Source organism: Paenibacillus sp. MMS18-CY102, assembly GCF_009789195.1.
Taxonomy (GTDB): domain Bacteria; phylum Bacillota; class Bacilli; order Paenibacillales; family Paenibacillaceae; genus Paenibacillus_T.
The window spans coordinates 1-100,458 of sequence record NZ_WSTC01000022.1; the positions used below are offsets into that span (position 1 = coordinate 1).

General features: G+C 49.0%; 91 protein-coding genes. 28 read left to right on the forward strand and 63 right to left on the reverse strand.

The features are described from left to right. Both GON22_RS26145 and GON22_RS16695 read left to right on the forward strand, forming a co-directional pair. Positions 1-301, forward strand: a 301-nt coding sequence (locus GON22_RS26145; protein ID WP_237179208.1) for a hypothetical protein, incomplete at its 5' end; no start/stop codon positions are given. A gap of 134 nt (positions 302-435) precedes the next feature. Next, positions 436-1,254: a stalk domain-containing protein gene (locus GON22_RS16695; protein ID WP_160397243.1), complete on the forward strand. Its 819-nt coding sequence runs from the start codon at positions 436-438 to the stop codon at positions 1,252-1,254. Between the two features lie 76 nt (positions 1,255-1,330). On the opposite strand, the gene GON22_RS16700 is transcribed toward GON22_RS16695, so the two are convergent. The 6 genes from GON22_RS16700 to GON22_RS16725 all read right to left on the reverse strand — a co-directional run bounded on the left by GON22_RS16700 (position 1,331) and on the right by GON22_RS16725 (position 6,351). Next, positions 1,331-1,660 (reverse strand): antibiotic biosynthesis monooxygenase, encoded by a 330-nt coding sequence (locus GON22_RS16700; RefSeq protein ID WP_237179209.1) that lies wholly within the window; start codon positions 1,658-1,660, stop codon positions 1,331-1,333. Then, positions 1,657-2,271, reverse strand: coding sequence for a GNAT family N-acetyltransferase (locus tag GON22_RS16705; RefSeq protein WP_442954384.1), 615 nt, complete (start codon positions 2,269-2,271; stop codon positions 1,657-1,659). The genes GON22_RS16700 and GON22_RS16705 overlap by 4 nt, the downstream gene beginning before the upstream one ends. A 14-nt stretch (positions 2,272-2,285) precedes the next feature. Continuing rightward, positions 2,286-3,041, reverse strand: coding sequence for a (S)-benzoin forming benzil reductase (locus GON22_RS16710; protein ID WP_160397244.1), 756 nt, complete (start codon positions 3,039-3,041; stop codon positions 2,286-2,288). A gap of 20 nt (positions 3,042-3,061) precedes the next feature. Continuing rightward, positions 3,062-4,339, reverse strand: a complete 1,278-nt coding sequence (locus tag GON22_RS16715; RefSeq protein ID WP_160397245.1) for a TcaA NTF2-like domain-containing protein — start codon at positions 4,337-4,339, stop codon at positions 3,062-3,064. Between the two features lie 74 nt (positions 4,340-4,413). Then, positions 4,414-5,331, reverse strand: a complete 918-nt coding sequence (locus tag GON22_RS16720; protein ID WP_160397246.1) for an NAD(P)-dependent oxidoreductase — start codon at positions 5,329-5,331, stop codon at positions 4,414-4,416. Positions 5,332-5,340: 9 nt separating this feature from the next. Continuing rightward, entirely contained in the window at positions 5,341-6,351 is a 1,011-nt protein-coding gene (locus GON22_RS16725) for a phosphotransferase enzyme family protein (protein ID WP_160397247.1), read from the reverse strand. A 188-nt stretch (positions 6,352-6,539) separates the two neighbouring features. Between GON22_RS16725 and GON22_RS16730 the strand changes: the two genes are divergently transcribed. Together GON22_RS16730 and GON22_RS16735 are read left to right on the forward strand one after the other, a co-directional pair. Continuing rightward, the gene (locus tag GON22_RS16730) at positions 6,540-7,508 is read left to right on the forward strand and encodes an NAD(P)-dependent alcohol dehydrogenase (protein ID WP_160397248.1); all 969 of its coding nucleotides are present in this window, start codon (positions 6,540-6,542) and stop codon (positions 7,506-7,508) included. Between the two features lie 110 nt (positions 7,509-7,618). Further along, the gene (locus GON22_RS16735) at positions 7,619-8,986 is read left to right on the forward strand and encodes a TrkH family potassium uptake protein (RefSeq protein ID WP_160397327.1); all 1,368 of its coding nucleotides are present in this window, start codon (positions 7,619-7,621) and stop codon (positions 8,984-8,986) included. Positions 8,987-9,218: 232 nt separating this feature from the next. Here the strand turns inward: GON22_RS16735 and GON22_RS16740 are convergent, their stop codons facing one another. From GON22_RS16740 to GON22_RS16795, 12 genes are all read right to left on the reverse strand, one after another. After that, positions 9,219-9,953 (reverse strand): hypothetical protein, encoded by a 735-nt coding sequence (locus tag GON22_RS16740; RefSeq protein ID WP_160397249.1) that lies wholly within the window; start codon positions 9,951-9,953, stop codon positions 9,219-9,221. 62 nt (positions 9,954-10,015) lie between these two features. Beyond that, positions 10,016-10,612 (reverse strand): hypothetical protein, encoded by a 597-nt coding sequence (locus GON22_RS16745; RefSeq protein ID WP_160397250.1) that lies wholly within the window; start codon positions 10,610-10,612, stop codon positions 10,016-10,018. Between the two features lie 673 nt (positions 10,613-11,285). Next, a complete protein-coding gene (locus GON22_RS16750) occupies positions 11,286-12,167 on the reverse strand; it encodes a PhzF family phenazine biosynthesis protein (RefSeq protein ID WP_160397251.1) in 882 nt (293 codons plus the stop codon). A 26-nt stretch (positions 12,168-12,193) separates the two neighbouring features. Beyond that, positions 12,194-12,637 carry a GNAT family N-acetyltransferase gene (locus tag GON22_RS16755; RefSeq protein ID WP_336604330.1) on the reverse strand — a complete coding sequence of 148 codons (444 nt, stop codon included), beginning with the start codon at positions 12,635-12,637 and terminating at the stop codon, positions 12,194-12,196. Positions 12,638-12,850: 213 nt separating this feature from the next. Then, on the reverse strand, positions 12,851-14,428 hold the full coding sequence (locus GON22_RS16760) for a histidine kinase N-terminal 7TM domain-containing diguanylate cyclase (RefSeq protein ID WP_160397252.1): 1,578 nt from the start codon (positions 14,426-14,428) through the stop codon (positions 12,851-12,853). A 149-nt stretch (positions 14,429-14,577) separates the two neighbouring features. Continuing rightward, a complete protein-coding gene (locus GON22_RS16765; protein WP_160397253.1) occupies positions 14,578-15,015 on the reverse strand; it encodes a hypothetical protein in 438 nt (145 codons plus the stop codon). 66 nt (positions 15,016-15,081) lie between these two features. Then, entirely contained in the window at positions 15,082-16,830 is a 1,749-nt protein-coding gene (locus tag GON22_RS16770) for a methyl-accepting chemotaxis protein (RefSeq protein WP_160397254.1), read from the reverse strand. Between the two features lie 147 nt (positions 16,831-16,977). Further along, positions 16,978-17,217 carry a hypothetical protein gene (locus GON22_RS16775; protein ID WP_160397255.1) on the reverse strand — a complete coding sequence of 80 codons (240 nt, stop codon included), beginning with the start codon at positions 17,215-17,217 and terminating at the stop codon, positions 16,978-16,980. 15 nt (positions 17,218-17,232) lie between these two features. Continuing rightward, on the reverse strand, positions 17,233-17,769 hold the full coding sequence (locus tag GON22_RS16780) for a hypothetical protein (RefSeq protein WP_160397256.1): 537 nt from the start codon (positions 17,767-17,769) through the stop codon (positions 17,233-17,235). 31 nt (positions 17,770-17,800) lie between these two features. Continuing rightward, positions 17,801-17,989 (reverse strand): hypothetical protein, encoded by a 189-nt coding sequence (locus tag GON22_RS16785; protein ID WP_160397257.1) that lies wholly within the window; start codon positions 17,987-17,989, stop codon positions 17,801-17,803. Between the two features lie 102 nt (positions 17,990-18,091). Continuing rightward, on the reverse strand, positions 18,092-18,754 hold the full coding sequence (locus GON22_RS16790) for a prolyl oligopeptidase family serine peptidase (protein WP_160397258.1): 663 nt from the start codon (positions 18,752-18,754) through the stop codon (positions 18,092-18,094). Positions 18,755-19,015: 261 nt separating this feature from the next. Further along, a complete protein-coding gene (locus GON22_RS16795) occupies positions 19,016-19,870 on the reverse strand; it encodes a MerR family transcriptional regulator (protein ID WP_160397259.1) in 855 nt (284 codons plus the stop codon). A 139-nt stretch (positions 19,871-20,009) separates the two neighbouring features. Between GON22_RS16795 and GON22_RS16800 the strand changes: the two genes are divergently transcribed. Further along, entirely contained in the window at positions 20,010-21,434 is a 1,425-nt protein-coding gene (locus GON22_RS16800; protein WP_237179210.1) for a stalk domain-containing protein, read from the forward strand. Positions 21,435-21,507: 73 nt separating this feature from the next. Here the strand turns inward: GON22_RS16800 and GON22_RS16805 are convergent, their stop codons facing one another. Then, positions 21,508-21,936: a hypothetical protein gene (locus GON22_RS16805; protein WP_160397260.1), complete on the reverse strand. Its 429-nt coding sequence runs from the start codon at positions 21,934-21,936 to the stop codon at positions 21,508-21,510. A gap of 207 nt (positions 21,937-22,143) precedes the next feature. Between GON22_RS16805 and GON22_RS16810 the strand changes: the two genes are divergently transcribed. Together GON22_RS16810 and GON22_RS16815 are read left to right on the forward strand one after the other, a co-directional pair. After that, positions 22,144-23,370 carry a hypothetical protein gene (locus tag GON22_RS16810; protein ID WP_160397261.1) on the forward strand — a complete coding sequence of 409 codons (1,227 nt, stop codon included), beginning with the start codon at positions 22,144-22,146 and terminating at the stop codon, positions 23,368-23,370. A 152-nt stretch (positions 23,371-23,522) separates the two neighbouring features. After that, positions 23,523-24,887: an O-antigen ligase family protein gene (locus GON22_RS16815; protein ID WP_160397262.1), complete on the forward strand. Its 1,365-nt coding sequence runs from the start codon at positions 23,523-23,525 to the stop codon at positions 24,885-24,887. A gap of 25 nt (positions 24,888-24,912) precedes the next feature. On the opposite strand, the gene GON22_RS16820 is transcribed toward GON22_RS16815, so the two are convergent. From GON22_RS16820 to GON22_RS16830, 3 genes are read right to left on the reverse strand one after another with little or no spacing between them, the layout of a single operon-like run. After that, positions 24,913-25,143, reverse strand: coding sequence for a hypothetical protein (locus tag GON22_RS16820; RefSeq protein ID WP_160397263.1), 231 nt, complete (start codon positions 25,141-25,143; stop codon positions 24,913-24,915). Positions 25,144-25,191: 48 nt separating this feature from the next. After that, positions 25,192-25,905 (reverse strand): hypothetical protein, encoded by a 714-nt coding sequence (locus GON22_RS16825; protein WP_160397264.1) that lies wholly within the window; start codon positions 25,903-25,905, stop codon positions 25,192-25,194. Between the two features lie 26 nt (positions 25,906-25,931). Further along, complete coding sequence (locus GON22_RS16830) at positions 25,932-29,315, reverse strand: HD domain-containing protein (RefSeq protein ID WP_160397265.1); 3,384 nt, start codon at positions 29,313-29,315, stop codon at positions 25,932-25,934. A gap of 357 nt (positions 29,316-29,672) precedes the next feature. On the opposite strand from GON22_RS16830, the gene GON22_RS16835 reads away from it, so the two are divergent. From GON22_RS16835 to GON22_RS16870, 8 genes are all read left to right on the forward strand, one after another. Next, positions 29,673-31,301 (forward strand): response regulator transcription factor, encoded by a 1,629-nt coding sequence (locus GON22_RS16835; RefSeq protein ID WP_160397266.1) that lies wholly within the window; start codon positions 29,673-29,675, stop codon positions 31,299-31,301. A 1-nt stretch (position 31,302) separates the two neighbouring features. Continuing rightward, positions 31,303-33,084 (forward strand): cache domain-containing sensor histidine kinase, encoded by a 1,782-nt coding sequence (locus GON22_RS16840; protein WP_160397267.1) that lies wholly within the window; start codon positions 31,303-31,305, stop codon positions 33,082-33,084. Positions 33,085-33,096: 12 nt separating this feature from the next. Continuing rightward, positions 33,097-34,083 (forward strand): substrate-binding domain-containing protein, encoded by a 987-nt coding sequence (locus GON22_RS16845; RefSeq protein WP_160397268.1) that lies wholly within the window; start codon positions 33,097-33,099, stop codon positions 34,081-34,083. A gap of 45 nt (positions 34,084-34,128) precedes the next feature. After that, entirely contained in the window at positions 34,129-35,409 is a 1,281-nt protein-coding gene (locus GON22_RS16850) for an extracellular solute-binding protein (RefSeq protein ID WP_160397269.1), read from the forward strand. Between the two features lie 198 nt (positions 35,410-35,607). Beyond that, entirely contained in the window at positions 35,608-36,963 is a 1,356-nt protein-coding gene (locus tag GON22_RS16855) for an ABC transporter substrate-binding protein (protein WP_160397270.1), read from the forward strand. Positions 36,964-37,071: 108 nt separating this feature from the next. Beyond that, complete coding sequence (locus tag GON22_RS16860) at positions 37,072-37,974, forward strand: carbohydrate ABC transporter permease (protein WP_160397271.1); 903 nt, start codon at positions 37,072-37,074, stop codon at positions 37,972-37,974. Positions 37,975-37,988: 14 nt separating this feature from the next. Further along, positions 37,989-38,834, forward strand: a complete 846-nt coding sequence (locus GON22_RS16865) for a carbohydrate ABC transporter permease (protein ID WP_160397272.1) — start codon at positions 37,989-37,991, stop codon at positions 38,832-38,834. Between the two features lie 88 nt (positions 38,835-38,922). Further along, positions 38,923-40,098, forward strand: a complete 1,176-nt coding sequence (locus GON22_RS16870) for an MFS transporter (protein ID WP_160397273.1) — start codon at positions 38,923-38,925, stop codon at positions 40,096-40,098. Between the two features lie 54 nt (positions 40,099-40,152). Here the strand turns inward: GON22_RS16870 and GON22_RS16875 are convergent, their stop codons facing one another. The 4 genes from GON22_RS16875 to GON22_RS16890 all read right to left on the reverse strand — a co-directional run bounded on the left by GON22_RS16875 (position 40,153) and on the right by GON22_RS16890 (position 42,889). Beyond that, on the reverse strand, positions 40,153-40,671 hold the full coding sequence (locus GON22_RS16875) for an SMI1/KNR4 family protein (RefSeq protein WP_160397274.1): 519 nt from the start codon (positions 40,669-40,671) through the stop codon (positions 40,153-40,155). A 551-nt stretch (positions 40,672-41,222) separates the two neighbouring features. After that, positions 41,223-41,579, reverse strand: coding sequence for a GNAT family N-acetyltransferase (locus tag GON22_RS16880; RefSeq protein ID WP_160397275.1), 357 nt, complete (start codon positions 41,577-41,579; stop codon positions 41,223-41,225). Between the two features lie 87 nt (positions 41,580-41,666). Continuing rightward, on the reverse strand, positions 41,667-42,458 hold the full coding sequence (locus tag GON22_RS16885; RefSeq protein ID WP_160397276.1) for an HAD family hydrolase: 792 nt from the start codon (positions 42,456-42,458) through the stop codon (positions 41,667-41,669). Positions 42,459-42,481: 23 nt separating this feature from the next. Further along, positions 42,482-42,889, reverse strand: coding sequence for a GNAT family N-acetyltransferase (locus tag GON22_RS16890; RefSeq protein ID WP_160397277.1), 408 nt, complete (start codon positions 42,887-42,889; stop codon positions 42,482-42,484). A 127-nt stretch (positions 42,890-43,016) separates the two neighbouring features. On the opposite strand from GON22_RS16890, the gene GON22_RS16895 reads away from it, so the two are divergent. Continuing rightward, the gene (locus GON22_RS16895; RefSeq protein WP_160397278.1) at positions 43,017-43,679 is read left to right on the forward strand and encodes a hypothetical protein; all 663 of its coding nucleotides are present in this window, start codon (positions 43,017-43,019) and stop codon (positions 43,677-43,679) included. A 101-nt stretch (positions 43,680-43,780) separates the two neighbouring features. Here GON22_RS16895 and GON22_RS16900 read toward each other — a convergent pair whose 3' ends face one another. The 5 genes from GON22_RS16900 to GON22_RS16920 form a co-directional block, all read right to left on the reverse strand. Then, entirely contained in the window at positions 43,781-45,166 is a 1,386-nt protein-coding gene (locus tag GON22_RS16900) for a hypothetical protein (RefSeq protein ID WP_160397279.1), read from the reverse strand. Between the two features lie 716 nt (positions 45,167-45,882). Then, positions 45,883-46,251: a VOC family protein gene (locus tag GON22_RS16905; protein ID WP_160397280.1), complete on the reverse strand. Its 369-nt coding sequence runs from the start codon at positions 46,249-46,251 to the stop codon at positions 45,883-45,885. Positions 46,252-46,269: 18 nt separating this feature from the next. Further along, complete coding sequence (locus tag GON22_RS16910) at positions 46,270-46,722, reverse strand: MarR family winged helix-turn-helix transcriptional regulator (protein WP_160397281.1); 453 nt, start codon at positions 46,720-46,722, stop codon at positions 46,270-46,272. Positions 46,723-47,074: 352 nt separating this feature from the next. After that, positions 47,075-47,764 (reverse strand): AIM24 family protein, encoded by a 690-nt coding sequence (locus GON22_RS16915; protein WP_160397282.1) that lies wholly within the window; start codon positions 47,762-47,764, stop codon positions 47,075-47,077. Beyond that, positions 47,761-48,216: a hypothetical protein gene (locus tag GON22_RS16920; protein ID WP_160397283.1), complete on the reverse strand. Its 456-nt coding sequence runs from the start codon at positions 48,214-48,216 to the stop codon at positions 47,761-47,763. Before GON22_RS16920 ends, GON22_RS16915 begins: the two co-directional genes overlap by 4 nt. Positions 48,217-48,424: 208 nt before the next feature. Here GON22_RS16920 and GON22_RS16925 point away from each other — a divergent pair, with 208 nt between their 5' ends. Further along, positions 48,425-52,960 (forward strand): DUF7948 domain-containing protein, encoded by a 4,536-nt coding sequence (locus GON22_RS16925; RefSeq protein WP_160397284.1) that lies wholly within the window; start codon positions 48,425-48,427, stop codon positions 52,958-52,960. A gap of 32 nt (positions 52,961-52,992) precedes the next feature. Beyond that, complete coding sequence (locus tag GON22_RS16930) at positions 52,993-54,192, forward strand: DUF11 domain-containing protein (protein WP_160397285.1); 1,200 nt, start codon at positions 52,993-52,995, stop codon at positions 54,190-54,192. A gap of 81 nt (positions 54,193-54,273) precedes the next feature. Here GON22_RS16930 and GON22_RS16935 read toward each other — a convergent pair whose 3' ends face one another. From GON22_RS16935 to GON22_RS16950, 4 genes are all read right to left on the reverse strand, one after another. Then, positions 54,274-54,945 carry a PspA/IM30 family protein gene (locus tag GON22_RS16935; protein ID WP_160397286.1) on the reverse strand — a complete coding sequence of 224 codons (672 nt, stop codon included), beginning with the start codon at positions 54,943-54,945 and terminating at the stop codon, positions 54,274-54,276. A gap of 1 nt (position 54,946) precedes the next feature. Beyond that, positions 54,947-55,426, reverse strand: coding sequence for a hypothetical protein (locus tag GON22_RS16940; RefSeq protein WP_160397287.1), 480 nt, complete (start codon positions 55,424-55,426; stop codon positions 54,947-54,949). A 144-nt stretch (positions 55,427-55,570) separates the two neighbouring features. Next, a complete protein-coding gene (locus GON22_RS16945) occupies positions 55,571-56,881 on the reverse strand; it encodes a sensor histidine kinase (protein WP_160397288.1) in 1,311 nt (436 codons plus the stop codon). Beyond that, the gene (locus GON22_RS16950; protein WP_160397289.1) at positions 56,865-57,545 is read right to left on the reverse strand and encodes a response regulator; all 681 of its coding nucleotides are present in this window, start codon (positions 57,543-57,545) and stop codon (positions 56,865-56,867) included. Before GON22_RS16950 ends, GON22_RS16945 begins: the two co-directional genes overlap by 17 nt. Before the next feature lie 272 nt (positions 57,546-57,817). On the opposite strand from GON22_RS16950, the gene GON22_RS16955 reads away from it, so the two are divergent. After that, positions 57,818-59,752 carry an Ig-like domain-containing protein gene (locus tag GON22_RS16955; protein WP_442954385.1) on the forward strand — a complete coding sequence of 645 codons (1,935 nt, stop codon included), beginning with the start codon at positions 57,818-57,820 and terminating at the stop codon, positions 59,750-59,752. Between the two features lie 355 nt (positions 59,753-60,107). Here the strand turns inward: GON22_RS16955 and GON22_RS16960 are convergent, their stop codons facing one another. The 4 genes from GON22_RS16960 to GON22_RS16975 form a co-directional block, all read right to left on the reverse strand. After that, the gene (locus GON22_RS16960; protein WP_442954386.1) at positions 60,108-61,343 is read right to left on the reverse strand and encodes a lytic polysaccharide monooxygenase; all 1,236 of its coding nucleotides are present in this window, start codon (positions 61,341-61,343) and stop codon (positions 60,108-60,110) included. Between the two features lie 518 nt (positions 61,344-61,861). Further along, positions 61,862-63,055, reverse strand: a complete 1,194-nt coding sequence (locus tag GON22_RS16965; protein WP_160397291.1) for an immunity 26/phosphotriesterase HocA family protein — start codon at positions 63,053-63,055, stop codon at positions 61,862-61,864. Between the two features lie 24 nt (positions 63,056-63,079). Then, positions 63,080-63,481 (reverse strand): VOC family protein, encoded by a 402-nt coding sequence (locus tag GON22_RS16970; protein ID WP_160397292.1) that lies wholly within the window; start codon positions 63,479-63,481, stop codon positions 63,080-63,082. A 412-nt stretch (positions 63,482-63,893) separates the two neighbouring features. After that, positions 63,894-64,193, reverse strand: a complete 300-nt coding sequence (locus GON22_RS16975; RefSeq protein WP_160397293.1) for a hypothetical protein — start codon at positions 64,191-64,193, stop codon at positions 63,894-63,896. 172 nt (positions 64,194-64,365) lie between these two features. Between GON22_RS16975 and GON22_RS16980 the strand changes: the two genes are divergently transcribed. Both GON22_RS16980 and GON22_RS16985 read left to right on the forward strand, forming a co-directional pair. Next, entirely contained in the window at positions 64,366-65,406 is a 1,041-nt protein-coding gene (locus tag GON22_RS16980; RefSeq protein WP_160397294.1) for a hypothetical protein, read from the forward strand. Between the two features lie 201 nt (positions 65,407-65,607). Then, the gene (locus tag GON22_RS16985; RefSeq protein WP_160397295.1) at positions 65,608-67,155 is read left to right on the forward strand and encodes a class I adenylate-forming enzyme family protein; all 1,548 of its coding nucleotides are present in this window, start codon (positions 65,608-65,610) and stop codon (positions 67,153-67,155) included. Between the two features lie 308 nt (positions 67,156-67,463). Here GON22_RS16985 and GON22_RS16990 read toward each other — a convergent pair whose 3' ends face one another. The 5 genes from GON22_RS16990 to GON22_RS17010 form a co-directional block, all read right to left on the reverse strand. Continuing rightward, positions 67,464-68,471, reverse strand: a complete 1,008-nt coding sequence (locus GON22_RS16990) for an iron ABC transporter permease (RefSeq protein WP_160397331.1) — start codon at positions 68,469-68,471, stop codon at positions 67,464-67,466. Beyond that, positions 68,471-69,478: a FecCD family ABC transporter permease gene (locus GON22_RS16995; RefSeq protein ID WP_160397296.1), complete on the reverse strand. Its 1,008-nt coding sequence runs from the start codon at positions 69,476-69,478 to the stop codon at positions 68,471-68,473. Before GON22_RS16995 ends, GON22_RS16990 begins: the two co-directional genes overlap by 1 nt. 113 nt (positions 69,479-69,591) lie before the next feature. Continuing rightward, positions 69,592-70,554 (reverse strand): iron-hydroxamate ABC transporter substrate-binding protein, encoded by a 963-nt coding sequence (locus GON22_RS17000; RefSeq protein WP_160397297.1) that lies wholly within the window; start codon positions 70,552-70,554, stop codon positions 69,592-69,594. Between the two features lie 297 nt (positions 70,555-70,851). After that, positions 70,852-72,669 carry a family 43 glycosylhydrolase gene (locus tag GON22_RS17005; RefSeq protein ID WP_160397298.1) on the reverse strand — a complete coding sequence of 606 codons (1,818 nt, stop codon included), beginning with the start codon at positions 72,667-72,669 and terminating at the stop codon, positions 70,852-70,854. 325 nt (positions 72,670-72,994) lie between these two features. Continuing rightward, the gene (locus tag GON22_RS17010; RefSeq protein WP_160397299.1) at positions 72,995-73,777 is read right to left on the reverse strand and encodes a GNAT family N-acetyltransferase; all 783 of its coding nucleotides are present in this window, start codon (positions 73,775-73,777) and stop codon (positions 72,995-72,997) included. 221 nt (positions 73,778-73,998) lie between these two features. Here GON22_RS17010 and GON22_RS17015 point away from each other — a divergent pair, with 221 nt between their 5' ends. Further along, entirely contained in the window at positions 73,999-74,652 is a 654-nt protein-coding gene (locus GON22_RS17015) for a TetR/AcrR family transcriptional regulator (protein ID WP_160397300.1), read from the forward strand. Positions 74,653-74,720: 68 nt separating this feature from the next. Next, positions 74,721-75,344 (forward strand): NAD(P)H-dependent oxidoreductase, encoded by a 624-nt coding sequence (locus GON22_RS17020; RefSeq protein ID WP_237179211.1) that lies wholly within the window; start codon positions 74,721-74,723, stop codon positions 75,342-75,344. 74 nt (positions 75,345-75,418) lie between these two features. Here the strand turns inward: GON22_RS17020 and GON22_RS17025 are convergent, their stop codons facing one another. The 12 genes from GON22_RS17025 to GON22_RS17080 all read right to left on the reverse strand — a co-directional run bounded on the left by GON22_RS17025 (position 75,419) and on the right by GON22_RS17080 (position 86,757). Then, positions 75,419-75,868 (reverse strand): aminoacyl-tRNA deacylase, encoded by a 450-nt coding sequence (locus GON22_RS17025; RefSeq protein ID WP_160397301.1) that lies wholly within the window; start codon positions 75,866-75,868, stop codon positions 75,419-75,421. Positions 75,869-76,143: 275 nt separating this feature from the next. Next, on the reverse strand, positions 76,144-76,611 hold the full coding sequence (locus GON22_RS17030; protein WP_160397302.1) for a hypothetical protein: 468 nt from the start codon (positions 76,609-76,611) through the stop codon (positions 76,144-76,146). A 75-nt stretch (positions 76,612-76,686) separates the two neighbouring features. Next, the gene (locus GON22_RS17035) at positions 76,687-77,949 is read right to left on the reverse strand and encodes a hypothetical protein (protein WP_160397303.1); all 1,263 of its coding nucleotides are present in this window, start codon (positions 77,947-77,949) and stop codon (positions 76,687-76,689) included. A 193-nt stretch (positions 77,950-78,142) separates the two neighbouring features. Further along, on the reverse strand, positions 78,143-79,387 hold the full coding sequence (locus GON22_RS17040) for a DUF4153 domain-containing protein (RefSeq protein WP_160397304.1): 1,245 nt from the start codon (positions 79,385-79,387) through the stop codon (positions 78,143-78,145). A gap of 2 nt (positions 79,388-79,389) precedes the next feature. Then, the gene (locus tag GON22_RS17045) at positions 79,390-79,605 is read right to left on the reverse strand and encodes a helix-turn-helix domain-containing protein (RefSeq protein ID WP_160397305.1); all 216 of its coding nucleotides are present in this window, start codon (positions 79,603-79,605) and stop codon (positions 79,390-79,392) included. A gap of 9 nt (positions 79,606-79,614) precedes the next feature. Beyond that, positions 79,615-80,091 (reverse strand): DUF2975 domain-containing protein, encoded by a 477-nt coding sequence (locus tag GON22_RS17050; protein ID WP_160397306.1) that lies wholly within the window; start codon positions 80,089-80,091, stop codon positions 79,615-79,617. Between the two features lie 373 nt (positions 80,092-80,464). Next, the gene (locus tag GON22_RS17055; protein WP_160397307.1) at positions 80,465-82,843 is read right to left on the reverse strand and encodes a transglutaminase domain-containing protein; all 2,379 of its coding nucleotides are present in this window, start codon (positions 82,841-82,843) and stop codon (positions 80,465-80,467) included. Between the two features lie 189 nt (positions 82,844-83,032). After that, positions 83,033-83,662 (reverse strand): HAD family hydrolase, encoded by a 630-nt coding sequence (locus GON22_RS17060; protein ID WP_160397308.1) that lies wholly within the window; start codon positions 83,660-83,662, stop codon positions 83,033-83,035. 43 nt (positions 83,663-83,705) lie between these two features. After that, on the reverse strand, positions 83,706-84,410 hold the full coding sequence (locus tag GON22_RS17065; RefSeq protein ID WP_160397309.1) for an ROK family protein: 705 nt from the start codon (positions 84,408-84,410) through the stop codon (positions 83,706-83,708). 132 nt (positions 84,411-84,542) lie between these two features. Further along, entirely contained in the window at positions 84,543-84,959 is a 417-nt protein-coding gene (locus GON22_RS17070; protein WP_160397310.1) for a hypothetical protein, read from the reverse strand. Positions 84,960-85,046: 87 nt separating this feature from the next. Continuing rightward, entirely contained in the window at positions 85,047-86,330 is a 1,284-nt protein-coding gene (locus GON22_RS17075; RefSeq protein ID WP_160397311.1) for a hypothetical protein, read from the reverse strand. Between the two features lie 94 nt (positions 86,331-86,424). Continuing rightward, on the reverse strand, positions 86,425-86,757 hold the full coding sequence (locus GON22_RS17080) for a YfbK domain-containing protein (RefSeq protein WP_237179212.1): 333 nt from the start codon (positions 86,755-86,757) through the stop codon (positions 86,425-86,427). 16 nt (positions 86,758-86,773) lie between these two features. Between GON22_RS17080 and GON22_RS17085 the strand changes: the two genes are divergently transcribed. Beyond that, positions 86,774-86,956 (forward strand): YfbK domain-containing protein, encoded by a 183-nt coding sequence (locus GON22_RS17085; protein WP_237179213.1) that lies wholly within the window; start codon positions 86,774-86,776, stop codon positions 86,954-86,956. Positions 86,957-86,964: 8 nt separating this feature from the next. Here the strand turns inward: GON22_RS17085 and GON22_RS17090 are convergent, their stop codons facing one another. From GON22_RS17090 to GON22_RS17105, 4 genes are all read right to left on the reverse strand, one after another. Continuing rightward, a complete protein-coding gene (locus tag GON22_RS17090) occupies positions 86,965-87,708 on the reverse strand; it encodes a hypothetical protein (protein ID WP_160397314.1) in 744 nt (247 codons plus the stop codon). Further along, positions 87,705-88,238, reverse strand: a complete 534-nt coding sequence (locus GON22_RS17095) for an MFS transporter (RefSeq protein ID WP_160397315.1) — start codon at positions 88,236-88,238, stop codon at positions 87,705-87,707. The genes GON22_RS17090 and GON22_RS17095 overlap by 4 nt, the downstream gene beginning before the upstream one ends. Beyond that, positions 88,235-89,686 carry an FAD-binding oxidoreductase gene (locus GON22_RS17100; protein WP_160397316.1) on the reverse strand — a complete coding sequence of 484 codons (1,452 nt, stop codon included), beginning with the start codon at positions 89,684-89,686 and terminating at the stop codon, positions 88,235-88,237. Before GON22_RS17100 ends, GON22_RS17095 begins: the two co-directional genes overlap by 4 nt. 160 nt (positions 89,687-89,846) lie before the next feature. Next, a complete protein-coding gene (locus GON22_RS17105) occupies positions 89,847-90,287 on the reverse strand; it encodes a hypothetical protein (protein ID WP_160397317.1) in 441 nt (146 codons plus the stop codon). Positions 90,288-90,658: 371 nt separating this feature from the next. Here GON22_RS17105 and GON22_RS17110 point away from each other — a divergent pair, with 371 nt between their 5' ends. Then, positions 90,659-91,171 carry a discoidin domain-containing protein gene (locus GON22_RS17110; protein ID WP_160397318.1) on the forward strand — a complete coding sequence of 171 codons (513 nt, stop codon included), beginning with the start codon at positions 90,659-90,661 and terminating at the stop codon, positions 91,169-91,171. Between the two features lie 121 nt (positions 91,172-91,292). Here the strand turns inward: GON22_RS17110 and GON22_RS17115 are convergent, their stop codons facing one another. After that, a complete protein-coding gene (locus GON22_RS17115) occupies positions 91,293-91,760 on the reverse strand; it encodes a hypothetical protein (protein ID WP_160397319.1) in 468 nt (155 codons plus the stop codon). Between the two features lie 279 nt (positions 91,761-92,039). Between GON22_RS17115 and GON22_RS17120 the strand changes: the two genes are divergently transcribed. Together GON22_RS17120 and GON22_RS17125 are read left to right on the forward strand one after the other, a co-directional pair. Next, entirely contained in the window at positions 92,040-94,118 is a 2,079-nt protein-coding gene (locus GON22_RS17120) for a serine hydrolase domain-containing protein (RefSeq protein WP_160397320.1), read from the forward strand. Between the two features lie 202 nt (positions 94,119-94,320). Further along, positions 94,321-95,394, forward strand: coding sequence for an undecaprenyldiphospho-muramoylpentapeptide beta-N-acetylglucosaminyltransferase (locus GON22_RS17125; RefSeq protein WP_160397321.1), 1,074 nt, complete (start codon positions 94,321-94,323; stop codon positions 95,392-95,394). 6 nt (positions 95,395-95,400) lie between these two features. On the opposite strand, the gene fabZ is transcribed toward GON22_RS17125, so the two are convergent. Further along, entirely contained in the window at positions 95,401-95,829 is a 429-nt protein-coding gene (gene fabZ, locus GON22_RS17130; protein ID WP_160397322.1) for a 3-hydroxyacyl-ACP dehydratase FabZ, read from the reverse strand. Between the two features lie 389 nt (positions 95,830-96,218). Here fabZ and GON22_RS17135 point away from each other — a divergent pair, with 389 nt between their 5' ends. Continuing rightward, entirely contained in the window at positions 96,219-96,623 is a 405-nt protein-coding gene (locus tag GON22_RS17135) for a TerB family tellurite resistance protein (protein WP_160397323.1), read from the forward strand. A 108-nt stretch (positions 96,624-96,731) separates the two neighbouring features. On the opposite strand, the gene GON22_RS17140 is transcribed toward GON22_RS17135, so the two are convergent. Then, entirely contained in the window at positions 96,732-100,295 is a 3,564-nt protein-coding gene (locus GON22_RS17140) for a cadherin-like beta sandwich domain-containing protein (RefSeq protein WP_160397324.1), read from the reverse strand. Between the last annotated feature and the right edge of the window lie 163 nt (positions 100,296-100,458).

The window sequence follows — 100,458 nt, forward strand, 5'->3', positions numbered from 1 at the left end:
TTTACATAATTCAACCAAATGGATGGAGCTACCTCTAAGAGGCGCTCGACCTTTTGGATTTCGAGCCAGAATACAATTAACTAAATTTTCAGAAAGAAAGCACATCAGTGTTTATGCAACGCTAGTGGGCCATCACGACAAGCAATCCCAACTGCTCTATGATTTGCACAGCAAAGGCGACCCACTCATCCTCGCAGCTTTCGGGACACCTACAACACAAATGTTCAAAAGCCCGTATCAGAGGCCAGCTAGAAAAGCTTCCAACTGGTTTATGCGGTTTTTAAACTTCTGGGGGATCTAGCATTACATACTCAAGAAATAAAATATTCTATATTAATCCATCCATAACTAAAATCAGTTATTGTCTATCAAAAAAATAATATGATAATATGATTAATATTGGATTAACAAAAGATGGATAGAGGAGTGATACATTTGGTCTCGAAATTTTTTAGCAAAAAAGTATTGGTTGTACTCGTTGGCGTATTAGCTTGCACAACTGTAGGCTCTGCTGTATACGCAGGCACTGCTATGAAGAAAATCATCGCCTATCAAAATGCAGGAATCACGATCAAGGTAAACGGCTCGAAAGTGAATCTATCGGATAGCGGAAAAGCGCTTTATCCCATCACTTACGATGGAACGACCTATGTGCCGGCTGCCCCTGTAGCTAAAGCGATGGGCGGTTCGGTCAGTTGGAATGCTGCTGGACAATCCGTTGATATCACGACCAAAGGTTCGAGTGGATCTGCAGGAACTACTGGTTCCACGGGAACAACGCCTTCTTCAACAGACTCCGTTAATTTGAAAACAGGCTATACTAACGGCACAGCGATGAGCAAAATTTTCGAAGACAATAAAAATGCAGCCTCCTATGCCATTCGGCTATATGCTAGTGCGATTCAAACGGGAGATACGAAAGCACTAAAAGCATGGATGCGCACCAACTCCCAAAAAACCTCGACGGGCAAAGATTACTATGACGACTACGCAAAAGACCTGGACGAGGATGTCGCGTTCTATCGCGATATGTTCACCAGTGGTGAGCTTGCAACGCTGGCGAACGATGTGATCGCCAAAGCAAAGGCTAAACAATTTAGTGCCGACTCAAAGGGAAATGCTGGATCCAATCGGCTTGATTATTGGATAGATATTGAGATAGACGGCATGAGCGATAAGCTTGGATTGTCGTACTATATTGATGAGAACTATGACACAGGGAAAACAGCCAACTGGGGCATCGATTTCCGTTAATCGTTGGCCATTAACAAAGAGGCGGGAAACTACCTTCAGGGTAGCTTCCCGCCTCTTTGTTCGTCTTCCGTATGCTTTAAAGCTCAAGCCGCCTAAAGTTCGGGAATGGCTGATTCGCCTCTTGCAGCGAACCTAAGTTCGCCATTTCCGCCACAGCCATCATTCGCTCCCAGATCGGCCAGACAACAGTGGACTTATGCGCCTGATGCATCGCCTCGGCCGATTTCCATTCGAACATTTCAATAATCGTGCCATCCGCCGCTTCCACGCGCGTCAATGGATGATCGGCAATCAACCCTTCTTGTCTCAGTGCAGGCTCATGCTCTTTCACAATTTGGCGCAGTTCCTGTTCCTTGCCCGGGTGCGGGCGGTACAAAGCTATTGCAAAGTTCGTTTCCGGCATCATTGATGGCCCTCCTTAACGTTGTGCCCCCAATCGGCCTTAGACAGTTGGTAGTAGTTATATGCTTTGCCATCAATCTCGACTGTCCCTTGCATATGAAACCCGCTTTTTTGAATAACTCTATTCGATGGAATGTTAGTTAACAGAGCGACGGCATTCAGCGTTTCTACGTTTGTATTCCCAAATAAATAGCTCGCCATTCCTTGTGCAGCTTGGGTTGTATAACCTTTGCCCCTATGATCCTTCGAGATCGCATACATCATTTCGCGGTTTGGCGATGGCAATTCGTCTTTGACCCCCGAACAACACCAGCCAATCAATTCCCCTGTCTCTTTCAAAATAATGGCCAGGCGAAGGCGAATATCGCCGACGTCTCCACCTTGTGATACAGCCTCGATAAACTGTTCATTCTCCGGTATTTCGTAGTTCATAAACCAATCTTCACGTTGTTCTAGCGGCACGTTCCAACCTGGCAAAAATTCATAAATTTCTGGCTGCCAGGTCAATTCATGAAACCGATTTAAATCTGTAACTAAGAACTCCCTTAGCATAATGTCCTTGCAGTCAATTAATAAAGTGCTTTCTCCTGAAATGGAATGTGTATTCGAGTCCACGAAATGCCTCTCCTTTATAGTCCCATCTTGGAGTAATCATAAATATCGACAACGGCTCCATGCTCAAAATCCTTTTTGAACAAGAAGGCAATGATTTGCCGTGCCGTATCTTCAGGTGTAGCCAGCATGCCCGCCTTATTGACTGATTCAAACACCTCGGCTGATGGGAACGCCGCTTTATCTTGCGTTCTTGCTTCACGCTGCAACGCCGTGTCGATCATGCCCGGCCAGATGGACACGATGCCCACGGGCGCTTGCGCGTGATTTTGCTCAAGGGCGGCACATTGCGAGAATACGTCCAGCCCTGCTTTTGCAGCCGAATATAGGCTCATGCCCGGATGATGGTTCCGCGCAGACGCGGATGAGATGTTGATGATTCGTTTGTCGATCGCATCATGCTTCGTTTGCTTAATGAATGATGCGCTTAATAGAATAGGCGCAAGCAAATTAACATGGATGTTTCTCGCGATATCCTCTGCCTCCGCCGCATCTATAAACGCAGTTGGCGCGATCATCGAAGCGTTATTGATGAGGTAAATCCCCTCTGCATTTGTCTTATCGATCGCTTGAAATATTTGCTCCATTAGCGATTCAATCTGGCCGGTTTGATTCAGGTCAAATTCAAGGTACGAGATGTTGCTGCTTTGGCGCAGCAAGCGCTCGTTCTTCTCCCGCGAGATACAGAACAAGTGATGCTCTGGCGCAATTAATTGCTCCGCAATCGACTCGCCGATTCCCCGTGATGTTCCGGTTATAATGAAATATTTCATGCGTTACAATCTCCGTTTCCCTACCATCTGCTCATGTTGGTAAACCGCCACACGTAGGTTTCTTTTTCAACTTGGTACATCCACTTTTCCTTCACAATCCGCGCCTTCCCATTCTTCGGCGTGACAGCGGTCTGCTCTGTCACATAAATCTTCATCACCTTAGAAGAGACTTTCTCAGTACGATCGACGGTATAGGCTTTGCCGAACTGCTCTTTCGTTCCCGCTGCATACATCTTCTTGGCGAATTGGCGCTGCTGCTTATCAATGGCGCTGCCCGGCTTTAATATTTCATATAAGAAGTTGTAATAATCGTCATTAACCGCAAGGGAGAGCTTCCTGTAGTAATCTTGCAGCATATCATTGACGTAGATTTCTTTGTTCTTGCTGCGTTCTATCTTAGTAGTTGCGATTGTCCCTTTATACATAAAGGACGGGCTGCCGTTAAACACATCGCCGGTTGCCGGATCAACAAGATAGGTCGTGTAGCTCGATCCGTAATTCGCTGCCATCTTGCCTGTCTCCATTGATTTGATCAGCGAGAAAACGCCAATCTCAATGCGCCCCTTATCATAATTGCCGGTTGCTTCTACCGTATGTTTGGCATCAACATTTTTCAAGAAACGTTGCTTCAATAGCTGTACGCACTGCTCAACTGTAAAAGGAGGATCATGTTTATCGATCAGCAAATTATCAACATAGAGGTCATCCAGGTACCCATACACGTTGCCAGACACCGGATCGATTCGAAAGATTTCGCTTTCTCCTAGAAACTCTCCTCTCGTCATATTCTTGAAAACATAGCTGCCGTCCTCATACATGAAGTCGTATCCATATTCACCATTCACATCATTCATTTTCATTCGAAAAAGCTTCAGCGCTTCATCTATGGATAAAAACGTTCGATCTTTATCATATTGCTCTTTGGTCTTCACGCTAAGAAATAGGGTAACCATGCTCTTATCTGGCATAATAGCCCGGACGTTAAAATAACCTGCTTTCTTCGCCTTGACCTTTACGCTCCCTTTGCCCTGCTCCAGAATGGTCAAACTCGCAGTATCTAGCTGAAAGGCAGCTTGTTCCGCCAGCTTGTGATCTTCTTGATGATGCCCACAATAGACATAGAAAAATGCTGTGCTGAGATAAGTATCGTTAATGACCAGCTCAGTACCGTTTTCAGACTTAATCGAGCATCCACTCGCCTGTGTTGCTGTTGCTGCTGCTACGGGTTTAAAAGAAACGTTAAATAATGTGCCCGCAATAAGAACAAGCGCTACCATTAAACATAATCTAGCCTTCATGTTGTCCCAGCTTTCAGTGATAGAATAGATAACGCTCCGATTCTCTCATAAATACATATACTTATATATATTTCCTATTTAAAGTTTTGCTCAAAAAAAGCTATCGCCCGGTCAATCAGGTTCCCGTTCATTCTCGCTATCGTCTCCCGTGTAAAATAAGCCACATGCGGCGTACAGACGACATTAGGCAGTTCGCACAACAAGGAATCACGCACAGGCTCGTCCTCATATACGTCCAATCCCGCACCATACAGCTTGCCGCTTCGCAAAGCCTCCGCTAGCTCCTTCTCATGAACCAAGCTTCCTCTAGCCGTGTTAATCAGGATCGCGCCATCCTTCATCATCGCGAGCTCCCGGCTGCCGATCAGTGGCGCTCCACCCGCTTGCGTGGACGCATGCAGCGTGACCATATCCGCCTGCCGCAGTACGTCTTCCACCGATAAACGCCCATCTAACGAAGTGGCCGCGCCCCCTCTGCCCGATGCAATAAGCGGCTTCATGCCAAGCGCTGCCCCGATCGCCGCTACCTCTTGGCCGATTGTGCCGTAGCCGATGATGCCTAACGTTTTGCCGCGAAGCTCAAGGTTTGGAACCAGACCCTCTCTCCACTTGCCCGCTTGCACGTTATGGCTAGCTGCCGATAGCTGCTTCGTTACTGCGAACAGCAGGGCAAATGCATGCTCCGCCACCGCATTCGCTCCTTCTTGCGGTATGCCGCGAACGGCAATCCCGAGCTGCCGGGCAAGCTCTCCATTCACATAGTCGGTATTATGGGCACGCACCCCAATGTACCGGCATTGCGTGAAACGCTCAAGCTGCTTAGTTAAAATTCGGCTATGAATAAGAAACGCCTGATAGCTCGCAAGCTGGCCCTCAGGCACACTATGGATATCGATATAATCGACGAAAAATGCAGCCTCAAGCCGAGCCTGTTCTTCCGCAGACAGCTGTATCGCTTGATCAACTGCACATTTTACAGCATACTCTGCCACCGCTCCTCCTCACCTCTTCTCCAACAAGCTGCTTCGCAACATCTCTTCGACTAACGGCATATGTTCATTCAGCCACGCATCCCGCGTCCGATATTGCTGCATAATGTATGTAAAATAAGGCTCCACATGATGCCCCGCATAATGCTGGCCAATATAAATATGCAGCACCGCAAGATGATAGAAACGGGTCAACAGCAGAAGCTGGGCAATTTCTTCCCGCGTAGCAGCCCGGAACTCGGAATAGCCTTTCACGAAAGCCGCCGCCATGTCGAGGGAGCCGTTAGACATTTGCAGCACATGGTTGAAGCTAATCGCGAATTCGAGGAACGCGATATCCTGTGACATCAAGTCAAAATCGAGCACGGCATGAATGCGATTATCGACCGCCAATAAGTTAAAGACTAACACATCGTGATGGACAAACTGCTTCGGCAACTGATCTAGTGCGCTGCTCTCCCCCTCGGCAAATTCCAGCATCTGCTGATAGAAGTTGAAGTCCTCTTCTGGTATTGCAAAAGGCGGCTCCTTCATAAAAGCATGTACCGCCTCACTATTCGCAAGCGGATGAATCCCGTAGAGATCCGTAAACGGCTTGCCCCGATAAGCGTAGCTATCAGTATCTGAATCGCCTAGTGCAGCAGACAATTCACCTACAACTCGCCCCAGCTCATATGCCTGTTCGACACCAGAAAGCTCATAGACCGCACCTTCGAGAAACGCTGTAACCGCACCTAACGTGCCATCTGGGAATTCGACGTATGGCTTCGCATTAAGCGTTTCTACAAATTGCGGAACTTGGAAGGATAGCTGCCTGCTCACTAAATAGGACGTTATCCCAGCTTCTAGCTTCATAGCAGGCAAATCTTTCAGATGAACATTATACAAACGGGCAATAAATTTACGCCCGTCAACCGTCACAACCTTCGTGTCATTCGTCAGGCCAAAAGGCACCGGCTCCATCACATAACCAGCTACCCCATCAAAATACTGTCCCAAAAGTTCGTCCCATTTGGTCTTCATTGGACTGCCCCTTCCGCCAAAGTTGTTGGATTTTACAATATCTAGGTAACACCCCAACTATACCAATCACCCGTCCAATTTGTAAATGCTTCCTGCCCATTTGTGTAAAGAACACTTGACTGTATGTATGGTTTACTTTACATTATGTACATCAAACTTTACTGAAATATTCTGTAAGGAGGGGTTTCATGAGGGCAATCGTGTTCACGAAGTATGGATCGCCGGATGTGCTGGAACTTCGGGAAGTGGAAAAGCCAGTGCCCAAGGACAATGAAGTACGGGTCCGCATCTATGCGGCGTCCGTTACGCCATCGGACTGCGCCTTTCGCAAGGCGGATCCGGCAGCAATACGGTTCATGTATGGATTTCTGCGGCCACGCCATTCCATACTAGGCGTCGAATTTTCCGGTGTAATTGATGCAGTGGGGAAGGATGTTCAGGCCTTCAAGGCAGGCGATGAGGTGTGTGGCATAAGCACCCGTACGTTCGGCGCCTATGCCGAGTACAAATGTTTAGCGGCGGACGCCCTCCTTGCGATGAAACCTACGAACATATCGCATGAAGCAGCCGCTGGCGCTTGTGACGGCGCATTAACCTCACTCATTTTCCTTCGGGACCATGCCAAGCTTCAGCCCGGACAGTCGATTCTCATCAATGGCGCTTCCGGCTCGGTCGGCGCCTATGCGGTACAGTTAGCAAAGCACTACGGGGCTAACGTGACAGGGGTTTGCAGCACAGCAAACGTAGACTTGGTGCGGTCACTTGGTGCTGATCGAGCAATCGACTACACCAAGACGGATTTTACGAAGAACGGCCAGTCGTACGACGTCATTTTTGATGCGATAGGCAAAAGCTCCTTCTCCCGATGCCGAGCCGCGCTCACGCCTTACGGCATTTACCTCTCCACGGTGCCTTCGCTTGCTATCCTGCTGAGCATGCTCAAGACTTCCAGAAGCCGGGGCAAGAAAGCAATATTCGTCGCAGCCGGGCTGAAGCAGCGGCGGGATAACCTCTACTTCCTCCGTGAGCTTATTGAGGCTGGAGTGATCCTCCCCGTTATCGATCGAATATATCCGCTGGAACAAGCCGCTGATGCCCATCGGTATGTGGAAACGGGGCGCAAGAAGGGGAATGTGATCCTTACGATCGGGCGTTGATTCGATTGCGCGATTTCAACGCGTGCATAGCATCGCTGCAAATAGGGGATGTTGTGGATTGGCGAAGATTTGCCAAAATCACATTTGTGCCAGTGAGGGATCAGTCAACCATGTGGCGTTACTTGCGAATCTGGACGGAGCGGCGGTCTCCTGCCCAAGTCATTACCGGCTATTATCTGCTAGCCGTAACGGTATCCATCCTTTTATTCAGCATTCCTGCTGTGCTCAAGCCTGGGGTTCAAGTCTCTTTCTTCGACACCGTCTTCATGGCGGTCAGCGTCGTAAGCGATACTGGGCTTACCGTGTTTAATATCGCAGAAACCTACAGCGTATTCGGTTATGTTGTCATTATGGTCGTCTTGCAGTTCGCCGGGATCGGCATTATGGCGATGAGCACCTTTTTCTGGCTGCTGCTGGGACGCCGAATCGGGCTGCGTGAGCGGCAGCTTATTATGGCCGATAACAATCAATTTGCGTTGTCCGGGCTCGTTCATTTGGTCAAGGACATTTTGCGCATTATTCTCCTGACCGAGCTGATCGGGGCGCTCCTGTTCGGATTCCGGTTCCTGCATTACTATCCAACATGGAAGGAAGCGTTCCTTCACGGGCTGTTTGCCTCCGTCAGCGCGACAACCAACGCAGGGATGGACATCACAGGACAGTCACTTGCCCCTTATGCAGGCGATTATTTTGTGCAAACGATCACGATTTTTCTTATTATTTTCGGAGCGATCGGGTTTCCGGTCTTGATTGAGGTAAAGACGTATGTAGCGCGCAAGGCGCTGCTTAACAATAAGCATCCTTTCCGTTTTTCCCTATTCACGAAGCTGGCCACGTTTACCTATGGCATTCTGCTCATGATCGGAACGGTACTGATTTGGCTGCTGGAACGCAACCATTCTTTGCAAGAGATGTCTTGGCACCGAAGCTTCTTCTATGCGCTCTTCCAAACCACCACAACGCGAAGTGCCGGGCTGACGACGATGGATATTAACCAGTTCACGCTGCCAACGCTGCTGCTCATGTGCGTTTACATGTTTATTGGCGGCTCCCCGAACTCCGTCGGCGGAGGCATCCGAACGACAACTTTTGCGCTCAATATGCTCTTTCTCTTCCACTATGCTCGGGGCAACCGCGAGGTCAAAGTGTTTAGGCGCGAGCTGCATCAAGACGATATTCTCAAATCGCTAGCGATCACGCTATTGGCATTCTTCATGTGCAGCCTGTCCGTCATCGCCATAAGCATCTCGGACAAAGAGCCTTCGCTTATGGCCATTGTGCTGGACGTGTGCTCTTCCTTCGGGACGGTTGGCCTGTCGATGGGGATTACGCCGGACCTTAGCATTTTCGCCAAATGCATACTAATGGTGCTCATGTTTGTCGGAAGAATCGGCTTAACCTCCTCCTTAAACTTGATCGGCAATGATAAGAATGACCGGAAATACCATTACCCGGTGGAGCGTGTGATGACGGGGTAAAATGCAAACAGAGCATCGGAGAGGAATGTCTCCAATGCTCTGTTTTTAGGTTCAGAACCCGTTAGGGCGGCGAAGCTATAAGCTCTGCTCGCTCACGCCTGTCGCCGGGTCGAACGTCAGCATCTTGGCAAGCGAGGCACGGTTCTTCCAGCACCTCGAATAGCTATGAATTACTTACCTAAAATCAAAACAAGCCGGCTCCATTTCATCCGAACCAGCTTGTTAAGTTATCTTAAACTATAGGCACAGTAGATTGGATTACAATATTGGAATCATAAGGGTTTACAGCTGTCCCTGCTGCTGACTCAAAGTAGTATCCTACTAAAGTTCCACCAGGAGAATACTTCTTATATTCAAGATTTCCATGTGAACTACCACCTACCGAGTAAGCGGTAATATATGCCGTCGTCTTTGCTGGGATCACTTGAGAGATACCATAACTAGTTCCTGAGGTAAAGGTTTTAGATATTCCCCATGACCCACCAAGTTCTACTTCTAGTTTTGCCAAAAAACTAGCTTTTACTTCAGTCCTTCCGGAAATATTTATCCCTACATTCCATTGAGATTCTTTCGAGGTAGTTTGCGAATAATTGGCTGATGCACTTGTTGTGAGGTTATTCTCAATCCTTACAGTCCCCATATTTTGATAATACCAATTTTTTTGGGCAGCAGAAGATACATAACCATTAAAAATATAAGTAAAGCCATCGATTGGAACAGAAAAAACAGAAAAGGATCCACTTTTATTTAGTTCGCTCAAAGGTATAACCTGTTTTTTATTTCCATTTAAATCCACTTCCCAAGCTGTAGTTTTGGGTACGCTAGTCGGAACTACTTGTGCATCAGCTTTCGCTAAAACATCTGTCGGGATGTCTGATTTAGTCTTTGCATATGCACTACCAACAACCGACAAGCTCAATGCAACTGACAATAAACCAACTTTTCCAATAAAGTTTTTGACCACCATTATCTCCTCCTTTTAACTACATCCAAATACTATCATTAAATCCTGAATATTATAACTCTGTATTAAAACTCTACCAATTCCTTTATAATTGCTCTCATAGCGGTTTTAGTCGTTTCTAAATTGGCTTCTCTGTCAGCTAATTGTTGTACGGTCACAATTAAGTTTTTATAGCTCAACGTAGCCATATCAAACTGACTAGCTAGTTTTTCGTTTATATTTGCATAATTATTTAACCTTGACCAATCTAATAGATCATTTCCAATATAATTTTTATTAAATGAAACTCGAACAATTATCTGTTTGCTCTGAGCTTGATTTTCAAATATGAATATATAAGATGTTGGTTGAACATTTGCAAAGTCCCTCGATCCGTCTAGGGTTAGATTTTCTCTTTTTTCAAATGTTAAATCTTTTTCAACTATAACAATATTTTTCCCAGATTCCGCTTTAAGTGTGAATTCAGGTATTATTAAGTTGCTCTGAAAACGATCAGTGAGATCCTTATATTGTGAATAACTCAAAATAGCTTCCCCTGAGTTATTTATACCTCCAGCTACTGAAACTTCATTTTCAGAAACGACTTCAGAATGGTTTTGATTAAAACATCCACTTAATAGAAAAAAAAGAGATATAGCAACTATTTTTTTTATTCTTTTCATAAATTCCCTCCTCGTATTACTTAAAGTTTCATATAGGAATGATTTCAAGCAATTTCCTCAGAGCGACACATTGTAACAAACATTTTTGAGAGAAAAATCGTGCAACTTAAATGCTCCTTCACTGCAATTCTTTAACTCATGCCGTGAGTCAACAACGACCGAGTGTTGCAAAAACACATCATAGACTGTGCTTCAGAAAATCCCCCATCTCCTCCCCAATATTAATAACCCATTCCTCAATTGCCTTTCGAGAGAGTGTACAGAGAGTGCAAACGTTTGAACAAATAGGTATCAGAGCTGTTTCAAATGATCCCATTCAAATCTTACAATTTCGCGAATCGAATCACAACATTTTTTGTAAACATTTACTAAGATTTTAACATTAGTATAAAATTGGATTATCGTCTAGCACATTTGAAGCACAGCAATTATCTACAATTTACAATGCCCCTTCAACTCTGCCGTCTACACTTACAGGTATACTTGTTTGAAATAGTAGTTCCATATCCCCTTCTAGCAACTAAAACATCGTTTCCTGAAGCGGCTTCCGAATGGTTTTGATTCGAACATCCACCTAAGACATGGAAACTAATTGCATCACTTCTTAAAAATTCGCGCAAACGTTTGAACAGAAGGAAAATACAACATTCTATAACAATCCCATCCAATACCGTTAGATCGACACCTCGAACTCGTTCACGTACACGGCGGTGCCACGGATCGCAATGCCTGTATCGTTGGTGACGGTCACATCGACTCTGCCGTCCCTGCCGATTTCTTGCCCCTGCTCCACCCGTAGGTGGAGTACCGGGTCCTGGCCGTGCTTGATGTACTTCGCATAATAAGCACCCATGACGCCCGAAGCTGTGCCTGTAACAGGATCTTCGACCGTTCCGGAAAACGGGGAGGAGAAGTGGCGAGCATGCATATGTGCGGCGGGATCATAGGTCTCTAGACAAAAAGGATGCAGCGATGCGCGCGGCATCTCTTCCAACACACTTGGGAAAAGCTCATTACGGGGTTTCATTCGCTCGCAAACAGCCAGCCCCTTAACGGGAATGATTAGCGTCCAAGTCCCTGTACTGCCATATACCACCGGCAATTCAGCCGAAATATCGTCCTGAGCAATGCCCATGGCGTAAGCCAATTGCTCCAGCGACCCATTAAACGGTTCGAATTGCGAAGCTGCTTGCTGCATCGTAATGAGCAAACCTCCCTCTCGTTCATCCAGCTGTATAGACAAAATGCCCGCTTTTGTTTCGATCGTAAGCGTTTCCCGATTGCCCAGCAGCCCTCTGGTCTTCAAAGCGTAGATCGTTGCCATTGTGGCATGCCCGCAGAGATTAATTTCATGTCCCGGCGTAAAGAAGCGGATGCGCAGGTCAGCTTGTTCGGACGGCAAAGGAAAAGCAGTCTCGTTAAACCCTACAGCCGCCGCTACTTGCAGCATCTGCTCCTCCGTCAGGCTTCCCCCCTCCAAAACGACACCCGCCGGGTTCCCTTTGTTCGGGATGCTGCTGAATGCATCATAGTGGTATACCTTAACAGCGGCCATATGTATCCCTCCATGCTAGTGCCAACTTACTTCACGTCCTTAGCCAGGAACATAATTCTCGAAATCTCCTCGAACCCGTATTTCTTATAAAAGAATTCAGCCGACATGCCGCGGTCCGTCAGCAAAGCAAGGTTGCGGACATCTTCTTCCTTCATTACCTGCTCAAGATACTGCATTAAGCTAGTTCCGATGCCTGACCGCTGCTTATCCGTCCGGACGCACATCTCATTAATGAAAAACTCGTCTCCCTGCCACCATTTCTTCACGCTGCCGAATATGAAGCCTTGAATGGCATCCCCTTGTACGGCCACTATTCCTTTGAATCTCGGCATATTCGTAAAATCCGTTAAATACTCCGTTACCCGCTCCTCGGTCCACTCGTCATTCCATGGCTCGGCATTAAATACATCCCTGTACAGGCGAATACAGCCCTGAAGGTCCTCAGGCGCGAGGCTCCTGACACTAATCACAAGTAATCCCCCCCAATTTTTTCTAATTCGAATTATAACTAGAAATTAGGCGATTAGCTATACATAGCCTTAGGGGGATGCCCTGACATGCATTAACTTTCGTTTCATCTACTGCCCCCCGCTTCCCTCAATCACCTACTTTTTACCATATATTCACGATTGACTCGGTTAAAAAGGAGTTCCTATGAAAAAAAGCCGATCAGCCACTCCTCATCAGAGCGCGCTACCGGCTTTGCTATATAACTTATGTAGACTAACCCGATTCCGCCCATCACGTTTGGATGTGTACAACGCCTCATCGGCTTTGCTAAGCAGCATCTCCAATGTTTCATCGTGATGTCCCGTAACGTGGGCAATGCCGAAGCTTGCGGTTACCGTTAACGAGCCTTTGGGCGTCAGCAGGAGCGCATGCTCCATCGCTGCGCGCAGCCGCTCGGCTATTGCGTAAGCTCCCTGATCGGTAACGAATGGCAGTGCCAGTACAAACTCCTCCCCGCCATAGCGCCCGAATAGGGCATCCTCTGGCAGAAGTTCTTTGCAAACGGAGACGACATGGACGATCATCCGGTCCCCCGTCTCATGGCCGTACGTGTCATTCACCCGCTTGAAGAAATCGATATCGAACAAAATAACCCCGAAAGGCATTTCCAGCTCCCGAGATTGTTCAAGCATTCCTCGGCCAAGCTGGATAAACTGCGTACGGTTCAATATCTGCGTGAGCCCGTCGTAATAGGCTTGATGCTCCAGCTCTTGCTGCAGCCGCTTCAGCTCCGTTACATTAATGAGCATCAGCAAGCTGCCTGCATGCTCCCCATTTTGATGCCGAAGTATAGAAGACCGCACCTCATATACCTTCTCCACGCCATCGGACGTCCACGTTAGCTCATCGACGCTGCCGTCTTGGTCACGTTTCAGAGGGAATGACTCCCCCGTCAGCTCCAGCCACACCTCATCCAGCTGTTGGCCGATCATGGACTGGCGCAGGGAAGGAATCATCACGCTGACGGTCCGGTTATAGTCAACGAGCCGCTCCGACGAATCCAAGACGATGAAGCCCTCTCCCATACTGTCGAAAATCGATTCCTTCGCAACCGGAATAACGGTAAGCATGCGAGTAGAGAAAATCGCCCAAATATACAGCACAGACGACATACATATGCTGAGCGGAACCGGATCTAGGCCAGTCGGCGTTAGGCCAAGGCGATAGGCAATGCCTGCTATCATCGGCACTAATAATCCGCCCATCAAGATGGCCAGCTCCCGCCGGAACGCCCGCCCCGTTTGCTTCCAACGGCTCAGCAATAAAGCGATACTCGCCACTGTACAGATGATCATATAGAAATCGTGCAAGATGTACCATTGCCCCATCTCGATCATAAGTACGTGGGGCGTAACGCCTTCCTCAAACTTGAACACGCGGTAATACATGTGATGATAACGGCTCGTCGACACCATTATCCACGTAATGGCAGGAATAATGAAAAGGGCCACTGTAGCGATGCGCGATATCCTTCGTCCGAGATATTGCAGAACGAGGATTAAAGCCAGAGGCGAGAACGTACAAATGCCGATATATTCAATCATGATGTACGATCTGACTTGTTCGAGCGTGCTGCTGCCTAACTCGAAGGTGTATCCGAAGCAATAAATCGATAAGGCCAACGTGTACAAAATAAACGTGCGGGAAGCAGCCGACTCCCTTCTCCGCGTGAATACATAAAAGCATAAAAACAAGTTAAATACGCCGGATATCCCGACCAATGTAATGTACGTCGCAATTTGCGAACCCAATGTTGCCGCCTGCCTTCAATATTCTTATGCAATTTATGGTAACATATTTAATTCAGCATTGAATAGCGGCAAAAAAACGACAGATCGTAAGGCTCAAATAGAGCCGCACGATCTGTCATCGTTACGGTATTGGTCGCTATAAGTACAGCTTACCCTGTGTATGCAGAAGCATTAAAGCTTTCCGGTCCCGCCCGCAATATGGTATCCATATCAACAGCTGCATAGAGCGTATAGACAAGCACGCCGGTGCTTGGGGCAGGGACATTATAATCAGATGCGGCCAGTGGAATGAGCTGATTTCCGGCAACCCCCGCGCTATAGGTTTGTGACGACTGGTACACGATCGGATCGCTGGCCAGAGTACCTTTTACGATAAATAAGGTTACCTGCAATAGCTTGATGGGCTCCTCTGGAAGCTCGATGCCGACGATTCCGTCGAACGATACGCGAATAATGCCAGTTGTTTCAGGCGGAACGTTCAAGCCTACCTGGCCGATCAGCACAGGCTCATTCTTCGGATACGTGGATGGCGCGAGCAAGGGCACATTGATGTTCATGGATGTTCTTGCGTCTAGTAGCGTACCCATCGCGATCACCTCCTCTTATTAGCTAGATGATCCATCGTATGCTTGTCTTGTGCAATTGGTACGGGCCTAAACCTTAAATCTGCCCACTGCTGCCCGAAGCTCGGTAGCCAGCGAGCGAAGCTGCTCCGACGCGCCCACCACTTCTTCGACAGAAGCAAGCTGCTCCTCGGATGCGGCAGCAACCTCTTGCGAGTGCGATGCAGAGCCCTCCGCCATCCGCTCCAATTCATCTAACGAAGCTGCGATTTCCTCGCTGCCTGCGGACATTTGCTCCGATGCGGCCGATACCTCTTGCACTTGCTCGGATACTTGCTTGACGGAAGCCAGAATGGCGCGGAATGACTCGCCGGTCTCGCCAGCCAGCTTTGTGCCTGCCTGAGCTTCCTCCGTTGTCGACGCCAGTGAGCCCGCAACCTCGCGGGACCGCTCGCCAATCGTATGAAGGATCGACGTAATTTCATCCGAAGACTCCTTCGACCGTTCCGCCAGCTTCCGAATTTCCTGCGCAACAACGCCGAAGCCCTTGCCGTGCTCACCCGCCCGCGCCGCTTCAATCGAAGCATTAAGGGCGAGCAGGTTCGTCTGGTTAGCCACTTCCGATATATGGGACAAAATATCTTCGATGCGAACATTCGATTGGTTCAACTCACTCATCGCATCAGCAGCATTATGGACATGCTCTTCAATCGTCATCATCTGCTGAATCGTCCGGTCAATAATGACCTCGCCATTCTCAGCAAGCACCGATGTATCGGATGCCAGATCGGATACAACCGTTGCGGAATCCGCGATCCGCTGGATGCCGATGACCATCTCCTCCATCGCGCGTTGGCATTCCTGCGAGCTAATAAGCTGCGTTTCGCTCCCCGTCGCAACATGCTGAATGGCCTCGGTAATCTCATGCGTAGCTGAAGCCGTCTGCGAAGCAGCATCCTTTAAGCTGCCGGACGACTCCGATACTTCCCGCGACGTTCGTTCAATCTGGATCGTTAATTCGCGCAAGCTTGCAATCATCTCGTTGAAAGAGCTTGCGGCTTGGCCGATTTCATTGCTGTTGGTAACCGGGACTTGCACCATCAGATTCCCTTGTGCTGCCTCCTTGGCTGTTGCCGCGAGTACACGAAGCGGCTTCAAGGCGATACGCGTCAGCAGCACGATCAGTGCAATGCCGATAAGATCGATGATGACTCCGACAGCGATTGTCTTCCATAGCATCTTATTCATTTTGGCCTCAACCTTGCCGTAGTTGAAATCCAAGCCGAATACGGCAGCTGTCTTCCCGTCCTCGCCCTTAATTTGCGCCATGTAAGTGATCCATCGGCCAAATTCATCCTCGTACACCGCCGTTAGGCCATCATTATCCTTCTTCGCCTCTTCGAAGCCTTTCAGCATAGCGTCAATGATTTGAAAATCGTCACCGGGGGCACTTCCTGCTTTAATGAGGCTTTCACTTACTTGCAAATTTCGGAGGTACGCCTTGCCATCCTTATTAATGATTTCAGGCGTTATGTAATAGGCGTTCGTAATCAGGTCGTCATCCGTCATTTTGTCGAGCAGCTTCTTGAGAATTAACATCTCATCGGCAGGGGCTTCTTTCCCCGCTCCAATCGCCGCTCCTGTTATGCTAATCAAATTATTGTTTGCTTGCGCTTGTTCCTTCAGCTTGAATCCCACTTGCTCAAATTCATTATACGCCGCCTGTCTCTCCGCATTATACATAAGGGAAGTCATGACCCCTACCAGAACTAAGAGCAGCAGGGAAATCATAATGGAGCTTGTGAATACGAGACTTCTTCGTTTCAACCATCCGAACAACGCTAACACCTCACGACTTTAGTTTTATAGCCATTATAAGGAATAAGTATTAGCATTTTATGTGGTTAAACGTTTGGAATTCGTTAAGATGAGGGCGGGAAGCAATCGAATATATGGCAAAAAGGGCTGAAGAACACCCATTGCAGTTCATGCAATGACCTCTCCAGCCCTCAACCTCCGCACGCCATCCCATTGCATACTATACAACGCCAACTGGTGCACAGCATGCTTTTGGGACAAAATAAGGTCTTTCGCGCCGTTCCCGTTGCACGTTTTGCAATGAGAGGTTACTTTCAACGCCGCATCGGCGTCCCTCATTGCACGTTCTGCAATGGGGCTTGCCCCGCCCAGCGTTGCGCTTGCCGCGACGATCCCATTGCTGTTCATGCAGGCGTTCTCTCTTCACGCCTTCGCCTTGCGCGGCCACAGGCTGAAACTAAAGCTATAAAGAAAATCGATGCCGACGATGTATGACCATACTTCGATTACACGGCGCAGATCATTCGTCCGGCTCGCATCGCCTACGAACCAGATCATGCTAACCAGCAAGAAACATCCAATCGCCCATGCGACCAAATGCAGCGCCCACATGCGCCGCTCATAGGCAGCATGCTCCGTACCATGTTTGGGCTTAGGAGCCGGTTTCGGACCGCCCGCGAACCTATACGCAAACCGAGCGTCCGCCCATCGGACCATCTTATGCCCGAAGGCTACCGACACGCCAATATAAATAGCCGCCAGCCCGTGAACGGCCGTCGCAATCGCTCCACCGCGCAGATCCATAGCCGTCGCAACAATCAGGACCAGATCAACGATTGGCGTACCAATGAGAAGCGCCGCGCCAACTTTCTTCATCCGGAGCAAATACCGGCAAGCGAGCCCTGCGAGCACCAACACCCAGAACCCAATCTCACAACCAATAATAAAAGCGGTGATCATGCCTGCACTCCTTTATTAGAACGATATTAAGCTACCACCGGCTCATTGCCGTCATTCGCCACACATTCGTTACCTTCTCCACCTGATAAGACCATTTTCCCTTCACCGTGCGTACCTTAACACGGTCAATTGCATAGGCAATCCCGAATTGTTCTTTGGTGCCCGCAGCATATACGGACTTAGCGAACTGCCACTGCTGTTTCTCGATGGCGCTGCCCAACTTTCCATGCTGGTGTACGTACGTTTCGATTCTCTCACAAACCTAGAATATTGTATATATTAGGGAATCTAGTAGAAGCTTTGGACGCCATCTAAGCCCGTTCTATAGCTTTCTTTGATTTTTCAAAAACCAGCTATACAGCTCCGGGTTCGCATACGTTTCTTCCCAAACCTCATGTTTGCCTTCAGGATAAATGGTCAGCTTAGCGGTCCCTCCATGGGCTCGTATTGCCTCAACTAATTCGCTCGCTTCTGCGACGGGAACCACTTCATCCTTCGCCCCATGGAATGCCCATACGGGAATATTGTTGAGAAGCGCCGCTCTTTCCGCCGAACCCCCTCCACACACAGGAGCGATGGCTGCAAATCGGCCAGGATGTTCCATAGCCAAATCCCACACCGCATAACCGCCCATGCTAAGGCCCGTAAGATAAATCCGGTTAGGGTCTACAGGATGCGCCAAAATGATATCGTCGATAAGCGCCATTATGCCATCAAATAGGAAGGGCCAAATATAATAACTAGGGCATTGCGGGGAGACGACGATGAATGGAAAGTTGTCACCTGACTCGATAAGCTGAGGTATTGCCCGCGTTTTTAATAGGTTCAAATCATCGCCTCTTTGATCACGGCCATGCAAGTAGAGAATCAAGGGCAGCTTGCCATCCGTCATGCAGCTTGAATCAGGCAAGTACAAAAGATACTTCAACTTAATCTGCTTGCTCGTTTGAATCTGTTTATCGTACTGGTTTTCTTGTTGCGGCACGCTACCACCCCATTCGATTGATAGTGCTACCATATAACAGGAGGGGTTAATTGAAAAAATAGGAATTCCACCATTTCGATTCATCTTCCCGCAATAGAACGGGCTATCATCAAATTCCTGCATGATTTCATAGTTTCTCTTGACGATATGGCATTTTGAGCTTAAGATAACATTCCCCTAAAATCCTCTATTAAGGCAATAAAAAAAGCCGTAACAGCCTGCCTTTCGGCAAACCATTCCAGCCCCACGCAACGCCTTTCATTAAGCAATCGGAATATAAATGTCCAGCTCTGACCGCACATTCTCCGGTCCAATAAACCGCTCATCGTATCGTTCAAAATCATAGCCTTTGACAGGCTCAAGCCCGTGCAGCGGTAGCCATTTGCTATAGATTAATTCATACGTCTCCCCCAATTGTGCAACGCTGCCTTTATGCGTAAATACCGCATAGCGCTGCGCCGGAACAATCACCTTGGCCATGCCCTCGGGAATCCGCTCACTGTGCGACTCGTAACCCGCCACATACGTAAACTCCTCTTGCTCGCCAGGTTCGCAAATCCCATAAGAGACCGCTGGTTGCAGCTTGCCTTCGATTTCATGCTCACGCGGAATAAATCGCTGCCATAGGCCAGGGATATCCCCTTCGCCCGATTTGCTGTTCCATGCCATGCCCAGTACAGTAAAAGCTTCATTCACTACAATTGTCGGTTTCATTGGAATGCCTCCAGTAAACGCCATATACTCGACCATTCGTTGAATCGCTACGAGCTGCTCTTGCCGGGCTGCGATTTCGCTTTGAATGCCGTCCGCTCGATCCCGAAGCAACCTTGAAATCTTATTCACGTCATCCAAGGTGCCATCGCGCTTCAGCTCCTGAATCGCTTCAATGCCTAGCCCCATCGAGCGAAGGAACACAATGCGCCGCAGCTCCGGCAATTGATCTGGTGCGTACAGGCGATACTGGTTTTCCTCCCCAATCCGGGCGGGCGTGAACAATCCAATGGCATCATAATGCCGAAGCGTCTTCGGCGTTACGCCGAATAATCGTGCAAGAAGCCCAACGGTAAGCAAATCGAATGCTCCCTTCAAAAGCAGTTTATTGGTCTGTGATTTCATCCTACAACGTTACCCTTGGGGCAAGGTCAATGGCTATTTGTGATCATGGCATTATAGCCGAAAGGATAGAGAAATCACTTAAATCCTGATACTATAAAACTATATTATTCCATGTTAATAGGCATAGGGAGGAATTAAGTTGTCCTTTATTAAAAAAGCTAGATTTAAAACTGCTATTATCGTTGCCATTATGCTTACGCTTATTGCAGCGCCTCTCGCACAAGCAGCAGGCATTTCGCTAAATGTGGATGGCCGTGCGGTACAGAGTACCGTGAAGCCAATTGTGCATAACGGCACGATGCTCGTATCCGTTAATGACATTGTGAGCGCATTTGGAGCCAAATACCAGTGGACAGCCGCAACGCGCTCCCTCTCGGTAACACGGGAAGACACGACAGTTAAATTCGTGTTGGATGCGCCAACTGCCACTGTCCTGCTCGGTCCAGAGAGCAAGAAGGTGACGCTGGACCATCCTGCACAATCCATTAATAATCGCGTGATGGTTCCGCTTCGATTCATGGCTAGCCTATACGGCGCCAAAGTAAAGTGGAATCAAGAGCTTCAAACCGTCCTGATTACGCTAGCAGACAAAGGCGTTCCAGGCGATAAAGGTGACACCGGTGCTACGGGACCAAAAGGCGATAAAGGCGACACTGGCGCTAGCGGATCAACGGGCGCTACTGGCGCAGCAGGTTCGACCGGCGCTGCCGGTCCGGCAGGCCCAGCTGGTGCCGTTGAACCAGCTGGCGCTACTGGTGCGGCTGGTGCGGCTGGTCCTGCGGGTCCAGCCGGTGCTGTTGGTCCTGAAGGTCCTGCAGGCGCTGTTGGTCCGGCTGGTCCGGCTGGCGCTATCGGTCCTGCGGGTCCAACTGGTGCTGTTGGCCCTGAAGGCCCTGCGGGTGCTATTGGCCCTGAAGGTCCCGCTGGTGCAGCTGGTCCGGCTGGACCAACCGGCGCTGTCGGTCCTGAAGGCCCTGCGGGTGCTATTGGCCCAGCCGGCCCTACCGGTGCTGCCGGTCCAGCGGGTCCAGCTGGACCAACCGGGGCGACGGGACCCCAAGGTCCGGCAGGCCCAGCAGGCACGAACTATGCTGACGAAGGCTTCTCAGCCAAATTGTCCAACTTAACTGCTGCAACTTCAACATCGATATACGGATGGGACGCAGCCTCCCCTTACTACGCTGGATTATCGTTTAATGCTGTAACAGGAACCTACACGGCTCCTTCTACAGGCAAATATACAATTAAAGCAACAATTCCGTATAAAACGACAAGTGCAATATCCGTTTCACTCGGAGCTGGCGTTGATCCTTATTTTGCTGTTAAGCGGAACGCTACAGATTTGATCAGCGCACCTTTGCCGATATTCAACGTTAATGTCGCGTTGGTTCTCACGTTACGAACGATACTTGGCAGCTCTACGGTCACGTTGGACGGCGATGCAATCTTAAACGCTGGGGATATTCTAACTTTGGATTATGTAGCCGACGGCTTAACCATTCCACTGGATTTGGGCGCTGGCGGTGTTGGCATCGTATGGTCGGTTCATAAGATTGCAGATTAACGGGCATAATTGATGTAAGCAAAACAAAAACAGAGCACGGCGAACGCTCGCTGTGCTCTGTTTTTGCATTATTTTAGTTAAAATTATATTGCTTAAATTGAAGCTTAACGTCTTCATCTTCCATATCGCCAAACCAATCCGAATGAATCCATAAGGGGATTCCAATCATTTGCTCCAGCTTTCCTATAGCTTCTTCACATCCTTCAATTGCAAGGAATTCATTCAGTTCTGCAGCATGCTGATGCCCTAATATGTTCACCAAAATGCTTATATCCGCCCCATCCTCCCTCAGGCCATAGTCTTCGCGAGTTAGGTCCGAACACCAGATCTGGCCAGTTTGTTGGCTGCCGTTCAAGTATATGTTCATTTCAAATACATCATCGTCAAAATAAGAAATCGTTAGGATTGGCGAGCTGATATGATGGGATAGTTTTTCGCCAAAGGCTTCTGCTGTTCCCCAGCCGAACCCATCATTCAGGATTGTCGTCCAGTTTGGCTGCATTTGGGCTAAATAGTAATGGTTCCCGCTAAAGCCTTTAGCCCCGCAACAACATCCTCTAGTTTTTCCGTCCATACATGAACGTTACCGAATTTAGTACCCATTGCGCTCGCCCCCGCTTGTCCAATTCAACAATTTATTTTAACATGGATATAATTCACAATTATACTATTAATATTAATAAACTATTTTCCCTTATAGGAGTATACAATGAATCGACATACACGTATGGGCAAAATCATTTTACTAACCCTCACATTATTCACGCTAGCTTTCAGCACGCCAAGCAACTATCAACTAACCAACTTAGCAACAGGCTTTAAAATTGAGATTAAAGACATCGGCTATCGTGTGCAGAACACCTACTTGCCTCCTGGCCAAGGGAACTGGACCGCTTATGGGCTATTTGGCGATCAGTCCGCTCATGATTTATTTTTCTTTAATTCCCAAACCAGAACGGCAAAAAGAATTACGATAAGCCAACCCCTTGAAGGTCTCGACTCTTTAAACGCCGGTTTTATAAAGCCTGTCGGCTTCCTCTCTGAGGATACCTTTATCTACACATCCGCCCACACGGTCTCCGGTAACGTTATTTACAGCATTATGAGCTTTAACATACCGAGTGGCAAGGAAACCTTATTGTTCGATGATGTACTCAAAAGTATTTTTTATCACCACGGGCCGATATGGCTGAACAAGAATAAAGATGTTCTCATGGTGGCTGCTGATTCGGGCGAAATCGCGCATTATGACTTGAAGAAACGAACATCCTACGTTCTCAGCAAGAAGTTCCGTGCAGATTGGCCTTATGATGCCATTACAGTCTCAAATACAGGCAACTATTTTGAAGCGTGGTCCATTTACGATCTCAACGGCAACGTCGTTAACACCGTCCATAACAACAATCCGAATGTTACACAGCCCCAGAGTAACTTCAAACGTGCCGAATTCGGGCCAGAAGACCGATACGTCGCCCGTTCCTATACTTATGATGACAATGACAAGCATGCCCTTGACCCTGATTCTGCCGAATATGACTGGAGCTTTGCCTCCCAAGCGGTCGATATTGAGAAAGTAACGGGAGAGCTTGTTCGCCGAATCCAAACTAAACCAGGATCGAACCAGTATGTCGAGCTAACGAGTTGGGTTTCCCCGGATAAAATCGTATTACATTACTTCAAGTTCAAGCATCTAGCCGATTCCGGCCCCGAGATCATAAGCTCAAGCTATGCACAATATGATGTTAAAACAGGCAAATCCACCAGTATTGCTGCACCACCGGAACCCGTGTACAGTGATGAAGCAACATTCACGCTTCGCAAAGAATGGAAAATCAATATTCGGCAAGATTATCGCCAGGATTACAAATCCGGCAAAGTCATTCGAAATCATGCCATTATCGAATATATCCGGCTCGCTACTTCCGGTGTACATTAATTCTTTGAATAATAAAATTCCAATTTACCCCTCGTTTGAGGTGCATATTGGCTGATCACAAACGTTATTTAACGACAGGGGCTCTTGTATCCCCTGTTGTTTTGTGTTTTAATAAGAAAAATAATGCTACATATTGTATCGGAGGTTGGCGAATGTCATCTTATTCAGCTAATTCAGTAGCGGCGATTAGCAACTTGCAGCGTGATACACCTAAAGAACAATTACAGCCAAATGCATTAATTAACATTTTTGTCCCTGCATTCATTCTCTTTATGATGTTCCTGTCCCCGCTTGTCCTGAATAAAAATGTTTATTATGCGTTCGAAATCCTGATCGCGTTCATAGTGCTATCGCAAAGCTACCGTACTCTATCAATTAGGGCGGCAGGCCTCATTCTGGCGATGATAACATCGTTCGCCGTATATACCCAGCTAAACACCGTTTATCACATCAATAAAGTTTTAGTATTAAATATGGCAACTGTAGCGATGTTTATTGGCGTATTTGTTCTTAATTACATCTTGGTCAAAGCGTATCTCATGAGAAATAGCCTCAGCAGAAACGTAAATTTGCTCAAGTTTGTCGGGATCCTCTTCAACATCATTTCAATCTATTGCATATTCGAATATTTGATTAAATTCAATCCTGTATTCAGCCAATTTTTTAACACGGACTATCACAGGTATTACAGCATTAAACGCGGATATGAACTATATCGTGTTTCCGGCCCCATGCAGCATCCTATCGTAATGGGCAACTTCCTGATCATTGGAGCGTTGCTTAACTATTATTTATTTAATCAACTTAGAAAAAACCTCTACGCTTTATTCATGCTTGTTAATGTTACAGCTCTGTTTTTAACTTTTTCACGCAGCAGTTACATCGCATTAGGTGCCGGGATTCTCACTTATCTCTTATTCACAGCACGCAACAAGGATAATAAAGAGAAGTTAAAAATTCCTATGCCGCGAGCAATTGCGATAATCTTTGCCATCCCTATTATTTTACTGATTATGATGAGCGTCAACACGGGGGATAGCTCGCTGTGGAGCACAATCATTAATCGGTTCTCTAACGCAGAAGGTACAGCATCTGTCGAGCAAAGGTCCGGTGGCATCCAATACGTACTTGGCCTGATGCTTCATTCCAACCTGCTTAATCTTCTGATCGGACACGGCTATGGCATGATATCTTGGAACATGCGCCAGGATGGGACATCCATCGTCCTGAATAACTTCTACATCATCGACAACCAGTACTTCACATTTTTCTATGAGTTCGGAATCGCGGGGATGATTATCCTCTTTGCGGGGATTGTTCACATTATCAGGCGGTCATTTAAAAACCTGAGCACAGGCAATGCCAACATCATCAAGTTCACAGCAGCTTCATTCGTTGCAATTATGGTAAACATTATTTTTTACGAAGGTGCGTATTGGACCAGTATCGCCTTCTTGCTGTCGTTTATATTAGCCCTGAATACGTATGCTATTTCGAAAGAGGCTGCTGTGAAGTAAGGATCAGCCCTAACGGATGCATCCGCTAGCCCCACTGGTAAAAGTCTAAAACATACACCTTATTTTCGATTTCAAAATAGAGCTGCTCCCAGTCAAACTCATTTTTCTCGTCAATCTCTGTTACCATACGATAAACCGTAGCTTCCCTATCCCCTATAAATGCCTCCAACCATTCGATGAGCTGGTTGCTTACTCGATTAGTTTCTTTATCATATTCAGCTGGGGTTGAGGGGATTTCATTGCCTTGCTCGTCCAAATAGGTGACCTTCACCTCAAACTTCTGTTTCCCCCATTGGTTGCATAGTTACTTCAACGTCCCTACAAACCCCGTCCCCGCCTCATATTCGCCCTCTTCCATCTGCGGGTCCACGGTCCATTCCTTTGCGATTAGCAGCACGTCTTCCTCACTTGGCAAATGTGGTTCTTCCACGTCCAGGCCCGTGAAGATCATGTGGTAATCGTGTTCTTCCTTGCTAATCGCGCCCTCATTGATAAACGTCTCGCCTAGACATCCGTATACGCGAACAAGCTTGCCGTTCACTGACTTCGCCCAAGCATGGTAATCGACCACCCGATGGGTTCCAAAATAATAAGCTTCACCGAACCGATTGCTCAATTCGTCAATCAACGTTAGCGGACTCGGCGATTCTGCCCCGGTTATATCCGGCATCAACGCATTAATGACTAACGTCCACCCTTGGATCGGCGGGGAGACAAAATAATGCCCTTCATACGCTGCATCGACTCCCGTGCTCCAATTCGCAATCTCCAGCTCTTGCAGCTGTATTGCTTCAACCACCGCTTGGGTATCGCCCGTCGTAACGGCAAGCCACTGGCATTTGTACCCGAATGGAACCGGGTAGTCTGGCGTGGCATCAACGGATACCTTTTTTCTTGCTGGCTTATCGATCTTGATCGGCTCTGGCTCCAATCCCTTGCTCGGTTCCGCTCGTCTTAGGAAGTAAGACAAAAGCAATGCTACAAGAATAACGGCAGCGACCACGTATTGTGTTTTCATATGCTGCTTCTACGCCCCTTCTCCGTCTAGTCGACCAATAGATTGCCTCTGAACCGCTCTGGGAAATCTTCGGCTGTTAATTGGATGTTTTCATCGAAGCCGCTAAGTATTCCTGCTAGTGATTCGTTCACTTGTTGCAAGCTGATTGGTTGCGAGCGCTTTTCATACACATTTCTGAGAAAACTAAAAAATTGATGATACTTACTAGACAATAATTTATTATTTCCTATTTTATCCTCATTCGTTATACACACCTGAATAAAAGGATGATTGCTATTGTAGAAAGGTCTATCATAATGAATCGTATCTACGACTTCGAACAATAACTGGTTATTTATTGGCATTGCGATGCCATAAGGGATAGGACCTCTATCTTGCACATGCTCGGTCACGGAAATGACCAACAAATTGTTCAGCTCCCCGTGCAACGCAAAAGAGTAGTTTGTTTCATCGAATAAATTATAATAAAATCGGCAAAGGTCGCCATTTTCAATAAACATAACAGGCATTCCTGTATGCGCGGCAGCCATTGCTGCACGCTCATTAGATTTACTTTCCCCACCCATATAAATGAAATTTGGATGCGCCGACAGAAACTCTTCCAGCTTCATACAGATGGCACTATTGCCTACATAAGCTCTAATATAAAAATGTTGTTGAATGCATTGTTCCAGGGACTTGTAAGGAAAGCTATAATAATCAATGTAATTGGCAACAAATTGAGCAGTCGCCGCATACGGTTGCAAAGATTCAAGCTGTTGAAGATCGTTAGCGAACTTCTTAAATATAGCCGCCTCGAACTCCGAAATAATCGTGTTTAGTTCGTCATCCAAAAAATCATTTCGGCCTATGCTTATTTTTAGATTGGTTTTAATATTGATGCTGCATAGCATGATTTTAAAAAGCTTGCTACCTTTTCTCATAGATCGATAAGGACGATTCGATACTTTGACGCCTTTCTGGCAGATTAGCGTTCCGCCTTCATAAGAAGAGGGCGTGCGAAGTATCTCATGTAGATAAAACGGCCGATAACCAGGAGCACGATCAATGCGTTCAACAATGATACCGCAGGTTCCTTCGAACTGCTCATTATCAATATGGCTTTCCAACAGAAACAGATCCTTAACTTTATCCCGGTAAATATAATCCACTTCATGCATCAATTCCGCCTGAAGATCCAAGCTGAATGACTCCCTAGCAATTACTTCACTCGTATCCCCACTAACCACCTTAATAGGAATATCAACAAACCTGAAATGATCCCTAATTTTCGCAATAAGCGTGTCCCCGTTTATTTCTCTCAGCACGTCTTCCTTCAAATGCAACGTTAACGCCGTTCCTTCAGCCATATTCCATTGACTCTCGTCGTAGAAGTAAAAGTACGAATATAAGTTTTTGTGCCCTTTAAAGCATAGCCGCTGCCCTTCCTTGGTCTTCGTTTCAACCGAGAAGCTGTCACACAGCATGAAGTAAGAGAACACCCCGATGCCGAACTGTCCGATAGAATCGATCTCGAAATCCTTATAGTAAGACTTACATAGCTTTGAAAAATAGTTTTGAACGATATACTCGTCCATTCCTCGGCCGTTATCGATAATGACAATTTCCTTATCCGTGAGCCTTACTTCGATCTCAGGCGCGTACGCTGGTTCCTTCGCTTTTCTTAACTGGCAGGCGTCGATCGCATTCTGTATCGCTTCTCTAATCGCATCATACTTGTCCCCGTAGATGTTTTTGCCCATGAACGTTTCGGCGATCCCGTTATAGTCAATCGAAAAACCCCATTTTTGGCTAAAAGGCGTCTTGATCTGCTCCTCAATAAAATGAATGCTGAATCTATACTGGGAGCTGCGCTTTCGCACCTTCGCAATCATTTGGTCCATCTGATGCTTCGTTTCTTGGATATGGCGGTTCAGCGAGATATAAATTAATTGGTTGTCGCATTGGCCTTCGAATACGATCCGGTCTTCATGTGTAATTTTGCCGTAGATGCCATACTGGATTTCTTCCCATAGCTTCTTGCTCTCCTTATGCTCCTCCATCCCCCGGTAATGCTGCAGCAAATAATTCGCATTCAGGTTTTCCACATCGAGCCTGTCGGCTATGTTCAATAATGTATAGAGGTATGGGATGCACACTTTGGTTCTGCCGCCACGATAGTCGTACTCGAAATTATTGTCTGCGTAAACATCGCGATCTTTCGTCTCCCCTGCCACTAATGCAATAGCTTCCTTCCAGGAAGGATCAAGCTTTAGCGCCTCCCAATGGCCAAGAATATAGTCATAAGTGAAATAGGCATGATGGTCTCTGGCGTATTCCTCTAGTGTCTTATTCGCATGGTTTTGCCCGCTATCCCCGTGCGCCTTGAACCGTTGTTCGATATCCTCATTGGGCCTGCATACGCCGATATCATGAAGATAAGCAGCGGAAGCAAGCACGTACAATTCCACCTCGTTCAAATCATCGAGCATGAGTTGATCCAGCACCTTATCGCCTAACAGCCGGGATACGCTTACAGAATGCTCCTTGTTGTGGAACGAGTAGAGGATAAAGTTTGCGCTGTATGTATTAAATATTCGACTCGCCACTTGCTTCGTTTCTTGCAGCTTATGAAACAAAGCTTCGTTCTTCTCCTTGAGCCTTCTTTCCAGCAAACCCGTGTCGCAAAACTGCAGTGCCGCTTTTTCTCTCTCGACGAGCAATTTCTCGAAGCTTTTCAAATCCAATATGGGCTTTAATTCGAAAAACATCGATTTGATTTCAGGGTTCGTTTCAATTAAAGGATTAAGTGTGTCGGGATATATTGTCTCGAATGATATCTTGTCCAATGCGTCGAAAACACTGTTTTTTACATCATCCCAAACGATGGACGATAGGCCTTTGTTTTTCGCAATGGCTTCAGCCGCCCAGATCTTAATAGTATCCTTGTCATAAGACTGTTTCGTAAGGGAATTGATCAAATTCAATGCATTCTCGCTAAAACCGTAGGACACGGCGATTTTATACGAAAAATCGTTCACATCCGGGAGCAGCGCTGGGTCGAGCAAAGAATGAAGCACGAACTTCACGATCTCCCTGCCGATCTCGGAAACATCGATATTCGTTTTATATCGTTTGCATTGGATGAGCCCAACCGTCTTGCCGCCGCGCAGTAACAAACAATCCCTGCCTCGCTCGCCGACGCCCTGCATTAACTGAATTTCATCATAGGCGCCAGTCGGGCGCTTCTGGAGCTCAGCCTGATAGAGGCAGAAGGCGAGACGTTCAAAATCCCGTGGCTGCAGCTCGCAGAACGGGTAGCCGATTTGATTTTCAAACGCTAATGGCTTATTTGCGAATTGAGCATTTTCCGTTTGTATTTCCGCCGCATCCAATGGACGTTCGTATATAGATACTTGATGCTCACACATTAATTTCACCTATTTTTCGTTAGTTATTTGATAAATTATCCTATTAATAAATATCCATATTATTAATATATATCCTGAAAGTCGGAATGAACAAGATAGGTCTACTGCGTGAATCATGCTAAATCTCATGGCATATACACCTGCGCTATTCGCACTTCTGCACGCTATCTGGCGGGATAGGGCAGGGTTTTCTACCCTATTCGCACTCCCGCACGCTATCCGGCGGGATAGGGCAGTTGTTCTACCCTATTCGCACTCCCGCACGCTGGCCGCACTCCCAGCCCACTTGTCTAATTTGGTCATAGACGCGCCTCACACCCATCGGCTAATCTATACATGCGGGAGGTCGAAGTGCCTATGTATAAAGCAATTATCGTGGACGATGAAGCCGTCGTTCGCGTTGGACTTAAAAATACGATTGATTGGAACGAGCACGGCTTCGAGCTGATCGGGGACTATGCCAACGGCAGAGATGCCTGGGAAGCGGTGGAGCAGCAGAAGCCGGATCTCGTCATTTCCGATATAAGCATGCCTTTCATGGATGGGCTGGAGCTTGCCGGATTGATAGCTGGGAGCTTCCCTTATATCAAAGTGATTATTCTAACGGGTTACGATGAATTCGATTACGCGCAGCAAGCGCTGCGGCTCAAAGTGTCAGATTTTATTTTGAAACCGGTTACCGCGCGGGAGATTCGCCAGCTCTTGGACAAGGTTCGCGGTGAAATGGACGAGGAGCGGCAGCGCCACGAAAACCTCAGCAGCCTGCAGGACCAACTAAAGCAAAGCGTGCCTCTGCTGAGGGAACGGTTCTTGGAGCGGCTTGTCGCGGTCGGCCTTAGCAAAATCGAGATTGAGGACCGCTTCGCCTATTTCGGCTTGCCCCCTCTGGCTACGCATTCACTGGTCATGGCCATCGATATCGACGATTTCGGCGACCGGGAGCTGCTTTCGTATGAGCATGACGTCGAGTTTCTTCGTTTTGCAGCTTTTAATATTTTCGAAGAAATCGCTGAGAAAGAGAACGCCATCCTCTTCCGCACGCGCGAAGAACGAATGGTTGCCATCGTGACCGCCCACGCCGCCGACGGCGACGAAAGCCTCCTGTACGAGACAGCTTTTCGCCTTGCGGAGGATGTGCGCCATCAGATCGAGAAGTACTTGAAATTCACGGTGACGATCGGCATCGGCCGTATCAGCCTATCGCCCGACATGCTGCCCGCTTCCTTCAAAAGCGCACTGTCGGCGCTCGACTACCGGTTCCTCTTCGGCAAAAATCGCGTGCTTAGCATCCTCGACCTTGAGGGCAAGCCTGAGCTGGCTTCGCCGCCAAGCTTGAACTGGGACCGCAGCCTCGTATCTGCCGTCAAATCAGGGTCGTTCGAGGAAGCGCAGCAGCTCATCGAACAAGGAATCAGCGAGCTGAAGAAGGCGCTTGTGCCCATCGGCACCTGCCTCCTCCAGATGCAGAAGGTCACCCTTTCGCTAATGAACGCGATTCAGGAGGTCATTCCCGCTGGTCGGGAAACATCCCTCGACAGCCAGATGATGCTGATGGATGTGTATCGTTTCAAGACGCTAGATGAAATTGAAGGCTGGCTCAAGCAGGCCGTCCACGCTGTGATGGCTGAAATCGCGGATAACCGTAACCATTTTACAAATTCGCAAGTGCGCCGCGCGGTCGAATACATCGAGACGAATTATGCCAATGACAAAATGTCACTTCAAGAAATCTGCCGCCACGTACTGATGAGCACCAGCTACTTCAGCCTTGTGTTTAAGCAGCATACCGGGGAGACGTTCATTGAATACCTAACCGGTGTACGGATCGCCAAAGCGAAGGATTTGCTCCAGACGACCAGCTTGAAGTTTTACGAAATCGCCGAGCGCGTCGGTTACGGCGACCCGAACTATTTCAGCATCTTATTCAAGAAACATGCCGGCATGACGCCGAAAGACTACAGGGAGAACAAAGGGAGCGGATTATAGCATGAGCAGAGACCGCGTGCGCTACCCCCTATTTCCGCTCAAAAGCATCCAGTCGAGCATTTCGTTCGCGTTCTCCTGCCTGATTCTCGTCGCAATTGTCTCGACCAGCTTAATCAGCTACCAATTGTCCGTACGGGCGGTCGAGAAGAACGCGCAGGGCTACATCGAGGAAATCATTAAGCAGGTGAACACCAACATCCAATCGTACGTCGACAACATGGAGAACATCTCGTTGCTCGCCATGACGAACAAGGATGTGAAGTATTACATTTCCGATAACAACTTTATTGGCCCGGAAGGGCTACGGACGTATGAGAAACGGATTTCCGACCTGTTCCAGGCGATTCTCTATACACGCAAAGACATCGCGAACATTATGGTGTTCGGCTACAACGGGCGTTTCGTGTCGGACAGGCGGATCACGCCGCTGAATCCGAACGCCAAGCTGAAGGAGCAATCCTGGTATGCCGATGCGCGGGCGGCTGGCGGCAAGTCCGTCATCTCCGCGCCCCATGTGCAGAACATCATCAAGAACGAATACCGCTGGGTCGTCTCCTTAAGCCGGGAGCTGAAGAGTACGGATGGCATTACCGCCGAAGGCGTTTTTCTCGTCGACCTGAATCTCAATGTTATCAACGATCTAGCAAGCAACATTAATATGGGGCAAAAAGGGTATGTGTTCATCGTCGACGACAAAGGGAACATCGTCTACCATCCTCAGCAACAGCTCATTAACAGTAACTTACGGACAGAGCTAATTCCGGAAGTGACGGCGGCGGCCAGCGGAACGTCCTTTATCGCCGATGGCGAGGAAGGCAAGCGCATCTACTCCGTTCAGAACACGAGCTTTGGCTGGAAAATCGTCGGGGTCGCGTACACGGATGAGCTGATCGCGAGCAAAGCGTCTTTGCGCAACTCGATTTTGCTATATGCGTTATGCGGGCTTGCCGTCTCGCTGGTCATCTCCATCTGGCTCTCGCATCGTTTCTCGAAGCCAATCAAGGATTTGCAGGCGGACATGAAGCTCGTTGAGCGGGGCAACTTCGACATTCAGACCGAGATTGGGCAGATGAACGAAATCGGGCAGCTCGGCCGCACCTTCAACATGATGGTGGGCAGAATCAAGACGCTCATGCAGGAAATCATCCAGAACCAAGAAACGAAGCGCAAGAGCGAGCTGCAGCTGCTGCAAGCGCAGATTAACCCGCATTTCCTCTACAATACGCTCGATTCCATCGTCTGGATGGCTGAGCAGAAGCAGCACGAGGAAGTCGTCCTCATGACATCGGCGCTAGCCAAGTTATTTCGGGCAAGCATCACAAAGGACAAGGAGCTTATTCCGATTCGGGTTGAGGCGGAGCATATTAAAAACTATTTGCTCATTCAGAAGATGCGCTACGACAGCCAGCTCGATTATGAGATTGATTTTGCAGATGAAATCATGGGGCATAAGACACTCAAAATCCTGCTGCAGCCATTTGTGGAAAACGCCATCTATCATGGCATCCGCCACAATGCGGAGAAGGGCTTCATAACCGTGCGCGGCAGAAAGCATAGCGACCATATCGCATTCGAGGTCGAGGATAACGGCCAGGGCATGTCGCCCGAGCAATTGCATCGCCTGCTGCTGCCGTACGAGGAAGATAACCGCAACAAGGGAATTGGCGTACGCAATGTGAATGAGCGCATCCAGCTTTATTTTGGGCATGAATACAGCGTTCATATCCGCAGCGAGCTTGAGGCTGGCACTTGCGTGACGATCCGAATTCCCATTCTTGATTAAAGGAAGAAGCCTATGCGCAAGCATCGTTTTATGATTTTGCTCGTATTGTTCCTCGTTACCGCAGCAGTTTATGCTAGTTTTTCCCTCAACCTGTTCGACGTGTCCGACCATCGGAATCGAACGGTAACCGTCGTGCTCAAGACGCAGAACGTCCGCTCCGATTATTGGCAGACAGCCAATATGGGTGCCCAGACGGCGGCCAAGGAGCTTGGCGTCCGGCTTGATGTGCAAGGCCCGCTGCAGGAGACGGACGCGGATGCCCAAATTCTAGCCTTGCGGGAAGCGATCGACCGTAAACCGGATGCCATCGTGGTCGCTCCAATCGAGGACGCCAGAATGCCTGCTGTGCTCGAAGACGTAACCGAAGCTGGCATTAAGCTCGTCGTCATGGATACGCCACTTGCACTCAAGCCTATGCCCGTTGTCGTATCCAGCAACCATGAACAAGCTGGGCGATTAGCCGGGGAGGCGATTGCAGGCTTAACGAAGGGCAAGCCGACGGTCGCCATCTTCCGCGATTCGCCGGATTCCCTCGTTTCCGCGAAGCGGTACGAAGGCATCTACCAAGCGCTGCGGCCTTATGCGGACAGCGTGTTCGGCAGCTACTACTGTGGCGATTCGGAGGAAAAAGCGTATGAGACTGCAATATCACTGCTTCAGCTCAATCCAGAGGTTAACGCGTTCATCACACTGAACGAGGCGGCCACGCTTGGCGTCGCCAAAGCGCTCAAAGAAGTGGACACGGCGGGCAATCATAAGCTAATCGGCTTCGATAGCTCGCTCTACGAAATTCAGTTGCTTGATGAAGGGACAGTAAGCGCTCTTGTCGTTCAGAAGCCGTTCAATCTCGGTTACTTAGGCGTCAAGACGGCCATGATGCTCGTCGGCGGCAACAAGGCAGAGAAGGCAACCTACATCGATTCAACCGTCGTGACGCGCGAAAACATGAGCCTGCCGGAAAACCAGAAGCTGCTGTTCCCGTTCACCGTCATTGAGTAGCCATTGCAGATGGACCCATTTCTTTGCTGGGAGGTGACTGATTCCATGTTCAGCCGTATAAATAGACCAACCGCGATGCTGCTTTCCTTGCTCGCCCTTCCGGCATTGCTCACCGCCTGCTCAAACGGCGAGAGCGAGCCTGTGGCGCCAGTTCAGGAACAGCCTGCCTTGATTCGGTTCGTCGCTTCGGAGTACAGCACAGAGACGAAGCCGATTCTGGAGAAGCTTGTCCGGGAGTTTGAATTAAAAAATCCGTTGATCGACATCGACCTGCAGGTCGCCAACTGGGACATTCTCGACGGCATCTACACGACGATGATCAGCCAGAACCAGCCGCCAGATTTGCTCAACACGAACGTTTACGCGCATTTTGCACAGGACGGATTACTGAACGACTTTAACGATATCCTGTCCCCCGCGTTGAAGAATAAGCTGTATCCCAACTTGATGGAGATGGACCAGATTGATGGGCATCAATATGCCATTCCTTACGTCGCCTCCATCCGAAGCTTATATTACAATCGGGAACTGTTTCGGCAAGCCGGCATTATTGAGCCTCCCGAAACATGGTCAGAACTCAAGCGCGATGCGGAGAAAATTAAAGCGGGCGGACACGCATCCGGCTTCGGCGTCGACCTGACCGATAACGAGACGCAGGCGTACTTATCCTACTTCTTCTTCGGTGCGGGCGGCGGCTGGATCAAGGATGGCAAATGGACGATTAACTCGCCGGCCAACGTGGAGGGCTTAACGTTATTGAAGGAATTGTTCGACGCGGGGCTAACCGACCCGGAGCCAACCGTCACGACGCGCGACGAGAAGCAGCGCATTCTGGGCGATGGCAAGCTTGCGATGATGATATCCGGCAACTACTTCACATCGGTCGTGCCCAAGGAGTTTCCGAACCTGCAATGGAACGTTGGCCCGATTCCGGTCAAGGACGGCCATCCCCCGATTTCGTTCGGCGTGCATGACGTGCTGGTGTCCTTCAAGACGGACCATACCGATAAGAAGGCACTGTCCACCTTCATCGACTATTTGTATGATGACCCTTCCTATCGGGAGATGATCGAACGCGAGGGCTTCTTGCCGACCAACGCTCAGGTTGGCACTGCGCTCGCCGCCAAAGATGCAACGATGCGGGCCAATCTCGATGCGCTGAGCAAAGCCAAGTTCTATCCCGTGCAGGAGCCAGCTTGGCAAGCGGTCATGGACTACACCCGCAAGCTCGGCGACGCGGTTCTGTACAACCATCTGGAGCCGAAGAAAGCGCTGGACGAGCTGCAGCATTTTGCCGAGGCGCGGAGCGCGCAGTATATGAAGTGAAGGGGTGTACCTGAAGCCGTGATGGCTGAGGGGCACTCTTTTTTTTATGCTGCAATCTTCCACAATAAGAAAATAACAAAGAATTCATGGAAGATATTCGATAGAGGGATTTGGCCATTCTCCCTATGATGAGAGTAAGCGTAACAGCTCGCTAGAAACGAGAGAAACGCACACTCAATTTGGGGAGGGTTTGCATTCATGATGATCAAAAACAAGTTTGCAGCGCTAGGCCTAGCCGTCGTAATGACGACACTGACGCTGGCCGGATGCGGTTCCGACAAGGACAAGACAACCGACACGGAGTCAACTAAAGAGCCGGTTGCCGACACGTCCACGAACGAGTCCAGCGGAGACAAGAAGCTGACCGGTGACTTCGAGATCCAGTACTTCGTCGGCGGCTACGGCGACAAGTGGTGGAAAAAAGTCATTGCTGATTTCCAAGCAGCCAATCCCGACCTGAACATCAAAGAAATGAGCGGCCCCAAAATCAACGAGCAAAACAAACCGCGCTGGATCGGCGGCAACCCGCCTGACTTCGTCTACATCGACGGTCCGGAGCTGAACGACCGCCAGATGGTCGAGGATGGACAGCTAGAAGATTTGACCGAGTGGCTGCAAACCGGCACGAACGTCGACGGGGACAAAATTCTTGACCTCCTGACGCAAGCGCCGCAGCAATATGACGGCAAAATCTATAACATCCCGCTCGTCCTGAACTCATGGGGCATCTTCTGGAACAAAGCGCTCTTCAAGGAAAAAGGTTGGCAAGAGCCGCAAAATTACGCGGACTTCCTGGCAGTCAGCGACCAGATCAAAGCAGCAGGCGTAACGCCATTCATCCATACCGGCAAATACCCTTACTACATTAACGGCGCAGTTCTCTACCCTGCCATCGTGTCGGCGAACAACGGGGACTTCAAGGTGCTGCAAGACATGGCGGCTAACAAAGTTGAAGCGTTCAACAGCCCAGCCGTCCTCGGCGCACTGAACAAGATCGTCGAGATGCGCGACAAAGGCTTCATCGACAAAGCGTCGATCCAGATCAACCATACCGATTCGCAAATGCTTTTCCTACAAAATAAAGATGCCTTCATCCCGAACGGCCTCTGGCTCCCGAATGAAATGTCCAAGGACATTCCAAGCGGCTTCGAATTTGGCTTTATCCCTTCGGTCATGCAAGACGCTGGCCAGAAGGTCGTCGCGAATACGTCTACTGCTACAGTAGCCATTGCAAAAAACGGCAAAAACAAAGAAGCGGCAAAAGCGTTCCTGCAGTTTATTTTCTCAAAAGCGCAAGCTTCCCAATGGGCGGAGCTGAGCGGATCGCCATCGAACATCAAAGGCGACATCAGCGCTTCCAACGCGCCTAGCTTTGTTAAAGATGCTGCAAAATATTTGAACGACGCCAACACGATCGTCATCCCGACGATTACGTTCAACGCGGACGTGGACAAAGCGATGCAGGATGCGACAGATGCGCTCACAATCGCCAAAATCACGCCGGAAGAGTGGGTTGCGCGCGTGACTAACGTCGTTAAGAAAGTAGCGAAGTAATCGCGAATTCGGATTGGGATTCGGATTCAGATTCGCACGGCAACAAACGAAGGATGATCGGGCTCTCCCGGTCATCCTTCACGAATTTATAGGAAGGCGGTCGGCGTCATGAATACAGGCAGCGCCAAATGGCAAAGAACCTTATTTATCGCATCTTTCATCGTTCCGACACTCGCATTTTTCAGCCTGTTCACCATTTATCCGGTGGCCAAGGGCCTCTATTATTCGCTCTTCGAATGGTCTGGCATGTCGCAGGACAAAGAATTTATCGGGCTCGACAATTTTAAAGAGCTGTTCCAAGACCCAATCGTCTGGCGGGCGATCGGCAACGATTATTTCCTCGTGCTGGGCAAAATCATCGGCATCATGGTGCTCGCGACCTTCTTCGCGGTTGCGCTGACTCGCTTCAACTTCAAACTAGCCGGCTTTATGCGGTCGATTTTCTTCATTCCGAACGTTATTTCCGTAGTCGTCATCGGCGTTCTGTGGAGCTTCATATACAATCCGCAAATCGGCTTCCTTAATGCATTCCTGTCCCTCTTCACGGAAGAGAAAGTGACGATTGCATGGCTCGGGTTCATGAACCATACGATTTGGATGCTGCTCCCTCCGGCAATTTGGGCGGGCATCGGATTTTATATGATTTTGCTTATCGCCGCTATCCAGAACATCCCGGCTTCTTTCTTCGAAGCCGCTGAACTGGAGGGCGCTGGCCAATGGAGGCAGTTCCGCTCCATCACCGTCCCCCTCATCTGGGAGCAGATGAAAGTGTCGATTCTGAACATTATGATGACGACGCTGAACGGCTCGTTCGTCATCGTCTGGATTATGACAGAAGGCGGACCTGACAACAGCACGCAGGTCATGGGCTCCTATCTCTACCAGATGGCATTCCGGCAATATCACTTCGGCTTCGCCGCCGCAATCGGCGTACTTATACTGGTGCTCTCGCTCATTACGACGGTTGTCCTGCAGCGCCTGCTTCGCAATGAGACCGTCGAGCTAAGCTAAGGAGGACGAACAACATGAACCTCGGCATCCGTAACCCGGCCGTCAAAACGATCTTCTACCTAATTCTAATCGGCTGGAGCCTATTGGTGCTCTATCCGCTGCTCTGGACGCTGCTAGATGCGCTGAAGGACAACGAGCAATTTTTCCGCCATCTGCCTTGGGCGCTGCCGGAAGCTCCGCTGCTGTGGAGCAACTTCTCCTACGTTTGGAACAGGTACCATTTTGACACCTATTTCGTTAACTCTATCGTGGTTACACTCGGCTCCACCTTGCTGGGGCTGCTGCTCGCCGCGACGACTGCTTACGTACTTGCACGCTATAAATTCCGTGGAAGCACAGCGCTCTACCTGCTGTATATCGCATCGATGATGGTTCCGTTCGTTCTGGCGCTCATCCCGCTATTCTTCCTAATGAACAGCTTGAATCTCGTTAACACCAAAACCGGCTTGATCTTGGTTTATACGTCTAGCGTGCTCGCATTCGGCATCTTCGTGCTCGTCGGCTTCTTCAGGTCGCTGCCCAAGGAGCTGGAGGAAGCAGCTATCGTCGATGGCGCATCCCATTACGGCACGTTCTTCCGCATTATGCTGCCACTGTCGCAGCCGGGCCTCATTACGGTCGGCATCGTCAACGTCCTGAACATTTGGAATGAATATATCGTCGGCACCATACTCATTAACGATCCAAGCCAGTACACGCTGCCGGTCGAGATTGGCGTCATGCAGGCAGAGATGCAGTACCGCACCGAATGGGGTCCGCTCTTCGCAGCCCTGTTCATCACCATCGTTCCCGTGCTGCTCCTGTACATCGTCTTCCAGCGCAAAATCGCTAGCGGCATCACAGCCGGTGCAGTCAAATAAGCAGATAAGCGTGTGGCTCCGCTGATGCTGGCGCTCGTGCTGAAGCCACTGCTAACGCTGAAGCCATAACGTACAGAAGGTGCCTCCCATGTCGAAGGAAATGAAAAAATTGCTCGCGATGAACACGGTGAGCTCCATCATCGCGATTTATATCGGCTTGTTCGTCAACCTATACCTGTGGGAGCAAACCCACAGCATCGCCGAGCTATCGCTCTACAATCTATCCATGTTTGTTAGCTGGGGCATTGCTTTCACCGCCACGGCGAAGCTGCTCACACGGTTTACGATCCGATTGCCGCTCGGCGTATCGGCTGTATGCGGAGGCATTGCCTTCGCATATTTGCAATATGCGCACTTGGAGCCGAGGTGGCTGTGGATCATTGTGCTTGGCGTGCCAATCGGCGCGATGTTCGGGTTCAGCACAGCTGCGCAAAATCTAAGCATCGCCCTGAGCGGCAAAAGCAGCGAGCTCTCGCCTTACTTTGCTGCCATCAGCATCATTGGGCAGGTGCTGTCCATCGCCGTTCCGTTCATTGCTGCAAAAGCCATCGATGGCTTCGGCTATGGCGGCTCCTTCGCTCTGATGCTTGTGTTCCTCACGCTAATGCTCGTTTTCTCTGCTTTTATGCCGCGCATGAAGCTGCCTGCACCCCAGGGGGAAGCCGAACGCGCCGACCATGGCAAATTCCGTTTCCGCTTGGCATTCGGCCAGCCTGGCGCCAAGTGGATGCTGCTTTCCATGCTCGCCGCAGGCATTTTTCTGCAATTTCAGAACCTGTTTACGCTGCTTTTCACATTCTCCGTGACGGAAAACAAGGTGCTGATTGCCCTGCTCAATATGCTGTATACGTTGAGCGCGATCGGCGGGCTATGGGTATATCGCAAATGCCGGATAAGCGAAAATCGCTGGCTCTGGATCGGCGCGGCACTGCTGGCCGTCGGCTTTATCATCGTCCTGTTCCGGCATCCGATTGCCTTGGTTGCATCAAACGTTCTGACTGCCGTTGGCATGTTTTACTTCACGACGGTCTGGAATGCCCAACAGTTCCGCTTCATCAAGCCCGCAGGCGCGATCCGGCAGACATCCTTCCTCGTGTGGCGGGAGAACATTTTGGTCGCGACCCGCTGCGTGCTGCTCGTGTTAACGTTCCAGCTATCGGAGCTGCATGGCGTATGGTTCGTGATGATCATTAGCTTTACCGTGTGCTGCCTGATGCTTATTCCGTTGTTTCAGCATCTTGCGTTTCGGGCACGGGGGGAGTAGGGGGAATATATAAAAGACCGATTGCCCTCCTTACGAGGGTATCGGTCTTTTGTTTTACCTATTCTGAAAAATATTCCAGCCCCAGTATACTGTGCCCTGAGCCATTACTAAACGGTCAAACCATAATTGAAAGTTAGATTTGACTGGATGGAATTCCCCTGCCTCAAACCAAGAGAGGTATTCTTCCGATCCATTGCGTACCGCCGTAGAATCAATCATTAACAACGTGCCCATACCGGCCTGCATGCCAATCGCATAACAATCGTCTGGCATGTAGTCTGTGTGATAAGCCTGAATCTCTGCTAAACTGAATAGTTTAAAGCTTGTACCGAATGAGTCTTCAAACAATTTTGCCCCATTATGAATCTCTAAAAAAGACCGATAATCAGCGGGTATGATCCAATTCGTGGACTTCAAGAAGGAATCTATCCTATCTTGCGAAGCAGGTTCATAAAACTCAAAGCTCGCTTCGAATACATATCCTCGATTTGCCTGGCAGATTAACGTGCCATGAGATGAAAGCCGCTGCTTTAAACCTTCCAATGTCAGATTGACATAATCTTCACCTTCCATATCACAACACCCCTCAGTAGTACCTCCACCAGTCATTAACGGTATACACATGGAAATTTCTTGGTAAAGGTATTAAATTTGAAAAATCGTTAGTCCCACTATACTCACGAGGACGAATATGATGTATATCATAATCTCCCCAACTATATCCGTTTTTAGGGTATAGTTCACTATATGTTTTAATATACTTTGCACGGTCATTAGAATCCCATGAAATTGGCGTCACAGCTTTCCATTCTGTAGTACTCGGTTCAATCATTGCTTTACCGGATACTGGATCAGTATAACTTGGATATATCGTTCTATGCCTTGGATCGGAGAGGCAGGCCACGGTTTACCGTAGCAATCAACAACAAAACCATCTCCTATTCGCAAGTTATTCCAATATCGGACAAGCTAACAATCATCCTCAACGACAACCATATCGTCTGCATTGAGAAGAAAGCCTGACCGCGCTTTACAGCTTAGTCGAGCAGTAAGCAGGCTCGCTACAAAAATAAAGACCGTGCCCTCCACCTCGTTTAAAGGCGCAGTAAAGAGCACGGTCCTTTTTAATACTTCTTATACATGCCCTCAGATTTAGGCGCTGTATAAGCAAACCCGTACTTCTTGTACAACCCGTCTGCTGGAACGTCCGCGAACAAGCTAACATACGCGCCCTTTGGCGCGTTTTCGTCCAAATGTCTCGTTAACTCGGACATGATAACTTTGCCGAAGCCCTTTCCTTGATACGCGGGCTCTACAGCAATGTCCACAATATGGTAAAGGTACCCGCCATCGCCTTTAATTCTGCCCATGCCAACCAATTGTTCATCTTCATTCCGCAGTGCGACGGCAAATATTGAATGCTGAAGCGCAGTCTTAGCGGCAGATACATCTTTAGCGCTTAACCCGGCGGCTACGCGCAACTGATTGTATTCCTCCGGCTCAGGGGTTTATAACCAATGTTGATCTTCATGCCCATAACGCCCCCTCCCGCTCCAACGCATCCTTTTCTAACCAAAACATTCACCAAGCAATCTTTCCAAAACGATCGCAACGCCATCCCGATCATGGCTTTCAGCCACTTCATCTGCCAGCAATTTCAACTCCGGTATAGCATTCCCCATTGCAACCGAATATCCGCAAGCCTTGAATAAACCGATGTCATTATGGTCATCTCCAAAAACGATGATAGCATCCATCGCAATGCCGTATCTCTTCGAGAGCGTTGTAACGGCTCGCTCCTTCGAGGCCTGCAAGGGCATGACTTGAATAAGCTGGTTATTATCGGTTGCGATTATGTTGGCTTGGTGGCCGAACGCTTCGTGCATTCCCTCAAGATTGAATTTGCCCGTAATTAGAATTTTCGTTGCGTCATATTGTTTTAATTCGCCCAGTGGCTTAACGGCTGGGTTTTCCTTTGCATTCATCGTGATGGAATAGTCGAGCTCCCGAAGGCTATACCATTCATCTCGAACCTCCATCGTTAACTCGGCATTTGGATAAAGAGCTAGGCAATAATCTATGATCGCAGCTGTCAGAGGGGCTGGAATCGATTCATGCAGCTCGGTATTGGAATGCCTGCACATCACCTGCGCTCCGTTGTAGTAGACGAATGCGGCGATATTTTGCAATTGCTCAGGCAGAAACCATTTCACCGCCCTTGGTGGACGGGCCGTCGCCACAATGATTTTCATTCCAGCATCATAGCAAGCCATTACAGCAGCAAGATTTCGTTCAGAGACTTGTTTATCCGCATTCAGATAGGTCCCGTCAAGATCAAGAACGACAGCCGACAACTTCATGAATAATCTCTCCTCCCCATCCTTTAAATCACTTTAGTCAAAATAATCTCAAGCGGCTCATTATCGAGCAGCAAGCATCCCGCATCTTTATAGCCTAGCTTCCTATAAAAATGCTGTGCCTCCTCGTTCGCCAGCGTCGAGGTCATCACCAAGGCACAGCCTTTCTGCTTCATCTCATTTTCCCAGAAGCGCACCACTTGCTGTCCAATGCCCTGTCCGCGATATTCGCTATCAATCCAGATCATGTTCATGAAGGGCGTATTGTCCCAAAAATAGCCGTACCGCATCCACCCGATGTTTGCCCCCTCCTGATCGCGAAGAATGTAGATTTCTTTGCCGTTTATTTTGGGAATAATCAAGCGCTCTAAGAGATGCTTGTCCCGTTCCCGGATATACGAATAGTCCAATTCTGTTGCCAGTTCGATCTTCATTGTGTGCACTCCTTCGGATAAAAGTTGAGCCCGGCATAGTTATTTGACCACTCCCCATCCACGGCTGATGAATATGTTGAGGGGAATTCATCTATGGCCAATTAGCCAAGGGAGTGGAAGCTACGCTATGCCGAGTCTGCTTCGCACCGTCAATGGAACAACCGCGCTATTTGCAACCGCCAGCTTAAATTCAAAAACCGAGGGCATCTTAAGCGCAAACTTCGAGTTGGTTACTAATCCACGCAGCGGCATCTCCGACTTCATCCTGAATATTACGCAAAACGCATGCAATTTAGCTACGATTAAACTTAAATCGCTTTCCCCAACGAGAAGCCGGCTCACCGCTTCCTTCGGAAAGCAAGTGAAAGGCATATCCAGCGCAAACATCGTCCTCACGCATAAAAACAGCCATGTCTCTGGGCGCGGGTTCATCAACAAGAAAAAAGTTGTTCTGAGCCAAACGCATCGCGAGTGCAAGGACGGCTGTGGTTGCAAGGGCTGCGGCTCCAGCAATGGCGGGCTAAAAGTAAAGTTCCTAGACGGCACGAGGTTGAAAATCTGTATCGATAAAACACTGAAAGCAGCCCTCAAGCGGCTTTTCGCAAAGCTTTCCCGCATCCTGAAAAAATTGGGCTGCAACTCAGGCAAAGGCGGAGCAGCACCGGACCCAGCTTGCCTTGCCAGATGCATTAGAATTTCGACCATTTGCCAAGCGGCATGCGGCATTTTTGCGATCTTTTGTATTCCTGCATGTTTGGTCGCCCAAGCAATCTGTATCGCCACCTGTTAATCCAGCCAAGGCCAGAACCCTCGCATGAGGCGTTCCGGCCTTGGTTTTTAACGGTTACCGACGGCAGGGTCCTTCTGCTTTAGCAGAAGCATGCCCTCCCCTTATCCCCGCACTTCAATCGCATGCTGATTCGCTTCATACTGTCCTTTGGCGTTACGCGCACGAATCAACACGTAGTACGTTTTCCCTGCTTCGATGCCTTTGATGCTTGCTTTATACGGGAACCGCTGTGCAGCGTCAGTGGTTGCCCTGTAGGCAGCCGGCACGTTAAGCGGCAGCGCATCGACGAACATCGTACTCTGCCCTTTAAGATCAGCAGCGTAGTCGAATGGCTTGCCTTCTTTTACATACAACGAATAGCTAATTGGACGCGCCATCGAATGGGCAACATCCCAGCCGACGGTTAGCGTGCCATCCTGTACTTCTGCCGACTGCACGCCGATTCGCGGCGCGTCATACGGCTGCCCCCATACAGAAGGGAGCTTCGTACTGCCCCATGCTGGCGGCTTAGCCGCTTTGGGCATATGGTCTAGTACGAACGTATTCACGCTCGAAACCAATTGGTTCGTCATGTAGTGGAGCATCCCCATCTGCGAAACGGTCTCGTCGACGTCATCGAGCAATAGCTTAGATGGGGCGGTTTTGCCACTGAGCATCTGCTTCAGCTTCGCCCCGTCAGGCCCTTCTGCATAGCCAAGGCTCAGCACGCGGAAGCCATCGGGCCGATCCGCCTCCGCGAGCAGCTTTTGCGCATAATTGTACTTGTTGTCGTTGAACACCTGCGGATTGAAATTTTGTGATGCGCCGCTATCCAACCGGTAGCTCTCGAACAGGACAAAATCAACATAAGGCCGCAATGTATAGAGGTACATCGGCAGCTCCGGTGTATAGAAGAACAACCCCCTGTTGCCGACGATAAGCGAGGACGGATAGTCATTCGCCAGCTTCCGGACGAAAGCCTGCGTGCCCGGAGCCGTCCATTCAAACTCGCTTTGGTTGGCATCTGTGGCACTCGTCCATGAATTCGGTGCCGACGTTTCCAGCGTATCCAAAAACAAGCCGTCCAGCCCATATCCCGCACCGTATCCACTCGTTACGATTTCACGAATGCCGGATACGGTGTCGTTCTTGATCGTCATATCCGACAGCGCCTTATACCAAGCCGGATGGCCCGGATTAACGAAGGCACTATTGAAGTTTGCATTGAATTCCGGCACGCCCTTCTTGCCTGTCTTATTCGCCAAGAAATTATCATTCAGGTAAAAGGGTGCGTAGCCGCCATGTGTCATCTTCCCGTTCTGATTGATGTCCGCCGGTATCGGCGCACCGTTCGGGTACGGGCCGCCCGCACGCGGATCAACCGCGGGGCCGCTGCCATCTTGCACAAAGCGCTTGTCCTTCTTCATCTGCTCCGGCGTTAAGCCATTGCGTGCGCTCGTCCTCCCCGACCGAAATATAGCCGAGCAGCAGCACATCATCCGATGCATCGGCTGGATTCACCCCTGCCCGGAGCCTCGCCGCTTGGCGGGGCGTAATGCCTTTTGTGTTCACAATGGCCATGTCGTAACGCTTCTTCACCAGATCAATCATGGCATCAGTCCATTGGCCATAATAAATCATATAGTTATTAACATGGCTGCTCAGTGCCGGCTTTGGCTCCGTTTTATAGTTGCTCAGCTGCACCGCCGTTGCCTTGCCTTTGGCATCCGTCACTGTCAGTGACAAGTCAACCGATTTGCCTTCCGCTACCTTGTCCGCTGCTTTGTTCCACACGATGCGATACGTCTGCTGGCCTGAGGCAGATGCAGCCAGAGCCTGTGTGCCAAGCGTCGCTTTTTGATAAGTGGCTGTGCCTGTGCGTTTGAATTTCAGCTCTGCACGAAGTTTGCCTGCCGAAGCGGCGGTGTAATCGAAAACAAGCGTAACCGTCTTGCTCTCCACATGCGACGGCGGCCATAGCATGAGCTGTACCGTAGAAGCAGCAGCATCGGCTTGCGGCAGAACGCCGCTCGGGGCGGGCATCACAAGCGGCAAGCATAGTGCAGCTGCAATGAATAATCGTTTAATTATCATTAGAAGTCCTTTCATATTTGGGCATTATTGTATATTCTATTGGATAAACTGATGCCCGGCAATGCATTTTAACTGCATACAAAAAAATACAGAGCTGCCTAACGCGCTCTGTATCCTTTATCCCATACATTTATGCCCGATAGTAGGAAAGCACCCAGCAAACCGCGTTGCGATCGGCAACAATAGCAAGGAGCCCGTCGAACGGGGCTTCATACGCCGCCGTATGAATCTGGCCCTCGAGTGCGAATTGCCCATAAATGCTGCGGAATGCTTCCTCCGTCTCGATTTTCAGGAAAACCCTTACGAAGTCACCCCGCAACAACGGTTTAGCTGCCTGCGTATCTGCAAACTTAATCGTTGCCCCCTCCAGCTGCAAATCCGCATTCAACACCTCTTCCCCTTGTTTGCGCAAAATGGCAATCTCGCCGCCAAGCACGTTTTGATAGTACTTGATCTCTTCCTTACAATTATCGACCACAATAAAAGGAACAGCTATCATTCTAACAACCTCCTTGGGCTATTGATCGCTTAGATTGCGAAGCACTGTCTGGAGCAGCCTCATCATTACGCTATACTCTTCGTCAGCAATGCCCTTCCGTGTTTGGTTCTTGACCCGGTCGAGCGCCTCCTGAACCTTGGGCACCACTTCAATTCCTGCGTCCGTTAAGAAGAGTAGCTGATAGCGATTATCGGCAGGGTCAACCTCCCGCCGCACATACCCCTCGGCTTCCAGCTTTGCGATTGCCTTTGCTGTAGTTGTCTTGTCGATGAGCAGCTTCTCGCTGAGCTCCTTCTGCGTTACTGCCTCTTGGAAGGCAATCGCCATCAGAAAAATATATTGGCCGCTGCCGATCCGGTAGGGCGCCAACTCGCTAGTTATTAAAACCTGCATATGGCGATAGATGGCCGAAATGTACTGCCCATGCGACTCCGCGGCCCCTTCGCCGCCCTGTGTCCAACGTTCGTTCATTGTAATCCACCTTCATATAGGATGCCATTGCAACTAATTGCATTGTATGCCATATAGCATGCTATTGCAACTAATTTCGAGCACAGCTCGTCCACCCCTCTAACCCTCCTAACGGACCTCAGAAGCCGCTATTCTCCTCCAAAAGCACCCTTTGCAAATGTAACGGACTACACAGCCGTTATTTAGCCATTTTACTGCCCCGTGAGGGCGAAATCGGTCAAATAGCGGCCGCCCAGTCCGTTAGAACACAAATGCGCCTCATTCTAGCCAAATAAGGGCTGCTCGGTCCGTTAGCATTCAACCGGCAATTGATCCTAGCAGCCAATCATGATCATAACGTCCGCATCATCCATCATTTAATATATACACTCCCGAAAGGTAGCACCTCTCGCAAAATCCGCTTGATCAACCCGCCGTTCTGCAGCTGGGCTTCGAGCTCCGCATCATGGGAGCCCGTCTGAATGAGGACGGGACCGCTGCCCCTCAGCTCCCACTGCACATTCATATGCTGGCTCGCTAACTGGTTGCCGTAAACCGACAGCCTTATCGTTGCTGTATCCGGGTAGGCGACAAGCGTCCCCGCTTCCACGAACAACGGCCTGTCCGGCTGAAGCTGAATCGTCATGAGATCGCCAGCGGTGATTAGCCCCAGCGACCCCGGGCCCGAGAAGCGCATTCGGACAAGCTCCTTCGTAATCCACGCATTCTTCATCCGCTGGACGACAGATTTAAGCTTCATGCCATCCGAGAAAAACATCACATGCCGAAAATCAAACAACAGATTGCTCTGCGCATCAATTTCGACTGTTTCCAGCGAGCAGCCTGCCGGAAGGCCAAGCACCAACTCGGAGCTGCCTTGGAACAAGGAACGAATCATTTTGCGCTTGCGGTACATGCCGGCAAGATCCATTAACCGGTCCTCGCGATGATGCGGCATTCCTTGGAAAGCGATGACCGACTTGGGATGCAGCACATGCAGCTTGTCCGCCTCCTCCAACGACACATGCACATGCCCGAGCCGAGCAGGGACGGTTACGTTCATCCCTCGATCCCTCCTTGCCGAAGCTGCCGCTGCCGGCGCCAAGATGCATACCGCCATATCCGTATCGCCATGAAATAAGCAACCAGCAATGCCGCTACGCTGGCCGTGCCTATGATCAGCTTCTTCTGGAGATCCGCCTTCTTCTGCTGGGCTTGCTCAACATCGTTCTGCAATGCTGCATTTTGCGCCATAAGCTGCTCATTCTGCTTCGTCAGCTCTTCCTGCTTCCGTGCTAGCTCGTCCGCCGCCTGCCGCGATTCCTCCAGTTGCTTCGCCAAAGCTTCGTTCGCATCCTTGTACTGCTGCTCCATCTCGCTGATTTTGTCCGGCGCGTGGTAAATATCTTGAACCCGGCTAAAAAAGCCTGCATGCGCAATGTCCGTCGGGAGCGTGAAAGCTATTACGATGAATAATCCTATAATTGCGATTCGATTGAGGGCTATACGTACCATAATGAGATGCCTCCTGTCTTCATCCGACATGAAACGAGTTATTTCTATATTACCGCAAAAGTATGAGAAAAGTTGCAGCATTGCTTATTTAATCAGTTGTAAAATCCTCCGGGCTTCTTGGCCAATCACCTCCTCCGGCCGTGATGCATACGCTAGGCTATTGGGAAACTTCTGGTTAAATTTAATGGCAGGATGTGAGATGATAACGATGCCGATTACTTTGGAAAGCGGCCGTAAAGGCGCGGAGCCATTCAAGCAGTTGCCCATCAGCTTTGTACCGAATAAGGGGCAGATGAAACACCCCCAGGTTCAATATGGATTGAAGGGAGCAGGGTTTGAAGCTTCTTTTACATCCGAGGGGGCCATCTTTACTTTGATCGAGCGATCCTCCCACACCGCTTCGGAGCAGGAAATACGGAGCACCCGCCTGGACTTCCGCCTCCTAGGTGCGCGCGCCGGCGTACAGCCGGAAGGGGATGAACAGACAGACAGCAGGATTCATTATTTGAAAGGCGCTGATTCTTCAAAATGGCGGACCGATATTCCAACATATCTCAAGCTCGCCTATCGCGAATTATGGACGGGCATTGACCTGGTGTTTCGGTGTGAAGGGCAAAGCCTAAAGTACGAGTTTATTGTTCAACCGGGCGCTGACGCGGCAACGATTCGATTTGCGTACGTGGGTGCCGAGTGCATATCGCTCGATCCGGATGGGAATATCGATATCCTGACGCCATTTGGCTCCATTATCGATCCTAGCCCGATCTGCTATCAGGAGATAGAAGGCCGGCGAATCGGCATTCCCGGTTCGTTCGTGCTTGAACCAGATGCAGATGTGCCGGCTCAGCCTGCAATCGGGTTTCATATTGATCCTTCGTATGACCGAGATGTACCGCTCGTTATCGATCCGGGGCTCGTTTATTCCACCTACTTGGGCGGCTCAGGCAATGATGAGGTGTTCGGCATCGCGGTCGATCCCCAAGGCAATGCCTATGTCACAGGCATTACAACCTCCATCGATTATCCAGTCACCCCCGGCGCTGTGCAGACGGTAATCGCTGGCGACAGGGACGTCATCATAACCAAGCTCAATTCCACCGGAACCGCGCTCGTCTATTCCACCTATCTAGGCGGATCAGTATACGATACAGGGCTTGCCATTGCCGTGGATAGCGGCGGCCATGCTTTCGTTACAGGACGGACCTACTCCGACAATTTCCCGGTTACGCCGGGCGCTATCCAAACGGTATTCGGCGGCACCAGCGATGCCTTCATAGCCAAGCTCAATCCCGCTGGCAGCGCCCTTATCTATTCGACCTACTTAGGCGGGGACGGGCATGATTACGGTGCAGGCATAGCCGTCGACTCTTCTGGGAACGCCTGCGTGACGGGGTTTACGGCTTCCGCCAATATGCCGACAACGCCCGGCGCTTTTCAGACGGTGTACGGCGGCAGTAACGATTGTTTTGTGGCGAAGCTGAACGCTGCTGGGTCCGCCCTTATCTACTCCACCTTTGTAGGCGGAACAGGCGGCGAGAATGGAACGGGCATAGCCGTCGATACGGCATCGAACGTCTACGTAACGGGAAACACGGCCTCTATCAATTTTCCGACGACCCCCGGCGCGTTTCAAACGGTCAGAAAAGGTACAGGCGATGTATTCGTCACCAAGCTAAACCCTACTGGCAGCGCCCTCATCTATTCCACTTACTTAGGCGGATCGTTAACCGAATACGGGTACGGCATTTCGATCGACACCGCAGGCAACGCCTATGTTGCGGGCTATACGCGCTCTAGTGATTTTCCAACGACCCCTGGCGCTTATCAGCCGACATTCGGCGGCACGAATGATGCCTTTGTCACCAAGCTGAACCCTACCGGGAGCGCCCTCATCTATTCCACTTATTTAGGCCGAACAAATACCCAAATCACGTATGGCAGCGGACTGGATGAGGCCGGCAATGTATTCGTTACGGGATATACGTTATCGAATGACTTTCCGACGACGCCTGACGCTCTCCAGACGACATTCGGTGCACCTCGGGATGCCTTTGCAACCAAACTGAATGCAACCGGCAGCGCACTCCTCTATTCGACCTTCTTGGGCGGAACAGGTTTGGACAGCGGCTCTGCCATCGCGGGCGATGCGCTAGGCAATATGTATGTTACCGGCTACACGTTCGCAACTGATTTCCCCGTCACGCCTGGCGCATTCCAGACAACATTGCCCGGCCCGATGGCCGTGTTCGTTACCAAGATTGGCCTTGTGCCAGATTTGGCGATTGCCAAATCAACCGACCGTACCGACGTGTTGCCAGGAGAGACGGTTACTTACTTCATAACGGTGACGAATACGGGTGAGGTAGCGCTGACCCAGGTTACAATTGAAGATGAGTTGCTTGGCTTATCCACGGTTATCGGCTCACTAGAACCAGGAGCATCACAAACGGTCATCCAACCGCTCAGCTTGCCTGCCACGACTGCCCCGGGTGCGATCCAAAACACGGTAACCGCCACAGCCGACCAGCTTGGGCAGAGCCGAACCGCGACGGCCACGGTTAATGTAGTCGCGGTTCCAGCCCTGTCCTTTACGAAGTCCGTATCGCCTGCATCAGCCGCTCCCGGCGCAACGGTTGTCTTTGCCATTACCGCGGAAAATATCGGAAACGTCGATTTCACCGGCGTTGTGCTTGCCGATCCGCTGCTCGAGATGAATGAGTCGATTGACCGCATTGGAGTCGGGACACGCGTAACGTATAGCACCCCCTTCACCATTCCATCTAATACGCCTAATGGCTCCGTGATCATTAACACCGCTACGATTCAGGGGGATAATCTGCCGCTCAAGCAAGCAACGGCCGATGTGCTCGTAGCTGGCGCCCCTCGGCTGGAACTGGTGAAAACGGCCGACCGCGTTTCTGTTTTTCCCGGCGGGACGGTCAACTTTACGATTGAAGTGCGTAACACGGGAAGCCTCGACTTAACGAATGTCGTGCTGACCGACCATTTGGCTGGACAGAGCAGAACGCTGCCAAGGCTGGCGACCGGCCAAACTGAACGCATTCAAATTCCGTTTCTCGTGCCGCTGGAGTCGCCGCCCCGGGTTTATACAAATACGGTGGATGCCATCTCGGACCAGACACCGAAAATAACGGATGATGCCACCGTCGAAGTGCTGCCTGCTCCACTGCTCGGTGTACGCAAGGTGCCAGAGACGGGCACAGCCTCCCCCGGCCAAACCGTAAATTATCACATCGTTATCGCCAACGGAGGCAATGTGCCGCTGACGGGCATTCGAGTGCGCGATCCACTGCTTGGCGTGGATACGGCCATCCCAGACCTCGCGATCGGCGATGGCCAGCAATTAACGCTGCCATTCACCATACCTGCGGATACGCTGGTTGAAACCGAGCTTGCCAACCTGCTCACTGTCACTTCTAATGAGTCTGAGCCATCCGAAGTATTGTCCGTTATTGCAATCGTTGGTCAAGGGCTATCCCTGTCGAAAACAGCTGACACTGTTTCAGCAGCGCCTGGAGCCACGGTTAACTATACACTGGCTGTTGCCAATCTCTTGAACGTACCGCAAACGAATGTTACATTAAACGACCCGATGCTCGGGATTAGCGAAACGGTAGCGAGCCTGCCCGCTGGTGGGTCAATCGTCCGTGTTGCCCCATTTGCAGTGCCGGCTGATACTGCCAGTGGCAGCGTAGTCACAAACCTATTTGCAGCTGCTTCCGACCAAACGCCGCTTCAACGGACATCGGCAACTGTTGTTGTGCAATCGGTCCCTGGAGCTCCGACAACGCTTGCGCTTCGCAAGCTGCCAGACCGCAATGTGGCTAGACCGGCTGAAACGATTATTTTCACAGTAGAAGTCACCAATACCGGCGGCAACCTGGCGACTAGCATTGTCCTGCTGGATTCGCTAACCGGTGCACAAGCAACCATTCCAATGCTTGATCCCGGGCAGACCGCCTACGTACAGTTTCCGTTCACCGTACCTGCTGATGCCGTACAGGGAACCGTATTCGCCAATCGCGTAACCGCACAATGGCCGGAACAGCCTGCTGGCGGCGTGCCTGCGCAGAGTGATACACACGTCACCGTTGGCCTATCGCGATTCCTCCTGCAATTAACGAATACAGCTATTCCTGCGGCCGCAAACCCCGGCGCAGCGGTCCCCTTTACGGTGACTGTCCGTAACTTGAGCGCACTATTGCTAACGAACGTCCGCGCCATTCAACCGCTTACGTCGTTTAGCGCGGACATTCCGTCACTCGCCCCCGGAGAAAGCCGCTCGTTCACGCAGCCGTTTACCATTCCACCCGATGCCGTCGGGGGAACGGCATTTACAAGCCATGCTGTCGCCTTCTCCGACCAAACACCGCTTCAGCAGGCTCCTGCATCCGTCACCACAACCGTCCTGCCGAACGCAGCCCTGACCCAAACGGTCGACCGGCCAGAAGGGCAGCCGGGCGAAACGGTCTTCTTCACCATTCGTGTCCGCAATACCGGCAACGTCGCTCTTATCAATGCGGTATTACTGGCTCCTCTGTTCAATTTGCGGCTGCGCAGCGACTTCATTGCAATTGGGGCGGACGATTCGATTCGTATCCCATTTGTCCTGCCCGACGTTGATGAAGATACAACCATTGTTAGCCCTGCGAACCTCACCTCCGACAATGGACCTACACTGGAAGCCGCCGTATCCGTGCGTGTTATCGTCGATGAGGAGTAATCATTTGACTGCCTATTGAGAGGAGCTTAAGGATGCCCTACTTCGCTACGCTTACAGGGGTTAAGTCAGCCAATCTAGCTGTCGCATTGGTCGGGGATACCGTTACGTATACGATTGCCGTTACGAATACGGGCAATGCGCCTGCCGTAAACGTCGTCATCAGTGATTCTATTCCTCCAGGAACGACCCTCTTGCCGGGGAGCATCTCTATCGATGATGTCCCTCAGCTGGGAACGGATCCCTCCGCAATCGATCTGGGAACGATCCAGCCAGGGAGCACTGCCACGGTGACGCTGGAGCTCTTGATTAATGCCTTGCCGGAGCCGCCGCAAATCGTGAACACGGCAACCATTGAATCGGATGTCGCTTTGCCGTCGCCGAACCCGCCAGTACCGCAGGCCGCTGTAGCCATACCGCCAAACGTCCTGCCCATTGCAGATGCAAACTTGAACGTTGCCTTATCAGCCAACAGGAGCGTAACAGTTCCCGGAGATACCATTGCCTACACGATCACAGCTGCCAATTCCGGCAATACGAATTTAACGAATGTGGCCATTATTGATCCCCTGCCGGCTGGAACCTCATTCATTGCCAGCAGCGTAACCGTAAACGGTGTCCCGCTCCCTGGAGCGGATCCGGCTCACGCGATTAACACAGGGCGTTTAATGCCCGGCCAGCTCGTAACCTTCACTTTTCAAGCGCTCGTCACATCGGCCGCCAACACTATCGCCAATCAAGCACAAGCTTTCTTTATTCCGGAAATCCTAGGCCGTTCTCTGCCACCGCAGGCGAAAGCGTCAAATCGGCTATCGATTCCCGTCCTCCACCCTAATCTGGACGTTGCAAAGCAAGCCGACCGGACGGAAGCTAGGCTCGGGGATGCCATCACCTACAGCATCGCTGTCACTAATTCCGGCAACACCAATTTGAAAAACGTTGCCGTGTCTGACACTCTCCCGGCCAGCACCCAGCTCGTAGCTGGAAGCATAACCATAAACGGCAGCCCTTCGCTGCCTGGCGCTAATATGCCAACTGGCTTGCAGTTAGGGAGCCTAGCCCCCAACCAGAGCGCTTCCATCGGCTTCCGGGTGCTTGTCGTCGCCGAAGCGGCCGCCGTCATTGCCAACCAAGCGCAGGCCTCCTTTACGCCTGATGTCCCGGGGCTTTCGCTGCCGCCACAGACGAAAGCATCGAATCGCGTCGTCATTGCCGTTGCTGAGGATGAAGAGTAGAGGCCTGCATGCGGGGCACATCATCATAAAAGCCGTACTTGCCCGCTTGGGGCAAAGTACGGCTTTTTTAAGCAGTGAAAATTATTGTTCTGTTTCTGCCTGTTGCTTCAATTCCTCCAGTGACGCTTCAATTTCCGCCGTTAGTGCCGGATCAAGATACTGTGGCGCTGACCGATTGGCTGGCGCGCAGAAATGATTCATTGCCTCCAGCTCCGCCTCGATCATTAAAACTTTCTCCTCTGCTCGAGCGAACCCTTTTACAATGCCATCCGTCTGAAATGATACTACACTCTGGTTCAATTCCTTCAAGGAGCTTGCCACATTAACCCGTGATTCGAGCAGCAGCCGGCGATGATTGTATTCCTCCGATTGTACCAGCAACTGGGCGATGCGCTCCTCGAGCACCTTCGTTTGTTCCTGAATCTTAGCATACTGCTCGCGGTAGACGGCCAGCTTCTTCTCCTGCAGAAGCCTCTCCTGCACCGCTAGCTTCGCGATCTGCTCCTCGCTTTGGCTGACTGCAAGCCTCGCTTGGCGATCCCGTGTCTCAACCGCCGCCTCGGCATTCGCGATTAGCACCGCTTGCCGCTTCTCGATAAATAGCTGGTGGGCCAGTGCCCGCTGCCCTTTCTCCAGTTCGACACTAAACTCCCGCATATATTGATTCACCATATTAAGCGGCTTCTCGCACTTATCGATCAGCCCGTTCGTTTCGGCTAGAAACACATGTTTGATGCGACTGAAGATCCCCATCCTACTTCAACTCCTTCGTTTGGTTTTGCTGCATTTCCCACTGGTCAAGGAAGTCCGATGCCGTCGGAATGTTCGCCAGCACTTTCGCCCCACCCGCCATACTCGGCCGTTTGCTTCGCTTTCTCATCCAGAACACTAATAACACGGCGAGCAGCACGATCCCGGCCATCGCTACACCAGGGCCAACACCATCATGGCCCCGCTCGATATGTATGCGGCCCTCTCCAAGTATCGGCACTTGCGCCGGCACCCGCACGGCTGCATCTCCACCACGAAGCGACGGCACAGCTGCGTCCTCGCCGCCTCTTATCTCAACCTTCATGTTGCCTGCAGGCCGGCCATGAAACTCCTCGCTAATCCTTACAACTTTCGTCATTTCACGCCCATCCTGGCCATCCATCATTTTCAAGCCAGCTCCGACTGCTACGATGATGACGGATACAAGCAGCGCTTTTTTCACCCAAGGTCTAATGCGGCTCACGATTCATTCACCCTTTCCTAACCGTTTCTTTGTCCCTTTACAGTACTAACTATATCGAGCAATGGTAAAAGTACGGTAAAGGGCAGAAAAAAGCCCTTCCTCAACATCTTGCAATGAGAAAGGGCTGCTCGCTATCTTCATGTGCTATGCGGGAAACTTTACTGAAAATGTACTTCCTTTCCCAGGTTTACTCTCAAGAACAACGGAGCCCCGATGGGCGATAACGATCTGCTTCGCAATTGCGAGCCCGAGCCCCGCGCTGCCTTCTTCACGGGAGCGATGCTTCTCAACCCGGTAAAACCGGTCGAAGATACGTGGCTGGTCCGCTTCGGAAATGCCGATGCCGCTGTCTCTGACAATGATCCGCCATTGCTTCGGGTTAGGGTCAAGGCCAACGTCAACCTTGCCTTCATCGGGCGTGTATTTAATCGCATTATCCAGAAGGATATAAACCAGTTGCTTCAGCCGCTCCGGATCGCCCTTCACAACCAGCGTATCCGGCAGCATCGTCCGCAGCGTGATCGCCTTCTTCTGGGCAACGCCTTCAAAGGCAACCACCCACTGCCGCAGCTTGGGCACAATGTCGAAAGCGCTCATCTCGAACTCAACCGAGCCCGCATCGGACCGGGCAAGCAACAGCAGATGCTGCACCATGCGGCTCATCCGCCCAATCTCTTCCTTCATATCCGCAACGACTTGCTTCGAATATGGCTTGATCGTATCCTCGTTCTCCAGCTCAATTACCTCGAGGGACGTGTTCATTATGCTAAGCGGAGTCCTCAGCTCATGAGACGCATCCGCCAGAAATTGCTGCTGCTGGCTAAACGTTCGCTGAATCGGGATCATCGCTTTTTTGGACATCGAGGAACTCAGCTTGACGGCAGCAAGGAGGAACAGAACAAGAATACAGATGAACACGATCAATAGTTTGCGCAGAATGTCCCAGTAATACGTGACGTCCTTCGCCGCATAGATCGTCGCAATGCCATCGGCCGTCATTATGGCATGCGCACCAATAAAGAGCAGGCGGTCCTGTGCGATCAGCATAACCGACCCTTGCTGTTTATAAATTTCGGGAAGCCAGCGCAGGCGAAACTCGTCTCCATCTGGCTGCCAGCCTCTTACCTTCTTCAGGTTGTCTTCACTAAGCTGCGGAATCGCATCGCTTTGCGCGAGCACTTGGCCACGGCTATCCAGCACATAGAAGAAATACAAGCCATCATTACGGCTAGTCTCTAAATCCGGAATGACTACACTGCCGCCCTCGGTCGCATGCATGGTCGAGCGGAGCGAATTGCTCTGCTCCTGGTACGTCATGATAATGAAAAAAACCGATACGATGACCGAAAATAAGGCCAGAAACAAAATGATCAGCCACGTGTAAGTAAACGTGAGTTTTCTTTGTGTGTATTGGAATAAGTCGCGCTTCTTCCCTTTTTTAAGCGTCCATTTCAAATCGGTAGCCTACCCCTCTGATGCTGTGAATGGCCGGCCCACGCCCGGAAACGTCCAGCTTGTCCCGAAGCATCTTCACGGTAACATCGACATTCTTGTAGGAGACCTCACTGCCAAGCCCCCATATGCGATTAAGAATCGCCTCTCTTGTCAGCACATTGCCGGCGTTCTGCAGGAAGAAATCAAGCAACTGATACTCCCTCTGGCTAAGCTGAATCTCCGCATCGTCCCGCAACAACCGATGTGAGGAGCGATTGAACGTGAAATTTCCGAACGATACAATATCCGTCTTTCTCGGGGCAAAGCTCCGCCGTGCCAGTACACGAAGGCGGGCAAGCAACTCATCCATCTCGAATGGCTTCGTCAGATAGTCGTCAGCTCCTGCATCGAGGCCGAAGATTTTATCCTGCAACGAATCCTTAGCCGTCAAGAGGACGATCGCTTGTCCATAATTGCCACACCGAAGCTGCTTACAGACGTCGATCCCGTCTATGAGCGGCATCATCCAATCCAGAATGAGCACGTCATATGCCGATTCACGGGCATAATCGAGCGCATCCTCGCCGTTCTCCACCCAATCGACGTGAAAACCGCCCTTCTTCTCCAGCATATATTTAACAAGCCTGCCGAGCTTCCTGTCATCTTCAGCCAGCAAAATATTCACGTGTACGCTCACCGCCGTTACATTCGAAATATTAGGCTAGTATACCAAACAAACGGTAAAAGTACGGTAAAAACCAACCCTTTTCGCAGCAACAACAGCCACTATCCGCAATCAATCATCTTCGTGACCCCTGAATTTTCTGGTCAAAATTTACAAAAACTACTAGCCCCCATAACTTCTCCTTAACCCCACACTGTTCTAATGGACAGGCAAGGCCATTCATTGTCGGTTCTTAATTCCATTCATGAATTGGAGGAGAGGAAATGAAGAAGATGACGGACAAAAAGAACTGGAAACGGAAGGTGGGCGTTCATTTATTAGCTTGTACGTTATTCGTGGGCAGCATCGGCATCCCCGGCTCGGCGGCATTCGCAGAAGGCCCTTCCGATCCAGCCCCGGTGCTGCAGCCGGTTGGCGCGGCGAACGGAAAGAAAGTGCTGTTCGACAATACGCATGGCCAAACGGCTGGAGCAGCCGATTGGGTCATTGACGGAGCCTTCTCGGACTATGCGCAGGCGCTCGCCAATCAAGGCTATTATGTAAAAGAATTGCGTAAAACAGCGCCAATCACGCTAAGCGATTTGACGGGATATGATGTGTTTATCATCGGTGAAGCGAACATTCCATACAAAACGTCGGAGCAAGCCGCATTGCTGCAATATGCGCAGAACGGCGGAAGCATTTTCTTCATCGCGGATCACTATAACGCAGACCGGAACAAGAACCGGTGGGACTCTTCCGAAGTGTTCAACGGCTATCGCCGCGGGGCTTGGAGCAATCCGGCACAAGGCATGGGTACCGAGGAAGCTGGCTCTGCTGCCATGCAGGACGTAGTAAGTTCGGACTGGCTCGGAACGAACTTTGGCGTTCGGTTCCGGTATAACGCAATCGGCGACGTAACCGCGAACAATATCGTTGCCCCGTCGCAAGCATTCGGCATTACACAGGGCGTTTCGACTGTTGCAATGCATGCAGGCTCTACGCTAGCGATTATGGACCCGCAGAAGGCAAAAGGAATCGTGTATCTGCCTGCAACGTCAACAAAATGGTCGAGCGCTGTCGATCAGGGCGTCTACGAAGGCGGCGGCGTCAACGAAGGCCCTTATGTCGCCGTCTCCAAGGTTGGCCTAGGCAAAGCGGCCTTCATCGGCGATTCCTCTCCAGTCGAAGACGCCACGCCGAAATACAAACGGGAAGAGACCGGTGCCTCGAAGACGACATACGCTGGCTTTACGGAACAAAATGACGGCACGCTGCTCGTCAACATCGCCAACTGGCTTTCCGTCCAAGAATCCTATACAAGCCTAGGCGCGGTAAGCGGCCTGACACTGGATCAACCAACCTCGCTGCTTGCGATGGAAAATCCGGCTACTTCAACAGAGCCGCAAGCGGAGCCTTGGGCAGCGCCGGCCGCTGGCTACAAGTGGTGGGACCGCTGCACCTTTAAGACAGGCTCATACGGAGCAGGCTCGTGTTTCACTAATAGTGCGCCTACCGTAGCCAATCCAATCACTGATCGCACATTCATGCAAGGCAGCTCGGCTATTATAATCGACGCGGCCTCGACGTTCTCGGATGCCAACGGTGATGCCCTGACACTGTCCGCAGCATCCAGCAATTCAGGCGTGGCGACGGTATCCGTAAGCGGCAAGCAATTAACCGTAACGCCGATTGGCGTAGGCACCGCTTCGATAACGGTAACGGCTAACGATGGCAATGGCGGCACGGTGAACGACGTGTTTACAGTCACGGTATCGAGCAGTACATCGGTCACATCGTTAAGCGAGTATTTCGAGAGCGGCACCAAAGGTGCATATGCCGCCGCTAACGTTACGCTCAGTTCGGGCTCGTGGATGTTCAACAACGCCCTTATCGGCAATCTGAGCACCGACAAGAAATCCGGGACGCAATCCGCACGCATCAATGCGGCAGGCTACATTCAGATGAATTTCGACGTCGCCGCTGCCCAGGCCATCAAGCTAAGCGTTGCAAACTTCAACAACGATTCGGGCACAACGTGGAAATTGCAGAAATCGACGAACGCGGGAACGACCTGGACGGATGTGACGGCCGCAGTTGCCGCTACTTCGGTTTTGACTGAGCAAACCATTGCCGTCAACGAGGCTGGTCCCGTCCGTTTCAAAATTGTTGTAGCCGGCACTTCCGGCAAGCGCATTAACGTGGACGATTTCGCTGTCTTAAACTAGCAAGCCGTTTCGGCGCATGCCAACTGCACTTGAATGCTAACGGACCCAGTGGGCGTTATTTGGGGCAATCTGCGCTTATTTCGCCTGTAACGGACTCAGTTGCCGTTATTGGGACCAATATGGGGCCAAATAGGGCTAATTTCCGCGAATAGCGGCTCTTGGGTCCGTTAGAAATTTTTCCGCGCGCTTTTGGCTCCAATAACGGCTGCACGGTCCGTTAGAGCTGCCCACTGGCACAGCAACCTCCATTTTCCAGGGAACAGTTTCGTTGTTTGACCAATAAAAAAGAGGGTGCCCCCAAGCCTGCGCATGTGGGACACCCTCCTTCCTGCCTATGCTTACAGCTAGGCTTACGCTAGCTGATCAGCTTCCATACTCCCGCCTTGCCCGGAATTTCGCCTTTGGTCCACCATTGTGCCTGATAAGTGTGCCCCTCGTATGTCACTTTGTCGCCGCCATTGTAGGCTTTGCCCGAGCTCCAAGCCTGAACCGCACTTGTGGCAGCGGCTTTCCAGACGTCGGAACTATCCGGTTGGTCCCCCTTCGTCCACCAGCCTGCCGTATATTCGATGCCGTTATAGGTCACCTTGTCGCCAGCCAAATAAACCTTCGTGCTATCCCACGTCGTGCCCGATCCCGGCGGCGTCGTTGTTGCGGCTAACGTGCTTGCCGATACCGGCGTGCTCGCAGCCGAGCGGTTCCCCGCGTTATCCACCGCCACCAACGTATAAGTGTAAGCCGTATTAGCAGGCAAGCCGCTGTCGGTGTACGTTGTTTGCGCCGTCGTTCCGATGACCGCGCCGTTCCGGCTTACTTCATAGTTCTTGATGCCTGCCGAAGCAGTCGATGCTTTCCAAGACAACGTTATGCTGCTCTCCGTATGCCCGGAGCATAGGGCATCTGCCGGAACGTTCGGCAGCACAGGCGTCTCCGGGTCCGGTGGCGTCGTCGTGCCGCCGCCCTGCGTCAGGTTCACATCAATCACCTGATAGAAGGCGTTGCCCGTGTCGGCAATTTCCCATACGCTGAGAATAAGGAAATACCCCGTCCGGTCAGTCGGCACGTTGCACTTATGCGTCACCGTCATGCTAGGCTGCTTGTTTCCGCCGTCTACTGTACAGAATGGCTTAGAGTCCAGCTGATCGCGCGTTAGCGGCTTGTTCGGGTCCCAGCCAACCTTCGTAATGTAATACTTCCATTCCTTCGTCGCATGATTCGCCGTGAACTTCCACGTGAAATTGTTCTCGCCGCCCTTCATGTCGACCTTCTTCCAACGGTCGGCTGTCTGAGCATCCAATTCCGGATACTTGCCAGCTCCCGCGATCTGTCCATCCGCCGGACCGGCTGCTGGGAAACCTCCTTGGCCTTCCACGCTTTGCGGCTCGTATTGAATGGCTCCGCAATTCTTATTGGCCCCTTGCTGGCACAGAACCGTCCGGCTAGCCGGCGAATCAATATAGCCATGGGCAGATGCCTTGCCGGCAAAAGCCAGCAAACAAAATAACGCAAACAGTGTAACGCCAAACATTGCGGCTAGCTTGAGTGGACGGGCGCTTAGCGCCAGCCTGCCCCCCATCGATTGCTGCATCATCATCTCGATTCCCCTCGCTTTAGCGTAATAGCTTTCTTTCCCGAGCATACTCATCCGCTAGCCTTGCAGCCAGATCCCAAAGGCCCGGGGGACAATTCTCTGCTCCCTTGCTCCCATACAACTCTCCGGTATCAAACAACCAGCCTCAAGCGTGGCCAGAGTCGTAGGAATTGCCCGATTTAAGCTAATTTACATCCATAATTGTCAATATGCTATAAAACCGACCCTGTCTACCTTTCCGTACAAAATAGGTTCCTATCATCTGTTGGCAATCAAGGGTTATGCTCCCGTATGCCTACCGAATCGCCCATATGCATCTCTGGCCCATGCTTGATCCATGGCCAAATATCCCCTGCGCCGAAAGGCGAGGGGATATTATTCTCTTAGCTATATTAAAAGGATTGCTTCAATTAACTGGGCGATACGAAGAACGTCAGCCTGATGGTGTGGATATGTCCAAAATGATGCGGCTAACGCTCTCCCCGGGCAATCGCGATACGGTGCAGCTGTCGGAGGATTTATGACTGTGCCAATAAATTGATATACTGTTCTCTCGTAAGCCCGCTGTTTTCCCTGTTGAATTGATCCATCTCTATATCTTGTGCAAGACCGAACCACTCCAAAACCTTCTGAAATAAGATTGTATGGTCCGGGTGCCGTAAGTCCAGTTTATTGATGAATAATGATTGGCTTTGCAACACGTTGATCAGATGCTGTTTGGGCAAACTTGTACATACACCGCGATTGGAAAAACGATTCCCACGCATCACATCCATTAATTCAATATCCTCTGATGCATACCGCGTTTCCTTCATTCCACAACCCCAAGAAAACCGATAAACAGCATGTTCGGCCCCAGCATCCCGCGTATACTCCAAGTGCATAGGAAACTCAATATCTGCTTCAACTAACTTCTTATTTCCGACTATTTCATGGGTGCCCCAAATCATTTCGGTATCACTCATAACGTCAGCACGCAATAAACGATGCGAGTACACGTCATCAAGTGCTATATCTTGATCTTTGGTTTTTATCTCAAACATTCTTATTAAAAGCGGTACCGTCATGAGAATATGCCATGGATGATTCTTAGGCACATGCTTCACTAATTGTTTAAACTCTCCGATAATTAGCCCGAAGCCATAATGCTCCCTATCGATTTCAAATCTAAATACGTCACCAACTTTATACTTAATGGTCCGGTGCGGCATTTCCCTCATTTTGTTTACCTTATCGAAATAATTAGCTGGGCATGTGTTTATGTAATGACGAATCCACGATTCCAGTTCAGAGATATGGCTTAAGTTCTTGTCCCCATCAATGGGAAGTGAAATATTATTTCTACCGTTATACGCGTGCACCATCGACCTATATCCTCCGCTTGTAAACGAAACATAGAAAGTGCACCCTGTAGGCATCGGGCTTAATAGGTTAGTTGGCGTTATTTTTTTCTCCTTGCCCCTGGCGGTTTTGGGCATAATAAATTGCCTGGCATTCGTGCTCAGTTCCGTATCAAACTCTTTATAGGTAAAGGTCCGAAAGAAATCAAAATGAATAACTTTTCTAATCGTATTCCCTTGATAAAATACGATGGTTCCCCTTTTAATTTCAACTTCTTCCCAATCCTCTTCTATTTGGTTGAGTCCAAAATACGGCCTGTGTTCATTCGTTAGCCGAAAAGAAAGATATTCTGATTGCTCGGCTTCTGGCATTTGACTCCTCATATTGTCGCCCCTCTAGTTACTCGGATTGGCCGCAAAGATCGAATGGATATTCCCCTCCGGATCGGCGAAAAACCCGTTTGTATGCCCCCACGGCACTACTATTGGCTCGGTAATCGCTGTGGCCCCCTTCTCAACCCACTCTCCGAATAATTGATAAACTTCCTCTGGAGAATCACATTCAAAGTTAAGCTCGAAAGCTTGCCCTTTGCGTTCTTCAATAAAGGAAGGATGCTGATTCGTGTTGTCGGCCATTAACGGCTTGGAGCATATCGCTAGCCGAATCCCCTGATTTACGAACTCCACATAATGCTCCTCTTCAACCACGGTTTTAAATCCGATCACATCGCGATAAAAGCTGGCCAAGGCAGCCACGTCGTTAGCTAACAATGTTATGCCCTCTAATTGAACTTTCACCCTTCATCCCCCTTAACCGCCATTGTCCATTAGCGGATTATTTTTTCAAAGCAAACAAAAGGAATTTCCCGGCGAGGGAAATACAATTTTCGTTTTATAGGAACATCTGTTCCTATTTTGATGATACCATAACATTACTGCATTTTCCAGAAACATTTTGTATGCCAAAAAAGGTCCAAGGATCTATTCGACCAAATTCATCGCAACATTATTTATTGAATAAAAAAGCAGTCTTAATAGCTATAGCTACTATGTTGTCGGCGGCAACTATTTTTGGGGCGGCATATGCCAGCGGTACGATAAAAATCGTGGTTAATGGGAAAGAAGTTTCAACGGACGTTGCACTGCGAGCGATCTCACCATGAAAAAAACCCGCATTTCGCGGGTTCTAAGGATTCATTTATACAATCAGTTAATTTTCCCCGATATCATGCTGGCCAACAATAAGCTTCACCGGCTCCAAAAATACGCGAGTGACTGCCGGCTGTGCAATGAGGTCGATCTCAATATCTGTGACTTTATACCGGGTGATTTTGCCCTCCCGTTTATCGTAGACGACATTAAACTCCCTCAGGCCTAATTCATGCAAACGGACAGAGCAGCCCACCGACAAAGCAGCCGTTTCGTACTCCCCATGCTCGAATAATACTTCCGAAATAATCTCATCATCCATATCCACAATCTTGACTTGTTGGCAAAATTGGTAGTTCATTTGTAAATCTCCCCTTCCATTCCTAGATGTCGACGAACCTGCATGCGTCGTTCGTCCTATTCTTCTATATTATCGAATTTGTCATGTATTCGACAATAGTCAACACGCGTCGCACATGCCACTTCCTCTATAATAAAGGCATAAATTTACACTTTTACATGGAGGGGATGTTATGGTTGCCGCAAAACTTCAACGCTTCAATTATCGGTTCCTCGCTATTGCTTCGTTTATTTTAATTTTTGATACGGCAGTTGTTCATACAATTGATGACCCGTTCCTTGTTTACGCGATCTTATTCGATTTCATGCTTGTGATTCCGTTCTTATACTGGCTATTCGTTATGCGGGCCAAAGGAAAATCGATCGCCAAAATCTTGCCCTTCCCTCTTCTAGGTGCTACAGCTGCCTGGGTTGCACTGCCAGCAACGCAGCGCGGTACGTACTGGCATACGGTGTGGCAGCTCGAAGCAGCTTTAATCGCTGTCGAGCTTGCCATTGTCGGATATGAACTCCGGCTAGCATACCGTCTTATACAGCGTTTCCGGCTCACCGCGAAGCAAGAGCCCAATACAGGAGAGGCTCTCCGCACAGCCATGTACGAGGGAGCCGGCAAGGGAAAGCTCGCCCGCTTCATGCTTCACGACCTTCTCGCGGTGTATTATCTGTTGTTTTCTTGGGGAAAGCAACGAACAACGGGCAGCACCGATTCTATAATAAGTTTCACCTACCACCGCAAAACAAGCCAGACGCTATACGCCGCGCTCATTACTAAGGTTATCTTATTAGAAGGGCTCGCCATGCACCTGCTTCTTCAACAGTGGTCCCACTGGGCGGCATGGATCATGACCGCAGCCGATCTCTGGTTGCTTGCGCTAATCTGGGCCGACAGCCGCGCCTCGTTCCTGCAGCCCATCAAGCTCGACTCTAGCCAGCTTAAGCTTCGTTACGGTTTACGAATGCAGGCAGATGTGCCGCTTGCCGCTATCGCCGCGGTTCGTTACTCAGCCGAGTACCACCCGAGCAAAGAAGAACATCGTGAATCAGCCATGCCGCATTTATCGACGCCCAATATACGGATAGAGCTAGCCTATCCCTTACTAATCGAAGAGCTTCTCTTTCAGCCCCGCACCGTCAGCCGCATTTATTTGGCGCTAGACGAGCCCAGCGAGTTTGTGCGGGCGATTGAACAAATGCGCGAGGGCAACAGCTGCTGATTATTTTTTATGCCAAGGCCAGTCTCCCTCAAGGGCTGGCCTTTTCTGCGCCGCGCCTTTTATAGGAAACCATAAATTATAACAGATTTAGTAAATATCTATAAGAAACTCCTATTTGCCAACAAAAGTCCAGAATGATAAAGTTCTATTACTTATTAATTTTATAGACATTATCGGAAATGTTATCAAGGAGGAGTCCACATGCTGCTTTCACAGATAGTGCCCCACGTTGCACGAATGCATCCAACCAACTATGCGATGAAATACAGAAACGAGTACATAACATATGAACAGTTATTGCATCAAGTAAGCTGTGTTGCCCATGGCATGCTGAAACTAGGCGTAAAACCCGGCGACCGTGTTGCTCTCCTGAGTGACCCGTGCCCCCATCTTGCTATTGCGGAGTGTGCCACGCTTGCCGTCGGTGCAATTCCGGTTACGTTATTTCCAGGCCTAGCGCCTGTCGAACTGCATCAAATCATTGATGACGCTGATCCTATTGCAATCGTCTATGACTCTAATCATGCGAAAATATCGGCGTGCATTTCTTCCCTCAAGGCTGTTCTCTCCATCCCGCTCGAGTCCGGACATAGTGCCCATTCCATTGAACGTTTTATTTCCACATCTCCGCCTCTTACAGCTTGGCATATAGCCAGCCCTGATGATATTGCGCTTATTATTTACACAGGAGGCACAACGGGGCGTTCCAAAGGTGTCATGCATTCCCATCGTACGATCAGCTATTGGTCGTTCATGGACCCAGCTAAGGGTGGCGGACACAATCCGACTAAGAAGTTTCTTGTTCCCAATCAAGCGCATCTAACTGGCCAATTTATATTATGGACGACACTGTTCGAAGGCGGCTGCCTCATCTATCCAGCAAGCTACCCGCTACAAGCTAAGGAGGTTGTGGATCTCATTGAACGGGAGCAATTAAGGTTTTTAGGCACAGTCGGGTTACTTTTCCGGGATATCGTCAACTTAGAAGGCATACATACGCGAAACATGCAATCCATTGAGGGCATTTCATGCGGGGGAGCCCCTATTAGCGTGAAAACCTTGTCTAAAGCTCGCGAGGTTTTTCCTAACGCCCAAATCAATGAGGTTTATTCCCAAACGGAAAGCGGCCAGTTCATTAGTTACTTGTCGATAAACCAATGCTTTGCTGAGGGGAAGTTAACCCGGCTCTTATCAGTCGGCAACCCATCCCACATCATTCACTGGGGGCAGAAACCATTCGAAATCCGTATCGTCGATGAGAATGGCCATGATGTTAACCAAGGCGACGTGGGCGAAATTATTTGTAAAAGCGGCCAAATGATGCTCGGTTATTGGAATAACGTAGAGGAAACGGCTAAAACGCTGAGGGATGGATGGCTCTATACCGGGGATCTGGGAAGATTCGATGAGGATGGCTATTTATATCTGCTGGATCGAAAGAAGGATCTTATTATTGTCAGCGGTTCAAATGTTTACTGCTCTGAAGTAGAAGAAGTGTTGAGCAAGCACCCCTCCATTCGTGAGGTTGCTGTTATCGGAACGCCTCTGCCGGATGAGGGTGAAGAAGTGGCGGCGGTGGTGACTCTTAAACCGCGATCATCAATTACGCTAAATGAGCTGCAGCAATTCTGCAGCCCGTATTTAGCCGACTATAAATGGCCTACACGCTTAGAAATTGTTGAAGCGCTTGCCCGAACATCTGTAGGCAAACTAAACAAATCGGCAATGAAATCACAATACTGGCAATAGTGAACCACGAACTACAAGCCGGTCTCACCAAAAACCCCTATGCCGAAAAATAAGAGGCCGCACGTTGCCGATGACACTTCTTTATTAAGAAATCTGTTTGATGTGAGCCCTAACGGACCGAGCGGCCCTTATTTGACCATAATCAGGCACTTCTGTGCTCTAACGGACTCAGCAGCCGCTATTTGACCCAAATCGTCCTCACGAGGCAGCTAAATGGCTAAATAACGGCTGTGGAGTCCGTTACGTTTGCAAAGGGCCTTTCTAGAAGGCGATAGCGGCCCTTGGGGTCCGTTAGAAAGAGGCACTACCTATTTCTTCAGCAAAAGATACAAGAAATACGGTCCGCCGATGAGCGCAACCATGATCCCTGCCGGAATGCCGGCCGGATCAACAAGATTGCGCCCGATCGTGTCGGCAAACAAGAGCAGCCACCCTCCCATTAAGACGGCTATCGGGACATAATACTGATGGCGGCGGCCAACGATTGCTTTCGCAATATGAGGAGCCATTAAGCCAACAAACGCGATGCCACCCGTTACGGACACCGCGGCAGCGGCAACTGCAACAGCCATCCCGAGCAGCAGCAAGCGGCTACGGTTGATGGCTACGCCTGCCCCAATGGCAACCGCTTCGTCCATTGCCAGCAGGTTAAGCACGTTTGACTTGTACAACGTGTACGGCAACAGAATGACGAGCCACGGCAACAACGCCCATACGAACGGCCAATCCGCACCCCAGATGTTGCCCGCCAACCACTGCGCAATAAAGTCGACCTTCTTATAATCAGTAGACGAGATTAAGACAACCATTAGACCAGACAAGGCGAGAGCGAAACCGATCCCCACCAGCACCAGTTTTTCAGGCTGTAAACCGGATTTTCTAGAATAAGCGAACAAGTAGATAAGTGCAGCTGTCACTAGTGCCCCTAAGAATGCGACAATCGGAAGCATATAAGCGAATGATTTTGGATCTAACGGCGCATATAAGAAAAATATAGATATCGCCACTCCAGCTCCCGCATTAATGCCAATAATGCCGGGATCGGCCAAGTCGTTCCGCGTAATTCCTTGCAGAATCGCGCCAGACAACGCTAGCGCCATGCCAGCCAGCAATGTGACGGCGATGCGCGGCAAGCGGATGGAGAACAGCACGAGATTTTCCTTAGTTGAGCCGTAACCGAACAATGTCTGGAATAGGCGATTAAAGGATAATGCACCGGAGCCTAAGCTCATGCCGACGATAATTGTTGCCGTGATGAGCAGCAGCATGCCTGCAATGATGGCCACCTGCTTCTTAACCTTCACGTTCGCAGCCATCATAGCGCCTTCACCCCTTTACGTACAACGGCCAGGAAGAACGGAAGCCCGAATATAGCCATAATAGCCACGACTGGCGTCTCGAATGGCGCGTGGACCGTTCGCCCAAGCGTATCTGCCATTAGCATAAACATAGCCCCCCAGATCACGGACATTGGAATAACGATGCGATAGTCGGTTCCGAACAGCGCCCTTACAATATGGGGAATCATCATCCCGATAAACGCCATATTGCCGACGAGTGCAACGGCAGCTCCCGCCAGCATAATAATGACAAGGTATAGAACCGTTTTGACATAAGCCATGCGAATGCCTAGGCCGACCGCCGCTTCTTCATTTAAGCTCAAAATCGTAAGCGACTTGGACATGAGCATTGCAACAACAATCGCAACAATAATGACAGGGCTAATGGCTTGAACCTGTGCCCACGTCGTGCCAATCAGTCCCCCCGATGTCCACATGGTCACGTCTTTGGACGTTTTGGACAGGAGGCTAATGCCTTCCGACGCAGCAAGCAGAAACGCAGATACCGCTGAACCCGCCAGTACAATACGGAAAGGAGACAAGCCGCCTTTCTTCAACGAGCCTAGACCGATGACCAAAAACATGCCGAGTGCAGCCCCGAGGAAGCAGACGAGCATGATGCCCACGTAGTTCATTGCAGGCAACGCGGCCACAGCCAGTGCTAGTGACGCATTTGCCCCAGCAGTTAGCCCCAGGAGCCCTGGATCTGCAAGCGGATTGCGCGTCAAGCCCTGCATAATTGCACCGGCTACCGCTAGTGCAGCTCCAACAAGCACAGCCGCCACTTCACGCGGATAACGAATCTCCCGCAGCATGGCGATTTTATCATCATTCCCGCCTTGGTTTGTTAATATGGACCAGAGCTCGCGCAAGGTTACATCCTTCGCACCAAGCCACATTGCGAGTGAGAAGATGACTGCGAGCGCCACCAAGCTTAGTCCGATTTTGAGCGCAAAAGACTTTGGCTTCCGAATGCCGCTCATATTGCCATTCCCCCTTCAAGGTCATAACAGGCAAGAAGAAGACCGAGGCAGCCTCAAGTTTAACTGAGGCAACTCGGCCTTCTTCATCAGCCCGTGTGTACGTATGCAATTGCTTATTTCAAGAGGCCTTCTTTAAAGATGTTCAACAGGTATTCAAGTGTCGTCGGATCGCTATAAGAAGCAGCTTCCGTGTCGATCTCGATGACATGATTATTTTTTACAGCCGGAATTTTTGACCAAGCTTCCGACTTCATGAATGAGTTATCTCCCGTAGCGCTTCTGCTGAGAACGATATAGTCGCCAGCATAGTCGCTAAGCACTTCACTAGAGAGCGTGTAGTAGCCTGGTCCGAGCGCATCCTTCTTCACTTTCTCCGGCATGTTTAAGCCCATTGCCTGATACAGGATTTCCGTTCCGCGCGCCCAGTTGTTGCCGAATACATAGAAGCTTTTCGAATCCGTTTCAAATACCGAAACCGTTGCATTCTCGCCGATTTTCGCTTTAATTTCTTTGCCAGCTTCTGCAGCCCGCTTCGTGAAATCGTCGATCCATGCTTGCGCTTCTTTCTCCTTGTTGAGCAGCTTGCCAATCTCGAGTTGCTGTGCCAGGTAGTCCAGTTTGCCCCACGTGTAGACGACAGTAGGAGCGATCTCTTTGAACTTATCCAGGTTTTTGTTATGCGTGCCTGCAATGATCAGGTCCGGCTCTAGCTCAATGATTTTCTCAAGGCTATCTTCGGAAACAACTTCCACACCCGCCAGCTTATCTTTAAAATGTGGGCTTTTGTTCGTCCACTCGTCTACGCCAACAACCGTTCCGTCCAGCGAGAGCACGTTTGGCGCGTTCGTCAGTGCCACAATGCGTTTTGGATCAGCTGGCACTTCTACTGGGCCAAGCTCTGATTGGTACGTAATCGTGCCCGTCTTAGCCGGCTCATCGGTTGCAGCTGGCGTTTCAGCCTTAGCTGACTCGTTCGCGTTTGTGCTATTTGCTTTGTTGTCCTCATTTTTAGCTCCGCAAGCACTGATAAAGACAAACATCAAAATGATTAATGGAAGAAGCAGCTTTTTGCCCATTGTATATTCCCCTTTAATTGATATTGATTCTCATAATCAACTATGATCATAGCTTGATACGAAATAGTTGTCAACTACATTAATGCGATCTTTTCATAAAATAATTAGTGCCGTTTAAATTTTCTTTCGTCTAGAATCATCAACTCAACACATTTGGCGATTTATTTTACAAAATATAGTTATTTATCGATTTGTACGAACTCTATTCATATACAGAAACAGAAATAAGCCCGCTTCTGAATGCTAAGCAGGCTTATTTCTGAATTTATAAAGTGGCTATAGCTTTCGCTTTCTGCATCAAGGGGCCGAAGAAATAATAATTCGAGTTACGTTAGCACCGCCTAAACCACCGCTCAACCGAATAACGTTGTTTGTTCCCGCATTCAAATCAATGACCCGGCTGGCCTGGCCAGTAAACGTACTCCAGCCGCCTGTGCCAGGCAAGGCCAACGAATAGCCATTCCCCGTCGGGTCACCGCTAGCGTTTACCTTGAAAGTGGTTAGAGTGTCTGCGGAAGCATAAATCACAGTAAGCAGCTTCTGCCCGCCTGTGCCGCCGTTAACGCCAGCTACCTCGAAATAGGAGCCTGGAATATGCATGTTTTCAATGCTTGCGCCCGCCTTGACCGCCCCGCCTCCAACAGAAACATTGCTGCCGTTCATCAAGTATTCCGTTGTCTGGGCAGCCTGCGGGATTAACGACACAATAACACGGGACACGTTAGCTCCCCCCATGCCCCCGCTCAGCCGAATGATGTTATTCGTGCCTGGGTTTAGATCAATTAAACGGTTTGTTCGGCCTGTGTAGTTGCCCCAGCCTCCCGTGCCAGGCAGGGAAAGAAAGTAACCGTCTCCTGCCGTATCGCCGCTGGCATCCACTTTAAAAGCTGCCCCGCTATCACCGGAAGCATAGAGTACAGTAAGAAGCGCCTTGCCGCCTGCACCCCCGTTAATGCCATTCAACTGGATGTAGGAGCCTTGCGTGTGCATATTTTCAATATTGCTGCCAGGACGGGTCGCCCCTCCCCCGAAGGTTACGTTGCCGGCATTCATGGCGTATTCCGTTTTTTGCGTATATGCATCGAAGCTTGCGTTGATCAAATCATAATATTTCACTTCCGTAGCCGTGGAACGCGAACCGACGGCCGGAACGCCCTCTGATGTCTGAATCACCTTCTGAATGGTGCCGTCCGAATTAAAGTACAAACGATCTACACAGACGGAACGAAGGGTGCCGTTGGAAGAGATTTTGGCATTATGGTAAAGCATATACCACTGTCCCTTGTACTGTACGATAGAGCCATGCGTCGTTTCGCTTCCTATTACGGGGTCCAAAATAACGCCTCGGTTCACCCAAGGTCCCAGTGGGTTGCTGCTAGTAGCATAACGCATTCGGTTCCCGCCAGAATTATTGTCCGAATACATCAAGTAGTACATGCTTCCCCGTTTAAATACCCAAGTCGCCTCATGGAAATCTTCCAGCTCGGTGAATTGCTTAAGCGGCCCTTCTGTCGAGGTCATGTTAGCAGCCAGCTTGACCCCGTAGCTTTTTCCTCCGCCACCAGCGTATAAATAATACGTCCCATCGTCATCACGGAACACGTTTGGATCGATGAGATTGCTGCCGGGAAGCCCTTGAATATAACCCTGAACGGTGAAATCCGAAGCCGGCTTATTGCTCGTTGCTACGCCGATTTTCCAAGAGTCATTCCAATTCGTTCCGCTAGGATGAGGGAAATAGAAGTAGTAGGTCCCATCCTTGTATGCGGCATCAGGCGCCCACATAAAGCCGCCCTCTGGCCTTCCCCACGGTACATCGTCGGCGCTCAGGATCTCTCCTTCATCCACCCAATCCACCATATTGTCCGTCGAGAACACATGGTATTTATCCATCAAATCGCTCCCCCTGGAAGGGAATATATCATGGGAAGCGTATACATACATTCGTCCATCATTCCAAACATGTGCAGAAGGATCAGCTGTAAAGATGCTCGTAAATATGGGGTTGCCAGACGTGGTGACAGGTTCTGCGGCCGAAGAAGAAGATGTAAACCCGATAAGCGTGGATACTAGCATTGTCCCCGATAAACACAAGCTTAACAGCCTTTTTCTCATAATTACTGCCTCCTCATTACGTGAATTTGAGCCAAATTCATACCGCTTTAGACTGCTGGCACTCAGACAGCGAAGATGATTGAATTATCACCCCTCGGCATTCGTAATGGGAGAAATGTAAAATATAAGGACAAATACTAGCTTACAGCATAACCAGCCTATTATGGAGTGAGGCAATTTTAAACTTTCCCTGCTATTCTTGGCTTAATGATGGGGGAGGTTCCTGCCTTTGGTGCTCTTTGCATTATCATTTATGATTAAATTTAAAGCCCCATCATTGCAGGCATTCTGCCAACGATGGGGCTTTATTCGTTCGAATTTCCCTTTAGCCAAAAACGTAATTCGAAATCATGCAATACTCGGAAAATCCTACTTTTTTATAAATGTGATAACCTTCTTGTGAAGCTGTAAGAATGGCGATTTTAAACCCTTCTTTACGCGCTTCATTTAGCGCTGTAACTGTCATTGCTGTTCCAACGCCTATTTTGCGATATTCCGGAAGGGTTACTACCCAATGCAGTGCCGCAACTTCCCCATTATAGAAAAGCATAGCAGTCGCAACGGGCTTATTATCGATATAGCCCAGGAAATATTGCCAAGGCTTATCATCTCCCACCCCTAATGTGCCTAATGCTCCTTCACACATTGGAATGGCATCGGCTGCACCGAAAGCCCAGACGTGAACCCATTGCTTCAGTTGTTCCTCATCACGAACCGCGTGAAATTCAAACCCTTCCGGAATGGCACATGCCGGATTAAGTTCACCTAGCCTCATGGCCATGCCAGGCATAGTCTCATCATGATGAAACCCTTGTGAGAGTAACCGCTGATCGAGGTCCGCCGGACAATGGGATTGTCCCAGCTGCCAATAGAACGGCAATTGAAGGCCGCCAAAATATTGGATAACCTCAGCAATTTGCCTATCAGCATCACCCTCATTTAAGCAGCTTCTAAATACGCCATTGTAAAAAGGCAACGGCACCCCGCTTGAGACCAATAGCATTCGGTTATCCTCACGAACGTTACCGCCAGGCAGCCGCGCGATGCTTATTTGGTATGCCGCCAAGCTCTCCTCTATTGCCCGCCTAAACATTTTTGGTTCTTCCATCTTGCATCTCTCCTCATGTTTGATCGCAATCAAGCTTGCTGGAGAGCCGTTACACTTAACAATCGACTCAGTAAATCATCCTTTTTAAATAGTTTAATTTTACTTTTTTAGTATATGATCCGCTCCCCTGTTGGGGGAAGCCCTGATTATGTTTTTACCGTTTTCCATCGCCAGCACTGTAACGTATACTGTTCATATAACTCATAACAAGGTGTGATAACATGTCCCCCCGTACAAAAAAACAAAATGATGCCATTCGTGAGCAACGCAAACAGGAGATTTTGCAGGCGGCCATCCGCGTTTATGTAACCAAAGGCTATGCCGCCACAACCTTAAGCGATGTAGCGCTTCAAGCTGGCTTTGCACATGGGCTTGCCTTTTATTACTTTAAAAATAAAAAGCAGCTCTTTCGTGAGCTGTACGAATATATGATGGACCAATCCCTCCGTTACACGACGGCTTATTTCGAACAGGATATGCCGGTACTTGAGCAGTTCAAAAATTACGCCACAATCGTCTGCGAGCGCATTATCCAGGATCCCCAAACCCAACGCTTCTATATGCGAATCAGTCTTGATCTGCATCATCTCTACGAGCCCGGCGAATTGTCGCCCTTCGATTGGATGAAGAGCTTCATTCAGCCTATGACCCAAGCTATTGGCCGGGGCATTCATGAAGGCGCTATCCGTCAGGGAGACGCGAACCTAATGGCTGTTCAATTCTGGGGAGCCCTCTCCCAAGGAATGAATTATGTTGACCAGCTGGTGCAGGAGCTTGCCGCCCAAGAGCTAGCCGCGACGGAAACGAACAGCATTATGAGCGAGAAAATTAGCCAAATCGCCGATTCAGCTCTTGCATTTCTTAACCCGGGTTAACCGTTTTACACATTTTGGTTGACTGTGTAGTCAATCAAAAATATACTGGTCTCAAGGAGCGTGATTATTTGCCAAAGGTACACGAAGAAATGGGTCCAACAAAAATTCTAGTCATTGCGGCTCACCCAACAATGGAACAGTCGCGTGTAAACAAACGTTGGCTGGCGGAATTGCATGGAGGCCCGAATCAAGTAACCGTGCAAGAACTATATAAGGCCTATCCCGACTATGCAATCAACGCCAGGGCTGAACAGGAGCTAATTGCGCAGCATGACCGCATTGTTTTGCAATTCCCCATCCAGTGGTACAGCACGCCTGCTTTGCTTAAGCAATGGCTCGATGATGTATTTACGACGGCCTGGCTGTTCGGAGCTGGCGGGAAAGCTGTTGCAGGGAAAGAACTGGTCCTTGCCATGTCCATTGGAGGCGATGAAGCGTCCTACCAGTCGGGCGGCTTGATCGGGTATACGATTAGCGAACTGGTTCGTCCCCTTCAAGCGTTCGCCAACCAGATTGGCATGACGTTCCTGCCGCCTTATAAGTTTTACGGTGCAGTCAAGGCGTCGGATGGCCAAATCGACAATAGTGCCCGCGATTATTTGGGTCACATCACCTCCTCTGGCCTCAACCCGCTGATCGTTCGGCAACGAATGCTAGACGAAATGATGAAACAGGGATCAAACCCCTTGTAATTCCCGAAAGCAATCATGCTCTTGCACAGAAATAAAGGACCCGCAGCATCGATCTCCTGCGAGCCCTTTAAATATTAATCGATAAACGTGATCACATTGTTCAGCCGTACGACATCCGACGGAGCGATTTTTAACGTTGTCAGCTCATCGCCCGAACCGCCATAAATATAATCAAAATCAAGCAGCCGCTTGTCCACAATGCAAGGCAATTGATGGCCAATGAACGGAATGGCCCCCGTCTGGTACCCGGTCATTTCCTGCACTTTAGTCCTGTCCGCCATTTTTAATTTGGAATAGCCTAATTGTTGCGCTAGATCCTTCAGATCGATGCGCCCTCTGCCCGAGCTTGCAATAAGTGCTGCCAGCCCTTGTTCCGTCTGCAGAACGAGCGTTGGCGCCGCCTTCTCGATATCAAAGTATTTGGCCGCATCTTGCGTAGATTGAATCGGAGTCTCATGCGCAATGAGTTCAAAGTCGCTTTCGTTGTCCTTCAAATAAGCTTGCAGTTGGATTAGGGTTAACATCCGGATCGCCTCCATGTAATGGGTCTAGTCGACATAAGCTACAATTCGTCATCAAATTGGCATGCGTATGCCACCACCAGCCATCCTCCATGGCGATCACCCCCCTAATAAATCAACAACCTCGCCCCATATAGGCGAAGCCATTGTTCCGCTACATACCTACCATAATAATATACAATTCGATTACACATCAACCATTTCTTGCCACTAAAGTGGTATAATCGCCACACTGTTCGAACTCCCTCTTCCCGCATCCACCGGAGTTACAGCCACTATTAGCTTCGCAACTGTTCTTTTTCAATATCACCTAGCTTCGAAATTTTTCCCGGGAGTTCTGAACGAATCATTTTTAGTACATCTATAGCTTGCTCAATGTTCGCTTTTTCTGGATAAGGTGTCACGAGCCGCTCCATTTTACTTCTCAAAATAATATCGGCATTAGTTAGGCCTTTTTTTATTGTAGAACTACTGATTCCGTCAATCTGTCCTTGTGCTCTATGGTAGGCTACTAGCGCTGGTATCGTATAAGCTGTGGATGGTCCGGATAGATTAGGATCTTGTGCATTCTCCAAAAAGGACTGTGCTGCTGACAACCCCGACATCCAATTATTATATAAGACCACATCTGAATTACTTGCTTTAGACATTGAGGCAAAATAATAGCCACCCAGAAAAGTTGCAATTAAGATAATGATAAAAGTTATTAACTTAAACTTACTTTGTTGAAAGAATCCGCTTCTCATCCTATAAATTCCCCCTATCCTTTCATAATATTAAACACAGTGAACAGCAGCTAACGCTATTCACTGTGTTTCTGGTTAGTTTTGAGTTACATAAAATGAATGCGAATAGCTTTTGCGGCCAACGGATTGAAGCGCAATTGTATTGTATAGATCAAAACTAATTTCAACTCTATTTTGTGCCGTGGAACTGCCATTACATGTAGTGCCAGTCCCACTACATGCAATATCCCAACTAGCAGCTGCAAAATGTGATTGTACCTTAGTTAACCCAAACCCATTTTTAGTTCTAAACAATGCTCCACGTGACTGATTAACATTTTGGCCAGATAAGTTCAAGTCTACTTCTTGTGCAGGTTGATAGGAAAACCCTGTGGAGAAGCCGTTAACCGAATAGGAATATTTAAATTCCACTTTAACCGTACCAGCTTGTGTGCCTTGGGCATCAATGTTCATCCAAGTAATAACCTCTGGTGCTGCCGTTTCTAATTTAAACTCTACGTTTTCTGCTTTCCAATTAGAAATACTGCCTGAAGTTGTGGTGAAGGTCTCGCCGTTATGTTGAATTGTATTTCCAGATATATGGGTATATGCTTTTACATTTTCAGAAGGGTGTGAAGGTTTTGTAAATGTATACCGCATAGATACCGTATCTGTTGCGGTACTTCCGAACCAATTGTAACTTAGCGTATAATGACTAAAATACGTACTGTCTATAATCGAGCTGATTTGAAAATCCGGCGTAGACTCACCTTCGGATAGGCCATCAAACTTGAAAAAACGTGCCATCCATAACGCAACCTCGCTAGGTACAACTTCATACTTACTGCTATTCAAGAACATTTCATTTTGTTCTGCTAATGGAATTAAACTGTCCAGTGGCATTTCGGACATTAGCAGATTACGCGTTCCTTTTTCGACAAGGTATAACACAAGTATTGGTTTTTTATATTTTTTGTTTATCGTAGATAATTGTTGTGGATTTTTAATGATTTCAAATCTAAGTACATCAAAGCAGTTAGATTGATCCGTGACCTTGCCATAAACAACTTCTCCCGAGCTGCCCCGATACAATTGGCCCGTTAAACTAAAAGATCGATTGACCCCATTGGATTCAACACTGCCTTCCATTTTCATATCCGGGTATATTGTTGCCGAAGAAACTTTCATCAGAACTTCCCGCAGCTTTTCAACGTTCACCTCGCCCCCCTTTTCGGGCGCATTAGATAGCGAGTACACCTTAAATTCTTGTGAGCCTTTGTTTGGGGAAGCTAGCGAAAGGCCCGAAAATAGAACAAACAACAACATAAGGCTTAGAATAGTACTTGCAAACTTCTTCATTCCACACACTCCCACCATTTGGTTTTATTTATGCATTACTTCCAAAAACAATAATAATAGATCACAAGAAACACTTATGTATATTTGTGTAAACTTAACAGCCTTTTTTTGTTAATTTTTTTCAGGGGAGCCCCTACACAAACAAAAAAAACACCGCCAAAGCCCTCAGGCTGCTGGTGGTGTCTTTGTTAAGCTAGAAAATAAGCGGAAAAGCAACCGTGACGATCGCTGCCCAAATCCCGTAGATCGGCAAATACTTTGTAACTGCATCTTGGATGGCGGAAGGTCCCGCGCCCCCCCGCAAGAAACGCATATAAGCACGCATAATCCAAATGAGATTGGCCCAAATCAGCAGGTTGATGCCTAGAACGGCGAGCCTGTTAGGCGTAATGCCGTATGAAGAAAGCCGGAACACGATGGCGGATAAAGCGACACTGTCGATAATAAGCGCCAGGGCAATTAAGGCAAAGTTTACATAGTCAGAAATGCTTTTCTTCTCGTCTGTGCCGCTTTCGGTAATGGAAAATATCGTGACAGCCAGCACGCTAAGAAGTATGCCATTAAAGGATAAGAGGAAATCGCGGTCCAAGAATGGGCTTTTTCCGACCGAGATGACCGTTACCAGATACACCAACAAAGTTGCCAGAACGAGCGGGCTGAAAATTTTGGCGATATACGGTGCAATGCTTCTCGCTAACTTTAGGTTCCCTAATACCAAATGGGTAGCCACAACTGAGAGAGCCGCCGCACCAAACACAACGATATTGCTAAAATAGAATTCCGATATATCCATGCCCGCAAATGTGAATAGCCGCATCGTGATTAAGGTTAGCAGCCCTCCACTAATGGCCATGATCGCATATAGAATGCCGAATTCCCCATTGAATTTAAGAAAAGCTAACCTTGCGCGGCCAACGCCATGTTCATTTCCCATATAAGCAAGCCCCACTGCTGCCCATAAGAACACGGGAAGATGGAGATAAACCAAAATAATGCTGTCTGTGTAGTCCAACGGAAGCACGTTAATATAAATGACAGCGAGCAAAAATGCCGCCATAAGGGTATACAACACTTTCTTATTCGGCTTGTTTTTATATACAAAATAGGCGGCAATAAAGGGCAGAACACCGAAAACAAGATTTATAGGCGCTATTTGCTCTTCTCCAGCAAAGTAAAAAAGGATTCGGGCGCATATCCCGGCCAGAATCGCCAATAGCCCCATAACTAAGAAATCCCGTTGAAACGAGGAAGCTTTGGCCGGATTGGCCGTCTCCTGATAATGCAGCCGTTCATGCCACACAGCAAGAACCTGAGAATCCGGGTTTTGTTCCCATGCGGATGCAAATGACTTTCTGAACGCCTCCGGTTCCCTTCTATACATGCGCTCCAGCTCATGGGGATTCGCCACATTAGCAATAATAGGATTGTTAATGTCCATGCTTACACCTCCTCCTCGTCCCTATATTCCAAAATGTCGCCAGGCTGGCAGTCCAACGCTTTACAAATCGCTTCTAACGTCGAAAACCGAATCGCCTTAGCTTTCCCATTCTTCAATATGGAGAGGTTCGCCATCGTTATGCCAACCCGCTCCGTAAGCTCCGTCACGCTCATCTTCCTCTTCGCCAACATCACGTCAATATTAATAACTATTCCCATGCCGCCACCTCAGACCGTCAGGTCATTTTCTGATTTAATATCAATGGCGTTTTTCAACAGCTTTTGAAGCACAGCAGCAAAAACTGCGATCACCATGGAAGCAACCGGAATGACCATGCCGAACAAAATGAGGCCTGGTGCATCATCCTCATCTGCGATGAAATACAGGAATGGCAAGCATGCCGCATACAGAAGGCTGACCGCAATAGCGCAGTATTTAATTTTTTTCAGCGCGCTTACCGACAGTTCGGAGAAAGCTTCGTTCCTGTCTATGTAGCTAAGCAGCTTGAATGCCTGATATAACGCCGTATAAAATGGGATCCCCGCTGTATAAATCACGATTAGAATGGGATATACCCAGTTATCCGGGAATGCTTCCATTGCATCCTTCCCAATTGCTGGCACCCCGAATATGCTCAAAGCAAGCACAGCTAGCCCAATCAGAAACAACGTCGCCTTCAAAATAAATGTTGAACCCCGTTCCATCACATGCACCTCTTTTTCGCTTTTGTCAGCTTGAGAGTACCATAAGATTTATCGTTTTACAATATATTTTCATTGTTATGCGATGTGACGCAATGGCATTCCACCCATACTCACATCCCGCAAACGCCAAATACACCGCCCGCGTATTGTTCTGCATGACGGTGTATTTATAAGGGCGAAGCTACTCGTATGTCGTGTTGGACAAAGCTATGGACAATATTACGATAGCTGCTACTAGAAGGAAAACCGCTACTGCTACCACCCAAAATGCAATCTTTGCAATACGTGTTCTGCTCCTGCAAAAGCCCCATATTGAGAAAAACATGCTGGATAGCGAGAGCGCCATAATGATATACGTGGAAAGATGTGGTTTCTACCGCCTAACTACGATATAATTGCTCAAACTGCCCATACTAACCTCTTCTTGTTTATCCGCTGGCAGGCCGCTTATTGCTTTCTTCGCCTCTTCCACAATATCGCTGCGGTCGATCTTGGCACCCAATCGAATAACAATGTGCGTGTTGCCTGTCTTTAATTGCTTAGATAACTTAGAACCGAACTCAGCAAGCGATTTAGCTTCTAGCTTATTGGCGACATAATAATCCTTGGAGCCATCCTTAGCAGCAAAGTTCGAAATCTCGGTATCCCTCCAAAATTCCTTAGACAGCGTGAAGTTCAAGGACTCTGCAATCTTATCGCTGGAGTTATACAGAAGATAAGGGACACCGCTGTTTGTTGCATTATTCGTCGAATCAACATTCACCCAGCCGTTCGCGAGCTTCACCTTATTCCAAGCATGGGGAACGCCGTCCATATCACCTGTTACAACGATTGCTTCCAGCCCCGCCAGATCGCTTAACATTTTGTACGCGGCAGCATAAGAAGCACACACGCCCACCTTTTTGACCATAATGCCGTAAGTCGAGAAAGAGTCGTTAAACTTCGCGTCCACCTTTTTGAACTCGTTAGACTTTGCGTTTGCAAGTGCTGCACGATCGTACTTTGTGTTGTCATTTAAGTAATCGTAAATGGCCTTATGCTTCTGCTCTTCCGACATATTCGGCTTAATAATAGTGGCAACCACTTTATTAGCCTCGGCAACGATCTCCTCTTGCTTGCTCTTAATGGCATCCGCAGGCTCCTCATACTTTAACTTTAGCGTCAAAGTGTCGTAGTCATACCTCCAGCCTTTTAGGTCGAGGATGAGCGGATTTTGGTACACAACCTCCTGCATCACATCGGAGATAGCCTCATAGTTCTGGGCCTCGGGGAAAGCTTGCAACGAAATATTTTCTTGAACATCAAGCATATTAATTGCCAGATACTCCTCAAGCGCCGTGTCTGCATTTATTTTAATGTCCTTTATTACTTCAGGAGCAGGCACGAATTGTTGGTTACCTTCATCGACTTTTTGCTTCGTATTTTTCTTTTGGGCCTCTTCCACGCTTTCAGCCTGCTCGGCACTAGAAGATGGAGCTTCAATGACCGTAGGGACATCAGGGTTAGGCACATAATTGGTCGTGTTCTCAGTTTCGACTAGGCCAGCCGTGCTGTCTTCCTCCTGAGGCTTTGCCTCGGCAAGCGCCTTAAGATCAGCTTCTGTTACGTGCTGGACGTATACAAAACCTCGCATGATTGTATTTTTAATCGTATAAGGGATTTCGGTGTCGCCATCTTGTTTAATCTTTACGTTTGTATCATAGATGACGTCTCTTGAAGCAACGGAACCATCAATAAAGATGATTTTGGCTTTTTTAGGCAAAGAAGCAGCATTATCATACAGTTTAAGATTCATAAAGCTGTCATTACTAAGTGTGCTCGGCAGCTGAGCGGACAGAGAGAATGTACTTACGGAATTGCTTAGAGAGGATTCTTTACCGTTTTTCACAGCCGTTACATAATAATCTCCATTAACTTCTTCATTCTGACGATCTAACATATTGTAGTTATCTTCATTATACTGGCCAATAATAAATCTCCGAAACTGTTTCAGCTCCGTACCTTTAACTGCACCTATTAGCCCAGGCACAGAGCTGCTAGTGCCCTCACCATATCTCTCTTCAGCACCTGGCACTGGTAAATTCGTTATTGCATCTGAGTCTAAGTATTTACTGCGTTGATAAATTCTATATTCGTCTGCCCCCTCTACTTCAGTCCAGTTCAATCTGAAGCGTCCATCACTGCTAATGCTATACTTGAGGTTCGGAACTTCTACGTCAGACTTTACCGTAAATGGGATAATAATAGGCTTCTTAAGCTTAGTGAGTGTTGTCGCATCCATATCGTAGTTGATACGAATATAGTAAATTGGAGCGTTCCCCCACCCTTTCTCGTAGTCTTCATTGCTAGGGTCAATAGCAGGCAATACTGGCCATACCGAGCTAACTTCTAGGACGTTCGTATCCCCTATGGAAGGGTAGTTAGACATTGTAGTGATACGGCTTTTTTCCTCTGCTTTAATATCCGTGTGAACAGTAACGGCATTCGTGTCTTCCCATATCGGGCTGTGAAACTCAAACCTAAACACCTTATCCCGAGGCACATTGTACATAGGCATTAAAGCCTTGTCCTGCTCAGAACCATACTTCTTCTTAAGATCAAAGACGGTTACCCCACTCGTTTTAACCGTTTCCTGTATTGGCGGCTCCTCAGGTTTAACTACTGTCTCATTACCAGTTGTACAAGCGGCAAGGAGCATGCTTGCCATGCTCACAAGCAAAAATATTGATAATATCTTTTTCAAACCGTACACCTCTCCATATGCAATAAATTCTATTCTACTAAATCTCCATGAAACTACAGTAAACAACAAGATTATACATTACATTGGTAGGATGTGGTAGTTAAATAGAACTATAATCATATGCAAAAAAAAATAGAGCATCGAGGGCTATCCCCCAATGCTCTACACTTACAATTACTCACTTCAGCTTCCCCTATGCTATGCTATGACCAGGTTAAGAAGGTCAAGGGGGCTTTTCAATTTATATTGTGCAGGTATCTGCTCATGATCCTTACATCCCCATAGGGCCAAGCCAAAATCCACCCCCGCATCGCGGGCGCACTCATAATCATAAATGGTATCTCCAATATAGATTGATCTCGCCGGATCCACGCCAGAAACCTTCATAAAGTGAAGCAATGGCTCCGGATTCGGCTTATGCTTCTCTGTATCGTCTGCGCAAACCACATAGGGCAAATAGGGCATGAGGCCAAACGGTGTAAAATCATCCCGCAGCTCTTCCAATGTTTTGGACGTGACAATCCCTTGCTTAATTCCCTTGGACTGAAGCGTCTCTAATAGCTCTCTAATGCCTGCGAAAACATCTATAGTAGAATAGAACTCCTTCATAAAATAGTTCCATCTCTCATTAGCTGCCCCAATGTCCTTAATGCCGAGCTGTGGCAGCGATGTTGTTCCAGGCACACCCAGCACAAAGGTAAGGTCTTCCGCTGCAACATCCCGATCATAGTCTGCTTTCAACATTTTTTGCAGCGAATGTAACACCGCAGTTTCGGTATTGATTAAAGTCCCATCGACATCAAATATAATTGTGTTATATACGCGCATGAAGAGCCTCCTCATAAAATATGTCCCATTTTGCCGCCGTCGATTAGTTAACTTGTTGGTTAAGCAGATGGCTAGCAGCAGCGAATAACCCTCGTTCATAATCTTCATTAAATTGATTCGATAATTCGATTTGGGGAATGGCATGGGTAGGCAGGCTGGTTGCACATATTTTGCGAATTTCATCTGCTTTTCCTGCAATAAAGCTATTCTCATACAGCACGACCCGGTCGGGGTTTAGCAAGGCTGCATAAGATCGAATGACTTTTCCGTAATACTCGGCCATATTTACATTTTTAAAATGGGTTTTCGCATAGGTGATATTATTTTCAATAGGAAGATAATGCAGCTCCCCCGCAAACTCCGATGCGCCATGCCACACCTTTCCCTCGATTACAATGCCAGAACCTATTCCGACTTCGCCCAAATAGATACATACAACCGCTTGGGGAGAATGGTTGCACTGTGCCCAATACCCCATCGAAACCATGTGCATATCTCCCTCTACCATGCAAGGAAGCTTCGCCGTATCCTCAAAATGCTGAGCCAGGTTTACGCCCCGTAGCTCATCGTAACCAAATACTTCCGTCACGGTTCCGCGATGGACTGTACCTGCCAGACCCATCACAATAGCTCCAAGCTGCGGATAATCTGCCTGTACACGCGCAATTAGCACGTCGATTGCCTTTAATGCCCCTTCTGAACAAACCTCTGCCCCCGCCTCCAACTTGTCGCCAAGCAGGTCACTCACAAACCAGTTTAATTTGTCTAGTTCCAGCCGGAGGGATAACGTAACCCTAAATACGGGATTGCATTAAGTAGGCCCAAGCGCCAAAAAGGGCTGTAACCGATCGCCTCATGGCAACCTGTCACAGCCCTCTTGTTATTTTTTCACGCTGGCATATATTTGGCGCAGCTTGCCGTCCGTATCCTTATCTATCGAATACTCCTTTTGGTTAATCGTTACATAATCAGCGCTTAGAAATAAGCTCAATGTCTCTTCTGCCTTATTGCCTTCAAAGATTTTTAAGGAAAATAGCTGTCCGCCTGTTTTTAGTTCCTCATCCTTTAACGTTATTCGTTTATATTTTCCCTTATTCAAGGCATCAACAATTTGCTTGATCGAATCCTTATTTTCAACCGTAAACTCTTGGCCACTGCCTGCAAGATCAAGGAACCCAACTTTATTAATTTTAGCCAAATCGCCTTTATAAATGGATTCAAATGAAACATATCCATCACCTTGTGATGTACATCCGCTAAGCATAATAACAATCGCCATGATGAATATTTTTTTCATAAATAACCTCCTCGCTTAAAGTAAATGAAGGGTGCCCCTAAAGCCTTCACTTAGGAACACCCTTCTTCAAATTCTAACGGACTGGGATTAAAAATGGTTGACGTAACTCATCTTGCTGCTAGTCCATGCGGCCGACTTTAAATAATAGTCCTTGTATGCATCTGATGACCAATTATTTCTAACCACATAATATTTGCTATTTAGATAATTGGAGGCGTTAACGAACTCTTTGTAACCTACAACCGTTAGTGCATGGTCTCCTACATAGGAGTTTCCGTGTACAAGTATCTCGAAAATTTTCGAGTTATCGATCAATGTTGTAGCCGTATAAAAATCGGTAGCTTCAGTTACAAAATCGGCATTCGGGTAACCATGGGCTTGCGCATATTGTTCAAATCCTGATGCTACATTACTATCCAATGTTGAACCCGTTCCAGTAGAGGTTTGGGTTGTGCCCATGTAGGTTCTTAATAACTCGATGACCTGTTTCTCCGTGTAGGTTGCGCCAGTGCTTGGATTTTTCAGCAAATTCGAGTACCCTGCATCTTTAAAATATTGAATGATGTTTTTGCCCGCTGTTGGCGTGCAGCCAGAGTACTGTGTTACGCCCCCGCTTACCCACGTATATTGCTTCGCATTAACTATGGTGTTTATGTAATTTTTATGAATAGAACCGTATCCTGATTCCCAAGTTGCTGGATCAATATTGGTAAAGCCATCACTTGGATTGCTTTGGCCCGGTGATCCTGTTCCGTCTAAGACAGCCAGCTTTTTAATGCGGTCCCAGTTATTCCTGTTATTCTTATTCACGCTTGATGGATGATTAGAATCCGCATTCGTTTGCTGCTTCCAATCCTTAATATGATTTCCCCTCTGATCATAAACAATTTCAGAGCCATCATCAAACTTCGTCTTGTAAGCAAACTCCAACCCGCCTAGCCATACAATTTTTTTATCTTTTACTTTTTTGTTATCTTCCTTTTGCTTTTTTTGAAGGGCCTGATTAATCGTTTGGTTTTCTGTAATCGTATCGCTGCCCTCATCTGCCCAGAAGTTAATAGGCTCGTTATCAATAAAGGCACTAACCAGCAGCTCACCTGATTTTACTCCGCCTGCTTCTACATTAAATGAATACGCTACAATCGCACCTGATGCATCGTATACCTCTTGGCCTTGGTCAATCGCTACCCTTTTGCCAAACCACTTGCTTTGTTCATCAAGAATAGCTTCAGTCAAAACATGGTCGGCAGCAGCTAATCTTGCTGTTTCAATAGAAACAGTGGATACGGAAGCCTGGCTGTATCCCGTACTAGCGAAAGAGAGAATCAATGCGATCGATAACAAGAATGAAACGATTTTTTTGAAATGCATCCCCAAACCTCCATTTTCAAATTATGCTTTACAACTATATTAGTTTATTCCCTTATATTAACAATAGGTCTATTGCACTAATTACCGATAGAATTTATCGGATTAATTCCTCGGAACGATCGTTATTGTCCACGTCCTTATAGCGGATTGTAACGTTGCCCCATTGTTCGGCTGCTTTATCCGCCTGTTGAATTTCATACAACGCAGTAACGGAGTGCCCAGCGCCCACTTCCCCGCCGTCTACTTTGTTATTGCGGAAGTCTTCATCAGGGATTGCACGGTTCTCATAACCGAGAAGGCGATACCCCTTCACTTGTGCAGGGTCAAAATCGACTTGGATTTTGGCGTCCTTCGCAATCGTTTGGAGTGTCCCGGTTAGATTATCCTGGAACACCTTCTTCGCTTCATCAATGTCATCAGCAGCCATTGGTCCCTCTGGCGAGTTGTCCAAGGAAACCTTGTTTATCGCCGCTGTCGCTGAATTCGCCAAAATCATGAAAGACAGCAATGGCGCCGAAGTGAGCCAGCTGCAAGATGTTCTCCAAATGGCGGAGACGTACGCTTCTGGCGAGCGGGAAGAAGATTTTGTTGCACTCGTTAAGAAGGCCATTAAGATTCGTGGATAATTGCTTTGTTATGCAGAACACCGCCCGGGGGCATGATGCTCCGGGCGGTGTTTTCGATTTTCAATATCGGGCGGAACATTAGAAAACCATGAGGCAGCATAAACTTCTCCCTTCAATGATTGGGAATCGGCAACCAAAATGCGGTTATCTTGTTTTGCAATCACATATCCGGATAGGGCAATGCGCGTGCCTAACATTTGAAAGTCCACAATATCCGGCCTAAACGCTTGGAGCAGCTCTGATTTAACCGCTTCACTCAAGTACGCCTCTACTTTTACCTTTTCTTTCTTAACATCAACTCCGACGCTCCAGCCTCCAATTAGCTTCTTGGTTTCCATTATCTTAATAATCGCATCAGCAGCAGCTTGAAGCTCAGCCTGGCTATATTTAGACTCCTTAAATTCGACATGGCTACCCAGCTTGAACATAAGCGCCGCTTGCAAATCCTTTATTTCAGGGGTTTCTTCATCTTCCCGATCAACTAAAAACACAAATTTCATTCTGCTTTTATCGCCTGCATCAAGGTAGTACGTTCCGTATTGTGCGAAAGGAGCAACAGATGGATCCGTCACCGGGAACCGCTTATTCATTTCCTCCTCTAGGATCGGCACATATTTCCTTTCGAAAATAAGCTGCTCCTCATATGGATCCTCTTGTGGCGAACCAAGCCCATCGGCCGGCTTGGTGCCTGCTTGTTTGCCACAGGCCGACAAGACTAATAAAGCCGCTAACAGCCATAACGTTATTTTCATTTTCGGCAATTCCTCCAACTCAAGAACGCACTTATGCTGTATAATAACGCGCTAACGTAGAACAATACGTTAATCGTCAAGTAATCGATAACATACCCCGCTACTAGAATTGCGCCTCCAGAAGCAGCGGTCGTCCAGAAGTGGTAGTCGCCTAACGGCTTGCCTCTTTGCCCTGCTTGGGTTTCATCAGCCAACAGCGCCTTTTCTCCCATCCGCTGCATTGCATTACACACGCCCATTATTATTTGCAAAGCAATCACGACTGAATAAGACGCTACCCACGGAAAATAAAGCATTGCTGCCATTAAGCCCAGCGAACTCACCATCATAAGCCGTGCAGCATGCCGGTCCACGTAACGCGACAACAACTGCGAAGCGGCAGCAGAGCTAATCGTAAACACCGCGAATGCTAGGCCATATTTGGCATAGCTGTTACCCAAGTTTTTTAGAAACAGCAAGTAGAAAGGATAAATGAAACCACCTGCAAAAGTGACAATGCTTTGCGTCCGAATCAATGTGCGTATACTCACCGCTGCTCCCCCTCGACCGCGCCATACTGTTCATAAAATACGTTGTAAAACAACTCGTCCGGATCGTACTTTCGCTTCAGCTGAAAAAATGCCTCTGACTTCGGATACGCCGCATGCAGCTGCGCCCTTGTCGGATATCCCGCATAAGGCAAATAATAAGTGCCGCCATGCGCAATGGCCTGATCGACGACCGCACGAATGCCTTCTCCGAATTTCTCCTGCCCACGTTCGCCCAGCGGCGCACGGAACAGGCATACAAGCGCAAACATGTCTTTCCGCGCATATGACAAAGCTGCTTCCTCATCTTGGTCCACATACCTCACCGTAATATTGAGCAGATCCAGCTTATGGCGCTTTAACACCGTGCCGAAATCCCTTAGAAAATCCGCATATTCATCCATCGGAATAAAATATTCCTGTAACAAATCGTTCCGCCCCGGCTCATGCGTTTCCATGAAGGCAGTGTCGGACCGCATCGCATTATTTCGGCTAATCAGCTGTCCCTCTTGCCGCTTAAACTGCTTCAATTGCAGATCCCAGAACGTATCCTTCAACTGATCAGATAGCCGATTCAACTGGAACAATGCCTTTACTGGCGTGACCCACTGCTCTTTATCACGCAGCTTGAACGCCTCCGCATCATATTTCTTTTTATCTGCTATCTCATAATTCAACGCATACATATCGGTTAAGAAATGGCCGGGTCCCACCGAGACTCGTGCCAAATGCATACGAACATCCGGGTTCCCTAGCACATGGGTTCGGAAATATTGCACATAATCATCCGCCGGCATGGTATCCACCCGAAGCTGATACATTTCATCCGGGACCAGCGACAAGGTCACATCGAGGATGATGCCAAACAGGCCATAGCCACCCAGCGCAAGCGGAAACAATTCAGCGTTTTCCGTGCGGCTGACCTCCAGAATTCGGCCGTCCGCCGTTAGCAGCCTATAAGACAGCACACTTTTAATCAACGAGCCATTGCGAATATCCCGTCCATGCGCGTTAACACTGATCGACCCGCCAACTGTAAAAATGTTCTGCGACTGCATCGTCCGAACCGCCAGCCCGTAAGGCTGGATGCTTCGTTGTACATCAGCCCAAGTTGCACCCGCCTGTACAGTCACTGTGCGAGCTGCAGCATCTACATTCAGCACGTGGTTAAAAGCCGTCATATCAACTACGACTGCATCCTTGTAATAGGTATGTCCGCCTTGGCTATGCCGCTGGCCCGCAATTGCGACCTTTAGTTTATGGGCAGCAGCATCCTGAACCACCTGCACCAACTGTTCCATCTCCTGCCCCTTAACGATACGCTTAACTTTAACGGGATGCAGCCGGCTGTAATCTGTCAGGAGAAAAGGGTCCTGGCCCGGCTGGCTCGTATAAACGTATGTAAATGCCGACAAAGCTACGAGCAGCAGAAGCACAACTCCTTTACGCATAAACCGTACTCCCTCATCCTATGATTTATAAATCATAACATGGATTACAATTATCGTTATTTAAATATGTTATAAAGAAAAATTCCAAATACATGAAAAAACACCGTCTTGGCAAAAGGCCACAAACGGTGTATCTCATATTTTATATATGATTAACCTTCTACTTCCCAGCTCTTGTCAGCCATAATTCTTCAATGCTATTAATCTGATTATTGTTTAGAAACTCTACTGTTCCTGTCTCTAATCTATCTAATAAGGTTAGCCAATCTTTCTGGTTCAACCTATAATCTTCTTCATCGTTTTCATGCGCCTCTTTTATCCAAGCATCATTCAACTCACTCGATTTTTCAATTTGATTTTTCATTCTGGCATCTAGCCTGGCATCCGACTTAAACGCCTCTTCATGCCAACCGTAATAAAGATGTGCAAGCCGGTCTGCATTGGCCGAGCTTTTATTGGCCTTATATTCTTCTTTTTTCTTCTTCGTTTCAAACGCAAGCTCTCGATTGTTATCAATAATATTTCGAATTGTTTTTATCGTCCATTGTAGAAACCAGTGTTTGCGTATCACTTTTGAGTTGATTGGAGAGGTACTTTTCATACATCTGGTTTTCTCTTTGCTGATTAAACAGAAGAATTGCAAAAGTCACAATGATTACAACCAACACAATAGAGACATACTTGGTTCTCGCCACTAGAGCATCCTCCATTTCCATTACGAAAATGCCGTTCTCCGTTAGCGCCCTCATTCACCGCTTATTTCAGTAAAATCACACACAATTATCCTTGCATGTGACATCGCCTTCAGCCAGGCATATGGTACGATTTTAATTGTATAAAGCACAATCTATTGCATTAGGAGGTGGCGCACACCGAACGATCAGAAACATAGCAGCAAGATTAGCTCGCAACCACAAGTTAAATCTCGTGCTTTTGTTTTCTTACTTTCCATATTTCAAGGAGGTCTATAACATGGTTCGTACACAATCCGTGAAAAAAAAGCTCTCGATTGTTCTCATGTCCGCTCTACTGCTTGCCACTGCGCAGCTATCAATCAATCCCCAGGAGGCATCCGCTTCAGGCAATCTGGCGCTTGGCCACTATGTGTGGGCTAGCAGCGGCAGCTATCCGGCTGCGGCGGTGGACGGCGTCCATTACTCCTCGAACTTCTGGCAGCCTGCTTATGGCCAGACGGGCTGGATCACGGTCGATCTCGGCAGTGTACAAGCTGTCAATCGTATCGTCCTCAAAGCGCCGACATATGGTTACTGGGTCCAATCAGCGTCTGTTTTAACCAGCAACTCGACGGATGATAGCAGCTTTACGGCACAAACATCCAGCACGACCTACGGGTATTATTCCGCTAACAATTATACGAACACCATCAACCTGCCGAGCACTGTCAACACACGTTACGTCAGAGTACAAGTGGCCAACGTAAGCACCGCAACTGCTATTAGCGAGCTTGAAGTGTACGGGCCATGAGCTGCTAGCTAACGAAATCAGGCTTTATCTGATGCTATGAGACAAACTTAAAAAAGGCTGCGAAGGTCGCCAATCGGCAGCCTGTCGCAGCCTTCGCCCGTTATAATCAGCTTATTAGATACTATTGAAGCTTTAACTGAACATCTCTGAAATTTACTGCCCATTGCTTCATCCCTGATGCAGACAAATCGGTCAATGGCAGTTCACGATCAGTGATTTTGTACATCTCACGTAAACTATAAGCAAGCACTGGAGACCAGCGGGAATTCGATTCGATTAATGCTAAAATTTCCTCTGTATAGGACGGCCCTAATTCTACAATGGGTTGAAGTGCTTTCACTGTACTTTCGGTGAACATATTTGAAGAAATTCTATCCTGCGCAGTTTGGGTCTTCTCATGTTCACGATAAAACGTAATAATAGCTTGTATTAATGGATTATCACTGTTTTCGTTCCGTTTGATCCATTCCTCCGCGGGTTCAGAATATAGCTCCTGCCCCTTCTTCTCTGCCTCTGCCGCCCAGATAAGCGAATTTACTGATAACAATGCCGCCACAGCTACGGTCGCAATTGCCAAGCGTTTTTTCATTGTGTTCCCCCAAATATATATTTCCTTATTCATAAATGTTTCTTTATTTTTACATAAAACCCATCACTTTCACACGAAAGGTCTCTTAGTATTTTCCGAAGGGCCGCATGCAGCACGCAACTTACTTGCCTAAAGCAGCCATAGTAACCGCAAGTAATTAGCTAGAGCCATTGTAGATTGGAACAAGCCGCTCTTTCCTAACATACAACTTTTACAAATAGAAGGAACTTTAGGGTGCAATTAGCGTAGAACCTATGACTACATTTTCAAGGAGGAATTATGAGAACCAAAAAGTTAATGCTAATGCTCGCTATTGCAGCAATGATGTTGTCGCTGTTAGCGCCGTTGGGCGCAGCAGCAGCCGCTTCAGATGTAGCCCCTCTTGGTTATACGGACACGCAGAAGGCCGCATCCGAGAAAGCAGCACTGCTAACAAGCCAATACGGTACGACAAGCGTGCAATACGCGCTGATCGATCAAGGAAAGATTGTCGTCTCCGGCCAATCCGGCATCAACGATGCCGCCGGGAAGAAGCCCTTGACTGCCAATACCATGTACGGCATAGGCTCAACAAGCAAAGTGTTCACGGCAGCAGCCGTCATGAAACTGGTTGATGCGGGCAAAATTAATTTGGATCACCCCGTCGTCGAATACATACCAGACTTTACGATGAAGGATGATCGGTACAAACAAATTACCCCCCGCATGCTGTTGAATCATTCCGCCGGCTTTTATGGATCATCGCTATCGAACGCATTCCTATTCTCGGATAATGATTCCTACGCGCATGATACACTTCTTCAGCAGCTCTCCGAACAGAAATTGAAAGCCGATCCCGGCGCTTATTCGGTCTATTGCAACGATTGCTTTACCCTTTCCGAAATTATGGTTGAAAAAGTAAGCGGCATCGGCTTTACGTCCTTTATCCATCAATATTTTAGCAAGCCTCTTGGCATGCCGAATACGAAAACGCCGCAAGATCACTTGGACCAATCCGCAATGGCAGCCCTTTATTTCCCCGGTTTCCGTGATCAGCTGCCGAATGAAACGACCAATGTGATCGGTACGGGCGGCATCTACTCCACAGCAGAAGATCTGGCTCGTTTCTCTCAAATTTTCACAGGCCACGAAACAGGCATTCTATCTGCCGATTCAGTAAAAGCCATGTCCCAGCCTGAGTACAAGAAAGGGTTCTGGCCGGAGGATGCAGATACCGTGTTTAACTACGGATTGGGCTGGGATAGCGTCAATCTATTCCCGTTCAGCGACTATGGCATTCAAGCGCTGGCCAAAGGCGGAGACACCCTTCTCTACCATGCCTCCCTTGTCGTTCTCCCCGGCGAGAACATGGCAGCTGCTGTCCTGTCATCTGGCGGCTCCAGCACGACCAATCAGATGCTGGCAAGCCAGATTTTGCTCCATGCCTTGAAGGAGAAGGGAGCCATAGATGGCATTAAAGCTGAGAAGTCCTATGGAAAACCGACGAAAGCTGACCTCCCAACAGAGCTGCTAAACAGTGCGGGAAGCTATGGCGCAACCAATCAACTGCTTACCGTAGCCATTGCTAAGAGCGGCGAGTTATCCATCTCAACACCACAAGCTCCGGGCAGTCCAGCCCAGAAATTTACGTACTCGAAGGATGGCTCATTCTTAAGCGAGGATGGCAACGTGAAGGTCAACATTGTGAAAGCGAAGAACGATCGCACTTATTTATGGGTTCGGCAATACCTCTCGCTCCCAGGGCTTGGGCAGCTAGCTTTATCGGAATACTCTAACGAGAAGCTTGAGCCGAACGATGTCCCTGAGGAAACGCTTGCCGCATGGAAAGCACGGGACGGCAAACGCTATTATGTCATTAACGAGAAATATACTTCCGTCGCCTTATTGCTGCTGGGCGCCATGAAAGTGCAATTGTTCAAGGAGGCGCCTGGCTACATCATCGATCAGAAAATAACGGGTCCAAATACAGCATTGGCCGATCATCAGGTTCCTGTCATGGGCAGCAGGGATATTTCACCGCTTAACTTCTACGAGCAGGACGGCACCGAATACCTACGTTACGGCACAAGCCTACTCGTAAGTGAGGATGCCCTAAAACCACTCTACGCTGGCAAGCATTCCTCAACGACCATTTCGGCGAACGGTTATGCCAAATGGTATACGATTCCCGACAATGCCGCCGGCAAGACGATTAAAGTATCCCCTTCTTCCAAAGGCTCCTATGCCGTGTATGACGAGAACGGAACATGTGTAGGGCTCGGCACTATTAATTCAGCCAATCCAACCGTGCTTCCTAAGAACGGTACGGTCATGTTCGCGGGCGAGGCCGGAACCAAGCTTCAAATTACGTTAAAGTAAGAATAGAACCACTTAACGAAAAGGCCAGCATTCTTGTCCGAGAGAATGCTGGCCTTTTTGTTTTACAACTAAAGCTGCTTCATATTTCAGAAGGCGAATAACACGCCCTTTTTCATATACAATTACTATTGAATATGCATTTAATCATATAATGAAGACAGTTACCAATGTCTTATATCAACTAACTTGTAGGTGAAGCAGGATGGGCAAAATCATGTTTACAGGCGGCGGTTCCGCCGGCCACGTTACGGTAAATCTGGCTTTAATGCCGAGATTTCAAGCAGAGGGTTGGACGGTTGAATACTTGGGTTCGCATACGGGCATTGAGAAGCAACTAATTGCGGACATGCCGGGGGTAAAGTATTTCAGCATTGCGACGGGCAAACTGCGAAGGTATTTGGACTGGAACAACGTGAAAGACCCGTTCAAAGTCGTCCAGGGCGTTTTTCAGGCTTATCGCATTATCAAGCGCAGCAAGCCAGACATTATTTTCTCCAAAGGCGGGTTCGTCTCCGTTCCTGTTGTATTAGGCGCGAAGTTGAATCGGGTACCCGTTATTATTCATGAATCAGACTTAACGCCAGGACTGGCGAACCGAATTGCCATTCCTTTCGCGACGAAGGTATGTACAACGTTCTCTGACACGGACCAGCATTTGCCCAAGAGCAAAGTTTACTACGTCGGTCCCATCATCAGGGAAGCGCTAAATCGGGGCAGCCTTGCGCGCGGGAGAGCATGGAGTGGTTTCACCAACGCTAAACCCGTGCTTCTCATTATGGGAGGGAGCCTGGGTTCCCGCAAAATAAACCTTGCTGTAAGAGAATCGCTTCCGCAGCTAACAAAACGCTATCAAATTGTCCACCTATGCGGCAAAGGCCAAACGGACAACACCGTGAGTGCACCGGGTTATGTGCAGGCAGAGTACCTACAAGACGAACTGCCGGATGTGTTAACGATGACCGACCTAGTCATTTCCCGAGCAGGGGCAAACTCGATTTTCGAATTTCTGCATCTCCGCAAGCCAATGCTGCTCATTCCGCTTACGAAGGCGCAAAGCCGCGGTGACCAGATTCTTAACGCAGACTCGTTCCGCAAAGCCGGCTACAGCGATGTGCTTCAGGAAGAGGAACTAACGGCGGATCTGCTCATTTCCCGGATCAACCAGCTATACGACAATCGGCAAGCCTATATCAAGCGCATGGAGACTGGGGCACCACATGCAGACGCGCTCGCAAACGTTATGGATCTCATCAAGCAGGTGGCGAAGCAGCGTTAAATACAGTTAAATCGAACGGAATGCAAACATGATTTCCGCTTCACAAACGAATTCATGATTTACGGTGGCGACGCCTTTTCCTTTGACGATCTGCCCCTTAACTCGCGTTACATCGAACGTTAGCAAAAGTTGGTCTCCGGGTGTTACTTGCCGTTTGAACCGGCAGCTATCAATTCCCGTCAATAACCCTATTTTATTATCGTTACTCTCTCCACTGGACATAGCGATGCCCCCGACCTGCGCGAGCGCTTCTACGATTAAGACGCCGGGCATAACAGGATAGCCGGGAAAATGGCCAACAAAATAGGGTTCATTCATTGTCACATTTTTAATGCCTACCGCTCGTTTCCCTTCGTCCATTTCCAAAACTCGGTCAACCAAAAGGAATGGATATCTATGGGGAATGATTTCTTTTATTTTTTCAATATTTAGCATGGGATTGCCTCCTCTCAGCTCTTAGGCGGGGTGATCGTTTTATCAAAACAACATTGCGAATTTCCAGTACATCGTTCCATAAAAGAACAACTTCAGCATAATCATTTTCTGTGATTTCCCGTATCTGAATTTCCACGCCTACCCTCCATTAACAAACTGTTATCCGGTATATTATAACACAAATTATGGAAGATATTGCAGTGACATTCGGCATTGATACCACGTCCAAGCCGCAGCGAATAATAATCTCGCCATCCATTACTCTAAGCCTGCAGCTATATCAGTTCGTAGCGTGCCACTTGCAAATGAACAATTGCTACCTTCGTGCAGTAATTGTACAATTTGACTAGGAAAAATCGACGACTTTAACGAATAAGGGAGCTGGCAGCGTGTTTTTACACTTCTTGCAACAAAATGAGCATAAGAAAGCATTTCTGGAGCTGGCGAATATCGTCGCTAACGCCGACGGCTTCGTTAACCTAAAAGAGAGAGGCGGGCTGCGCATAATTGCGGCTGAGTTGGGATTGCCTGCAGCTGCAGCCGCCACATCGCGCTCGCTTGAAGATATTCTCGGCTGCGCGCAGGATGAGCATGTGCAGCATATTTTCTTAGTAGAAATGTTGCTGCTTTGCTATGCCGACGGCGATTACAATGACGATGAGAAAGCGCTCATTATGGAGATGAAGCAAACGTTTGGCATCACCGAAGAGAAATATGAGGCATTTAAGGAATGGGTTATTCGTATGGACAAACTGCGTACAGAGGGCGTCAAGTTGATTTTGAACATGCCGTAGCTTCCACGCCATAGTTTACATCATAAATAGGGCCGGAAGCCACCATATTATGGTGGCCTCCGGCCCTTTATGATGCTGTTACAACCACTATTTATTTATGCGAATTGTTTACTTGGAATCGATTAACCCGGCCTTGTCCAGCAGCCGTTGCACGATAACCGCCGTCTCCGCTCTCGTCATGTTACGATCGGGAAGCAGCTTCCGACCGGAGCCTTGCACGATCCCCGTCTTCACCGTTTCGGCAAGTGCTTGTACCGCCCATGGCGCTATGTTTGCGCCGTCCTCATAGGAAGCAAGCACATCAGTCGCGTTCGCTTCGCTAACGCCGGCATTCAGCCCTGTTAGCTTCATCGCCCGTGCAAGCATAACTAGCGCTTCTTGGCGCGTGATCGTCTTATTCGGTCCGAAAGTGCCGTCCTTGTAACCGTTCACCAATCCGTATTCCTGCGCTTTGGCCACTGCGCCAACGAACCAATCGTTTGCTTGAACGTCGTTTAACGAAGCCATCTTTCCGTTATCAGAAAGTCCTAGCGCACGAATAAGAATTGCCACGAATTCAGCCCGCGTGACAGCGCCATCTGGATTATAACGCGAATCTCCGACACCATTCACGACAATCCGCGACGCCATGTCGTTCACCGCTTCTTCGGCCCAATGCCCTGCCATATCCACAAACGATTGAACGTGCTTGATCAACGCATACGTACTGTTCGTCAGACTATGGATGACGACGTAAGCCTTGCCGTCCCGAATGATGACTCGGGAAGGGACGTGATGAGACGTTCCGTCCGCGTCCAGCTTGACCGCGGTCGTAATCGCATTCGCATCCACACCGTCCGGCAGCGGAATTTCACGCTCTACGTATATCCCAAACTTGTCCACTTCCAGGCTCTTGCCGTTGGATGTAACCGTAATTGTGAAATCAATTGGTTCCCCTACCAGGCTGAATTGGCCTTTTTCCGCAGCCTGATTCGCCAAGCCGATCATTGCCTGGCCGCTCTTCCTAATGCTCATTTGTACAATGACGTCCGAGAGTTTTGTGAAAGCGCCAAGCTGAGGCGTGATCTTGTCAACCGCGATTTCGGTTGCCGGCATCGAATAGCTTCCGTTAGGCGTCCGTACGACCAATAAGGCTTGCATGTTCGCAAGGGCTTTTACCGTTTCCCCCGTAAACGCCACATTCACCTGATCCGCGTCCGCTCCCTCCGCCAGAATCACGATGACTGGCTTCTCTTCTTGGGCCAGTTGATTCTTCAAGGCGTCGATGTTTACGGTCAACGTCAATACGGTATTCCCCTGGTATTCCTTGGAGATGCCTTTGGCGACCCAATCGTAAGCCTTCCCGTCAACCAAGACCGGGAACCACTCTTCGTTACCGGACAGGCCGTCGCCCGGAGGCACCGTTCCTCCCGATGAAGGCGCGCTTTCCCGAGTGGCCGTCACCGTGTAGGTTTTCTTCGTGCCGTCCTGCGATGTCACTTCGACAACAATTGTGTTGTCGCCTTCGTTCAAGGCTATCGCGTTCGACGCGGAGCCGCTTATCGCTGACATTCCGCCGACCTTCACCGTCGCGTTCGAATCGTCCACGGTTGGTGTGACCGTAACGCTGCTCACGCTATTTATCACGCTTGCTGTATAATTCGTCGTATTTGGCGTGAACGATGGACTGAGCGTACCGCTTGATAGCGCCAATCCGCTCAATTCCGCATTGTTGCTGCCCGCGCGCGTAACCGTCACCGTATACATTTGCGTCGTGCCGTCCTGCGCGCTCACCTCGACCGAAATTGTGTTGCTGCCGACATTCAAGTTAATCGGCTGGGACCCAGAGCCGCTCGCCACGGCCAGGCCGTCTACCGTCACCGTCGCGTTCGAATCGTTTACGGCCGGCGTGACCGTAACGCTGTACACGCTATTCGTCACGCTTGCCGTATAATTCGTCGTGCTTTTCGTGAACGAAGGACTGAGCGTACCGTTAGACAACGTCAAGCCGCTCAATTCCGCATCACTGCTCTCCAAGCGAGTAATTATTACCGAATACGTTTGCTTTGTGCCGTCCTGCGCAGTTACTTCAACTTCGATTGCATTGCTTCCGATGTTCAAATTGACCGCTTGCGATGCAATGCCGCTTATCACAGCCGTTCCGTTCACCTTCACCGTTGCGTTCAAGTCGCTTACCACCGGCGTTACTGTCACGCTATATACACTGTTCGTCACGCTAGCCGTATAGCCAGTCGTCCCCGATGTAAACGCCGGACTTAACGTGCCGCTCGATAGCGCCAGAGCGCTCAAATCCGCATTGTTACTTTGCCGGGTCACCGTAACCGGGTACGTCTGCGTCGTACCGTCTTGCGCGGTTACTTCGACGGCAATGGCATTACTGCCTACGTTTAGACTAATGGCATTCGAAGGGGTGCCACTCATCACGGCCGTACCGTCCACCTTCACCGTTGCACCAGGATCGCTCACGGTCGGCGTAAGCGTTACATTATCCACGCTGTTGGCCACGCTCGCTGTGTAGCTCGCCGTTCCTGGCACGAATGCCGGACTCAGCGTGCCGCTCGAAATCGTCAATCCGCTCAAATCCGTGTTGCTGTATAGGTTTGTCACTTTTCTAATTGCATGATTGCTATAATCAGCGATGTACAGCGTACCGCTGGCGCTATCGACAGCTACACCCGTTGGGCCCTGCAAGCGAGCTACAATCGCCGCGCCTCCGTCTCCAGAGTAGCTGCCCAAACCCGAGCCCGCCACCGTGCTGATGATGCCCGACGCGCTGACTTTACGCACGCGGTGGTTTTTGGAATCCGCAATGTATAAATTCCCGAAACTATCGACGGCTACACCTGCCGGCCCGTTCAGCTGGGCACTCGTCGCCGCGCCTCCGTCTCCTAATTTGCCTGCCGTTCCCGTACCCGCCACCGTGCTAATGTATCCCGCAGTGTCGACTTTCCTAATGCGGTGGTTATTCGTATCCGCGATGTACAAATTTCCGCCGCCATCGACAGCGATGCCGTAAGGATTTTTCAAGAGGGCGTCTTTCGCCAAGCCGCCGTCTCCCGTAGAGCCAGTCGTTGCTCCCTTGCCAGCTATCGTGCTGATGATTCCCGACGTATTGACTTTCCGAATGACACTAGAACCGCCATCCGCTATGTACAGATTTCCACTGCTATCGACGGCAATGCCATACGGCAAGTCCAACTTGGACGAGGTCGCCGCGCCACCGTCCACTACAGTCCCACTTGTCCCCGTACCCGCAACCGTTGTGATTTTCCCCGTTGGATCGACTTTCCGAATAATGTGGTTACGATATTCTGCAATAAATAGATTCCCGCTGCCGTCCATCGCTACCCCGGACGGCATGTTCAGCAGCGCATCCTTGCCCGCTCCTCCATCTCCAGAATAACCGGCTACACCTGTGCCCGCTACCGTGCTGATATTGCCCGAAGCATCGACTTTACGCAAGCGCTGATTGCTTGTCTCCGCTATGTACACGTTGCCGCTACCGTCAATGGCTACCCCATGCGGGTAATTCAACTTGACCGACGTTGCCGAAACATCTTCCCCTGTCGTGCTCGCTCCTCGACCCGCCACCGTACTGATGACGCTGCTAGACGCATACGCCTTGCCACCCGGCAGCAAGTGCATCAAATCCACCGCCGACCATAAAACCAATAAACTGATCACCAAACGAATTACTTTGTAACGCATCACTAGCGTTGCATAAACACTGATGTGCTTTCTTTCTGAAAATTTAGTTAATTGTATTCTGGCTCGAAATCCAAAAGGTCGAGCGCCTCTTAGAGGTAGCTCCATCCATTTGGTTGAATTATGTAAA

Excerpts from the sequence above, each read along its gene's own strand:
- GON22_RS16700 (WP_237179209.1), bottom strand. The coding sequence starts at position 1,660 with ATGATGCCGGAAACGAACTTTGCAATAGCTTTGTACCGCCCGCACCCG.
- GON22_RS16710 (WP_160397244.1), bottom strand. The coding sequence starts at position 3,041 with ATGAAATATTTCATTATAACCGGAACATCACGGGGAATCGGCGAGTCG.
- GON22_RS16715 (WP_160397245.1), bottom strand. The coding sequence starts at position 4,339 with ATGAAGGCTAGATTATGTTTAATGGTAGCGCTTGTTCTTATTGCGGGC.
- GON22_RS16725 (WP_160397247.1), bottom strand. The coding sequence starts at position 6,351 with ATGAAGACCAAATGGGACGAACTTTTGGGACAGTATTTTGATGGGGTA.
- GON22_RS16730 (WP_160397248.1), top strand. The coding sequence starts at position 6,540 with ATGAGGGCAATCGTGTTCACGAAGTATGGATCGCCGGATGTGCTGGAA.
- GON22_RS16735 (WP_160397327.1), top strand. The coding sequence starts at position 7,619 with ATGTGGCGTTACTTGCGAATCTGGACGGAGCGGCGGTCTCCTGCCCAA.
- GON22_RS16740 (WP_160397249.1), bottom strand. The coding sequence starts at position 9,953 with ATGGTGGTCAAAAACTTTATTGGAAAAGTTGGTTTATTGTCAGTTGCA.
- GON22_RS16745 (WP_160397250.1), bottom strand. The coding sequence starts at position 10,612 with ATGAAAAGAATAAAAAAAATAGTTGCTATATCTCTTTTTTTTCTATTA.
- GON22_RS16750 (WP_160397251.1), bottom strand. The coding sequence starts at position 12,167 with ATGGCCGCTGTTAAGGTATACCACTATGATGCATTCAGCAGCATCCCG.
- GON22_RS16765 (WP_160397253.1), bottom strand. The coding sequence starts at position 15,015 with ATGGGTACGCTACTAGACGCAAGAACATCCATGAACATCAATGTGCCC.
- GON22_RS16775 (WP_160397255.1), bottom strand. The coding sequence starts at position 17,217 with ATGAACAGCAATGGGATCGTCGCGGCAAGCGCAACGCTGGGCGGGGCA.
- GON22_RS16780 (WP_160397256.1), bottom strand. The coding sequence starts at position 17,769 with ATGATCACCGCTTTTATTATTGGTTGTGAGATTGGGTTCTGGGTGTTG.
- GON22_RS16795 (WP_160397259.1), bottom strand. The coding sequence starts at position 19,870 with ATGAAATCACAGACCAATAAACTGCTTTTGAAGGGAGCATTCGATTTG.
- GON22_RS16805 (WP_160397260.1), bottom strand. The coding sequence starts at position 21,936 with ATGCAGCCAAACTGGACGACAATCCTGAATGATGGGTTCGGCTGGGGA.
- GON22_RS16810 (WP_160397261.1), top strand. The coding sequence starts at position 22,144 with ATGAATCGACATACACGTATGGGCAAAATCATTTTACTAACCCTCACA.
- GON22_RS16815 (WP_160397262.1), top strand. The coding sequence starts at position 23,523 with ATGTCATCTTATTCAGCTAATTCAGTAGCGGCGATTAGCAACTTGCAG.
- GON22_RS16825 (WP_160397264.1), bottom strand. The coding sequence starts at position 25,905 with ATGAAAACACAATACGTGGTCGCTGCCGTTATTCTTGTAGCATTGCTT.
- GON22_RS16830 (WP_160397265.1), bottom strand. The coding sequence starts at position 29,315 with ATGTGTGAGCATCAAGTATCTATATACGAACGTCCATTGGATGCGGCG.
- GON22_RS16835 (WP_160397266.1), top strand. The coding sequence starts at position 29,673 with ATGTATAAAGCAATTATCGTGGACGATGAAGCCGTCGTTCGCGTTGGA.
- GON22_RS16840 (WP_160397267.1), top strand. The coding sequence starts at position 31,303 with ATGAGCAGAGACCGCGTGCGCTACCCCCTATTTCCGCTCAAAAGCATC.
- GON22_RS16845 (WP_160397268.1), top strand. The coding sequence starts at position 33,097 with ATGCGCAAGCATCGTTTTATGATTTTGCTCGTATTGTTCCTCGTTACC.
- GON22_RS16850 (WP_160397269.1), top strand. The coding sequence starts at position 34,129 with ATGTTCAGCCGTATAAATAGACCAACCGCGATGCTGCTTTCCTTGCTC.
- GON22_RS16855 (WP_160397270.1), top strand. The coding sequence starts at position 35,608 with ATGATGATCAAAAACAAGTTTGCAGCGCTAGGCCTAGCCGTCGTAATG.
- GON22_RS16860 (WP_160397271.1), top strand. The coding sequence starts at position 37,072 with ATGAATACAGGCAGCGCCAAATGGCAAAGAACCTTATTTATCGCATCT.
- GON22_RS16865 (WP_160397272.1), top strand. The coding sequence starts at position 37,989 with ATGAACCTCGGCATCCGTAACCCGGCCGTCAAAACGATCTTCTACCTA.
- GON22_RS16870 (WP_160397273.1), top strand. The coding sequence starts at position 38,923 with ATGTCGAAGGAAATGAAAAAATTGCTCGCGATGAACACGGTGAGCTCC.
- GON22_RS16875 (WP_160397274.1), bottom strand. The coding sequence starts at position 40,671 with ATGGAAGGTGAAGATTATGTCAATCTGACATTGGAAGGTTTAAAGCAG.
- GON22_RS16885 (WP_160397276.1), bottom strand. The coding sequence starts at position 42,458 with ATGAAGTTGTCGGCTGTCGTTCTTGATCTTGACGGGACCTATCTGAAT.
- GON22_RS16890 (WP_160397277.1), bottom strand. The coding sequence starts at position 42,889 with ATGAAGATCGAACTGGCAACAGAATTGGACTATTCGTATATCCGGGAA.
- GON22_RS16895 (WP_160397278.1), top strand. The coding sequence starts at position 43,017 with ATGCCGAGTCTGCTTCGCACCGTCAATGGAACAACCGCGCTATTTGCA.
- GON22_RS16900 (WP_160397279.1), bottom strand. The coding sequence starts at position 45,166 with ATGCATCGGATGATGTGCTGCTGCTCGGCTATATTTCGGTCGGGGAGG.
- GON22_RS16905 (WP_160397280.1), bottom strand. The coding sequence starts at position 46,251 with ATGATAGCTGTTCCTTTTATTGTGGTCGATAATTGTAAGGAAGAGATC.
- GON22_RS16910 (WP_160397281.1), bottom strand. The coding sequence starts at position 46,722 with ATGAACGAACGTTGGACACAGGGCGGCGAAGGGGCCGCGGAGTCGCAT.
- GON22_RS16915 (WP_160397282.1), bottom strand. The coding sequence starts at position 47,764 with ATGAACGTAACCGTCCCTGCTCGGCTCGGGCATGTGCATGTGTCGTTG.
- GON22_RS16920 (WP_160397283.1), bottom strand. The coding sequence starts at position 48,216 with ATGGTACGTATAGCCCTCAATCGAATCGCAATTATAGGATTATTCATC.
- GON22_RS16925 (WP_160397284.1), top strand. The coding sequence starts at position 48,425 with ATGCCGATTACTTTGGAAAGCGGCCGTAAAGGCGCGGAGCCATTCAAG.
- GON22_RS16930 (WP_160397285.1), top strand. The coding sequence starts at position 52,993 with ATGCCCTACTTCGCTACGCTTACAGGGGTTAAGTCAGCCAATCTAGCT.
- GON22_RS16935 (WP_160397286.1), bottom strand. The coding sequence starts at position 54,945 with ATGGGGATCTTCAGTCGCATCAAACATGTGTTTCTAGCCGAAACGAAC.
- GON22_RS16955 (WP_442954385.1), top strand. The coding sequence starts at position 57,818 with ATGACGGACAAAAAGAACTGGAAACGGAAGGTGGGCGTTCATTTATTA.
- GON22_RS16960 (WP_442954386.1), bottom strand. The coding sequence starts at position 61,343 with ATGATGCAGCAATCGATGGGGGGCAGGCTGGCGCTAAGCGCCCGTCCA.
- GON22_RS16965 (WP_160397291.1), bottom strand. The coding sequence starts at position 63,055 with ATGCCAGAAGCCGAGCAATCAGAATATCTTTCTTTTCGGCTAACGAAT.
- GON22_RS16975 (WP_160397293.1), bottom strand. The coding sequence starts at position 64,193 with ATGAACTACCAATTTTGCCAACAAGTCAAGATTGTGGATATGGATGAT.
- GON22_RS16980 (WP_160397294.1), top strand. The coding sequence starts at position 64,366 with ATGGTTGCCGCAAAACTTCAACGCTTCAATTATCGGTTCCTCGCTATT.
- GON22_RS16985 (WP_160397295.1), top strand. The coding sequence starts at position 65,608 with ATGCTGCTTTCACAGATAGTGCCCCACGTTGCACGAATGCATCCAACC.
- GON22_RS16990 (WP_160397331.1), bottom strand. The coding sequence starts at position 68,471 with ATGGCTGCGAACGTGAAGGTTAAGAAGCAGGTGGCCATCATTGCAGGC.
- GON22_RS16995 (WP_160397296.1), bottom strand. The coding sequence starts at position 69,478 with ATGAGCGGCATTCGGAAGCCAAAGTCTTTTGCGCTCAAAATCGGACTA.
- GON22_RS17000 (WP_160397297.1), bottom strand. The coding sequence starts at position 70,554 with ATGGGCAAAAAGCTGCTTCTTCCATTAATCATTTTGATGTTTGTCTTT.
- GON22_RS17005 (WP_160397298.1), bottom strand. The coding sequence starts at position 72,669 with ATGAGAAAAAGGCTGTTAAGCTTGTGTTTATCGGGGACAATGCTAGTA.
- GON22_RS17010 (WP_160397299.1), bottom strand. The coding sequence starts at position 73,777 with ATGGAAGAACCAAAAATGTTTAGGCGGGCAATAGAGGAGAGCTTGGCG.
- GON22_RS17015 (WP_160397300.1), top strand. The coding sequence starts at position 73,999 with ATGTCCCCCCGTACAAAAAAACAAAATGATGCCATTCGTGAGCAACGC.
- GON22_RS17025 (WP_160397301.1), bottom strand. The coding sequence starts at position 75,868 with ATGTTAACCCTAATCCAACTGCAAGCTTATTTGAAGGACAACGAAAGC.
- GON22_RS17030 (WP_160397302.1), bottom strand. The coding sequence starts at position 76,611 with ATGAGAAGCGGATTCTTTCAACAAAGTAAGTTTAAGTTAATAACTTTT.
- GON22_RS17035 (WP_160397303.1), bottom strand. The coding sequence starts at position 77,949 with ATGAAGAAGTTTGCAAGTACTATTCTAAGCCTTATGTTGTTGTTTGTT.
- GON22_RS17040 (WP_160397304.1), bottom strand. The coding sequence starts at position 79,387 with ATGGACATTAACAATCCTATTATTGCTAATGTGGCGAATCCCCATGAG.
- GON22_RS17045 (WP_160397305.1), bottom strand. The coding sequence starts at position 79,605 with ATGGGAATAGTTATTAATATTGACGTGATGTTGGCGAAGAGGAAGATG.
- GON22_RS17050 (WP_160397306.1), bottom strand. The coding sequence starts at position 80,091 with ATGGAACGGGGTTCAACATTTATTTTGAAGGCGACGTTGTTTCTGATT.
- GON22_RS17060 (WP_160397308.1), bottom strand. The coding sequence starts at position 83,662 with ATGCGCGTATATAACACAATTATATTTGATGTCGATGGGACTTTAATC.
- GON22_RS17070 (WP_160397310.1), bottom strand. The coding sequence starts at position 84,959 with ATGAAAAAAATATTCATCATGGCGATTGTTATTATGCTTAGCGGATGT.
- GON22_RS17075 (WP_160397311.1), bottom strand. The coding sequence starts at position 86,330 with ATGCATTTCAAAAAAATCGTTTCATTCTTGTTATCGATCGCATTGATT.
- GON22_RS17080 (WP_237179212.1), bottom strand. The coding sequence starts at position 86,757 with ATGGCTGCTGATGACATTGATGAAGCGAAGAAGGTGTTCCAGGATAAT.
- GON22_RS17090 (WP_160397314.1), bottom strand. The coding sequence starts at position 87,708 with ATGAAAATAACGTTATGGCTGTTAGCGGCTTTATTAGTCTTGTCGGCC.
- GON22_RS17100 (WP_160397316.1), bottom strand. The coding sequence starts at position 89,686 with ATGCGTAAAGGAGTTGTGCTTCTGCTGCTCGTAGCTTTGTCGGCATTT.
- GON22_RS17105 (WP_160397317.1), bottom strand. The coding sequence starts at position 90,287 with ATGAAAAGTACCTCTCCAATCAACTCAAAAGTGATACGCAAACACTGG.
- GON22_RS17110 (WP_160397318.1), top strand. The coding sequence starts at position 90,659 with ATGGTTCGTACACAATCCGTGAAAAAAAAGCTCTCGATTGTTCTCATG.
- GON22_RS17115 (WP_160397319.1), bottom strand. The coding sequence starts at position 91,760 with ATGAAAAAACGCTTGGCAATTGCGACCGTAGCTGTGGCGGCATTGTTA.
- GON22_RS17120 (WP_160397320.1), top strand. The coding sequence starts at position 92,040 with ATGAGAACCAAAAAGTTAATGCTAATGCTCGCTATTGCAGCAATGATG.
- GON22_RS17125 (WP_160397321.1), top strand. The coding sequence starts at position 94,321 with ATGGGCAAAATCATGTTTACAGGCGGCGGTTCCGCCGGCCACGTTACG.
- fabZ (WP_160397322.1), bottom strand. The coding sequence starts at position 95,829 with ATGCTAAATATTGAAAAAATAAAAGAAATCATTCCCCATAGATATCCA.